A 107,295-nucleotide genomic window follows, 5' to 3' on the forward strand; every position below is an offset into this window, starting at 1 on the left:
GGAGCCGCCGACGCGCAGCCCGAAGAGCCGCACCGAACCGTCCGACAAGCCCTGAATGGCCGCGGCACGGTAGAAATCGACAACCGCCTCCTGCGTCAGCAGGTCGAAGCGGCCAAGCTCGCGGAAGCGGCTGAGCCGCATCCGGACCAGTTCGCCGAAGATTTCCTCCACCTGGTCCGGCGAAACGGCTTGGACGAGTTCCACATCGCCGAGCCTTTCAAGCCGGCGCCAGTCCTTGCCGAATTCCTTGACGAAAGATGGCCTGCAGAGACGCTTGAGCACGGTTTCCGGGTCGCCGTCGATGGCAAGACCAAAGGTGGTCTGCACGGAATCGCGTGTGGTCGTCAGCAAGGCCAGGGGATTGGCGACGCCGCTGATCTGCCGCGGTATTCCCGTGATATGGAAGCGATCCGCCGACGGCAGCACGGAACGCACCGCCGCCCACGCAGCCTGGGCCGATTGGGCGGTCCACGCACCCGCATCGGCCAGCAGCGGTGCCGAATAGTCGCACACGCCACAGCTCAGCCACTCGATCACGCGATGCTGGAAGGCTGAGCGCAGCATCAGCGGCACCAGCATCAAGGGCGCGCCCGTTACCGCATCGTTCACTTCAACGATGAGCGGCTCCGCGCCTGCCGGCATCAGCCGCGCCACGATCCCCTCGACCCACGCAAAATGCTGGTGGCCGGTGCAGACACCGTCCATTTGGAAGCGCAGCCAGAGCGGCCTGACCGCTTCAAGGCTTGTGTGCAATCGCGCCGTGTAGGCATCGATCGCGGGGACGGTCACAGGACGGGAGGCTTCCGCTACGGGCAAGCCGTCATCCACCGCAGCAATTTGCACTGCCTGGCCAGCCACATCCATCTCCTATCGTTTTACCGCGGCGAACGTGACCGCCCGCCGCCAGGAGCCCAAACGGCTGTTACGCTGCTGGTCCGGATGCTCGATGTTCCACATGCGGTGGTGCGCGAAATACCATGATGCCGCGAGCACGAAGGTCTCGGAGACCGCGGAGCCCAGCAGCGCCCATGGTGGGGACGCGACGGCCAGCAGGATGGCGATCAGCGCCAGCCCGACGATGGCGCCGCCCATGGTGATGAAGGCGACGATGCGGAAATCACCGAATATCTCCAGGACGATGCGGGGCATGATGTAGAGCATGATCGGGATGAAATTCGCCGTCACGAAAAGCCCGATGAAGCCGACCGAGGCATCCTGCAGAGCCTGGGACTTGATCATCGGCAGGACGAACAGGATGGCGCATCCATAGGCCAGGCCGCCCAGCCCCATGACCACCGACCAGATCTTCGCCTGAGACCAGACGCGGCGCGTTTCATTGCGCCGCATCAGCTTGGCGAGCTCCGGCTGCGTCATGTTGACGAAAGCAAGGCTGATGATGCGCAGCGGCGCGAACAGCACGATCACCGCCGCCAGCGGCGCGTAAGCCGCGGGTCCGGCAATGCCGGCGACCAGCAGTGCCAGGCATTGCCCCTGGATGTTGGTGGTGGTCGCGCTGAAGGCAGACCAGCACAGCTGACGCCAGAGTCTGGTATAGCGCCGCCGTGTCGGCATGCGGAAGCTGATGCGAAGCGTGCGCGGCGCCAGCCGGGCCAGGACGAGGATGCCGATCACATTGGCAGCGGCAAGGGCATAGAACACGGTCTGCAGCGCGGCCTCGGCGAACCAGATCGCCAGGCCGGCGAACACGGTGCCTGCGATTGTGAAGGCCGCGTCGCTGACGGAGACGATCACCTGCTGGCGGCGCGCGAAGAATGCCGTGCGCATATGGCTGCGCACCGACCATGCACCGACGAAGCAGCCGGCCGCAATGCCGCTCGGGTCGCCCAGGAGATGCATCAGGACAGCCGTGCCGACGGCCATCAGCAGCGCCACCACCAGCGCCGCGGATCCGAAGGCCACGTCATGGGCATCGACGCCGGCGCTGTTGGTGCTCTTGCCCATCCATATCGAGGCCGGAACCGCGGTGAGCGACCTGATATAGGACAGGCCGACGCCGCCCATGACCATGGCGATGGCGAAAAGGCCGTAGCCTTGAGCCGACAGCATGTGCAGCAGCGCGATGTTGAGGGCGAAATGAAAGCCGCTCTGCATCGCCTCGCCGCCGATCATCAGCACGAGGCGCCGCACCAGATGGAGGGGGAACTTCACGGCCGTGTCTCCGCCTGGCGGGTGCTGGCCGTCCGACCCGGCCTTGCGATCGCAGCCTTCAGCTTGTCGGCGGCGATCGCCGCGATCGCGGCCGCGGCGACGGGTTCGCTGAACACCGTCTCGTAGCGCTTGCGCCCGGCGGCGACGAAACCGCGCCAGGCCTCGGGGGCGAGGATGATCTCCTGCAACTTCGCGGCCAACGCTACTGCATTGCCTGGCGGAACATGCCAGCCGGTCTCGCCGTCGGCGACCACTTCGATCAGCCCGCCGATCGCCGACACCAGCGGCGGCCGGCCATAGGCCATCGCCTCGATGGCGACACGGCCGAGCGATTCCGGACGCCGCGACGGCACGGTGACGATGTCGGCCCAGCGATAATGCTCCGAAGGGTCAGGGATGAAGGGCAAGGCGCTGACCTGTCCGGCCAGCCCCATGGTTTCGACCAGTTCGGCCAGCGCGCGTTCGCGCTCGACGCTTTCGAACGCGCCGCCGACCAGCCGCACCTCGATCCTTGACTTGACTTCGGCCGGCAGCGAGGCGATCGCCTCCAGAAGCACTTCCTGGCCCTTGATCCGGTTGACGCGGCCGAGCAGCAGCACCCGCAGCGGGCGCTTGCCGTCATAGGTCATCGCCTCCGCTGCCGCTGGACCGGCAACGCCGTTATAGACGACATAGGAGCGCGCCGATCGCGGCTCGCCGAACGTGTCGCGCGTCGCCTTCGAATTGAAGATGAGATCGGCATGGCTCCAGTGCATGAGCCCGACGAGGATCCGGCGCAGCACGCCTTCGGGAATTTCATGGATGTGCAGCAGCGCCTTGGAAGGCAGCAGCCGCGAGGCCAGCGCATAATCGGCGACGATCGAAGTGTTGACATAGACGAGGTCGCAAACGCTGAGGCGCCGCCATGCCCGCCACAGCGCGACCGGCAGCCGCGCCATCTCGATGGTCGCCAGCCTCAGCATCGCCTGGCGCCTGAGCACCCAGAGCGGCTCGAAGACGATGCGGCTGGCATGGGGCTGAAGGATTTCGACGATCGGTCCGCTGCGCGGCAGGACCACTTCGATGTCGGCCGACGGAAACGCGGCGCGCAGCGCCGCCACGCTCTCCGCGAAGCTGCGGTCGGAGCCGTAGAGTTCGTAGCCCTGATGAATGCAGGCAATCCGCATCTTCGCGCGCATCTTTCTGCCAGGGGTGGTGTGACGATTCCGCCGCCTGACCATACCGGCGACCGGAAACGTCAAGCCCAACACCCCTTTTGGACTTCACTGGTTCTCAGTGCGGTCATGAAACGGATCTGCATCCGGTTCACCACACCAACGCTGCACGCCTTCCGCCGATTCCGGCGCGCAGAAGTCCATCAGCAAGGTTCATGCCGGGCTAATATATCCATTCGCGGGCCGACTGGCCCCGACATCGCCTCGTTTCGGTACACATACGTTCGGAAAGTTGACCGATAGTGAAACAACTCCGGCGGCTGGAACAAATATTTTACAACCCCGATGCGACAATGGCTGGAATCAGGCCTGGCAGGCATTTTGCAAGGCTGCGGTTTTGAGACGGGACAGCCCTCCACAGCGGATCGGACGGATTTGAAAGCGCCAGCAGCCATGAAACCGGAACAGCCTTCCATCCTGATCCTGGGAACGCGCGGCATCCCCGCGGCCCATGGCGGCTTTGAGACCTTCGCCGAGAGACTGGCGCTTTTCCTGGTCGCACGCGGCTGGAAGGTCGGCGTCTACTGCCAGGAAGAGGTCGAGCGGGTCGACCAGAGGGTGCGCCTCGACAGCTGGCGCGGCATCGACCTCATCCACGTCCAGGTTGCCTCGAAAGGCCCGCGCGCGACGTTGGAATTCGACTGGCAATGCGTGCTCGACGCCGCGCGCCGGCCCGGCGTCTGCCTGGTGCTCGGCTATAATGGCGCGGTCTTTCTGACCTGGCTCAGGCTGATGCGGCGCAAGGTCATCACCAATATGGACGGCATCGAGTGGCGCCGCCCCAAATGGGGGCGCGCGGCGCGCACCTGGTTCTGGCTCAATGAGTGGATCGGCGCCTGGGCTTCGCACCGGCTGGTCGCCGACCATCCGGTCATTGCCGATCACCTGGCGACGCGCCGGCCGCGCAGCGCCATTTCCACCATCGCCTATGGCGCCGATCCGGTGACATCGGCACCCGAGGCGCCGGTGCGCGCGCTCGGCCTCGAGCCCGGAAAATACCTGATCTCGATCGCGCGCATCGAGCCCGACAACAGCATCCTGCCGATCGTCGAAGCCTTCTGCAGCCGCAAGCGCGACATGAAGCTGGTGGTGCTGGGCACGCTGTCCGACCAGATCCCCTATCATGTCGCGGTCCGCAAGGCGGCGAACGCCTCTGTGGTCCTGCCCGGCGCCATCTACGACCAGGCGGCGGTGAAGGCACTGCGATACCATGCGCGCGCCTATATGCATGGCCACACGGTCGGCGGCACCAACCCGTCGCTGGTCGAAGCGCTGGCCGCCGGCAACATGGTGATCGCGCACGACAATCCTTACAACAGATGGGTCGCCGGGGCCGCCGCCATCTATTTCACCGACAGGCAAAGCTGCGCCGAGCGGATGCAGCAGGCGATGGAGGATGACGCTCTGGTCAAGGCCTGCGGCGAGGCCGCCAGGACACGCGCCCGCGAAGCGTTCCGCTGGGAGGATGTGCTGCTGGCCTACGAGAATGAGGCCTACCGGCTTCTCGGCGTGAGCGCCGCGAGAACGGCCGCGATCGACCGCCCCTCGCCCGGCGCGGTATGACGGGCTGGTCGCGCCGGCGGCTTCTCACCTCCGCGCTGTCGACGGCGCTGGTGCCTGCCGCCGCATCGCTGGCGCCGCTTTCCGCCTCGTCCGCCCTTGCCGCCAATGGCGCATGGCGTTTCCGCCGTGGCGTCAACGCCTGGCCCTGGTTCTCGCTGACACGCGAATTTCCCGCGCCGCGCACCGACTATGACTGGCCGCCCTTCCAGTCGCAGCGGCCGGTGCCGACCCCGGACGACCTTGGTCGGCTACGCCAAACCGGGCTCGATTTCATCCGCCTGCCCGTCGATCCCGGCCCGTTCCTGGCAGGAGACGACGCCACGCGCGCAAAATTGCTGGACATGCTGGATGCTGCCGTCGCCGCCACGCTCGACGCCGGTCTCGGCATCATCGTCAACGTCCAGGCCAATGGCGCCACCCATTACTGGAACCCCGACCGCATGCTCTCCAGCACCGACGCTCCGGCCTTCGACCTCTACCGGGCACTGGTCGGCGAGCTTGCCGGCAGGCTGGCGCGCTTCACGCCAGGCATGGTGGCGCTGGAACCGGTCAACGAACCGGCGCAATCCTGCGATTCCAACGTCTGGTCGCGGGTCCAGTCAGCCCTGCTGACAGCGGCCAGGGCGACAGCCCGCACCTTGCCGCTGGTCGTCACCGGCGGCTGCGGCTCGATGGTGAGCGGGCTGGCGGCACTCGATCCGGCGCCGCTGGCGGCCTTCGAGCCGATCCTGTTCACCTTCCACTTCTACGAGCCCTATCTGTTCAGCCATCAAGGCGCACCCTGGATGCGCGAGCCGGTCTATCGTTCGCTGAACAATGTGCCGTGGCCGGCCTCCGCCGGTTCGCTCGACGCGACGCTCGCCTCCGTCAGGACGCGCATGGCGCAGGATACCGAGACCTCGGACGCGGACAAGCAGGCCGCCTACGCCGAAACCGAGCGCGTGCTGAAAGTCTATTTCGACGCCCGGCCCGACCGCTGGTTCATCGACAAATATCTCAGCCAGGCGCGCGACTGGGCCGACAGAAACGGCATTGCCCCGGAGCGCGTCATCATGGGCGAATTCGGCGCGCTGCGCACCGATACCCGCTACACGGCCGCCCCCAACCACGACCGCGCGCGCTACATTTCCGATGTCCGTCAGAGCGCCGAGGCGGCCGGCTTCCCCTGGGCCTTCTGGGACCTCTTCGACGGCATGGGCATGATGGACGACACCACGCGCGCGCTGGATCCGGCGATGGTCGAGGCGCTGGGGTTGAGGATGCCGCAGTAGGCGGGGTACGGATCGCGCCTTTGCTCGGAACCGGGAGCGGCGCAAGAACTTGTTCTAGAGACAACATGGAAAGAGCCTGGTGCGTGGGGACTTTGCTCGCCGTCGCCCGCCATGCTGCAAGAGCCTATGTCGCCGAAGGCATCTCGGAAGCTCAGGCGCTCGATAGAATCCTGGTGTTGTTTAAGGCAGAGTTCGCGGCGCCGACAGACGCACCTTCGCAGACGATCACCGCGACCTGTTCGTCCTCACCACCGCCCGCGCCGGCCGGTACAGCACCAGCGCGATCACCACGAATTTGGTCATCAGCGTCGTCTTCGACGCCAGGCTTTCGGAGGTGTTGAGCAGGATCAGCCAGCCCAGCATCAGCAGCCAGATGCCGGCATGGCAGCGGCGCGCCACTTCGTGCATGAACAGCGCGAAGCCGACAAACAACAGCAAGGTGAAGAAGGCGCCCTGGTAGAGCACCATGCGGATGACCGGGTTCTCGATGCCCTGTTCGAGGCCGCTGATGCGGCGCAGGCTTTCGATGAGGTCGATATCAGGCCCCACGATCAGGTCGCGCAGTTCGAAATGTTTGAACAGTTCGAACATCTCGACCCGGGCATTGGCGCTGCCGGAGTCCGACACGAAGCGCTCGAGCAGCGCATCGAAAAAGCCGTAGGCCGCCGCGACCGCGATGACCACCGGCACCAGCGCGGCAAGGATCAGGCCGAGCGCCGCGCCAAGCAGGTTGACGCGCCCCGAGCGCAAGCCGCGCAGCCCCTGGATGAGCAGGTAGCAGCCGCCGAGAACGATGGTCAGCACCATCGCGGAGCGGCCGCCAAAGGCGACGAGGGCCGCAAATTGCAGGCCGATCAGTCCGAGCCGCAGCGGCATGGACAGGGATCTCGAACCGGAGAGCAGCGCCAGCACATAGATCGAGGTGACCGTGGCATTGGACAGCGGATGACCCTGAAGCGCCGTCGAGCGCAGGTCGCTCATGAACACCTCGCCGTCGAGGCGATAGGGGAAGAGCAGCGTCTTGGTGGCGAACTCGAACAGAGCGAGCAGCGCGTTCACGGTCATGATGGCGTGAACGACGGTCTGCATCCGGGCGAATGTCTTCTCGTCGTCCTCGGCCAGCATCATCACCAGCAGCGCCGGCGCCACGAAAGTGTCGATCATGCCGGCCATGCCGGGACGCTGCCTGACGACGACGACGACCAGCAGCACGATCGAGATGACCGCCATCAGCGTGCTGGCCGGCCGCCGGTCGGCGACGGCCACCAAATAGCCGACCGGGTTGCCGAAGGTGCAGGCGCGCCAGGCAAACACCAGCACGAGCAGATAGGTCGACGGATGGATCTTGGTCGCAGGGTTGCCGGTCAGGCCATCGTAATTGTAGCCCACCAGCCACAGCATGCCGCCGGAGATGGCGAACAGCAACGCCACCGTCATGACCAGGCCGAAGCGCGTGACCCAGTCGACGGTATCGCCGGCGCGGGCGGGGGCTTGATCCGAACCGGCCCAGCCGGCTGCCGGGTTGGCCGTCCGGGTGGCGGTCCCGGTCGTGGCCATGTCAGGCAGCCTCGTCGACCAGCAAGGCGCCGGTCGGCAGCCGCCCCATGACGGAAATGGCCTGCGAGGCCGCCGTGACGTCGCGCATCGGTGTCGAGTTCAGCGTCGCGACCATCACGATCTCGTCGACCATGGCGACCAGCGGCGAGGCGTTGAGATTGTCGGCAAGCGCGCCGCCGTCGACGACGACGAGGTCGAAGTTGCGGCCTGCCTGGGCCAGCATGTGCTGCGTGAAATAGACGCCCTGCGCCTCGGAGAAGACGGCCTTTTGCCGGCCCCTGCCCAGCACCGCGACATTGCTGCCGGCGGTATGCTGGCTGAGCGCCTCGAAGGCATATTCGCCGCGCAGCACGTCGAGCAGGCCGGGCTGCTGCTCCTTCTTGCCGCTGCCGGCATTGGTGTCGATGAACAGGACACGGCTGCCCCTGGCGGCCGCGGCATTGGCGAGCAGCCGCGCCACCCGGCCGCGATGCGCGGCGTCTTCCGGCGGCGACGTCAGCAGGATGGACGGCACCAGCGGCCAGTTCGGCGGACGCCGGCTGGAGGCGAACAGCCGCCTCAGCGCCAGGCCCGCGACCGCATCCGTCTTCTGGCCGGCCGCGGCGGCGGCGCCGCCGAAAGGCCACCAGCGGCGGCCACTGCCCGCCTTTGCCGACAGCACGCCGAACACCGGTGCGTCGATGGCCGATTGCATCTGCGCGCTGGAAAGCACGGTCGGCGAGGAATATTCGGCGATCAGCGCCAGCGCGGTGCCCAACCCCAGCCCGCCGAAGAGGGCGCCGAAAACCAGCAGCGGCAAAGGCGGCCAGCTCTTGTTCAGGGCGGGCATGGCGTTGGAGATGATGCGCGCATTGGTGCTGTCGACATTGATCTGCTCGCGCGTCTCCTGCGCCCGCTGCAGATAGGTGGCGTAGACCGAGCGCACCGCCTCGAGGTCGCGCTGCAATTCCCGCAGCCTGACCGAGGCCTGGTCGGTGTCGAGCGACTTGCTCTTCATGCCGGCGACCTTGGCTTCGAGCGCCTGCTGGTTGGCCAGCGCCCGCTCGTAGTCGGTTTCGGCGGCGGCGCTGATGCGGCCGAGTTCGCGCGCGATGAGGGCGCGCGTGTCGCGCAGCTGTTGCTGGGCGGCGATCATCGAGGGGTGACGCGGCCCAAGTTCCGTGCCGAGCTGCGAGACCTGGTCGACAAGCGTCGCCTCCTGCGCCCGCAGGCTCGAGATGACCGACGAGCGCATCGCTTCCGACGTGGCGTCCGGCGCACTACCGGAGCGGCGCAACTGGTCGACCTGCGCCTTCAGCGCCGCGGTGCGGCTCTGTGCCGCTGAAAGCTGCGTGTTGATCTCGGTCAGTTCCTGGTCGCTGACCAGATTGCCAGCCGCCATCACCATATTGTGGGCGGATTTGTAGGCCTCGACGGCGTTCTCGGCCTGCTGCACGCGCTTGCGCTGCTCCTCCAGCCGCGCGGTGATGGAATCGGAAGCGTCCGTGGCCATCTTCGCGCGCGCGCTCGCCTGGTCGGCCAGGTAGGCCTGCGCGATGGCGTTGGCGAGCTTCGCCGCCTTGTCGGCGCTCTTGGCGGTGACGATCACGTCGAGCACCAGCACCTTGTCGGCGCGCTTCACCGCCAGCCGCCGGCGCAGCGCGTCGAGCGTCTTGCCCGTACTGTCGGTTTCGGCCGATCCCGAGCCCAGCACGCCGCCGAGCAAGCGGCCCAGCAATCCGCCCTGCCCGTTGAATTCCGGATCCTCGGTCAGGTTGGTCGCCTGGATGGCCCGCAGCAGCACGCCCGTCGACTGGACGACGCTGACCTGGCTTTCCACCATGGTGATGCCGCCGTCGGGCGGCACGCGGCTCGGATTGACGTCGTTGGTGACCACCTGCAGGTCTTGCGGATCGATGAGGATTTCCGCCACCGAACTGTAGAGCGCCGGCGTCATCAATCCATAGACCAGCGCCCCGAGGGTCAGCAGCGCGGCGGTCAGCAAGATCAAGAAACGGCGGCGCACCAATATGCGCTTCACGTCACCCAGCTCGACGGTCGAGGATGCGTAGGGCGCCGTCGGCACTGGCTCCGGCGCATATTGCGTCGCCTCCGGAGCGGGTTGTTGCGGCAACGAGAGCAGGGATGATTGCAAAGGTCGCTCCGACAACACTCCATGTGCCTGCAAGTGTAAATTGCAGCTTCGACCTAGCTATTCCTCCAACTGTTAAAACACTGTTAATTATGTTGAGAGCTCTTCCGATTTTTGGCACGGAGTTTGCCTAATAAAGGCACGTGCGTGTCGACACGGGCGCTGGCGAGCAGGAGACGAATGGAAATGGGGCAGCAGATCAGTCCAGACCATCCGTGCGGCCATCTCTCCTGCCCTATTTTCGAACACCGGCCAGACACCAATCAAGATGCTAGGGGTGCGACATGCAAGTGAGCCTGCGCCTGGACAGCGAATGCGTCCGTGCTTTTCACCTGCTGCTGGTGCAGCGCCTGGCGGCACTGGCGCAGGTCGAGGTGTCCGTCGATGCCAGGCCGGCTGGAAGCGGCATTCCAGGCAGTGCCGCGGCATTGTTCCAGCTTGAGACAGCCATTCATGGCCTGCCGGCGGACGGGCTGGCCAAGCGCCAGCCGCTGACGGCGCTGGCACCCTATCGGACGCAGCCGCCCGCCTCTGCCGAACTGGTGATCGACCTCTGCGGCGACGTGAGGCTGGAAGGAACGCGGGTCTGGCGCGTCACCTATGACGGCGCCGCCGGCGAAGCAGCCTTGCTGGCGCTGATCCTCGACGGCCGCACGCCGATTGCCCGCATCGAGGAGAGCGGCGCCACCGTCGCCGAAGGACGCCTGGGCACCGAATATGGCGGCATCGCGCTGGCCTCCTTCCAGGACATGCTGGCGCGCACCGCAGGCCTGATCCTCGCGGCAATGACCGGCGCGGCGCGGGCCGCCCTGCCGGTGCTGCCCGAACCGGCGCAGACCGGTGGCCCGCCACGGATACCCTCCACCACCAAGCTCGGCATCAGGGCGGGCAAGGCGCTGGCGCGGCGCATCGTCCAGAAGATCTACCATCTCTGCTACAACGCCCCCCACTGGAAGGTCGGCTGGCGCGAGACCAAGGGGCAGGATCTGTTCGATCTGCGCGCGCATCCGGCAACCGGCTGGCAGGTGCTGCCCGACGACGGCAGCCGCTTCTACGCCGATCCGTTCCCGATCCTATACCAGGGACAAGTGACCCTGTTCGTCGAGGACTATATCCATCGTCTCGGCCGGGCCATCATTTCCGCCGTGCCGTTCGGTCCGTCGGGGCCGATCGGGCGTCCCGAGCCTGTGCTCGACCTGCCCTACCACCTCTCCTACCCCTTCGTCTTCGAGCGCGACGGCGAGGTCTGGATGGTGCCGGAAAGCTGCGCAAACCGCACCGTCGATCTCTACCGCGCCACCGCCTTCCCCGGCGGATGGGTCAAGGAAGCCACGCTCTTGTCCGACATCGTCGCCAGCGACGCCACTCTGGTCGAGCATGGCGGGCGCTGGTGGCTGTTCGCCACCGTCCGGGACGGCGGCGGCGCCTTCTCCGATGCGCTGCATCTGTGGTCGGCGCCGGACTTCCGCGGCCCCTGGACACCGCATCCCAAGAACCCCGTGCTGGTCGACATCGCCTCGGCGCGGCCGGCTGGTCGCATGGTCAGGCGCGGCAACGACCTGCTGCGTCCGGTGCAGGATTGCCGCAGGAGCTATGGCGCGGCCCTTGGCATCGCACGCGTCGCTCACCTTGATTTGAACGGCATGGAGCAAGTCGTCGAGACCATCTTAACGCCTGGGGCGCTATGGAATGGGCGCAAGCTGCACACGCTCAACGAGGCGGGCGGCCTGGAATTCATCGACGGCTCGGCGATCGCGCCGCGCTGGAAACAGAAGCGTTCGCCGTTAACGTAAACAATCGTTACTACCAGCCACCCGTGCTGGTTGCTTGAGGTTGATATGGGCCGGAAGATATTTCCACTGCAGGCAGGCGCAAGATGACCAGCAGAAAGGCAAAGACATGACCACCGCCGCGGCTGGCCCGACCGAAGTCGAAGTAGCGATCATCGGCGCCGGAATGGCCGGCACCACCCTGGCAACGCTGTTGGGAAACGCCGGCCGCAAGGTGGCGCTGATCGATCCGCACCGCGTCCATCACGACGAGTTCCGGGCCGAGAAGATCGGCGCGGACCAAATGCAGCTGTTCGAGAAGCTCGGCCTCGACAAGATGGTCATGCCGCTCGTCACCCCGTTTACCGACATCGATGTCTTCCGCCTCGGTCAATTCTTCGCCCGCGAGAAGAAGTGGGAGTACGCATTTTCCTATGGCAGGTTGATCAACGGCCTGCGCGACGCACTGCCGCAAGTGCCGATCACCGTCGGCAAGGTGGCCGAGGTCTCGACCGGACCAGACCGGCAGCGGCTTGTGCTGGCCGACGGCGCCGTCATCGATGCCCGCCTGCTGGTGGTGGCCACCGGCCACAGCGAATCGGTGCGGCGCACCATCGGCGTAGAACGCATCGAATTGTCGAAAGCGCATTCGCTGTCGATGGGATTCGACCTCGCTATTGCGCCGCGTGACTGCGCTTTTGGGGCGATCACCTGCTACGGCAAGCGAGCCTCTGACCGTGTCGCCTACCTCACCGTCTTTCCCATCGGCGACAAGATGCGCGCGAACATGTTCGTCTATCGCACCGTCGCCGAACAATGGACGCGGGACTTCCGCGCCGATCCGCAGAAAATGCTCCGCGAACTCATGCCCGAGATCGCGGCGCAGTGCGGTAACTTCGAGGTGGCGAGCCCGGTCGAGGTCAGGCAGGTCAATCTGACCACGACACAAGGCCATCGCCGCGACGGGGTCGTCTTCATCGGCGACGCATTCAGCACGACATGCCCGACGCCCGGCGTCGGCATCGGGCGGGTCATGATCGATGTCGACCAACTCCATTCCGTTCACATTCCGCGCTGGCTGGAGACACCGGGCATGGCGGCCGACAAGATCGGCGCTTTCTATGACGACCCGGTCAAGGTGGCCTCCGATAAGGCAGGCATGCGGGTGAGCTTCTACGCCAAGCAGATCACCACCGAGACCGGACTGGAATGGCGCGTGCGGCGCCTGCGCAACAACACGGCGCGTCAGCTGATGATCATCGGCCGCAAGATGCGCCATTTGGGACCGCGGCGGGAGCCCGGAATGGCGTGAGGGTACTCAGCTTTCTCCCGTCGTCGAAGGCAGAGGCGTGTTCCGTTCTGCATTCCCTCGGGAGAAGGGAAGCGCACCGACCTTGTGATCGCGGGCGGAGCAACTGGTAGCAAACGAGCGCCAAGAGGCCGAAGGGGGCTGTCCCGCCAGCCTCAAAGTCCTGCAACGCGCCACGCTTTGATGCTATTGCTCACCCAATTGCAGCCCAGCCTTCCTCGCCGCCTCGCGCAGGAACGGCAGGCCGACACCGATCACATCGTCCGGGTTCTCCGCCACCGGCCGCCAGATGGCGAGACCGCCGGCGATGTCGATATCGACATGGTTCATGCTTTCGAGCGTGATGGCGCCGGTGTAGCCGATGTCAGCGATAGCCTTCATGCAGGCCGCCCAGTCGAGCATGCCGCGTCCCGGCACGCCGCGATTGGCTTCCGAGACGTGGACATAGCCGAGATAGGGCGCCGCCGCCCTGAAGCCGGCCTCGAAACTCTCCTCCTCGATATGCATGTGATAGGTGTCGAGATGGATGAAGATGTTGTCGGCGCCGACGCGTTCGATGATGCGCGCGGCGTCGACGCCGCGGTTGATCAGATGCGTCTCGTAGCGGTTGCAAGGCTCGATGCCGAGCTTCAACCCATGCGCCTTGGCGGCCTTGGCCGCGCGCATCAGGAAGCGGCACATGCCGTCGATCTCGCCTTCGGTTGGCGCCCGTCCCGACGTCTTGCCGATCGTGCCATAGGTGACGCCGCCCAGCGCTTGACTGCCCACCGCTTCGCAGACGCCGAAGGCCGGTTCGAGAAAGGCCAAAGCCTCGTCCGGCCGCGCGCCAGCATCAAGTGAGGCCGGCAGGCCAAGCGATGGAATAAGCTCGACATTCCAGCGTTCGGCAAACGCGCGGGTGGCTCTGGTGTCGATCTCTTCGGGACGCAGCAGCGGGATTTCGAGCAGGCCGATGCCGAGCCCCTTCAGCCGCTCCATCCGCGGCTCGATCAGGTCGAGGTCCCAGACCGGGGCGATGGCGAAAGTGTGCAGTCCAAAAGTGTTCATCTCAGCCTCTCTGTTCGCGCGCCGCAGCGACGCTGGTGTCGCCGCCGCCGACGAAGCGGCTATTGCGGGTTTGCGGAATGCGGGCCGTTGCCTGGCGAGCCAACGGATTCCCGCATCAGAACCTTGCAAGGTTCGAGCCGCGCCGTCGGCGGCCCCTCCTCGCCTGCAATCCGGGCAAACAGCGCCGCCATGGCATGGCCGGCGATCTGGCGCACCGGCTGCACCACGGCGGCGATGGCCGGCCATGTCACCTGCATCCATTCGGCATCGTCGAAGCCGACCAGCGAAATGTCGTTGGGGCAGTGCCAGCCGCGCCGCCGGAACTGCGACAGCGCCACCAGCGTGCCCTTGAGGAACAGCGAATAGACCGCCGTCGGCCGCTCGCCATTCGCAAAATAGTCACGCAGTTGCGCCCTGAGCGGCTCGACGTCGGTTTCGGCAAGCACGACATCGATGCGCACATCCGGCGCCAAGTGCAGCGCGGTGGTGCGAAACCCGTCAAGACGGGCGCGCACCGTCGCCGCCTGTTCGCCGAGGCCGACGACAAGGATGTGACGATGGCCCTTGCCGATCAGTTCGCGCGCTACTTCGGCGCTGGCAGCGGCGCTGTCGGCCGACACCGTGTCGAAGGCGTCGTCGCGGAGCACCCGGTCGATCAGCACGCCGGTCATGCCGTTGGCCTTCATGAAGGCGGCGGCCGGGCCATGCTCGTTGCGCACCGGCGCCAGCACCACGCCGGCGACCCGCCAGTCATGCATGCGGGCGAGGATTTCCGTTTCGCGCGCTTCGGATTCGCGGCTCGACGCCGCCACCAGCGTGTAGCCGCGCTGCTCGGCCAGGCTCTCGATCTGGGTGACCATCTGGCCGAAGAACTCGCTTTCGAATTCCGGCATGATGGCGCCGATGATGCGGCGCTTGGCCCGGCGCATGTCGGAGGCCAGCGGATCGACGCGGTAGCCAAGCTGTTCGATGGCGTCGAAGACGCGCTGCGCGTTGTCGGGCTTCACCGTGGTGACGCCGGCCATGACCTTGGAGACGGTGGCCGCCGAAACGCCGGCGCGGCTGGCCACGTCGTGGATCGACGCACGCCGCTGCTGGGTTTGCCTTTTCGCCATTGCTCCTCCTCCCGAGGCGCGGACAGAGGCATTTCTGCCCGCTGGAGAAAACGAGTAAATCGATTTTTCGCGGTTGTAAATCGTTTCATCGGCGGTATTTTAGCGGCGGAGCCACATGTCGCCCAAATATAAACCCATTGTGGGACAGCGACTTGGGCAAAGCAAGAATGCGCGGCGTCGGACCGCGTCGGGAGGAATCGTCGTGCCAAACAAGGATTTGCCGCTGGTGATCAGCGCGCCGGAACCGCGCTCGCTCGAGCTGATCTTCACGCCGCCGCAGATGGCGCGCTTTCGGGCGAAATACCGCATCGTCGAGACCACGGCCGACAGCGTCGCCAAATTGCCGGCCGATGTGCTGGCGCAGGCCCGCTATATCGTCGGCCAGCCGCCGATCTCGTCTGAGACGCTGGGTCGGATGACGGCGCTGCGCTGCGTCTTCAATGTCGAATCCAACCTCCTCGACAACATGCCTTACGAGACGCTATTCGCGCGCGGCATCCATGTCGTCACCACCGGTCTGGTCTTCGCCGAGCCGGTGGCCGAGCTTGGCCTTGCCATGGCGCTGAACCTTGCCCGCGACATCGTCGATGCCGACCTCGCCTTCCGCCGGGGCGAGGAGCTGTGGGGCGGCGACGGCAACCAGACGGCGCGGCTGCTTTCCGGCGCCAATGTCGGCATCATCGGCTTCGGCGATCTCGGCCGTGCGCTGAACCGGCTGCTGACGGGTTTCCGCACCCGCACCAAAGTCTTCGATCCCTGGCTGCCGCCGTCGATCCTGATCGACAATGGCGTCGAGCCGGCCTCGCTGGACGAGGTGCTGACATCGAGCGACTTCGTCTTCGTCGTTGCCTCGGTGACCTCCGAGAACCAGGGCTTTCTCGGCGCGGACGCTTTCGCCAGCATGCGCAAGGGCGCCGCCTTCATCCTGCTCAGCCGCGCCGGCGTCGTCGATTTCCCCGCCTTGATGGCGGCGGTGAAGAGCGGCCACATCGTCGCCGCCAGCGACGTCTTCCCGGAAGAGCCGCTGGCGAGCGACCATCCCGTCCGCACCTTGCCCGGCTTCCTGCGCTCGGCCCACCGCGCCGGCGCGCTCGACATCGCCTTCAAGCGCATGGGCGACATGGTGCTGGAGGACATGGACCTGATCGACCGCGGCCTGCCGCCGCTGCGCTCCAAGCGCGCCGAGCGCGAAACGGTCTCGCGCATGCGCTCCAAGCCGGTGGACCGGAACTGACGGGCGGGCGCCACCAGCGGCTGTCCTCATTCAAAAGCGGGCTCTGCCGGGGCCGGAACGGCCCATCTATTTGAACAGGCCGCAGGCAATCGTCGCGACATAGAGCCAGCCGCCTGAAGCAGCTTCGCCGAGCCGCGCCGAATCCTTGATCTCGTTGTCCTTGCCAAGCACGACGACACAGTCGCCCTTGTTGAGCTCAAACATCGCCCGGCTGGTGAGTGATGGCGTCTCGCGGAATTGATGGGAGCTGACGGCCTGAAGCCGTTCGCCCCAATTTATGTCACCGAAATTGACGGGACCTGGGCGCAAGACGAAAAGCTGGCCGCCGCCCGAAGGTGCGCCGTTCGCTCCCACGCCATAGTAGACATAGCCAGACGCACCAAAGCGCCAGGCGGAAACGACGCTGACCAGCTTTCCCAGCGGTGGCACGAAGAATCCGATCAGGGCCAAGGCAGCGATAAGCGTGGCCGCCAGCTTGGTCAGAAATTGCAACGCGGACCAGATTGATCCCCACGCCCCGGTTGGCGCGTTGTTGTCGTCTTTTGCATCGTCAGCCATGGTTTTCCCCTCGTCATGGTCTTGGCATTGCGGTTGGCGCCAGGCAGCCCCCATCTTCGACCTCATCAGCCACATACAAATAACCAAATAAATTGCGCATAAGTCTTTTGTAGAAAAACAACAAAAATTTTAATATCCAAAGCATCATCCATGAAAATATCGATATCGATTTGCGTTCTATCCCAATCAAGTCAGGCAGATACTCAAATCGATATGGCTATCAGATCGTTTTAAATGATGGCAAATTGAAGCGATGCAGAAGCTGCATTTACAATATTTCAGTTGTATAGGACGTCAAGAATCAAGCTTGCAAATCGCAGATAGGATTTGTATTGTTAAAAGCAAGGATAAACAATAGAAAAAAGCAAGTTGCGATTGCCGCGAACAAAGCGGGGGGACGATTGCGCTATTCAACACAGCAGATGAGAGACGCCTGGAACCAGTATCTCGGCCAGGAAAAAATAATGGCGTCGATGCCATTCGGCCCAACTCATCTCAGAGTGGCGCCACCAAGCGTCGACGCTTGGCGGGCGCTTGAGGCAGTACTGCTTGAGCACAATTATCAGATTCGCAAGAATGACACCGCCGCCTACGCCAACCGGGCCATAACAGGGGGAACAAAACCGAGCCTGCATGCCTACGGCATCGCGGCCGATGTCGACTGGCAGACAAATCCCTACAAGAAGACGCCTGACAAACGACAGGTTATCTTCTCTAACAAGCCTAGCCAGGACGAGCGCGCGCTCGATGTCCGTTTCGGCCGGGCTGATACCGATATGACACCCCAAATGGTCGACGAAGTCCTAGGCATTGTCACGCTTGGAAAGCAGGGCGTCTTTGCGTGGGGCGGCAATTTCAAGTCGTCGAAAGACACCATGCACTTCCAGCTCGATGTCACGCCCGAGGAGCTTTCAGTTGGCATTGACTGGTCGAGCGCCAACCTGACCGACGCCTCGCCGGTATCGGCGCCCAGCGGTCAGCCTGACACGGTAACGCAGACGGGAGAAACGCAAGGGGGAGCATCAATGAACCGCGCCGTGTTCTACAACGACATTCGGGATGATCTGTTTAGCGGCGCCCTCAGCAAGGCTCAGGTTGCCGGGATGGAGGACGTGCTCAATGTGCGCGACCGGCTCTATCCGTCCTGCGACGATCGCTGGCTCGCCTACATCCTGGCCACCGTATACCATGAGACGGGCCGGCGCATGGTGCCGGTCCGGGAAGGCTTTGCCAGCACGGACGATGGCGCGATCGCAGCGGTCACCAAGCTCTTCAACGAAGGCAAGATCCGGGTGAACTACGCCATTCCGGTCAACGGGGTCAGTTATTTTGGCCGGGGCCGCGTGCAAAACACCTGGATCGACAACTATCGAAAGCTGGAAAAGCGCTTCCAGCAGCCGTTCGTTAGCAATCCTGGCCTGCTGATCTATCGCCCGGACATTGATGCCGAAGTGACCGTCACGGGACATATCGAGGGGATTTGGACGGGCCGCAAATTGTCCGATTTCATCAACAATGCGGGATGCGACTACAAGGGCGCGCGAAGCATTATTGGCAGCGACCGGGCGGGGGACATCGCAGGCTATGCGGTGAACTTCGAGAACGCCATCCGCACCGCGATGGCCGCCGCATCGCCGGCTTCGTCGGCCGCGCCGCAGCCGGGACCAACTCCGATCGCACCAGATCCACAAGCATCACAAACTCAGGGAGGACCAGCTGTGCCGTCGGCCCCAGATCAGAGTCTCGCCACCATATTGCTGTTGCTGCAAAAACTGATTGCGGACATCAAAGGCCTGCAGGGTAAATCCGGCACAAGTCAGAATCTCGCCGGAATTCCGTCGGGCGATATCGGTCAGATTATCGCCTTGCTGCAGGCCATTCAAAACCCGGGCCAGGGCTCAACTGACCCCGACCCGAAGCTCGGCCCGGTAAATGGAGCCTTGGGGCAGACGATCGGCAATCTCCTTGATGGAAAGAAGAGCGCGATCGGCATCATCGGCACTGCGATTTTGGGCATTCTATCGAATGCGGATCCGGCGAGTTCATTGGGGAAGATAACTGCTGCCGTAACCACTGCTGCTCCCGCACTGGGAGGATTGAGCGGCACATTGCTGCCTGTTTTCCTCGCCATGGCGGCCTGGGGCGTTCTTGGCAAAGGGGAGAAGTGGTTGCGGCCCACTCCGACAACACCAGCCAATTAGATCAATGATCTGGTGAGGACACTCATCGGGCCCTTTCGGTCTCGGGCGATCGTGCCGATCCAGAAGCCTCGTCAAATGCCTGCGTGAATCCAATCAAGCGCTACGCCCGGCGACACATGGATATCCCCACGACACAGCGTGCGGTCCTTAGGCAATGGAGATGAAACGTGTCGCTGAACTTTGATGAGATTTTTCGCGAAGAACTGGAAGTCATCAATTTTCGTCGCAAGGCCATACACAGCGGCGCAGTGGCCGAACGAAGATCGAAGGCCGCCGACACGCCTGCTCGCCATTTTCTTGTCGATCGCGGTGACGCAGCAATCGACAACATAAGGTCCGATCCGAGTCGTGGCACCGTCAGGACGAAGAGAAACAGCAATCTTACAGGGGTGGCCCTGTCGGGTGGCGGCGTGCGCTCCGCCTCTTACTGCCTCGGCGTCCTGCAGGCGCTGGAGTCCCTGTCACCGCCGGGCCATGCGCGCCCGCTTGATGCCGTCGACTACCTCTCGACCGTATCGGGTGGCGGCTATATCGGCACGTCCGTTGTGGTCGGAATGATGCAGGGGGACCACTCATTCCCGTTCGAAAGCCGGCTCGATGAAGAAGAGACGCCGGAAACGCAGCATTTGCGGGACTTCTCCAACTTTCTGGCGCCGGCAGGCGCCCGGGACTATTTGGTCAGCATTTCGCTCGTGATGAGGGGGCTGCTGGTCAATGCGCTGATTGTCCTGCCGGTTCTCCTGTTGCTTGCCGCCATCACTGTCGCGATCAATCCGACCATTACCGAACTGGAGCAGCCAGATCTCCTCGGCTATCCCGTCGAGCAGATGGATCTGCTCAACGACAGCCTGAAATTCTTTATGCTTACCGTGGTTCTTGGCTCCGTGGCGGCATTGCTGATGTTCGGCAGCGCGATCTACACGTCGCTGACCTATCACAGGGGCACGTTGAGGAGCCGGGAAGTTCTTGGCCGTGCCCTTGGCGTGCTGATCGCGTTGGTATTCGCCTCCGCGATCATCGACCTCCAGCCATTGGTGCTCTCGGGTATGGTTTCGAGCGCAGGCAAGCAGTTGAACAATGCGACAGGACCATTCCAGGATTACTTCGAGGCCTTCGCAAGGATCCTGCCAGCGCTTGCGACAGCACTGGTCCCGACGATCGCTGCCTTCGTGTCCGTCGCAGAGAAGCTGGCCAAGCTCGCCGAAGCTTCGCTCGGCGCGAGTTGGGGAGCCGTGCTGAAAAAAAACACCAGCCGCGGTTTCCTGTATCTCGCCGCTGTGATCGTACCGTTCATGCTGTGGGTCGCGTATATATATCTGAGCTACTGGGCCACTCGCGATAGAATCGGTTGGTGCGGGGTGAAAACCCCGGACTGGTTGACAACGGTCACCTCTTGCGGATCGGGCTGGCAACCGGAGGCGTTCAATCGGTTTGGTCCCATTGGCACGACATATCTGGGCGTCGCTCTGGTTCTCGGAATCATCTGCCTGTTCATCGGCCCGAATTCGAACTCTCTGCACAGGCTCTATCGGGACCGTCTCAGCCGCGCCTTTCTCATGCAAAGAAAGACGATAGACCAAAAGCCGTCAGAGGCGGTCGACACGTGGCAATTCTCATCGTTGAAGCCGTTCCATAAGAAAACCGAGGTCTGGTTGGATGGTGCCGCGTTCTCACCCTATCTTCTGTCGAATGCCGCTATAAATCTCGAAGGTTCAAGGGAGCTGAACAAGCGCGGGCGCAACGCCGACAATTTCATTTTCAGCCCGCTCCATGTCGGCAGCCAATCGACCGGCTATGTCAAATCAACCGAGATCGAGAAGGCGGTAAAGGATCTCACCCTGGCTACGGCAATGGCGACGTCGGGCGCCGCTGCGTCCGCGAATATGGGGCGAAACACCATCAGGATCCTTACCGCAAGCCTCTCCTTGCTCAACATTCGCCTCGGCTACTGGTTGGCCAACCCCTACAGGATCGGGGCATTCAGGGACCGCGTGAACAGGGCGATCGCAAATGTCGGCACCTGGTTTTTCGCGACGGAAACAGCGGGGTTTCTGGATGAGAAGCAGCTCAACGTCTACCTGACGGATGGCGGTCACATCGAGAATCTCGGCATCTACGAGTTGCTCCGCCGGCGCTGCAAGGTGATCCTCGCGGTCGATGCCGAGGCCGACCCGGCCTTGACGTTTCCGTCGCTGGTAGGCCTGGAGGTCATGGCTCGCATCGATCTTGGCGTGAGAATTGATTTGGGATGGCAGACGATCCAGTCCAGCGCACTTGCCGTTACCCCAAGCAAGCCTAACGGCGCCAAGGGACCGCCCGGCCCGCATGGCCCGCACGCCGCTATTGGCGTCATAAAGTATGATGACGACGACGAACCAGGGGTCCTGATCTATATCAAGTCGTCATTGAGCGGTGATGAGAACGACTACATTCTCGACTATATGCGGCGCAATCCAACCTTTCCTCACGAAACAACAGTCGACCAGTTTTTCAACGAGGAGCAGTTCGAAGCCTATCGCGCCCTAGGGTTCCATGCGGCACGGGGACTTCTGACCGGTGCCGACGACTTTGGAAAGCCGACGGAGAAGCCGGACCACTGGAAACGCCGGCTTGCCAAAGCGCTCGCCCTGCTCAACGTGCCAACATCAATGGCGGTGAAGATCGTGGCTCGTGCTTAGGCTCTTGCGTTCGCTCTGCTTGACAAGAGCAGCAGGCGATGAGGCTGGTGGGACCTGATCGACCGCGGCCTGCCGCCGCTGCGCTCCAAGCTCTCGCGCATGCGCTCCAAGCCGGTGGACCGGAACTGACGGGGCGGGCACACCGTGGCGGGAGATTTGACTGATCCGGAAAGCCCGCAAGCCGGCGGGCTTCACGTCGTGATGGAAACAATCGCCCCCCTTGACAGGTTCTGCAATAGGCCGGGCGGTGGGACGCCCGACCTACTCCAGAAGGCCCGTCACGATTCGCGTCGGTGGCGGGCCTTTTCGTTTTGCCGCGCTCTCCATGGCATGAGGAACCTTCGCAACAAAGCGACGTTGGTCCTCGCCGGTCAGGCAGACAATTCGCAAAAAGGAACATTCCATGGGAAGCACAAGTGACAAGGCCTCTGGTCTCGCCAATCAGGCCGTAGGCAAGGCCAAGGAAGGCGTCGGCAAGGCCGTCGGCAATGACCGCCTGCGCGCCGAAGGCGCCGCACAGGAGGCCAAGGGTAAAGTTCAAAAGGCTGTCGGCGACGCCAAGTCGGCCGTCAAGGACGCGACCAACAAGACGGCCGCCGCCATCAACAAGAACCTCTAAGGGTTCTTCGCTTTTGGAGCCTGCGAGGCCGGCTAACCGCCCGCAAAGCGAAGGCCGGGAAAGTCTACTTGCGTACGATCCAGTCCAGAATGTCCGGATCGATATCGTCAAGCCCGGTCAATTCGCGCGCCAGCACCTTGGCGTGCATGCGCCATTCGCGTTCCGCGATGCGATTTTCCACGACCGATTTTCGGAAGGCGCCGCGAAGGATCTCGCAGTCCAGGGCGGTTACCCTATCGTCTGAATGGCCCTCAGCCATTTCAGTCTCCGCGTCGATGGCGGGAGCACCTGAGTTGACTACCAAGCATCCGTATGCCGTGCGAAACGGACGACGTTCGAAAGCCTACGCTTTCGTATGGAAATAGCGAGTCGAATCGCGGCGCGCCTGGCTTGGCCACCCCTTCACATTTGATGTTGAAAACGGCTTCGGACGAGCGTTATAAAAATGGACGTTCCCCCTTGCTTTCCAGGGAGGTCGCGATGGATAACGCAATGCCGAACGACAAGGTTTGCCCTTGCGTGGAAGTGGTCGAGGCCTGCGGCGAATGGTTCGTCCGCGTGGTCGAGGAAGACCAGGACCTAACCCGATCTTTTGAGATTGAATCCTCTGCCTTGGCCTTCGCGGAAGCCCAGAGGATGCGCCTTGGGCTTGCCGACTTCATACGGCTTTAGGGCCCTTCGGCTTCAATATCCGGGCTTCGCGCAACAGCGATGTCCAATTGTTCGGCCCGAGAAAGGCGACAAGTTCGCGGGCCTGCGCGTCGGGGATCCCGGTTTTGTTGACCAAACGGCGAACAACCTCTTCCGTCGCGGCCGGTGGCTTCTTTTGCCCGTCAGTCATATTTCGGACGTCCCTTCCGTGCGACCCAACGGCCGGCCGCACGCAATGGTTCCCGGCCTGAATAAGGATTATCCCGCGGCTCCGCGCCGCCGCGCACTATTGGCCGAAGGTCCCATTCGCGGCGCCGCGATGTTGTGCGAGATTGGCGCAATATAAGCAATTGCTTGAATAATGGTTCGAACGGCTGTCGAGGGGCGGTGTCGTGCCAATTCGCAGGAATCTTGCCGCAAATCTGCGACGGCTGGTCAGCAGCCATGCGTCCGTGGCAGCGGTATGCCGCGGATTGAACATGAACCGCACGCAGTTCGAGCGCTATCTGCAAGGCAAGAGCGTGCCCAACCGGGCCACGGCCAGGCTGATCTGCGCCTATTTCCGCATCGACGAGGATGAATTGTACCGCGCGCCGGAAGTCCCCGCGCCTGGACACAAAGCCCTGTTGCCAATCCTCCAGACGCTCTACGAGAACATGGTGCGCGGCCCGGCTCCGGCCATCGCCGGCGGCACCTACTTCACCTACTTCATGGTTCCGGACCGTCCCGACCTTGTCATGCGGTCGGTCACCTTCGTGCGGCGCGAGACCGAGCTGGTGACCTTCATGCGCGTCACCCGCTGGGCCGAGGGCCTCCGCCGGAGCGGAGCGCGGGCGCCGGGCTGGCACGATGGCGTGGCGATCTCGCAGCTGAACTGGATCTATTTCGCCGGCATCAATCGCCGCCAGACCGGCGAGCCATCCATCGTTGCCGTGCAGTGGGCGCCGTTCTCGGAGCCGGTCCTGGTCGGCAACGCCTTCGTCCTGACTGGAACGAGGCCGGTCTGCGTTAAGGTCATCATGCGCCGGGAGGTCGGCAGGATCAGCCTTAGGCAGGCGCTGCGGATGACCGGGCTCGTCAGCCTCGATGACCCGCGCCTCGACCAGCTTGTGGCCAGCCTTGTGCGCGAAGGCTAGAGTGCCGTCCGAACCAACGGACGTTGACCCAGGTCAACGGATGTTGACCCGGGCCAACAGGGATTCGCGATGCTCAACAGCTTCGACTATGGCGGCAAGGAAGCCGATACGGTGCATGCGCTGGAGGAGGACATCATCTTCGGCCGGCTGGCGCCCGGCACGCGCCTGGTCGAGGATGTCCTTTTGGCCCGCTTCCCGGTCTCGCGCCACACCATCCGCCAGGCGCTGTACCAGCTGGAAAAGCTCGGCATCGTCACGCGCGAACGCAACAAGGGTGCCATGGTGCGCCGGCTCTCGTCGGAGGAAGTGCGGCAGATCTACGAAGTGCGCGAAATGCTGCAGCGCCAGGCGGCGCTGATGATCCCCCTGCCGGTCAGTGAGCTGCTGATCGCGCAATTGGAGGGGATCCACCGCATCTACAGCAGCCATGTCGATGCAGGCTATCTCAGGGGCATCCACGAGGCCAATGACCGCTTCCACCTGACCATGTTCTCGGCCTGCGGCAACGCCTATCTCGTCGCCTCGATCGAACACTATATGCGCCTCAGCCTGCCGGTGCGGGCCAATTCGCTGGCCGACAGGGAAAAGCTCGACATTTCGCGCCAGCACCACGCGATGATGATCCAGGCGCTGAAGCGCCGGGACAATTGGGTGCTGGCGCAGCTCTGCGTCGACCATCTGCAGCCGAGCAAGGTGTTTTATCTCCAGGAGATCGAGACGGCGCCGGCTGGCTGAAACAACGACCGTCCATCCGCAATGGCGCAAAGGAAACAAGGAGATAGTCCCCGAACGCTCTCTCTACCTGATCTTGACGACGACCTTGCCCTTGGCACGCCCCGCTTCGACATAGGCCAATGCCTCGTTCGTTTTCTCGAATGGAAAAGTCCGATCGATGACGGGGCGTATGATGCCGGCTTCGATGAGCGACGTGATCTTGCCCAGCTGTTCGCCTTGCGCCCACATGAACAGGAAAGAATAGCCGACACCGGCGCGTCTGGCCCTGCTGCGTATGCCGCGGCTCAGCAGGCGCAGGACCAGCTTCAGGACCATGTTCAGCTTCTGCTTTTCCGCAAATTCGGGATCCGGCGGGCCGGAAATGGAGATGAGTTTCCCGCCCGGCTTCAGCACATGCAGGGATTTTTCCAGCGTTTTGGCGTCCTGGCTGTTCAGGACGACGTCGTAACCTTGCAGGATTTTCTCAAAATCGTCTTTCTTGTAGTCGATGACGATATCGGCTCCGAGACCTTTCACCAGATCGACATTCGCCGCGCTCGCCGTCGCCGCGACGGTCGCGCCGAGATGCTTCGCCAGTTGGATGGCGAATGTCCCCACTCCGCCCGAGCCGGCCTGGATAAACACCTTCTGGCCTCTCTTCAGCCCGGCTGCCTCGACCAGCACCTGCCAGGCGGTCAGGCCCACCAGCGGAATCGAGGCGGCTTCTTCCATGCTGAGGTTTTTTGGCTTCAGCGCCACATCGGCTTCATCCATGGCGATGGATTGCGCGAACGTGCCGATCCGACCGTCGCGCGACCGCGCATAGACTTCGTCACCGAGCTTGAATTTGCGGACTTTCGATCCGGCCCGCACGACGATCCCCGCCACGTCATGGCCCAGGATGAACGGCGGGCGATAGGGCAATATCGGCTTGAACTCCCCGTCCCGAAGCTTGGAATCGAGAAGATTCACCCCGGCGGCGTGAATTTCGATCAGGACATCATTGTCCCGCAACTCGGGTTCCGGCATCTCGGCGAGCCGCAGGGCGCCCTTCTTTTGATACTTGTCGACGACAAAGGCTTTCATCATGGTCGCTTTCTAAGAATGATTTTCGGTGGCCGGCACGAACGGCCGAGCCGCAAGGCGTCGTCGGTCGCCGGACAAGATCGGCGCTGTTGCTGTCAATTCCGCGACTTCGTTCAGACAGGCAGGCGAAATTGCTTGCGCAAGATTTTGTCGAACATCGCTGTCGGCGCGAACCGGCGCAGCATGCTTACCTGCCGCGCTGCCTTGCCGGCGGTGTAGCGCCGCAGCGGATGCCGGTCGGTCGCAGCCCGCAGAACCACCTTCGCCACCACGTCCGGCAGATCGGCCTTGGGCATCACGTCGCGAAGCAATGCCTCGAAACCGGCCCGCGCCTCATCATATTCCTTCATGACGGAATCGGGCTCGAATCCGTTCTGGTCAAAGACGGTGCGCACGAATGCCGGTTCGACGACCGAGACGCGAATATTGAAAGCGCGAACCTCATGGTCGAGCGATTCCGAATAGCCTTCAAGCGCGTGCTTGACGGCTGAATAATGGGCCGAATACGGCGCCGGGACCAGCCCCAGTATCGAGCCGATATTGACGATGCGCCCCTCGCCCAGCCGCCGCATCGACGGCAGCACCGCGTGGGTCATCCGCATGACGCCAAACAGGTTGACGTCGAACAGGGCCTGCGACTGTGAGACCGAGGACTCTTCCGCGCCTCCCAGCAGCCCGATACCGGCATTGTTGACCAACAGGTCTATCCGGCCGGTCTTGCCGAGGACAGTTGAGACAAGGGACGCGACGGACGCGTCGTCGGTCACGTCGCAAACCAGCATCGATATCCCGTTCGAGGCCTGATTGGACGCCTTGCGGCTGGTGCCGAAGACAGTGAAGCCGGCGCGTGCCAAAATCTCCGCGCTGGCACCGCCAATGCCTGACGAGGCACCGGTCACGATCGCGGTCTTTCCCGAATTCCGGTTCATTCTGAAGGCTCCAAACGTAAGAAGTCTTGCCTGTGGTCGACAATTACATTATGGTTGTAATATCACATTATGATCATAATTCAATAGGGCAATGAGAAGGAACCATCATGCGCTATGAAAAAGGCCGGAAGGACGCCTCGCGCAGCCGGATCATGGAGGTTGCCGCCAACCGTTTTCGCGGTGACGGCATCGCTGCGTCCGGATTGGCAACCATCATGAAAGACGCCGGGCTGACCAACGGGGCTTTCTATCCGCACTTTCAATCCAAGGCGGCGCTTGTCCGTGAAAGCGTGGCGGCGGCCCTGGAGGATCAGTCAGACCAAATCCGCCAAGCTTTGGCCGCCGGTGGCCTGGATATGGCCATCGACGCCTATCTGTCGGCGGTGCACCGGGACAATCCGGGACAGGGCTGCGCGTCGGCCGCGTTGTTGCCGGAAATCGCCCGCGAGCCTTCCGAAACACGTCAGCTCTATACCGAGCGCTTGCTGACGCTGGTGAGCCAGGTATCGGCGGAACTGCCGCCGCAAACCCGTGACCCTGTGGGGGTGGCCCTGAGCATCTTCGCGGCGCTCATCGGCGCGCTTCAATTGGCCCGCGCGGTGGAAGGAACGGAATTGTCGGACCGCATCCTGGCCGCGGGCGCGGATGCGGCGCGTGCGCTGATCCAGCCGCGCCGGGAGGAAGAGGCATCTTAGACATGCGTCCTCTTAGACATGCGTCCTCGACGTGACGGCCGCGAGCGTCAGGCCGAGATGAGCGGCTGAGACTCGCCATCGGCGGCAGCCGGCGCCGGAACGGTGAAACTTTTCGCATGCCGTTCCCGTTGCTTTAGGGATCGCCTCGAGGCGATCGCAGACCTCCGATCAATGCCCCGCCGGTCCTGCCGGTGGGGCCTTTTTGAGGCTGACGGCGCGGAACAATCAGGGAGCCGGGAAGTTTTGAAATCGCTGGACGCTGCGACGTCCGACCGACTCCGGCGCTGGCCGCGGTCGGGCGTAGGTTGTTGCGCGGCCACACGGAAACAAAGAGAGCTTTCGCTTGCGCATATGAATGAAACCTCGGGAAAGTTCCAAGCTTTCGTATGATATGTTTTAGAAAAGTCGAGTTCATTTCGCGCGGAAAATTGGAACTTTTACCCAAATCCTCCCGTTACGCTCTTGATCGCTGCTTAAACGGTCACAAAGCAACAGGGAAGGATCCTATCATGAAAATCAAGATGATCTGCCTTGGCGCCATGGCGCTTTCGATGGTCGCCGGCTCGGCTCTCGCCGCATCGGGCAGCAGCGGCACGTCCGCTCTCGACGATCCGGCCAAGATGCAGCCCTTCTACACGGACTCCACCATGAAGAAGATGCGCAGCGAAGACGAGTTCACCAAGGCCTGGAAAGCACTGACGCCCGAAGACCAGAAGATGATGATGACGGCCTGCGCCGACGAGGTCAAGAACGCCAACCCCACCAACACCCATCCGGAATTCTGCAGCAACGTGAAAAAGATCGGCGGCAGCAAGTAGATGCTGCCTCAGGACCGTTGAAAAGCAGCCCCGTTCGCGGGGCTGTTTTGTCGACGGCGGATCGAGCGGTCGCCACCGCACACCCTTGCACGTCCGGTGCGCCCTCGGCGATAATCCGCTATCTCGCGGAGACCACCGATGTCGCTCAGCCCTTTATTCAATGTCTCGCCCGTCATCCAGCTCCATGCGCTGATCGCCATCGCCGCATTGCTGCTCGGCGACGCGCAGCTCTGGCGCACCAAGGGCGACCGGCTGCACCGCGCGCTTGGCCGCGTCTGGGTGGCGCTGATGGCGACGGTCGCTGGCTCCGGCCTGTTCATCTGGACGATCCGGCTGTGGGGGCCGTTCAGCCCGATCCACCTTCTGTCGCTGCTGGTGCTGGTGATGCTGTGGCGTGGCGTGCGCGCGGCGCGCGGCGGCAACATCGCCGCCCACCGCCGCATCATGCAGGGCACCTACATTTTCGGCCTCATCATCACCGGGCTTTTGACCTTCATTCCCGGCCGCACCATGTATGCCGTCGCCTTCGGCCCGCGGGGCGCGACAGCACAGAAGCTGGCGATCTTCGCCGCTTTGGTCATCCTCGCGGCAGCGGCCGGCCTCTACGCCGCGCGCAGAGCAAGGGTGCCGGGCTGAGTGTCAGCCGCCGCCCTCTCCAATCCTTTCCTTGTTCTGGCCATGTTGCACTGCGAAAAGCATATTGCATTGCGATATCGGCCGGCCAGGCCGCGATGCGGGGCGGGCTTGAAGTAACGAAGGAGCTGTCGTGGCGGCATCGTTTCGGCCTGATATACAGGGATTGCGCGCGCTGGCGGTCGGCGGCGTCGTGGCCTATCATTTCGGCCTCTCGGCCCTCCCCGGCGGCTTTGCCGGCGTCGACATCTTCTTCGTCATCTCCGGCTGGCTGATCACCACGCACCTTATGGGCGAGATCACCGAGACTGGCCGGCTCGACCTCTGGCGGTTCTATGCGCGGCGCGCCCGGCGCCTCCTGCCGGCGGCCCTGTTCGTCATCCTGGCGACGCTTGGCCTCGGCTATTTCATCCTGGCGCCGCAGGAGCAGGCGCTCTATTCGCGCGGCGCCATGTTCGCCTCGGCCTATGCCATCAATTTGTGGCTGCTACGCTGGTCGTTCGATTATTTCGCCGCGGACGCCTTGAGCAATCCCTTCATCCATTTCTGGTCGCTGTCGGTGGAGGAGCAGTTCTATCTCGTCTGGCCGGCGCTGCTGCTCTTCGCCGCCTGGTTGCGCCCGGGTCGGCGCATGGCTGTCGTGGTGATCGGCGTCGCCGGCCTCGCCTCCTTCGCCGCTTGCCTGTGGCTCACCAGCCTCTCGCCCGCCTGGGCCTTCTACTTCTCGCCGCTGCGCGCCTGGGAGTTCGCCGCCGGCGGCCTGGCGACGCTGGCTCCGGCAGCCTTGTGGCAACAGCGGCCATGGCTGCGAACAGCGCAGGGCTGGCTCGGCCTGGCGCTGATCGCGACGGCCTATCTCTGCTTGAGCGAAGACCTGCCCTTCCCCGGCTGGTACGCGCTGCTGCCGGTCGCCGGCACGGTGCTGGTGCTGCTGAGCGGCGCCGGCCAAGAATACAACCAGCAGGCAGCGGGCCCGGCCCGTTGGCAGGCCCTTGCGCCCGCTTCCCTGCTTTCGCTGCCGCCTCTGCAATGGGTCGGCACGCTCTCCTATTCGCTCTATCTCTGGCACTGGCCGGTCATCGTCTATGCCGGCATGCTGGTGCCGGATCTCAGCGCCCTCCAGCGCCTCGGCTGCGGCGCGCTGGCGCTGGCGCTGGCATTCCTGACCTATCATTTGATCGAGAACCCGGCACGGCGCGGCGGCTGGCTGACGGCGGGCGCCCGTGCAGTTCGTTTTGCCGCAATTCCCCAGGGAAAACCGCTTCACACTTTTCCCGGAATTGCTCTGGTTCCCGCGCTGGCGCTGACCGGCGTGGGCGTGGCGGCGGCCTATGCCAATGCGCATCTGGCGACTCGCAACATCGACCCCGCCCAGCGCGGCATCGAACAGGCAGCCGAACAGCCCTCCATCGCGCGCGCCACCGACAAAAACTGCCTGCTCGACTTCCACACGGTGAAGCCGAAACCCTGCGCCTTCGGCCCGGCCGACGCCGCCCACACCATCGTGCTGTTCGGCGATTCGCACGCCGACCATTGGTCGACCCCGCTGGTCGAGGCGGCCAAGCGCAACGACACCAAGGTGGTCACCTATCTCAAATCCTCGTGCCGGGCTTCGCGTCTGTCGACCTTCAACTCGGTGCTGAAGCGTGATTACACCGAATGCGACGCCTGGCGCGAACAGGCGATCGCCGACATCATCCGCCGCAAGCCGCGCCTAGTGGTGATCTCGGAATTCTCGATCGGCAATCTGACCCGCGACATGTCCGCCGCCGGCCGCAAGGCCGAGACCGCGCGCTGGCAGGCCGGCCTGCGCTCCACACTGCAGGCCTTCAGCCAGGCCGGCGTCGAGACCGCCGTCATCCGCGACACGCCGATCGGCGACAGTTTCGCCGATTCCTGCGTGGCGCGCGCCCTGTGGTGGCGTGAAGCGCCCTCGCGCTGCGACACGCCGCGGGCTGAGGCCGCCAATGACGGTGCGGCGGCGCAAGAGCGTGCCGTGGTGAAAAGCGTGCCCGACACGCGCTATGTCGACCTCACCGACCGCTTCTGCGGCCCGACGCAGTGCCACGTCTTCATATCGGGCCAGCTCGCCTTCCGCGACCGCCATCATCTGGCAACGGCGTTTGCCGAGACGCTGGAAGGGCCGCTGGAGAAGGCGCTGTTCTAGAGCAATTCTCCCTCCGGAATTGCACGAAAAACAAAGAGACAGAGCGGGGTCGGCCTTTCCATGAACAATAACCCGCTCCAATGCATGTCGCGCAAAAGTGGATCCGGCTTCAACGCGGCGCGCCTTAGGTTTGAGGTCGAGACATCGGCGTCTGCCGCAACAGCCCGACGATTTGGCCCGGCAGCGCATTGACGAGGCTGCGGTCGAAGCCCTAAGCCCGCGCTCACCCGGCCCCGCGCAGAAGAGAAAGACATGACAGACCCGATCGTGAGAGACAGCAACGGCAGCCAGTTGAACGAGGGGGACTCCGTGACCCTGATCAAGGACCTGAAGGTCAAGGGCACATCGGACACGATCAAGCGGGGCACGCTGGTGAAGAACATCCGCCTCACCGGCAATCCAGGCGAGATCGAATGCAACACCAAGCAGGTGAAGGGCCTGGTGCTGAAAACCGAATTCCTGAAAAAGGCGTGAGCCGCCGAGTTGCGGGGGGCGCGCTTCGTCGGCGCCCTCGCCGACCCGGATTGGCCTTGCGGCCCCAAGGGCGGGACCTGCCGGTTGACCAGCCTATCCCGACGACGCGCTCGATCCAGCGCATTCCCCCGCCTGTCGCCATCACCGTGAGAAACATTGGTTTACCGGCTTCATGGGAACAGGGCCGCGCCTGCGGCGTTTATTAGGCAGACCTTGAAGAGGAGGTTGTCATGAAGAAACTCTTGCTCGCATCCGTGATCGCGATTGCTTCGGCCGTGTCGGTGATTGCACCGGCGAATGCCGCCAGCATCACGTTTGGCATCGGCAACGGCTATGACGGCGACTATTACGCTCCCAGATATCGTTATCATTATCGCGACTACAACGACGGCGGCTACTACGGCCGATACAGTGTGTATAACGACGAAGGCTACCGGCCGCGTTACTACGGCATGTACCATCACCGCTGTCGCACCGAGGTGATCAGGCACTGGCGTCACCACCATCGCGTCATCGAAACAGTCCGCGTCTGCGGGAACTGACTTGCGAATTGATCCGGCTGGCACCCATGCCGGCCGGATTGCCCTTTGACATTCGGTTGCGCATTGTCCCCGGATGACGGCGCCGCTATCGGTGCCCCATCATCATCCCATAGTGCACCGCCAGCAGGTCGAGCCCCACCTTCAACAGCTTCGTCACCACATCGCGCCCCTCGCCCGTCTGCTCCGCCAGGCTCTTGATCGAGCCGCCGGCGCAGCAGACTTGTCGCACCACCGCCACGACATGCCCCCACCATCAATCGATGCGCTCTTAGGCCTTCACTTTCGAGGCAAAACACCACACCATCCCACGAATCAAAGAGACGATGGAAAGTGGACACCCTTTCGACCACCGAACGCAGCGAGCGGATGGCGCGTATTCATGGCAGGGATACGAAGCCAGAAATGGTCGTGCGCCGGCTGCTCCACGGAATGGGCTATCGCTACCGACTCCATCGTGGCGACCTGCCCGGGAAACCGGACATTGTTTTTGGAAAACGCAAAAAGGCGATTTTCATTCACGGGTGCTTTTGGCATCGTCACGACGATCCGGCGTGCCGACTCGCGCGCCTTCCAAAGTCGCGGCTAGAGTTCTGGGGGCCGAAACTATCGGCGAACGCTCAGCGCGATGTCCTAAAACAAGAAGCCTTGAAGCGGCTCGGCTGGAACGTACTGGTTGTCTGGGAATGCGAATTGCGGCAGAGTGAACAATTAGAGAACAAGCTGCGCCAGTTCGTGGGGGAATAGCATGAAGTCGATCGAGCTTTTCGCGGGCGCTGGCGGGCTTGGCATGGGCGTCAGCCGCGCCGGATTCACGCCACAGGCCGTAGTTGAGTGGGATCGGTGGTGCTGCGACACCATTCGTGAAAACCGGGCCGATGGCCTCGGCCTTGTTGGTGATTGGCCCGAGCCGACCGAGGGCGACGTCCGCCGTGTGGATTTTCGTGAGCATGAAGGCAAGATCGATTTGGTGACGGGCGGACCGCCCTGTCAGCCATTCTCGCTGGGCGGCAAGCACCGGGCTCATGCGGATTCCCGCGATATGTGGCCAGAAGCCGTCCGAGCGCTGCGGGAAACAAAGCCGCGAGCCTTTATCTTCGAGAACGTGAAAGGCCTAACCCGCGAAACCTTCGCAACATACTTTTCGCACATCCTCCTGCAAATGACCTATCCGGAACTCGCCGCGGAACGCGATGAGGGTTGGGAAAGCCACCTCCGCCGGCTTGAAAAACACCATACCGGCCGTCGCGGTCCGGCAGGCTTGGAATATCGGGTCGTCCATCGTGTGTTGAACGCGGCGAACTATGGGATCCCGCAGCGCCGAGAGCGCGTGGTTTTTGTCGGCTTCCGCGCCGACCTCGACATCAAGTGGGCCTTTCCGCTGGAAACGCATTCCCTGGACGCGCTGCTGTGGGATCAGACCAAGGGTAACTATTGGGATCGGCACAAAGCACCCAGGGCCGAGCGCACGATCGGTGATCGGCATCTTGAACGTACGGCGCGTCTCGGCGGCAAACCAGAAACAGCACCCTGGCGGACAACGCGAGACGCGATTGGCGACCTGCCGGATCCCGAGCATGAGGGGCGCAAAGCCAGGAACCACAACAACCATCGGTTCCAGCCCGGTGCGCGCTCTTATCCAGGCCATACCGGGAGTCCTCTCGACGAACCTGCAAAGACCTTGAAGGCTGGCGTGCACGGTGTGCCCGGCGGAGAGAACATGCTACTGCGGCCAGATGGCAGCGTGCGCTACTTCAGCGTTCGCGAAAGTGCCCGCTTGCAGACCTTTCCCGATAATTTCCGTTTCCACGGTGCATGGTCCGAAACCATGCGCCAGCTCGGCAACGCCGTGCCGGTGGAACTGGCGAACATCGTCGCGCGCAGCGTGAAACGTCATCTCACCTTTGGCGGGTCGGATTTTCTGAAATGAAGGGGTATGTCGAGTTTGAATTTGACCTTCCTGGCGCACTGTTAGCACGGCTTATCGAGGTGCTTGACGGGCTTGATACTGCTCCTCTCAATAGCGCAAGTTTGCAGGAGGTCCCCGAGGAACAGGGGGTATATCAATTGCTGCTGGACGGCCAGCTCGTATACGTCGGCAAGACTGACGCCGAGGCCGGGCTCCAAAAGCGCCTCTTCCGCCATGCCCGCAAGATCATGCATCGTGTCGGCCTTGATCCAGCGCGCGTCAGCTTCAAAGCGGTGCGCATCTTCGTATTTACCGCAATGGATCTGGAATCCGATCTCATTCGCCACTATGGCGGCGTAAAATCCATCGATTGGAATGGAAGTGGATTCGGCTCTAACGATCCTGGTCGGCAGCGCGACACCACCAAAGTCAAACCCAAAAACTATGACGCCAAATTTCCCATCGATATCGACCGGGAAATGGCGTTCGCCATTGACCATGATGAGACAACGGCAAGCGCCCTTGCTCGGCTCAAAGAGGCGTTGCCTTACACATTTCGTTATCAGAGAGAGGACGTGGATTTCGACAAAACCACGCTGGCGGCCTTGGGCGGCCCTCTAACTACACGATCTGCGATCCGGCATATCGTAGAACCATTGCCTCAAGGTTGGCAGGCGACCGCCCTGCCCGGTTACATAATCCTCTATAAAGAGAAACGTGACTACCCTCAAGCAGAGGTAATCGCCGTTTCAAAGGCTTAGTGACAACAAAGTCGAGCTGCGCATTGAATCTACACCAGCCCTATTTGAAAATATTTAGTCGTATCGATCCTTGCGCCTCCCTCACCGTCCCATCATCATCCCGTAATGCACCGCCAGCAGGTCCAGCCCGACCTTCAAGAGCTTCGTCACCACGTCCCGCCCCTCGCTCGCCTGTTCCGCCAGGCTCTTGATCGAGCCGCCCGCGCAGCAGACTTGTCGCACCACCGCCACGACCTCCCAATGCCCCAGCGCCCTGGTGGCGGCGGCATGGGCGCGGCCGGCGTCGAGCACGCTGTCGGCGATGCCGCCGCCCTGGCGCGCGCCGTCGACGCGCTCGCTCCAGCGCATCGGCTTCACGCTCGCCTGCTGGCTGCACTGGAAATCCTCGCGGTAGCGCTGGCCGGCCTCGCGCTGCTGGCGCGACAGCGAGGTGATGCCGATGAGCGGGTCGACATTGCGCACCCGCACGATGCCGCCGGTGGACGTGTAGCCGTCATTCGACACCGCGTAGACGCGCCGCGCTTCAGCCGTGCCCGATGCCAGGCGCTTGCGGCCGAATGCGTCGTCCTTCAGCGCGAAATCATGGCCGAGCTCGCGACGGATGCGCACCTGCTCTGCCTCGCCCTTCGGCAGTTTCGGCGCCTGCGGTTTGGCGGCTTTGGCTTTTTTGGGCATGGTGTGGCTCCTTGGGGTTGGCGTGTGGTGTTTTTGGATGGAAGGGTCTGATCATCCCGTCACCTGATTCGCGGGCGCTTGCACCGCCCGCCGCGCCATCAGCTCGCGCATCGTTTTCCGCTCTCGCACTTCGATGCAGAGCTGCGCGCTGGACGGGCAGAACTGGGCGTTGCCGCTTTTCACCTCGCCTCGGACGAAGCGCTGGACGGCTGCCTTCAGATCGGCAAGCTCGGCGTCGCGCACCGCGCCGAGATAGCCGCGCATCTGCATCTCGACGTCAGTCAGGGCGGATTGCGGGAAGCATGAGAACATCGCCGCCAGCGCCTTCGTCGCCTGCTGCAGTTCGGCTGCGGTCATGGCTGCGGATCTCCTCGATGATGGCGTTGGCGGCGTCGGCGTGGGTTCTCGGCCGCTGCCAGCCGGGCGGTTTCTTGGAACTGGCCGCGCGCGATGAAGAACGCTGCGCGCCGTCGCGACCGAACGGCTCTCGTTCTCCTTGCGCCGAAACATGCCGGTTGTTTTCGCCTGAAAAAGCGGGAGCTTTTTCACTCTGGTTTCTGGAGTCTGGAGAATGCCGCGGCAAAGCGCCGGCATTTGCCGCCCCATGCGCCTTTGTTTTCAAGGCGGTGACGGCACCGCCGCGTGCGCCGGCGGCGGCTCTCGCCTCGCTCTTGACCTGCGCCTTGTGCAATTCCCTGGTCAGCCTCTTGTGGCCGATCTCGCCCGCCTGGCGCTCGAAGAAGCCCAACAGATCGGCGCTGATGGCGCGCCATCTTTTCAGGGAAAGGCGCGCGACCCGCGCGAGCTTGGCGTCGTCATCGGGCAGCCGGCCGCCGGCGTTCCACATCGCCATCAGGATGAGCATGTAGGCGCCGATCTGCTCGGTGGAGAGCTGCAAGGTGTCACCGACGAAATCGGAGACGTAGAGCTGCATGAAGGGCCGCTCGCTCATGCCATGCCTGCAAGCAAGCTAATGGAACCAGCCGCCGGCCTGCACGTTATGACGCGTCGATGCCAAGGGGAGGTTTGCCGATGACGGCGTTCATGCCGATTACGCTGCGCTTTTGCAACAACAAGACCATGCTGGTCGGCTCGGTGGCCGACGCCGAAACGGCATTGCGACACCAATGGCCCGACAAGACCGCACCCGCCTATACCGAGGCCGCAAGGCTGGTCCGCCTGGCGGTCGAGGGCAGTTGCTGCCCGCGCACCGCCTTCGAGGCCTTCAGCAAGGCCGCCAGGCAACAGGGCATCTTGGTGGTGAAGCCGAGAAGCCGCGCGCATGACTGGCTCGACGCCGCCGCCGGCCCGTGACGCCGGGGCGATGCAACCGCGTGGCGGCCTTGCGCGTTTATAGGCGCGAGCTTTATAGTCTCGCTGAGATCGAAGGTGAACGCCGTGGGTACGCTGAAAACCGGAGTGCCGCTCAAAGTCAGCCTGGAAGGCCATGTCGAGGAGATCGACAGCGTCAGCGATGCCGCCGATTTCCTGCAGCGCTGGCCGATCGAGCGGCGCGGTCACGTCTACCGCAGCGCGCTCAACGCCTGCAGTGCCGCGATCGCCGCGCAGATCTCCGAATCCGACGCGATAAAGGTGTTCACCGGCTTTGCCCGCGTTTCCGGCATCCTGGTTGCCGAAGGTGGCCCGGCCATGCGGCTCGAGGCACGCAGCGTGCAAAGCCGCATGCCTAAGCAGGGCCGGCAGATACCGAAATAGGCTCACGCGCAGACCCTGCGTTGAAACCGCGCCTGATGGTAGTTGCAATAGCTTTTCTGCGCTTTGGTTCGCATGCCGCAGCACAGCATGTCGGCGCCGGGCCGGCCGCCCGGCGCGTCGTTCTCCGGATCCTTTTCCACGGTGAGATCGAGCGGCGCGCGGCAGCGGTCGAACAGGCAGTCTATGAAGCGCATCGCCACGCCATGCGGCTGGCGGCCGATCGGTCCACGCTGCGGCGCGGGCACCTCGAAACGGTACGCCTCGCCATCGGCGATCAGCACGCCCACCTCGCGCACGAACAGGCGCGGCGGCAGCCACGCCGGCGAGGAATCGCGCCTGGTCCGCGCCTTGTTCCTGCGCGCGACCTCGGCGGCATGAACGCCGGCGCGCTTTTGCGCCACTGCCTTGCCATTTGCCTGCTTTGCGGCCGCCGGCTTGCACATTGCCTGCTCGCCGGCGGCTCGCCTCACGGCCGGCGGCATCCCCCGGCCATTGGCAAAGCCGATCGCGCCCAACATGGTGTTGCGGTGCACAATGCCGATGATGGCGTTGCGTGACACCGGGCTGCCGCGCAGCGCGCTGAACGCCGCCGCGATCCTCGAGGCCGAAAGCCCCTCCTCCAGCCAGCGGGCGATCTCTTGCAGTTCGGCGTCGCTGTAGCTTGCCATCTCCAGGCTCCATCCAGGGGTCCGCCTTCGGCAGCGCTCGAGAGCGCCCCGTCGGCCAGGCGTCAGGGTTCGGGCCCGGTCCGGGCCACGGTCAGGGTGTTCGGTGCGAGAGCCGGCTCGGGGGCCGGATCAGCCGGAGCGGATCGCGTGCCCGGCGGCCAGGCGCGCCAGCCGCGCTTCGGCGGTCTTCCTGTCGGGAGCGGAAACCGCCCTGCCCGTCATCGGTTCGAGCAGGATGACGGTGCCGTCCTGCGTGCTGATGCAGGAGCGCGCACCGGCGGACAAAACTGGCCGGTCGAATTGGGGGCCGGAGCCGAGGGGAGCGGCGGCTCCGGCCGTTCCGGCCGCCAGGGACGGGCGGGCCGGACCCGAGGCATCAAGGCGCTCGGGCTTCGCCCCGGCCGGGGAGGAGGACGGCCGGGACGGAAGGGCGGCGACATAGGTCGCCTTGTTTGCCTCGCTTGAGGCCGGCGCTACCGCGCCATGAAAGCTGGACAGGTTCTGCATGGCAAGATATAAGCATAACTCAAAAATATATGCAAGCCATTCTTTCATAGACGAGAGCCGCTTTCATCGCTCACATGGGTGCCATGGCCAAAACGGAACTGTCGATCAAGGTCGGGGCGGCGATACGCCAGGCGCGCAAGCAGCGCGGCCTCGTCATGCGCCACATTGCCGAGCATAACGACACCGATGTCGCCGCCGTCGGCAATTGGGAAACCGGCCGCAACCTGCCCAAGACCGAGAACCTTCTGAAGACCGCCGCCTTCCTGCGCGTCGACCCGGTCGCGCTCGGCCAAGGGCAGGTCGTCTTCCTCGACGATGCCGGCCCGGTGGCCGACGCCGAGATCGTCACCGATGCCGGCCCGATGCCAGCCGGCTCAATGGACATCGAGGTGCTGGGCGCCGCGGTCGGCGGCGATGACGGCGACTTCACCTTCAACGGCGAGCCCGCCGGCTACGTCCAGCGCCCGCCGGGCGTGCGCAACCTGCCCAAGGTGTTCGCGCTGCATGTGCTGAGCGACTCCATGGTGCCGCGCTACGAACCCGGCGACCTCATCTATTGCGGCGGCCGCGACGCGATCCCCGGCGACCATGTGGTGATCGAGACGTTTCCGGAAGAAAACGAGCGCAACGGCAAGGCCTTCATCAAGAAGCTGGTCAAGCGGACGGCGGGCGAGCTGGTGGTCGAGCAGTACAATCCGCCCAAGACGCTGACCTTCAACCGCTATGCGATCAAGCATGTCTGGCGGGTCATCCCGCTGAAGGAGTTGCTGGGATATTAGGGCCCTTTTTTCCTTCTCCCCTCGCGGGAGAAGGAAGAACCAGCCCCTCAGGCCCGCCTCGCCCCCTCCACCAGCACCTCGCGCTCGCTCAGCATCTGCGCTTCGCTGCGCACGCGCTGGCGCTCGTCGATGAAGGCCGCCTGGATCGAGATCGCCGTGCCCGGCAGCCCGTCGGCGCGGCAGGCCGAGCAGACGATGCGGCCAGAAAGCTCCGCCAGCGGCGTGCTGCCCGTCACCCCGAAACGCCGGAGTTCATCCGGTTTCCACCATCTGTTGCGGCCGCAATCGGCGCACTCGACCGATATCGAGACGACATGCGCGATGACTGGTTTCCTGCCCGGCAATGCCATTGCCACTTCACCCCATTTGTTCCTGATTTGTTCGCATAATCCTGCGTTTTAGCTCTGGAGTCGAGTCGCAGTTTTAACACTTCTCAAAAAGTTTCCCTTTTATCAATTTTGAGTTATGCTTCTAAAAACTCACAAACGTGAGTCGCCTGCCGCACCAGACCCGGGAGCAATGATGGATGCCGCCGATTTCGCCCGCGCCTGCGGCTACACCGGCGACAGCCCTGCTCTGCTTGAAGCCTTCGAGGCGATCCGCCGCAACGGCATCGCGCAGGCCCGCGAGGAGCATTTCCGGCGCAAAGCCGTCATCGACAAGTTGAAACAATCCGAACCGCTGTTCCTGGCGGCGATCGGCCCGGCGCTGTCGGCGCAGGAGGCCATCGAGGACACCGCCCGTTTCATCGCCTGCTGGCGCAACATGCCGCGCTGGCGCCAGGAACGGCGCCTGCCCGACCTCGTCCGGGCCAGGCAGCAGCGTCTCGTGGCCCGCTTCTTCCGCCGCTACGGCCATCGCCTGTGGGCGCGCGAAGCGGCCTGAAGACCGGCCATGCTGGACCAGCCATTTGCGGGTTCCAATCGGTTCTGTTTCTTTCTAGATTGTGCGTGGGTGGCTGTTCGACGTGCATGATTTGGAATGTTCGGGACTGCCCGCTCAAAAGTTCAAACCTGGATCACGGCCGGCGCGGGGACCATGGCCGCGCTGTTCGTTGCCGGTCTGATGGGCGCTTTCGGCGCCCTGCCCGCCCACGCTCCGCCGCAATTGCCGCTCGGCACCGCCATCGATGCCGGGCGCTGGAGCGTCCAGCCGGTTCGCGCCTATGTCAGCCACGCCAGGACCTATGGCGTGCTCTTGAAGCCCGGCCAGAAGGCGCTGGTGCTGGAGGCCGACATGACCAACCGCACCGCGCAATCCGACAAGGCCTATTTCGATGTCTTCAAGCCCGACGGCATCACCTTGCCCGACCCCATGCCGATGATCGCACTAATCCGTGATTCGACGCTGACGCCGGAACTCCATCCCGGCATGACCGAGCGCATGGCCTATGTCTGGCCGCTGGCCGGCGACGCCGCTGTCCCGACCAGCCTGAGCTTCGGCGTCACCGCCGAGATCTTCAAGCCGCGCGACAACCTCTATGGCTTGCCCGGCTGGTTCAATCCCTACCGGCTCGGCACCATCACCTTGCCGGTCGCCGACGTGCTGGCGCCGGGAACCGGCTCATGAGAATCCGCATCCTCGGCAATCTCGTCATCCTCTGCGCGACCGTGGCGCTGAGCTACGGCATGCAGGTGTCGAAACCGCATTATGCCGACCTTTCCGCGCCGATCCCGGTCGATGGCGCCATGCACGACGCCGTGCGCGCGCGCAGCTTCGATGTCCGGATCGACAAGGTCGTCTTTGCCCGCCAGCTCAAGACCAACCAGTTCGGCCAGGAAAAGCTTTTGACCACCAGCGGCCTGTGGGCGGTGGTGTCGACCAATCTCACCGCCACCGCCGCCTCCACCACGGTTGCCGACGGCACCTGGCAAGGCCCGACCGGGCTGCGCTACCACCAGACGGAGCGGCTCGGCTACCGCCAGGACATGCCGCCGCACGGCGTCGATCCAGGCCTGGAGAAGCGCGGCCTGTTCGTGTTCGAAATACCGCCCGACCAGATCCGCGGCGCCAGCCTGCTGATAGCAGCGCGCCAGTTCGGCCCGCTCGACGCCCAGGCGCGCATCAGCCTCGATGGGGTGCCGACAAGCGCCGACGGCCAGCCGGCGGATGTGCTGCCGGAGTACGACCTCGATGCCCCGCAGGCCCAGACGCCTCAAGGCAAGTCATGAGCGCCGTTTCTACCGGACCGATCGCCCGCGAAGACCGGCAGCCCGAGAAAAAATGGCGGCGGCGCAGCCTGGTGGCGCTTGCCATCCTGCTGCCGCTGACGCTGGCCGAGACCAGCCATGACAGCCTGCGTGAATGGCTGCACGGCGAGGACCTGATCGCCCGGGATGTCGATTTCGGCCAGTCGGTGCCGTTCGGCGGCAGCGACTGGAAACTGGCGGATCTGCGCGGCGGCAAGGCCGGCCGCCTGCCCGACCACGCCTTCGCCGTCATCGCCACGTTCTCGGTCAAGATAGGCGACCCCGACTTGCAAAAGCGGTGGCTGGGCTGCAAGCTGATGCTGACCGACGCCTCCGGGCGCCGCTGGCTGCCGGATGTCATCAGCGGCGTCAGCCTGCCGGCGGGTGTGATGAACTGCACCTCGGCGATCTTCTCCGGCGCCAGGAACGGCGACACCATCACCATCGGCGACACTTTTATTGTGCCGGAGGATGCGGTGAAAACAATTCGCCCGGCGGTCGGGCTTGGCAGCGAGCGGCCCTGGTTTCTGCGCTTTCATCGGCCGCCGAAATAGAGCAGCCCTCTCAGGACTTGGGTTCCTCGCCCCACGGACGTGGGGGCGAGGAACCCACGTTCTGCAAGGCCAGCGCCGACAAGAAACCCTCTACTTGGGTGCTTCGACTGTCCCAGCCGCCCCTTTCGACAGCGAAAACGCCGTCTCCAGCACGGCGGTCAGAAAACATATCCTGATCGGCTCGATCAAAATGCCGGTGGAGGAATCCTGGAACGGGCTGCCGAACAGCAGCGTCACGCCGTGCGAGAAAATCTGCCAGACATCGAGTTCGTGCGGCCCGATCAGCCGCGTCGCGCCGAGCCACAGCCAGGCCGCGCCCCAATCGATGAGGCGATAGCCGACGATCAGCGTGCACAGAAGCAGCAGGCTGGAACTCACCGTCAGCCGCACGCCATTGGCGATCGGCAGATAGCGCGAGCGGTAGCCGGCGATGAAATGCTCGACGAAGTCGCGCAGGAATTTCGGCAGGCCGGCATAGCGCTTGCCGAAGCGCTCCACGCGATTGTGCACGCGCATCAGCGCGGCATCGTCGCGCACGTCATAGCCATAGATCAGCGCCGCCATGACCAGCCAGATCAGTGGCAGGAGCATGTAGAAGAACAGGTTGACGGCCACCGTCGACGGCGCGATCGAAGTGATTTCGACCGGCACCATCGGGGCCGCGTTCGCCACCGGCACCGGGCTCGCCAGCCCGTCGGCGGCGGCCTGCAGCACCGACCAGAAGGAGCGGCTCATCAGCCATTGCAGCGCCGTGTCCTTCCAGCGGCTGATCACATAGAGACCGACGAAGATCCAGTTGGTCTCGCAGATCACCACCACGATCTGCCAGAACGACGCGGTCTTGGTCTTGGTCTGCATGAACTTGGCCAGCCGCCGGATCAGCCAGGACACCGCCACCGAGATCAGCAGCCAGCGCGAATCCAGCACGTCGAGCACATTTCCGGCCTGGCCGAAATCGGCCTGGTCGAGCGTGGCGCGCGAATATTGCCGCACGATATCGCCGAGGAACCCCCAGGCCGCGTAATAGGCGAAGAAGGGCAGCAGCGCGATGGAGATCATGCGCACCAGCCGCGAGCCGCGCCGGTCGGCTGCGTCCTGTTCCTCCGCGGCCTTGTCGGCGCCGCGCTGCGCGGCCAAGAGATGCGGCAGGCCGGGGCGCAGCACATGGAACATCGCCACCGTCACCACCAGCTGCGCCAGCGCCACCAGCGTCAGCATGGCGAGCCCGGCGAAATGATTGGCGAGCGCCACTTTCGCCGCCAGCTGCAGCAGGAGATCGCCGGCCAGCACCCCGGCCAACACCAGCGCGACAAGCTGCGGCCAGAAGCGCCGCAGCAGCGAAAAGCTCAAGCTGATCGGCCTGATGATGTCGGCAAACATGAGGTCTCTCACGATGCCACCCGCCCTGGGGTCTTTCTAGCAAAGGGTGATCGTTTTGCAACCGGGCCGGGAAATGGATGGTCGTGCTGTGGTTTGACCAGAAGTGCTGGTGCGAGGCGCCCCCCTCTGTCCTGCCGGACATCTCCCCCTCAAGGGGGGAGATCGGCTGTCATCAACGGTTTCGCCAATCTCCAAATTTGGAAATGTCGGGGCGACTGGAAAGCTTGGCAATCTCCCCCCTTGAGGGGGAGATGTCCGGCAGGACAGAGGGGGGGTGGGCGCAGACCGCCCCTTACCTTCGCACCCGCGACTTCAGCCACCGGTCAAACGCCACCGCCAGGATCAGGATGAGCCCGATCACGATGCTTTGCGTGTAGGACGAGACATTGTTGAACTGCAGCCCGTTCTGCAGCACGCCGATGAGCGCCGCGCCCACCACCGTGCCGCCGACCGAGCCGATGCCGCCGAACAGCGAGGTGCCGCCGATGACGACGGCGGAAATGACCGTCAGCTCGTAGCCGATGCCGGCGACCGCTTCCGAGGAATTGAGCCGCGCCGACAGCACGAAGGCGGCGAGCCCGGCGAAGAAGCCGACGATGACATAGACCGAGACAAGGATGCGGTCGACGCGCAGGCCCGAGAGCCGTGCCGCCTCTGCATTGCCGCCAACGGCATAGACGGCGCGGCCATAGCGGGTGTAGCGCAGCACGATGTGGCACAGGATCGCGGCGATGGCGAAGATGATCGCCGGCACCGGCACCGGGCCGATCAGCCCCGTGCCGAACCAGCGCATCGAGGCGTCGAATCCGGAGATCGGGCCGCCATTGGAGATGGTCAGCGTCAGCCCGCGAAACACCGTCAGCCCGCCCAGCGTGACGACGAAGGGCGGCACTTTCAGTCGGGTGATGGCAAGCCCCTGCACGCCGCCGGCGGCGGCGCCGACGATGACGGCTGCGAGCAGCGCCGCGAACCAGCCATAGCCCTGCGTGCCTGAGGTCGACAGCGACAGCGTGTTGGCCGCACCGCCCTTGGCGACGACGGCGGCGACCATGCCGCAGAAGGCCAGCAGCGAGCCGACCGACAGGTCGATGCCGGCGGTGAGGATGACGAAGGTCATGCCGAGCGCGATCAGCCCGGTGATCGAGATCTGCCGCGTGATGTTGAACAGATTGATCGGGTCGATGAAGCTCGGCTTCAAAACGGTGAAGACGACGACCAGCGCAGCCAGGAACAGCAGCGGCCCGAAACTCATCAGCAGCCGCGCGATCGTCGCGCCGCCGCGCTGGCTCTGCTCTTCGGCGATGCTCATCGTGCCTGATCCTCCGCATCCTGCCCAAGCGCATCTTGGCTGTCGAGCGCCATCAGTTCCATCAGTTTTTCCTCGTTTGCCTCGACGCCCGGCATCTCCCCGGTGATGCGGCCCCTGCGCATGGTGACAATGCGGTCCGACACCGCCAGCACTTCGGGCAGTTCGGACGAGATCATCATCACCGCGATGCCGCGCGCCGCCAGTTGCACCAGGATCTGATGCACCTCCGCCTTGGCGCCGACATCGACGCCGCGCGTCGGCTCGTCGACGATCAGCACTTTCGGGTCACGCGCCAGCCAGCGCGCCAGGATGACCTTCTGCTGGTTGCCGCCCGACAGGCCCTCGATCGCCTGCTCGGCCGAGGCCATGCGGATCGACAGCATTTTCCTGAAGCCCGACAGCGCGTCGCGCTCGCGCCGCTCGGCCATGAAGCCGAAGCCGTTGCTGAATGTGCCGAGCGAAGCGACGGAGAAATTGGGCAGGATGCCGAGCGCGGCAAAGATCGCCTGGTGCTTGCGGTCCTCCGGCACCAGGCCGATGCCGAGCGCGATGGCATCCGCCGGTGAGGCCGGCGCGATCTGTCTGCCGTCGAGCGTGATGGTTCCGGCGGCGATGCGGTCGGCGCCGAAAATGGCGCGCGCCAGCTCCGTGCGGCCCGAGCCGACAAGCCCGGCGACGCCGAGGATTTCGCCGGCCTTGACGTCGATGTCGACGCCGTCGAGCACGATGGCATGCGGCGCCTCGGGGTCGCGCACGGTGCGCAGGCCGCGCACCGACAGCACGACATCGCCGGCCACCGCGCGCTGCACCGGCCGTGCATAGAGTTCGGAAGCGGCACGGCCGACCATCTTCTCGATGATCCGCGGCAACTGGATCGGCCGTCCCTTGTCGCGGTCGAGATGCCCGGCCAGCCGGCCGTCGCGCAGCACCGTCATGCGGTCGCAGATGGCCGAGGCCTCCTCCAGCCGGTGGGTGACGAACATGATGGCGACCTTGTCCTGGCGCAGCCGGCCCATGATCGACAACAGCCGCTGCACCTCGGTCTCGGTCAGCGCCGAGGTCGGCTCGTCCATGATGATCAGCCGGCTCTTGAGCGACAGCGCGCGGGCGATCTCGACCAGCTGCTGCTCGGCCACCGACAGCGCCGAGACCGGCGTCATCGGATCGATGGAAAGGCCGACGCGGGCGATGATGTCGCGGGAATCCTGTTCCATGCGCCGCCAGCTCACCAGCCCCAGTGGCCCGACCGGCGCGCGGCCGATGAAAATATTCTCCGCCACCGTCAGCGTCGGGATCAGGCTGAGTTCCTGGTAGATGGTGACGATGCCGAGCCGCTTGGCGTCCTGCGGGCTGGACGGCGCGTATTCGGCGCCGTCGAAAATGATGCGCCCGCTGGACGGCGGCATGACGCCCGACAGGATTTTGAGCAGCGTCGATTTTCCCGCGCCGTTTTCGCCGAGCAGGCCGAGGATTTCGCCGGGGCGGATGTCGAGCGAGACGTCGCTCAGCGCGGTCACGCCGGCGAAATGCTTGGTGACGCCCTCGACGGCAAGCAGGACGGGCGCGGCTTCAGCTGGCAAGGGTTGCTCCCGTATTGCGGTAAGTGGCGGGAACGCGCCCGCCTTCGGCGCGCTGTCCCGCCAGCCTTGCCAATGAGCCCGTCTCCGCCAAGTTCTACTTCGTCTCGCTCAACCTCTCGGCCTTGTCGAGATTGTCCTTGCCGATGACGATTGGCGTCAAAAGCACCAGCTTCTCCTTCGGCTCGGTCTTGTTCTTGGCGTAGGCGACAGCGATCTGCACGGCGGTGCGCGACTGCTGGCCGGGGAACTGTTCGACCGTGCCGGCGAGCTTGCCGTCGCGCACGGCAACCAGCGCTTCCGGCAGCGCGTCGAAGCCGTAGATCTTGACGTCGGTGAAGTTGCGCGCCGCGCAGGCTTCGAGCGCACCGAGCGCCATGTCGTCATTGGCGCAGATGATGGCGTCCGGCTTGCCATTGGCGGCGAGCCCGGCTTCCGTCACCGACAGCGCCTCGGCGCGGGCGAAGTTGGCGGTCTGTTCGAAGATGATATGGTACTTGTCCTTCAGGGGATCGAGCACATTGTGCACGCCCTTGTTGCGGTCGATCGCCGGACCGGCACCCGGCTGGCCCTGCAGATGGAACAGCTTGGCGCCGTTGGGAAACGCCGCCACCATGGCCTGCGCCTCCGCCTCGCCGCCCTTGACGTTGTCGGCGCCGACATGGGCGAGAATGCCCTGGACACCGTCGACACGGCGGTCGATCGTCACCACGGGAACGCCGGCCTTGACCGCTTCCTCGATGGCAGGCGCCAGCGCGTTGACGTCGAGCGGCGAAATCACGATGGCGTTGACCTTCTGCACCAGCGCCGCCTCGATGTCGGCGGTCTGCTTGGTGGCCGAATTCTGTCCGTCGCTTTCGGTCAGGTTGACGCCCTGGGCCTGCGCTTCGGCCTTGATCTCGTTCAGCATGTGCACGAAGAACGGAAAGCCGAGATTGGGCACCGAACCAAGGATGGTGAGCTTATCCTCGGCGAACGCCGAAGGTGCGGCCAGCATCATGGCGCCCGCGGCCACGGACGTCATCAGGAACTCACGTCTGTTCATGGTTGATCTCCTCCACAAGAACGCACGCCCCGGAAACCGGGACGGTTTCAGGAAGGATCATGCGTCGGTTCAAAGTGTTGGAGCATCCTCCTTGCGCAGAACAGCGCATGCCGCTCCAGCTGATCGCCGTTGCAAAACTGCCTCCCATCGGCATCAGCCACGGGATGCTAACCCAGGGTCAACCATTTGTGCAACATCGATATAACAGCGCTGAGGGCGAATTATCGGAATTGTCGGAATTTTGGCCAAACCGACCTGCCCTGCTTCCATTCCGGGGCCGCGGCCCTAGTTTGACCCCCGAGTCATTCCTGAAGCTCAGTCATTCCTGAAGCTCAGTCCTTCCCGAAGATCAGTCCTTCCCTGGAGAAACCATGAAGCCGCACGTCATCTGCCATATGCTCGCCTCGCTCGACGGCGGTCTTCATCCGAGCCGCTACACCACGAGCCCGGACGGAAACCGGGCCGAGTGGTCAGGCCTCTATGAGCAGATCCACGGCGATCTCCAGGGCGACGCCTGGATCGTCGGCCGCGTCACCATGGCCGAGATGAGCAAGGCCGGCGCGCACCCACCGGCGCAGATCGGCAAGGTCGAGCGGCCGCATCATTTCGCGCAACGCGACGCGGGCACCTATGCCGTGGCGCTCGATGCCTCCGGCAGGCTCCACTTCGCCAAGCCGGATGTCGGCGGCGACCATGTCGTGGTGCTGCTCGGGCGTGACGTCTCCGACAGCCATCTGGCCGAGCTCGCCGCCGACGGCGTGTCCTATATCGTGTCGGAAACGGCCGAGATCGATCTCGCCGCCATGCTCGAAGTGCTTGGGCGGGAACTCGCAATCCGCCGGCTGCTGCTCGAAGGCGGCGCCGGCATCAACGGCTCCTTCTTCGCGGCGGGGCTTGTCGATGAACTCAGCCTTCTGGTCGCGCCCGCGCTCGATGCGCGGGCGCGAAACCAGGGTTTTGTCGAGTTCGGCGAAAGCGGCCTCGCCGGCAAGATGCAGCTGTCGTTGACAGACTGCAAAACGCTGGCGCATGGGCTCATCCATTTGCGCTACGCCGTCAGCCCTGGCTGAGGCCGCAGCCCATCAATAGCGCATGGCGTCGAGATCGGCGATCAGCGTCGGGCCGGTCGGGTGCCAGCCGAGCCGTGCCTGGGTCAGCGCGCTGGAGGCCGGCAGGTCCATGGGGGCGAACATTCCCATCCAGCCGAAATGCTCCGCCGCCTTTTCCGGCACGATCGAGACGACGGGCAATTTCAGGCCCCGGCCAAGCGCCTCGGCGATGGCGCGCACCTCGACGCCTTCCTCGCCGACCGCGTGATAGCGCGCGCCCGGCTGGCGCTTTTCGACGGCAAGCCGGTAGAGCCGCGCGGCGTCGGAGAGATGCCCCGCCGAATAGCGGTTGCGGCCTTCGCCGACATAGGCCGAGACGCCCTTTTGGCGCGCGATCTCGATGAACGGCGTGATCAGCCCCTGCTTGACCGGATTGTGGACCTGCGGCAGGCGCATGACCGACAAATTGATGCCGGCCTCCAGCAAGGCATTGCCGGCGAGTTCCGAGGCGATGCGCGGATTGGGGTGGCTGGCGTTGAAGACGTCCTCGACCGCCAGCTGGCCATGTCCGGGGCTGCCCACGCCGACGCCCGACGTGATGACCAGCGGCCGGTCGGATCCGGCGAGCGCCTCGCCGAGCGCCGCGATGACTCGGGCGTCCTTTTCGCAATTCTCGGCAAAGCGCGAAAAATCATGGTCGAAGGCGGTGTGGATCACGGCATCCGCCTTCGCCGCGCCGCTGCGCAGGCTTGTCGGTTCCTCGAGGGTTCCGCGATGCACTTCGGCGCCCGCGGCCGCCAGCGCGTCGGCGCCGGCATCGGAGCGGGTGACGCCGATCACCTGATGGCCGGCCTGGATGAGTTCGGGAACGAGCGCCGAGCCGATGAAGCCGGTGGCGCCGGTCAAAAAGATACGCATGCAAAATCTCCTGCACAGTTGCCCGCGCAGTATCCTCGGTCTATTATTCCATTAAAGTAGTGATCTTATCGTGGTATAATGGCTAACAGGATGCCCACCCCCGGTTCGCTCGCTGCCTTCCTGAAAGACCGCCGCACCCGGCTCGATCCCGCCTCGTTCGGCTTTTCCGGGCGCCGGCGCACGCCGGGGCTGCGCCGCGAAGAGGTCGCCCAGCGCGCCAACATCAGCCCGACCTGGTACACATGGCTGGAACAGGGCCGTGGCGGCGCGCCTTCGGCCGATGTGCTGAACCGCATCGCCAAGGGGCTGCTTTTGACCGAGGCGGAGCGCGAACATCTCTTCATGCTCGGGCTCGGCCGTCCGCCCGAGGTCCGCTACCGGGGCGACGAGGGCGTCAGCCCCCGGCTGCAGCGCCTGATCGACACGCTCGAGGCCAGCCCCGCTTTGGTCAAGACCGCCACCTGGGATGTCATCGCCTGGAACCGCGCCGCCGAGATCGTGCTGACCGACTACGGCACCATCCCCGCCGACCGGCGCAACATATTGCGCTTCATGTTCCTCACGCCCCACATCCGCGCCAAGCAGCACGATTGGGAAAACCTTGCCCGTTTCGTGGTCGGCGCGTTCCGAGCCGATGCGGCGCGTGCCGGCGCGGTCTCCGAGGTCACCCAGCTGGTGGACGAACTGTGCAGCGGCAGCGCCGAGTTCGCCACGCTGTGGCAGGAGAACGACGTGCTCGCCCATGGCGACGGGACAAAGCGCCTGAAGCATCCGGAACTGGGTGATATCGAGCTGGAATATTCATCCTTCGCGGTCGACGGCCGGCCGGATTTGAACCTGACCGTCTACAACCCGGTCGACGGCATGGTCGCCGACCGCATCCGCGCTTTGGCCAAGCTCCCGAGGTAAAGACCGGCGCCGCTGCGATGGAACAGCGCCTGCTGGATCAATCCTTGCCGGTCTGAACAATCGTGCTTCCACAAATTGATCCCCGGCCGGCCACCGCGACTGATATGCTGGACGGTGTCACCAAAAGTGAGGGCCGGCCCGATGGAGAAAGAGGCATCGCAGTTGCACTGGAACGCAACATATGAATCGAAGCGCGAGGACGGCGTCAGTTGGTTCCAAGATAATCCCGAGCCCTCGCTTTCGTTGATCAAAGAGATTGCCGAGCGCAGCTCTGCCATCGTCGACGTGGGGGGCGGCGCCTCTCGACTGGTGGATAATCTTCAAGAACAGCACTTTGAGGACGTCACTGTCCTGGATCTGTCTGCTACGGCGATCACGGCGGCTCGCGGTCGGCTGGCTGGGACAGGCGGGCACATCGATTGGATCGTTGCTGACATTCGCACCTGGTCGCCGAGGCGGTTTTACGATGTCTGGCATGACAGGGCTGCCTTCCATTTCATGGTCGAAGAAGCGGATCGTGACGCTTACCTCTTCACACTCAGGCGGGCACTCGCACCAAATGGCTGCGCGATTATCGCGACGTTCGCGCTCGACGGGCCGGAGAAATGCAGCGGCCTGCCCGTTCAACGATACGATGCAAGCAAGCTCGCCCAAGTCCTTGGATCCGGCTTTGCACTTGTTCGCACGCTCGACCATCTGCATCTGACGCCATGGGGCTCCTCTCAGTCCTTTCAGTTCAGCGTTTTCAGACGAGCACCTGACATGTAATCCGGCGCTGCTGTAAGACTGTCCGCGCCTGGCGCAGCCGCTTCGGCCACGCCGCCCTTTTCACCCTTGCGCGATTGCCGGCTGATCAGCGCGACGGCGGCGAAGGCGGCGATGCCGAACAGGCCGACCACGACGTTCAGCCACAGGGCCGGGAAAACGCCGAGGCCCGATATCATCAGGGTCAGGCCGAAAGGGGCGAAGGCGGAGCTGAACTGGCGCGCCGCCGTGATCCAGCCGACATGGGCGCCGTAGCGTTCCTGGCCGAACAATTCGAGCGGCAGCGTGCCGCCGACAATGCTCATCAGGCCCGAGCCGAAGCCGAAAAGCACGGCAAACAGCATGGCGCCGGGAACGGAGGGCGCCACCATCAGCAGCACCGCAAGACCGCCGGCCAGTGCGGCGGTCGCACCGAGCGCCAGCGAGGTCTGCGACAGGCCGCGGCCGAACAGCATGTTGACCAGCCGGCTCGCCACTTGCGACGGGCCGAACAGGCTGGCGACCAGCACCGAGGCGCCGCCGAGGCCGACCAAAGTGAGCAGCGGCACCATCTGCACGAGGATCGCCGAGAGCATGAAGCCCTCTATGGCAAAGCCGGCCAGCACCAGGACGAACAGGAGCGACCATCGCCGGCCGGGCGCTGGCGCCGACAGGCTCGCCGTGACCGGAACGATCCTCTCCCGCGCCTTGCCGACACGGCTGGAAAGCCGGGCCAGCCACCAATGGATCGGCAGGCAGACAAAAGCGTTGAGCGCGGCGAAGAGAACGAGAACGTCTCGCCAGCCTAGATGCTGGTGCAGCAGCGTCGTCAGCGGCCAGAACAGGGTCGAGGCGAAGCCGGCGATCAAGGTGAGATGGGTGATGCCGCGCCGCGCACCGCCGAGCTGTACGATGGCGACGAAGGCCGTGCTGTAGAGGACGAAGCAGGAGGCGAGTTCCATGGCCAGCACGCCTATGGCAAAGCCGGCGCGCCCGGGCGCCAGCGCGCACAACAGCAACGCGCCCGCCGCCGCCAGCGATCCCGGCACCATCAGGCGCCCCGCCCCGACCCGGTCCGCCAGGCTGCCCGCGAACGGCGCCAGGATGGCGCTTGCCAGCAGCGACATAGACAGCACGGCGAACACCCATCGCTGCGACCAGGCGAGTTCCGCCGCCACCGCCGGCGCCAGGATGCTGTAGCTGTAATAGAGCGTGCCGTAGCCGACGATCTGCGTGGCGCCCAGCGCCCAGATGGCGGAGGCAGGAATCTTGGCGTCGCTCACTCGGCGGCTTCCATCTTGCCGGCATTATCGAAATAACAGGCAAAAATTCAGGCGGCCGCGTCACCCGCGGCCGGATTGCAGGCGGCATCGGCGCAGCATTCGTCGGCCAGGAAGCCGATGAGATCGTTCATCATGGGATAGTTGGCGCGGCAGATCAGCGTCGTCGCCTGCCGCTCCTGGCTGACCAGCCCGGTCAGGATCAGCCGGTGCAGATGGTGCGACAGCGTCGAGGCGGCGATGGCGAGGCTTTCCTGAAGATAACCGACAGGCCGGCCCGCTTCGCCGGCCCGGACCAGGATACGATAAAGCTTCAGCCGCGTCGGATTGCCGAGCGCTTCCAGCTGCTTCGCCGCTTGTTCGAGTTTCATGGAAATAGCATGCGGCCGACGACGGAAACCGTCAAGCCATATTTCGAGAAATATCGAAATAGACTTCAGACGACCCGCTTGCCGCTCGCGTCGATAACGACCTCGCCATCCTCCTTGGTGAACGGGCCGATCTCGGGATTGGGCAGGATATCGAGCACCTTTTCGGACGGCCGGGCCAGCACGACGCCGAGCGGGCTTACCACGATCGGCCGGTTGATCAGGATCGGACGCGCCAGCATGAAATCGAGGATCTCGTCGTCGCTCCATTCGGGATCGCCAAGGCCGAGTTCGGCATAGGGCGTGCCCTTCTCGCGCAGCAATTGGCGCGGCGTCATCGCCATCGCGTCGATCAATTCGACGAGCCTTTGGCGCGACGGCGGCGTCTTCAGATATTCGATCACCCGCGGCTCCTCGCCGGACTGGCGAATGATCGCCAGCGTGTTGCGCGAGGTGCTACAGGCCGGGTTGTGATAGATGGTGATGGTCATTGCGCGGCTTTCATCTCAGTGGCGGTCTTGGGTTCAGCCAGCAGCCATCCGGCCAAGGCGAGCGCCAGCAGCGCGCCCGCCAGTTCCGCTGCTATGAAGGCCGGCACATCGGAGGGCCGGATGCCGGCAAACGTGTTCGAGAAGGCACGCGCGATGGCCACCGCCGGATTGGCGAAGGAGGTCGAGGCGGTGAACCAGTAGGCTGATGTGATGTAGAGCCCGACCAGCCAGGGGATGGCATCGCCTCGGAAGCGCAAGCCGGCAAGGATGGTGAAGACCAGGCCGAAACTCGCGACCAGTTCGGCCAGCCACTGCCCCTGCCCGCTGCGCACCGTCGCCGACACCTCGAGCAAGGGCAGGTCGAACATGGCATGCGCGACCAGCGTGCCGGCGAGGCCGCCGTGAATCTGGACAGTGATGTAGCCCAGCACGGCCAGCCAGCCGATGTCGCGCCGCAGCCCCAAAACCAGGGTGACGGCCGGGTTGAAATGGGCGCCGGAGACCGGCCCCAGCGTGGTGATCAGCACCACCAGCATGGCGCCGGTTGGAATGGTGTTGCCAAGCAGCGAAAGTGCGACATCGCCGGTCAGCCGGCTGGCCATGATGCCCGAGCCGACCACCGTGGCGACCAGCATGGCGGTGCCCAGCGCTTCGGCTGCGAGGCGGCGTCGAAGGTCGATCATGTCAAGCTCAACATCTGCAGGTCACCGCCTGGAGGATCGGCTGGCAAAGCTCCGGCGCGCCATTGCAGCAGTCCTCCATCAGGTAGGCCAGCAGATCGCGAAACCCGGTCATGTCGGCCGTATAGCGGATGCTGCGCCCGTCGCGCTCGGCATGCACCAGCCCGGCCTGGCCGAGGATCTTCAGATGCGCCGACATGGTGTTCTGCACCGCACCCAGCCGCGTCGCGATCTCGCCCGCCGGCACGCCCTCGGTCCCGGCCCGCACAAGCAGCCGGAACACTTCCAGCCTGGTTTCCTGGCCGAGCGCGGCGAGCGCCTGCAATGCTGCTGCCTTGTCCATCAATCCACATATCCAGATTTATGGATTAGTGGCAGTGGACCATGACAATGGTGTGACGGCCAGGGCTCACGCTTTGCGCCGGGAACCCGTCGTGCGTGGTTCGCTCAGATGCGGGCGCCAGCCATGTACGCGATCCCGCCCGGCGGCCTTGGCGCCATAGAGGGCCTCGTCGGCGCGCCGCAGCAGATCGGCGATCTCGATGTCGGCACTCCCGTCGAAAGTGGCGACCCCGATGCTGACGGTGACGATGCCCTTTTCGCTGCCGGCATGCGCGAGCCGGAGGTCGCGCACCTTGCCGCTAAGGGTTTGGAGCCTCGATCCATCCCCCCATACGAAATCCGCCAAGAAGTGCTATGCCTTGGGTGTCTTCACCGCCACCAAAGTTAGTTCCGCGGAGAACTATTCTGTCTTCTACGCCACCACCTATGATAACATTATTGCCTTCACCAACGATGACTATGTCTGGATCGCTATCTCCATAAAGATAGAATGAATCGTCCCCAGCGCCACCTTCGAGAATATCTACCCCGGAGCCATCACGAAGGTGGTCATTCCCTGCACCCGTAAAGATATACTGTGGCCCACTAACGCCGATAACTAGATCGTCCGTACCATCGCCACTGATGAATAGGTCATTTGTGAAGACGTTTGTTACAGAAACGCCATCCGCTTGGAAGGCAAGAATCGCAGTATCTATATGATGCCCTCCAGTCAGCTCCTGACCATATACATCGAACCAACTCGTCGACATGGCGCCCGGATATGACACTCTGATGTCATCACTCCCCATCTCGGACATAATAAGATTTTCGAGCTGCACGGTATCGCCAACTATGTCCATCTTGTGGTGATCAAAACTTGGATATGTCCCGGAATCATCCCCAAACGGCACTCTGACGCCGTACTCATTCAAATATGTCATATCGTATGTGAAATAAACCTGGTGAACTACTTCATGAACGATTGCTCTAACGCTGTCAAAGGTTGATAGATTACCATCTTGATTGATAAAGCTTTGCGATTCCGCGACAGCAAAGTCGAAATATATTTCACTAACTTGAGGCCTTGGAAGCTGGTCGAACGGGGAACTGCCCATGACCCCCTCCTGAAATATAAATTTTAAATACCTATCATCAGACACCAATTTATCAAGCAATTCTCTTCCGCTGTCAGACGCGCTATACAACAGATTAATTATTGAATCTATCTCATCTCGATCGGATGTCGAAACGAGACTGCCAACAACAGGATCTAGGGTCGTATTCCTGAAAGGTGCAGCAGCATAGCAGTAAGATCGTGACGTACGCGTGCTATTGTCGTCGCGTCGTCAATGTTCAAGCCTCTAATTTCAAATAATTTAGCTACAAATCTGTTGGCAACCCCGCAAGAGGCGCTGGCCGAAAATCTACCTACGTCCAAAAACTCAAATATACAGTCAAATTCTTGATCAGATTTAGCCATACGCTTGGCAAGCGGAACGAAAACCGGATTCGAACCAATCACCATCTCCGATTTAGACGCTGTTACATAAAATACAAAACACAAAATGCAAGGTATAAATACAAGCCTTCGCATCTCTAATTTACCTCCTGGGTATTCATAGATCAGGTTGGAAAACGCAGACCATCGTATTCACTTCTATGTGGAAACCCGCCCATGACACCTGTTTAAATGTGCTGCAGGCACCACCATGACGCGCCCAAACGAGCCATAACACGACCGCACTCTAGCCACGCTACCCCAAGCCAAACCCTTCAAGGCCATGTCAGAGATTTTCCGACGCGAGCAGAAACTACCAGTAATGTAGAAACACCTAAGGTAAAAGTCGCAAACTATTTGTGCCACTAGAAGCACAAAAAATGAGAATTACAAGATAGAATCGATCTACGATGGAAAAAGCTTCAAATACCAGCTGTTTTAATCAAATCTTTGGGCGTCGCTCCGGCATGATTCAGCCCGGCTTCCGCTCACCCCCAGCGCATCGTGCCGACAAAATCGATGAACGCCCTGAGCGGCGCCGGTGTGAGGCGGCGGCCCGGATAGTAGAGGAACGGGCCTGAGAATTCCTGCCACCAGGGCTTCAGCACCGGCTCCAGCCTGCCATCGTCGAAATAAGGGCGCAGCCAGTCCTCGAACAACGAGACGATGCCGCCGCCGGCGACCGCCACCTCGAGCGCAAGCGCCATGGCCGTTCCGGTGCTGACCAGCAGCGGGCCGGTCGGCTCGACGCTCACCACCTCGCCGTCGCGTTCGAACTCCCAGGGCGGCGTCAGGCCGCTGGCGAAGCGGCCGCGCAGGCAGGCGTGACGAAGCAGGTCGCGCGGATGCTCGGGCCGGCCGTGCATGTCGAGATAGGCCGGTGCGGCGGCGGCGGCGTAGTGCTGCCGGCGCGGGCCGATCGGCACGGCGATCATGTCCTGCTCCAGCCGCTCTTCATAGCGGATGCCGGCATCGCAGCCGCTCGCCAGTATGTCGACGAAACTGTCCTCGGCGGTCACTTCCACGCGAATGTCGGGATAGGCGGCGAGGAAAGGCGGCAACAGGCGCGGCAGCACCAGCTTCGCCGCGACGACCGGCACGTTGAGCCGCAGCGTGCCGGCGGGGCGGCCGCGAAAGCCGTTGACCACGTCGAGCGCCGCCTCGACCTCGCCGAGCGCCGGGCCGAGCCGCTCGAGCAGGCGCGCGCCGGCCTCGGTGGGCGCGACGCTGCGCGTGGTACGGTTGAGCAGCCGCACGCCGAGCCCGGTCTCCAGCCGCCGCACCGTCTCCGAGAGGCTGGAGGCGCTGACATTGCCCACCCGCGCCGCCTCGCGAAAACCGCCGGCGCGCGCCACCGCCATGAACGCCTGTAGGTCGCCGAGATCCGCCGCCATTGTTCGCCTTTTCGCACAGGTTGTGCCGATTGCACCATATTATCGCGCATGCGTGCTTTGTCTACATTGGGCCGATCCAAAGGAGATGAGACCATGACCGACATCAGCAAGGCCGGAACATTCAAACTCGGCGACCGCACCGTAAAGCGCCTCGGCTACGGCGCCATGCAACTGGCGGGACCCGGTGTCTTCGGCCCGCCGAAGGATCGCGACGCGGCCCTTGCCGTGCTGCGCGAGGCGATCGCCAGCGGCGTCGACCACATCGACACATCCGACTTCTATGGCCCGCACATCACCAACCAGATCATCCGCGAGGCGCTGCACCCCTACCCCGCCAACCTCACCATCGTCAGCAAGGTCAGCGCCCGGCGCGGCGCCGATGCATCGTGGCTTCCCGCAATGTCGCCCAAGGAGCTGACCGAGGCCGTGCACGATAATCTGCGCAATCTCGGGCTTGATGTGATCGAGGTCGTCAACCTGCGCTCCATGCATGGCATCCACGGCCCCGCGGAGGGATCGCTCGAGCCGCAGTTGAACACGCTCGCCGAATTGCAGCGCCAGGGCCTCATCCGCCATATCGGCATGAGCAACGTCACAGCGACACAGATCGCCCAGGGACGCAGCATCGCCGATATCGTCTGCGTGCAGAACCAGTACAACATCGCGCATCGCGACGACGACGCGCTGATCGACGTGCTTGCCGCCGACGGCATCGCCTATGTGCCGTTCTTCCCGCTTGGCGGCTTCACGCCGCTGCAGTCGGACACTCTGGCCAATGTCGCCAGGAAACTCGGCGCGACCCCGATGCAGGTGGCGCTCGCCTGGCTGTTGCGCCGCGCGCCCAACATCCTGCTCATCCCTGGCACCTCCTCGGTCGGCCATCTCCGCGAAAACCTGGCGGCGGCCGAACTCGACCTGCCGGCCGATGCGCTCAAAGTGCTGAACGGCATCGGCGGTGAAGCCGAGCAAGCGGCATAAGGCTTCCTGCTGTCGGTCGGCAGACTACCGGCTGCCGACCCTGGCGATCCGTGTCTGCGGATCGCAATAGATGCCGTAGAGCGTCTGCAGGATTCGCTCGACCTCCGCCGAAGCCAACCGGTAGTAGACCTGCTGGGCATCTCGCCTCGTGTCCACGAGCTTGAGCGCGCGCAACTTTGAAAGCTGCTGCGACAGCGCCGACTGGTTCATCGCAACCAGTTCGGCCAGTTCGTTCACGCTCGTCTCGCCATCCAGCAGATGGCACAGGATCATCAGCCGTTTTTCATTTGCCATCGCGGCGAGCAGTTCGGACGCCTCGCGCGCCTGCTTGTCCAGATCGGCTATTTTTATGTTGCGCATATGAACACATTATCATATTAAGAGTTACGAATAATATTAGTCTGGCACGGCTGCCTGTCAAGTCGATGGATCGATACCGATGCTTCGCTCCGTCAACGTCGCTTGATCAGCGTCAAGTCGCAGCCCGCCACAATGGCGCAAAATCAGCCAATCCCGCGTGGGATCAGCAGTGTCGGCGTTGCGCCAAAGCGACGCCGCAACGGAGGAAGAACATGGCGCATATAGTCGTCCTGGGTGCCGGGTTGGGAGGCACCATCATGGCCTACGAGCTTCGCGACGGACTGGCCGGGGAACACCAGGTTTCCGTCGTCAACAATGGCAGCCACTATTCATTCGTGCCGTCCAACCCTTGGGTCGCCGTCGGCTGGCGCGACAGGCAAGCGGTGGAAATAGACCTTGCTCCGGTGCTGGCACGGCGCAAGATCGGTTTTCATCCGCAGGGAGCCAGGCGCGTCCACCCGGTCGAGCGCACGGTGGCACTCAACGACGGCTCATCTGTCTCCTACGACTATCTGGTCATCGCCACCGGTCCCGAACTCGCTTTCGACGAGATCGAGGGCCTCGGGCCGGAGCACAACACCCAGTCCGTCTGCCACATCGATCACGCGCTCAAGGCCAGGACCGCCTTCGACGCGCTCATCGCCAAGCCGGGCCCGGTCGTCATCGGCGCGGTCCAGGGCGCGTCCTGCTTCGGGCCGGCTTACGAATTCACCTTCATCCTCGACAAGGCGCTGCGCGACGCCAGGGTGCGCGACCGCGTGCCCATGACCTTCGTCACCTCCGAACCCTATATCGGCCATCTCGGCCTCGACGGCGTCGGCGACACCAAGGGCCTGCTCGAGAGCGAGATGCGCCAGCATCACATCAAGTGGATCTGCAACGCCAAGGTCGACAAGGTCGAGCCCGGCAAGATGTTCGTCCAGGAACTCGCCGACGACGGGTCGGTCAGGCAGGCGCATGACTTGCCGCACGCCTATGCCATGATGCTGCCGGCCTTTCGCGGCGTGGCGGCGGTGCGCGGCATCGAGGGCCTGACCAATCCGCGCGGCTTCATCCTTGTCGACAAGCACCAGCGCAACCCGGCGTTCCCCGAAATCTTCGCGGTCGGCGTCTGCGTCGCCATCCCGCCGATCGGCAAGACACCGGTCCCCGTCGGCGTGCCCAAGACCGGCTTCATGATCGAATCCATGGTCACGGCGACGGCGCGCAACATCGGCCGGCTGGTGGAGGGCAAGCAGCCTGACGCCCAGGGCACATGGAATGCGGTCTGCCTCGCCGATTTCGGCGATTCCGGCGTCGCCTTCGTGGCGCAGCCGCAGATCCCGCCGCGCAATGTCAACTGGTCGTCCTCCGGCAAATGGGTGCATACCGCCAAGGTCGGTTTCGAGAAGTATTTCCTGCACAAGATAAGGGCCGGCAAGTCCGAACCCTTCTATGAGCGCCTCGCATTGCAGGCGCTTGGGATCGACAAGCTCAAGCAGATCAAGGTCGAGGCATCGGCGGATGTCCCGGGAGCCTGACCGGCGCAAGCCGGCGCGGCTGGCGGTTGCGGACGGCGGTTGACGGGGGCGCGGTGAAGGCCGCGACCGCCAGCGATAAATCCGGCATCACCCTTGCGGTCAACCGTAATATTCATATATTTAGATATTATCATATACAAAAGGAGATGACAATGTCCCTAGATCGTTCCGTTCTCGCCTTCGCCGGCATCATGGTGCTGCTGTCCGTCGTGCTCACCGCCTTTGTCTCGCCGCTGTTCGTGTGGCTGACGGTCTTCGTCGGCTTGAACATGCTGCAGTCGGCGTTCACCGGCTTCTGCCCCGCTGCGATGGTCTTCCGCAAGCTCGGCATCAAGCCGGGATGCGCGTTCTGAGGAAAATCCGGATGCGCCTGCCTCTTTTGTTCGCCGCGCTGTTGGCGGCCTCTCCGACGCTTGCCGGCACGCTGACACTGGCGCCGACGACGGTGACCGAATGGAAAGCGGTCTATGGCCGTGTCGAGGCGCGCGACACCGTTCCGGCGCGCGCCCGTGTCGGCGGCCTTGTTGTCGATCTGGCCGTCACGGAGGGCGAGCAGGTCAAGGCGGGGCAGAAGATCGCGACCGTCCAGGACGACAAGATCGCGTTTCAGGTCGCCGCTCTGGACGCCCAGCTTCGTGCCCTGCAGGCGCAGCTGGACACCGCGCAGTCCGAACTTGCCCGTGGCCAGACGCTGGTCGACAAGGGCGTCATGACCGCGCAGCGTCTCGATCAGCTGCGCACCGAAGTCGACGTCGCGCGCAACCAGCTTGCCGCGACCGAGGCGCAGCGATCGGTGATCGTGCAGCAGGGCGCCGAGGGCGACGTCTTTGCTCCCGGCGACGGCCGCGTGCTGACCGTGCCTGTGACGCGTGGCGCGGTCATCATGGCCGGTGAGGTTGTGGCCACCATTGGCGGCGGCGGGGTGTTCCTGCGGCTTGCCGTCCCGGAGCGTTACGCGGCGTCGCTGAGAGAGGGAGCCGCCATCCGTATCAATGCCGGCGGCAAGGAGGTCCCCGGTCGCCTCGCCAAGATCTATCCGCAGATCGACAATGGCCGCGTCATCGCCGACGTCGAGGTCGATAATCTCGATACCAATTTCATCGACGCCCGTGTCTTGGTCGAGCTGCCGGTCGCCGAGCGCTCCGCGCTGCTGGTGCCGGCTTCGGCCATCCAGACCCGTTCGGGGATCGATTTCGTGCGCGTCGCCGCAGGCGGCGGCAGTGTCGAGCGCGCGGTGGTAACAGGCGAGCGGTCCGGGCGCGCCGACGGCGACTATGCCGAGATCCTGACCGGCCTTGCGGCCGGCGACGTCGTGGTCACGCCATGAAAGGTCCCGCCTCGTTCGGCATTGCCGGCGCGCTGACGCGGGCCTTCATCGCCTCGCCGCTGACGCCGCTGTTCCTGGTCGCCGCCTTCGCTTTCGGGCTGGTGGCGCTGCTCACGCTGCCGCGCGAGGAGGAACCGCAGATCTCGGTGCCGATGGTCGACATCTTCGTGCGCGCCGACGGGCTGAAGGCCGACGACGCCGTCAAGCTGGTCACCGAGCCGCTGGAGACGATCGTCAAGGGCATCGACGGCGTCGAGCATGTCTATTCGCAGACGCGAGACGACGAGGTGATGGTCACCGCCCGCTTCATCGTCGGCACCTCGTCGGACGCTGCCGTGCTGCGCGTCCACGACAAGGTGCGCGCCAACATGGATCGCATTCCCGTCGGCGTGCCCGAGCCGCTGATCGTCGGCCGGGGCATCGACGACGTCGCCATCGTCACGCTGACGCTGTCGCCGAAGCCGCAGACAGCCGCGCGCATGACGGCCAACGACCTCACCCGCATCGCGCGCGAACTGCGCACCGAGATCGCCAAGATCGACAATGTCGGCCTGACCTATCTGGTCGGCGACACTGGTGAGATCATCCGCGTCAATCCGAACCCTGAAAAGCTCGCCCTTTACGGTGTCACCCTGCAGCAGCTCGCCGCCAAGGTGTCGGGCGCCAACAAGGCCTTTCCGGCCGGACATGTGCGCGACAAGGGCGAGCAGATCGACATCGTCGCCGGCGAGACATTGGCCTCGCCCGACCAGATCGGCAACCTGCTCCTGACATCGCGTGACAACCGACCCGTCTATGTCCGCGACGTGGCCGACGTCGCCTTCGCCGCCGACGCCGGTGATACGCTGGTGTCGACGGTCACCAGGGCCGGCGTCGGTGTCGAGCGCGTGCCGTCGGTCACGCTCGCCATCGCCAAGCGCGCGGGATCGAACGCGGTCGCCGTCGCCGACGCCATTCTGCACCGGGTCGCATTGCTCCAGGGCGGGCTGATCCCCGGCGATATCTCGATCGACGTGACGCGCAATTACGGCGAGACCGCCAACGACAAGGCCAATGAGCTCCTCTACCATCTCGGCCTGGCGACGATCTCGATCATCGTGCTGGTCTGGGTCGCCATCGGCCGCCGCGAAGCGATGGTCGTGGCCGTCGTCATTCCGGTGACCATCCTGCTCACGCTGTTTGCCTCGCGCGTCATGGGCTACACGCTGAACCGCGTCTCGCTGTTCGCGCTGATCTTTTCCATAGGCATTCTCGTCGACGATGCCATCGTGGTGATCGAGAACATCTCGCGCCACTGGGCCATGGGCGGCGGCCGCGATCGCCGGCAGGCGGCAATCGAGGCGGTGGCGGAGGTCGGCAACCCGACCATCGTCGCCACCTTGACCGTGGTCGCCGCACTGCTGCCGATGCTGTTCGTCTCGGGAATGATGGGTCCCTATATGAGCCCGATTCCGGCCAATGCCTCGGCGGCGATGATCTTCTCCTTCTTCGTCGCGGTGATGGTGACGCCGTGGCTGATGCTCAGGCTTGCCGGGCGGGCGCCGGTGCATGCCCATCAGGATCATGGCAATGGCGGCCCGCTCGGCCGCGCCTACACCGCCGTCGCCCGGCCGATCCTGGCCTCGAAGACGGCGAGCTGGGCCTTCCTGCTCGTCGTCGGCGTGCTGACCCTGGGCTCGCTCGCGCTGTTCTACACCGAGCATGTCACGGTCAAGCTCCTGCCCTTCGACAACAAGTCCGAACTGTCGGTGACCATCGACCTGCCGGAAGGGTCTTCCGTCGAAGCCACCGATGCGGTGGCGCAGGCCGTCGCCGCCAGGGTTCTCGAGTTGAAGGAGGTTCGATCGGTCCAGACACATGCCGCAACGGCGGCACCCTTCAACTTCAACGGCCTCGTCCGCCATGCCGTCCTGCGCACCGAGCCGCAGCAGGGCGACGTGGCGCTCAACCTGCTGCCGAAGGCGAACCGTGCCCGCTCCAGCCATGAGATCGCGCTCGACGTCCGCCAGCGCATCGCCACGATCCCCGTACCGCAAGGCACCAGCCTGAAGGTGGTCGAGCCGCCGCCCGGCCCGCCGGTGATGGCGACGCTGCTGGCCGAGATCTACGGACCCGACGGCGAGACCCGCCGCAAGGTCGCCGCCAGGATCGAAGCGGCGTTCCGCTCCGTGCCCTTCATCGTCGACGTCGACAATTCCTGGGGACAGCCCGCACGCCGGCTGCGCGCCACGATTTCCACCGACGATGCGGAGTTCTTCCACGTCGAGGAAAGCGACGTCTTCGACACGCTTGCCATCCTCAATGGGGGCAGGACCGTCGGCTATTCGCATCGCGGCGGTGGCCGCCAGCCGATCCCGATCCGCATCGAGCGGCCGAAGGGCGAAAGGACGCTCGACGAGCGCTTCCTGACCACCCCCATTCCGGCCAATGTCCTGCCTGGCGACCGCGGCGTGGTCGAACTCGGCGATGTCGTGCGGGTGACGCCGGAGCGCGCTTCGTTCCCGGTGTTCAGGCACAATGGCCGCGCTGCCGAAATGGTGACGGCCGAGCTTGCCGGCAGCTTCGAGGCGCCGCTTTACGGCATGCTCGCCGTCAGCAAGGCCATCGACGCGCAGGACTGGGCCGGACTGCAGAAGCCAGCCATCTCGCTGCATGGCCAGCCGGAGGATGAAAGCCGGCCGACGCTTTTGTGGGACGGCGAATGGGAAGTCACCTGGGTGACCTTCCGCGACATGGGGGCGGCCTTCGGCGTTGCGCTGCTCGGCATCTACATCCTCGTCGTCGCCCAGTTCGGCTCGTTCAAGGTTCCCCTGGTGATCCTGACGCCGATCCCGCTGACCTTCATCGGCATCCTCGGCGGGCACTGGCTGTTCGGGGCGCCGTTCACGGCCACCTCGATGATCGGCTTCATCGCGCTGGCCGGCATCATCGTGCGCAATTCGATCCTGCTGGTCGACTTCATCCGCCATGCAGCATCGCCCGACAGGCCGTTGAGCGAGGTGCTGATCAAGGCCGGCGCGATCAGGTTCAAGCCGATCCTGCTTACCGCGCTTGCCGCCATGATCGGCGCGGCGGTGATCCTGACCGATCCGATCTTCCAGGGGCTGGCGATCTCGCTGCTGTTCGGCCTGGCCTCCTCGACGCTGCTGACGGTCCTGGTCATTCCCGCGATCTACCGGGTGCTGCGCACGTAAAAAGGCCGCCTCGGGGAAAACCTGGCGGCGGCCGAAAATGGAGTTGCCGGCCGACGCGCTCGAAGTGCTGAACGGCATCGGCCGGGCTCTGACCTAGATCAAAACCGGTTTCCTGAAAAGCGGCTAGAAACGCCTGAACAGCGCCCGCCGCGTGGGCGGCGAAGGCAAGATCAGGAGAAAAGCATTGAGCCGCCTGCATATCGAAAACCACCAGGTGTCGCGCATCGGCTGGCTGCGCGCCGCCGTCCTGGGGGCCAATGACGGCATCGTCTCGACGGCGAGCCTGATCGTCGGCGTGGCGTCGGCCGCCGCGCCGGCTTCGCAGGTTCTGGTCGCAGGCATAGCCGGCCTGGTGGCGGGCGCCATGTCGATGGCGGCCGGCGAATATGTCTCGGTCAGTTCCCAGTCGGACACCGAGAATGCCGACCTCGCCCGCGAACGCCGGGAACTCGAGACACAGCCCGAATTCGAGCGCGAGGAGTTGGCGCAGGTCTACGTCAAGCGCGGCCTGGCGACGGACCTCGCCCGCCAGGTCGCCGACCAGCTCATGGCCAGGGATGCGCTGGCCGCGCATGCCCATGACGAACTCGGCATTTCGGACATGACCACGGCGCGGCCGATCCAGGCGGCGCTGACCTCGGCGGCGACCTTCAGCATGGGGGCGGCAATGCCGCTGCTCATGGTGCTGGTGTCGCCGGCCTCCATGCTGGTGCCGGCGGTCTCGCTTGCGTCCCTGCTCTTCCTTGCCCTTCTGGGCGCCATCGGCGCCAAGGCGGGCGGCGCCAACATCCTTCGCGCAACGTTGCGCGTGACCTTCTGGGGCGCCTTCGCCATGGCGCTCACCGCCGGCATCGGCGCGCTGGTCGGCACCGCGGTGTAAGCGGCCGGCCACCTGCCCGGCCGCTTATGCCATCACCCGCCGACCGCGACCTGGAACCAGGACAAGGCCACCGCTTGCGATAGCCGCGCCTCCCATGCCATCTGTCCGATACAACGGACCGACCCGAAGCAGAATGGCAGCACGACCGACATCGCCCACAGCCAGGCCATCAGGCGTCAGCCTCAACCGCGCGCTGTCGAAACTGGGCCTGTGCTCGCGCACGCAGGCGCAGGTGCTGATCGCGGAAGGGCGCGTGCGCGTCGGCGGCAAGGTGGTGCGCGATGCCGCGCTGCGCGTCGACCTGAACCGCGACCGCATCGTCGTCGATGGTGCGCCCGTCGTTGCCGAGCGCAAGGTCTATGTGATGCTCAACAAGCCGCGCGGGCTGGTCACCACCCGCGACGACCCGCAGCAGCGCGACACCGTCTATACCTGCCTCGAAGGGCTCGATCTGCCCTTCGTCTCGCCGGTCGGCCGCCTCGACAAGGCCAGCGAAGGCCTGCTGCTGATGACCAACGACACGCATTTCGCCAACCGGCTGATGGACCCGGCCTCGCATTTGCCCAAGACCTATCATGTGCAGGTCGGCACGGTGCCCGACGAAGCGATGCTGGAGACGCTGCGCGTGGGCGTAAGTGTCGACGGCGAAACCCTGACCGCCAATTCGATCGAGCTTTTGCGCAGCGGCGGCCGCACCGCCTGGCTGGAGATCGTGCTCGACGAGGGCCGTAACCGCCACATCCGCCGCCTGCTCGCCGCGCACGGCATCGAGGTCAAGCGCCTCATCCGCATCGCCATCGGCCGGCTGCCCCTGGGCGACCTCGCCAAGGGCGCGGCGCGGCACCTGACGGAGGAGGAACTGGCGATGCTGGGTGGCTGAGCAAGCGTCCAGCTGGCCAGACCGCAAGCGGCCAGGCGCGTTTTCCGTCGGGAATTTGCGTTAGAACGAGGAGATGGAACAGCGGCCCATCAAGCCTTGTTTGTGATCCACATGCTTGGCGCGCCGACCACGCCGGCGCTCACCATCGCCTCTTTCAATTTTGGGTTCTTGATGAAGGCCTGCGCCTCGGCGACACTGGCGAAATCATGGGTCACCGTGACGTCGTTGGGGTTGTCCGCCGCCTGATAGACGGCCTCTGCCTTCACGCCGCCCGCCTTTTGAACCGGGGCGAACCCGTCATAGACTTTGCGCCAGGCCTTGTAGTCCGACACGGTATGTCTCACGAACAATGTCGTCATATCCATTCCCTCCCAGGTTTTCGTTGCGCCCAAAAGATCGGCGATGGGCGGTCCAGTTTATCGCTCCGATCCCGTCCTTGGCAAACAGGCTGACCCGCCGGAGAAGCGTTCGAGACGTACGCAATCCGACCTCGGCGGCAGCTTTGCGCTGAAGACGTAGAGTCCGCCTTGTGAACCCCTCGCTAGTCGAAGACCTTGCCATATCGTTCATCAGCGTCGAGAACCTTATCGCCGCTCTGTGTGAGGCCATGAAAGACGTAGCCGTCGAATTCAGCCACGTTCTCTCGCATAGCATCCCAAACCACCTTTCGCGTGACGGAACTTGTACCCGTCGTCACGAGAAAGCGCGGTGAGGCAGGGGGTGGTCCATCGGTCACGATCGGTAGTCAGTATTTGCACGGTATATTAGTAAATGTTAAATTAAAGACTGGAATCGCGATTGGTATGCGGCTCGCGACCATTCCGGCGATCGCTCGCCGCCGTGGAGAAACTGGTAACCAGAAATCGGAACACGGGAGGATGAAATGACTTTCAAGCATTGTCTGCTGGCCGTCGTTTTCACGTCACTCTGCATGGGATCTGCTGAGGCCCAGCCTGCGAAAGAAGCCATCGAAGCCGCTAATGCCGAGTTCGTGAAGGCGTACAACAGCAAGGATGCGGCCGGGGTTGCCTCGAAATACACGGATGATGCGGCCGCATTCCCGCCGGATATGGCGCGGGTCGACGGCCGCCAGAATATCCAGAAGCTATGGCAGGGCGCGATGGATATGGGCATATCGGAGCTCACGCTCACGACGCTTGATGTCCAGGAAAGCGGAGATTTTGCGTTCGAGTCCGGGAGTTTCTCCCTCAAGGCGCCGGGCAAGGATTCGAAGCAGGTGGATGCCGCCGGGAAGTATGTCGTGGTCTGGAGGAAGGATCAGGACGGAGGCTGGAAGCTCTACCGGGACATATGGAACTCCGACCCCGGGAAATGAGTCCGCATGCAGCCATCCCCGCCTGCGGATGGTGCTCGCAAGCGACTGATCTGGCTGTAGGCCTGAACGCGGGGAATAATGGCGATAAGGGTAATCGGAACGGGCTTTGGCCGGACAGGAACGGACTCGATGCGCGAGGCGCTGACGATCCTTGGCTTCGGCCCCTGTCACCACATGTCCGAAGTCATGGGCAATGAAGACCAGAAGCGGCTTTGGCGTGCGCTGGCGAAGGGCGCGGCGCCAGACTGGAACCAGCTGTTCGCGGGCTACGCGTCCTGCATCGACTGGCCCTCGGCGCGCTATTGGCGTGATCTGATTGAGTTCTATCCGAAGGCCCGGGTCATCCTGACATACCGATCTTCGGAAAGCTGGTGGGCAAGCTTCGAGAAAACGATCCTCGCGGGTATCAGCCAGAGCACGGATCAGGAATCGCTGGGTCTTGCCTTGATCTCCAGGCAAGTCTTCGACGGCCGGCCGCACGATCGCGCCAATGCCATCGCCGTCTACGAGGCCAACGTAAGGGCGGTCATTGCGACAGTGCCGCCTGGTCGGCTGCTGGTCCACAATCTCGGAGATGGGTGGAAGCCGCTCTGCCTGCATCTCGAAGTGCCGGTGCCGGACAAGCCCTATCCCAACCGCAACAGCACCAAGGACTTTCAGTCGGCTCTTGCACAGAGCTAGTTGGCCGTCTGCAAGGGGCGCGTTAGCGGACATTCCGTACGGCGACCATTGCACGTTTAATCAGCCACAATGTTAACGAATGAGAGCCGCCTGATCCACGCCCGCGAAAGATTTTCGCCGCCCCACCGATGATTTCCACCCGCCCGCGCTGTCCTCATCCATAGGCGCCGGAATTGTCCGGGCCGGAAAAGCGAGGTGATCCATGGGATCGTTGCAAGGTCAAAATGTCGTCGTGGTCGGAGGCAGCCGGGGTGTCGGCCGCTCGATCGTGGAAGCCGCGCTCGGCGAAGGCGCAAATGTGCTTGCCGTCGCCCGCGGCGCGGAAGCGTTGAAGGAGCTCTCCTGGGAAAAGCCCGGAGTCGGGACTCTGGCCGCCGACGCCACGCAAGACACGGCGCCCGATAGGGTGTTCGCCGCGCTGCAGCCGGATGTGCTGGTGATCTCAGCCGGCGCCTTCGCCCCATCGGCCTCCATCCAGGACCAGAGCTGGGACGATTTCTCGGCGAATTGGGAGACGGACGTCAAGGCATCGTTCCTGTTCTGCAGGGCAGCACTTCAGGGCCGGTTGAAGCCGGGCAGCCGCGTGGTGCTGATCTCCAGCGGCGCGGCATTCAGCGGCGGACCGCCGAACTCCGGCGGCTATTCCGGCGCCAAGCAGATGCAGATGTTCCTCGCCGCCCACAGCCAGAAGGAGGCCGACCGGCTTGGCCTTGGCCTGCGCTTCATGGCGCTGGCGCCGATGCGCATCATGGCCGGCACGGGCCAACGGCCAGCCGGCGGTCGCGATCTATGCCCGGCGCCATCAGGAACCGGAATGGCGCGCCCCAATCGCTGCATGTCATCGAGCCGCCCGATGGCGCTATCGCCTCGCTGACGATCTATGTCGCCCCGCTCGGCCCTGCCCTGTTCGCCGCCTTCGGCCTGCCGCCGGTCTGGTCCGGACCGGAAGCGTAGCCGTCGCAATCCTCTGCTGACAGAAAGCTGGCAGGAGGCCTAGCCTATAGGTCGGTCGGGAGCCCGGCCGCGGCTTCAGCGATCATCAAGGAGCCCATGCGATGAATTTCGTCTCTGTCCGCATCATCACCTCGGACGTTCAGCGCCTCGTGCGCTTCTACGGCGAGATCGCCGGCATGCCGGTGACGGTCTACACGGAGGATTTCGCGGAACTCGCGACACCTTCCGGCACGCTGGCGATCGGCAGCACGCGCACCTTGATGCTGTTCGGCGGCGACATCGCACGCCCCGCCGACAACCACACCGCCATCCTCGAATTCCGCGTCGGCGACGTCGATGCCGAATTCGCCCGGCTGTCCGACTTCATCAGGGACACGACCGTGCAGAAGCCGACCACCATGCCCTGGGGCAACCGCTCGCTGCTGTTCCGCGACCCCGACGGCAATCTGGTGAATTTCTTCACGCCGGTGACGGCGGAAGCGATCCGGAAGTTCGATAAGTAGCCGCCCTATTTCAGGTTCCATTTGCGCACGACCGGCTCGCTAAGATCATGTTCGTAGCCGAGCACGCTGATGCTCGCCGTATCGAGCACGAACAGCGCGCCGGCTTCCGACGGCAGGCCGAGCCAGCGCGCGGCGAGCACGCGCAGGAAATGCGCGCTGGAAAAGATCAGGATCGAGCCGCCAGCTTCGCGAAGCTGTCTGATGATCCTGCCGGCGCGGGCGCCGACATCGGCGGCCGTCTCGCCTTGCGGGCAGCCGTCGCGAAATACGTTCCAGCCCGGCCGCTCGGCCAGGATGTCCTTGGTGGTGCGCCCCTCATAGGCGCCGTAGTCCCACTCCTGCAGATCATCCATCTTGACGCTCTCACCGCCAAAGCCGGCCAGCACGCTGGTGTTGTAGGCGCGCTGCGAGGGGCTCGACCACACCGCCGAGAACGACAGGCCATCGAGCCGCTGCGCCACGCCCCGCGCGGCGGCCTCGCCCGCCGGCGTCAGCGGCATGTCGGTGCGGCCGGTATGCTGCCCCGAAAGGCTCCACGCCGTCTCGCCATGCCGGACCAGATGGATTTGCGGATACGCGCTGCTCATACGCTCGGCCCTTCATTGACGTCTGGCCAAAGCTGTAGCTGTCGGCGCAAGGGAGCGAAAGACCCGGCGACGGTCGCGGCACTTGAGCGCCGCTTCGCCACCTGCGTTTCGCAGCTTGGCGGCGGCGGTTCTTGTGCATCACCGCTGGCTTACCAATCCGTAAGGTCCTTTGCCAACGAGTTTTCACGAACCTGTCATGTCCACCCGCCTATCCTTGATCCATCGGGGCTGCGAGACGAGGGACACTTCAATGAAAACACTATCTCTGGCGTTGGCGGCGGGCACGCTGACGGCGGCATTGGCTGGCGCGCTGTCCAGTTCCAGCGCCATCGCCGCGCCCTACAAGCACGTACTGCTCATCAGCGTCGACGGGCTTCATGCGATCGATCTGGCAAACTATGTCGCAGCAAATCCGACAAGCTCGCTCGCCACGCTCGCCCATACCGGAATTTTCTATCCGAATGCGCTCGCCAGCGCCCCGTCCGACTCCTTTCCTGGCCTCGTGGCACAGGTAACCGGCGGCACACCCAAATCGACGGGCGTGTTCTACGACGACAGCTACGACCGCACCTATTTCGCGCCGGCTTCGGACTGCAAGGGCGAGCCGGGCGCCGAGGTGGCCTTCGCCGAAAACATCGACGTCGATTCGACGCGCCTTGACGGCGGTGGCAAGCCAGGCGATTACCGCAGCCAGATCGACCCGGCAAAGCTGCCGATGACGCTGGTCAACGGCAAATGCTCAGTGGTCTATCCGCATGATTTCGTGCGGGTCAACAACGTCTTCGAAATCGTGAAAGCGCATGGCGGCCGCACGGCCTGGTCCGACAAGCACCCGGCCTATGAATGGCTGAACGGACCTTCGGGCAAAGGCGTCGACGACCTCTACGCTTTGGAACAGGACAGCTTGATTCCCGGCACGAAGGTCAAGACGACGGGCAGCTTCAAGGCCGAGCGCGACTTCGATGAAGCGCGCGTCCATGCGGTGATCAACGAAATCAAGGGCCTCGACAGCACCGGCTCGCATTCCGCGGCGGTTCCCACGCTTTTCGGCATGAATTTCCAGGCGGTGAGCGTGGGCCAGAAGCTTCCCAAGTCCGGTCCCGGCGACGAGGCCGGTCTGGTGGGTGGCTATCTGGACGCCAGCGGCGCGCCTGGCAATGGTCTCGCCGGGCAGCTCGCCTATGTGGATGGCGCTCTCGGCGAACTGATGACCGCACTCAAGGACAACAAACTCGCCAATTCGACCCTGATCATACTTGCCTCCAAGCATGGCCAGTCGCCCATCGACCCGGCGTCGTTCCAGCCACTGGACGATGATCCCTATACGAAGACACCGGGCTATGCCTTCCACATCGCCGACGATGCCGCGCTGATCTGGCTCAAACCGCAAGACAGGGTCAAAAACCTCGCGGCCGCGCAGGATTATCTCGAGAAATCGAGCAAGGCTGAAGGCATCGCCCAGATCCAGCCGCCGAATGCCCTTGCTCTCGCTTATCAGGATCCGGCCACCGACAGCCGTACGCCGGACTTCATCGCCACGGTCAATCCGGGCGTGGTCTACACATCCGGCTCGAAGATTGCCGAACACGGCGGCGCCAATGTGAACGATCGCAACGTGGCGCTTCTCATCAGCGGCCCTTCGCTCACGCCAAGGTCCGTGCCGGCTCTGGTGCAGACGACGCAGGTGGCTCCCACCATACTGCGGGCTCTTGGCTATGACGCGAACGAACTCCAGGCTGTGAAGCTCGAAGGCACCCAGGAGCTGCCGGCGGCACCGTTCTAAGCCGAGGATCATACCGTTTCGCGATTGGCCCGCCGGCACGCTCGGCGGGCTGCCCAGCGCCTGCGACGGGCCACTTGGCAGGATGCAGGCTTGGTGAGGCGTTCAGCTCCGCAGCAACGGCCTGACGGATTCGCTGACGCAACGCGCGATTTCGACCTCGAGGCGCTGACGCTTGCGTATTTGTGCCCGTTTGTTCGGCTTGTAGTCCGCAGGATCGCGTTGAGCCTTCACCAGGGGCAAGGCATACATCGTCCGACATATTGGCCTACCCCCGGACTCCACCCAGAACCTGTCGTAGTCGGCGGTGATGCGGCGGCGCAGGGCATAGTCCCTCGAAAAGACGTGGCCTGCGTTTGATGCCGCGACAAGGCCATGCAGTTTGAGTGAGGATGCCAAATTCTGGGCGACCAGGAGCAGTAGCGTTTTCGGTCGCAGACCTTCCATGGCTTTGGTCAGTATCCGGGAATCCTCGAGACCTTGCACACCGGTCGACGTCGACTTCAGAGCGCCGATATAGAGGATCTTGCCGCCGCCGCCACCGAGACGTAGAAGCGACTGGTCCACAATCGCGAGCCCCATTTCGATGACGGGACGTCCTTCCAGGCGCAGGAGAAGGCGCCATTCCCCCTCTCGGTACAAACCTGCCTGGCCCGTCAGTTCCACCGTGACTTCACCGGCAACGGTCGACATTGTCAAAAGCTGACGACCGCGCGTGTGGCTTTCGACCAGGGCGGCTTCGGTCAAAAGACGCGCCGCCGCGGTGTAGTGACCAATGACGGCGGCAGAACGATGGATACGCATCAGATTGGCGGCGAGATACGGCCGAACAGGCTTCAACGCAATGTCGGGGTATTGGGCAAGGATTGCAGTGAACGGCTCAACACCGAGGGCCGACCGAATGGCGGCGATATCGCGCCGGAACATCCACCGAAGCGCCGCCCATTTGCTTTCATGCACCCAATTGTTCAGCTTGCGCCGAAACTTGGAGGGTGACCGTTTTATTGGGCCTGTTGGCAGTAATGGCCGCGGAGCGCCCATGGCAAGCATCATTTGCTGTATTCTCGGTCGCACGTGTCAGTCAAAGGCAGCGGATGATCTCAATCTTGGATGTCGTAACTTACCGCCGCCTCGCCGCGGATATACGAATTCGTAAGGTAGCCACTAAGGTCGACCTTCCCGTGCGTGGTCTTCGGCCCCCGCCCTTCGTCGCAATCACCTCGGTCGCGGCGCAGCCGAGCCGAAGCCAACAGGGATACCGGAAGATCGCCGCGGCACGCCCCCTCGCCTGGCCCTGATCCACATGACGCTGGCCCTGTGAGCAGACCGGCGGCGCAACTATATCAGGAGGAGCCACCAAGGCTCCCGCCACCCCCAAGGGCGCCAGCCCTTGCACAACAGGTCAGATCATCATGTACAGACATCTGCTCATCGCCACCGACGGATCGGAACTGGCCGACAAGGGCGTTGCCCATGGCCTCACATTGGCAAAAGGCATCGGCGCCGCCGTCACCTTCGTCACCGTCTCGGAACCGTTCCCCATCTTCGCCTGGGGCGGCGCCATGGCCGGCTATGCGGCGGGCGACGAACTGGTCGTTTACCAGGAAGAGGCGCGTAAATATGGCAAGGAGGTTCTCGACAAGTGCAAGGCTTCGGCCGATGCAGCCGGCGTGTCCGCCAAGCTTGTGCATGTCGAGGACAAACGGCCCGCCGAGGCGATCCTGGAACTGTCGCAGGCGCAAGGCTGCGACCTGATCGTGATGGCCTCGCATGGCCGCCGCGGCCTGGGCAAGCTGCTTCTGGGCAGCCAGACCGCGGAAGTGCTGTCCTATACCGCGATTCCGGTGCTGGTCGTTCGGTAATGGATCGACCGGCGCGCTCATGCCCTTGAGGTCAACGCGGCAGGATTTATATTGTACGGATTCAATCCGTACCGTATTATCATGGGCAAAGGAGATACCTGTGCCGCGCAACGTCAGCGACAACGGTCGAATCGATTTTCGGATTGCGCCCGAAGCGAAAGCCGTGATCGCTCGTGCGGCGGCCTTGTCGAATGTCGGCCTGACCGAGTTCGTCACGCGTTCGGCACTGCGTGACGCCCAAGCCACGATCGAGCGCGCGGAACATCTTGCGCTGTCGGAACGGGACAGTCTGCGTATCCTCGACCTGCTTGAGAACCCACCCTCCCCGACCAACCGTCTTATCCGCGCTGCCAAGGCCGGTCAGACCCTCGCGTGAACTCCACGACCTGGCAGGAAACGCCGATCGGGAAACAGCATGACCGTGCCGCCTTCGACTGCGGCGACATGGACCTCAACACCTATTTGCAGCGCTTCGCCCGTCAAAACCATGAAAGCGGTGGCGCGAAAACTTTCGTTGCCGTGACGGCGCAAGATCCTTCGCGCATCCTAGGGTTCTATTCTCTCAGCCCGGCTTCGATCGACTTTGCCCGGACGCCGGCCATCGCCAGACGCGGCCTTGGCCGCTATGACGTGCCGGTCTACCGTCTAGGTCGGCTCGCAGTGGATCGCACGATACAAGGCCGCGGCCTCGGCGGCGGTTTGCTGCTCGCTGCCGGAAAGCGCTGTATGGCAGTCGCGGAGGAGGTCGGCGGCGTTACCTTGCTGATCGATGCCAAAGGGGATCAGGCGGCACGCTGGTATGAGGGTTACGGTGCGGTCCGTCTCGACGACGCGCCGTTGTCCCTGGTTCTGCCTTTCGCCGTGATCGCCAAGGCGATAGCTGCGTTCTGAACGCCTGCGGCGGTGCTGGTGGTTCACTAAGCCTGGCCCTTAGAGGCAGAATCCGTCATGCGTCAGCTATTCGTTTAGCCGTGCCGGAGGGAAACAACGAATGGCGCATGAGGATCACACCAGGGTAATCCCCGGGAGAACGCCACAATCGGCGGCCATGCTGGCGGACGTCAAACGGGCGATGGCGATCACCGTCCGTCTCAACCGGTTGACGTTCAACGACGCGGACGAGGTCCGCGCCCTGTTCAGCGAACTGATCGGCAGGAAGGTCGACGACGGCTTCCTGCTGATCCCGCCCTTCTACGCGACCGGCGGGGCCGACACCCGCGTTGGCCGCAATGTCTTCGTCAATCAGAACTGCACGTTTTATGATCTTGGCGGGCTCGACATTGCCGACGACGTGCTGATCGGGCCGAATGTCAGCCTCATCACGTCAGGCCATCCGCTCGAGCCGTCGCGGCGGCGCGCCTTCACGACGGCAAGGCCGATCGTCATCGAGCGCAATGTCTGGATCGCCGCCGGCGCGACGGTCATCGGCGGCGTGACCATCGGCGAAAATTCAGTCGTCGCGGCGGGCTCGGTGGTGACCAGGGACGTTCCCGCGAACACGCTTGCCGGCGGCAACCCGGCGCGGGTTATCAGGTCGATTGCCGAGTGAGGGCGTCGCAGGCCAGCGTCTGGACGGAGCCTTTGGCTCGCCGATCGATCGTAATGACATTGTCATTACGATCTGCTATGTCTGCGTCAAGGAGCTATCCATGCCAACGTCACATCGTCCGTTGCCGAAGAGCGTCCCGCTCAATATCCGCGTCAAGCCGGAAGTTCGCAACCTGATCGACCGGGCTGCCGAACTGCTCGGCAAGAATCGCACCGACTTCATGCTCGAAGCGTCGCAACGCGCCGCCGAGGAAGCGCTGCTGAACCGTCTCGTCTTCTCCGTCGAGCCGGATGTCTATGCCGCGTTTCTGGCACGCCTTGACGCGCCGCCGCAGCCAAACGACCGGTTGCGCCGCACGATGACAACAAAGGGTCCGTGGGACGCGGCGTGAGCCTGTCGGCTCCGGTACCGCTCGCCGATCATCACGAACTGCGCGAATTTTCATCGGGCATACCCTCACTCGATGACTGGTTGAAAAAACGGGCTCGCACCAACCAGACAGGCGGCGCGTCGCGCACCTATGTGAGTTGCGACGGAGACCGCGCCATTGGCTACTACGCCATTGCTAGCGGCAGCGTGACGATGGTCGAAGCTCCCGGTCGCTTTCGGCGCAACATGCCCGACCCGATCCCAGTTGCCATGCTGGGCAGGTTGGCGGTCGACCAAGCTTATCACGGTCGAGGCGTTGGCCGTGCGCTGGTAAGGGATGCCGGCCTGAGAATACTCCAGGCCGCCGAAATCCTGGGAATCCGAGGCATTCTGGTCCATGCAATTTCTGAGGATGCCCGGGCTTTCTACATGGCTGTCGGGTTCGAACCTTCGCCGCTCGAGCCGCTGACACTTACGGTCACGCTCGCCGATGTCAGAGCAAGTTTCGGCTGAGAATTGCCGCGCAGCAAAACCCGTCACGGCCGTCCCTAACGCAGCGCCTCCAGCACGAGATACACGCCCAGCGCCAGCAACCCGACAAAGAACACCTTTCGAAAAGTCTCGACGCTCATCTTCTGGCGCAGCGCCTGGCCGATGAACATGCCGGCCAGCGCCGGCAGCAGCGCCAGGATCGAGCCCGTCAGTTGCGCCGTCGGCGACGCAAAAGCGCCTGTCCTGAACAGGCCGAGGGCAAGCGCTGCCGTCGAGACGGTGAAGGACAGGCCGAGCGCCTGGATGAGATCCTCCCTCTCCAGCCGCAGCGACTGCAGATAGGGCACCGCCGGAATGACGAAGACGCCGGTGGCGCCGGTGACCAGCCCTGTCGCCACGCCGACCAGCGATGACATCAAGGCCTCGTGGCGCGCCGGCGTGGTGAAGCCCAGCTTGAGCAGGCCGAGAATGGCGTAAAGCACCAGCGCCGCGCCGAGCCCTGCCGAGGCCGCGCCCGCATGCGCGCCGGTAAGCACCCCTGCCCCGGCGACGGTGCCCAGCATGATGCCGGCCATCATCGTCCACAGCCGCCTGCACAGGCCGCAGAAGGCGGGGCCGGTGAACAACTGCCAGAGATTGGTGACCAGCGACGGGATCAACAGCAAGGCAGCGGCCTCGGCCGGCGGCATCGTCACCGCCAGCAGGCCCATCGCCACGGTCGGCAGGCCCATGCCGACGACCCCCTTGACGAAACCGGCGGCGAGAAAGACGGCGCCGATCCACGCGATGATGCCGGCGCTCAGCATGCCCACGCCACGCGATCAATCATGCAGCAGCATGTCAGCCGCATCGGCATCCGGTTTTGCCGGCACGGCATCATGGCTGGCGGGAACCGCCGTGGTGCATCCGCGCAGGCCAGGCTGCGCCTGCGCCATGGCAAGCGAGGCCACGGCGACCGCCAGCACGATCGCCATGCTTTCAAGAATACCAAGCCGGCCTGTCGCTTTTTCGCTCATCGCAAATCTCCATCGCAAAAGATTTGACCGACATCCGGCCCGCGCACAATGTGGAAGTTGCGCTGCCAGCCTTCGTCCAGGCCGAAGGCTGAGGCCAACACCGCGTACCTCGCAGGAGCAAAAAAGATGCGCTTCGATCTCACCGATCTCCGGCTGTTCCTGCTGGTGGCCGAGCGCGGCAGCATCACCCATGGCGCCGAGCTTGCCGGGCTGGCGCTGGCTTCGGCGAGCGCCCGCATCAAGGGCATGGAGGAGCGGCTCGGCGCGCCGCTTCTGGAGCGCCGCCGCCGTGGCGTGGTGGCGACAGCCGCCGGCCAGGCGCTGCTGCACCATGCGCGCGCCGTGCAGAACCAGATCGAGGCGATGGCCGGCGACCTCGGCGCCTATGCCGGCGGCCTGCGCGCCCGCGTGCGGCTGATGGCCAACACCGCCGCCACGGCCGAGCTTTTGCGCGACACCTTGCCGGCCTTCCTGGCGGCCCATCCTGTCATCGACATCGATTTGGACGAGCGCCCCAGCCACGAGATCGCCGAGGCGGTGGCGAGCGGTGCGGCCGATCTCGGCATCGCCGCGACCTGGGCCGGCCTTGCGCATCTCGAACAGAAACCGTTCTTCATCGACCGGCTGGTGGTGATCGCCGCGCGGAACTGGCCGGGGCTAGCCGGCCTGCATAGCGCCAGCCTCGCCGACATGCTGGGCGAACCCTTTGTTGGCCTCGGCCTCGGCCATGCCCTGCAGGAGCACATCACCCGCCAGGCCGCACGCCTGGGCGGCCATCTGCACATCCGCATCCGCGTGCCCGGCCTCGACAATGTCTGCCGGCTGGTCGCGCAAGGTGCCGGCATCGCCATCGTGCCGGAAAGCGCCGCCCGACATTCGGCCCGCACGCTGCGCAGCCTGCGGCTGACCGACGACTGGGCGACCCGCCAGCTCAATTTGTGCGCCCGCAGCTTCGACGAACTGACGCCGCAGGCAAAGCTTCTGGCCGCCGCCCTGGCCTGAGCCGGAACGGGTGGCCTGCCGGGCCGTCACCAGGGCAACGGACCCTCATCGTAGAAGTAGCCGCCGGTCGGACCGTTTTCGTCCAGGGTCGCCAGGCGAACAATGATCTCGGCCGCCTGTCCCACGGTGCGGTAGCCGCTGTGTCCGTTGAAGTCCGTCGCGGTATAGCCGGGATCGGCCGAATTGACCTTGATGCCGGCTGCGGCAAACTCCTTCGAGAAGGCAACGGTGGCGGCGTTGAGCGCCGTCTTGGAGCTGTTGTAGCCAAGGATATTGATCGCATAGAATTCGTTGGCCGGATCGGTCAACCCGCCGAGCGACCCCAGCCCGCTGGAAACCATCACCACATTGGCGCGCGGAGCTGCCTTGAGCAGCGGCAGGAAGGCCTGCGTGGTGCGGATCGGCCCAAACACGTTGACCTCGTAGACATCCTTGATGACATCGACGGGCTCCTCGCTAGGGGCCAGAATTGGGCCACCCAGGACGCCGGCATTGTTGACGAGCACATCGAGACGCCCGTCCTCCTCCGAAACGCGCAGGGCGGCAGCCTTGACGCTGGCGTCGCTGGCGACATCGATTTCCAGTATGCGCACATCAAGGCCCTTTTGCCTGAGCTCGGCCGCCGCCGCTTCGCCGCGGTCCCTGTCGCGGCTGCCCAGCCAAATCCTGTAGCCTGCTTCGCCCAGCCGGCGCGCGGTTTCGTAGCCGATGCTCTTGTTGGCACCGGTCACCAATGCGGTCTTGTCGGTCATGTCTATCTCCAGTTTGATCTGTGGTGGTCTGCGGCAGAGATGGGGCGGACCGCCGGCCGGCGCGTGCCGAAAACTGGTGAGTTCTTGCCTATTCCTGCCGGGAGCTTGATTGCCGGCCGCGCCGATGCGATCTACAGGCTGTGAAGAAATCGCTCGACGACCTCAAAGCCCAGGTGATGCGCCATGCGCGCGGCCGGCTGACCGAAACCGGCATTCCCCGCGTCACCATCATGAAGGGCGAGGCGACGACCGGGCCGTTGCCGGGGCTCTACGACCCAAGGCTTTGCCTGGTCCTGCAGGGCGCCAAATCCGTCATGATCGGCGATCAGCTGCTGCATTACGACGCCGGCCGCTACTTCATTGCCGCGGTCGAAGTACCGGCCGTCGGCAAGGTTTTGCAGGCCAGCCCACAGCATCCCTACCTCTCGGTCAGCCTGGCCTTCGACACCACGCTGATCGCTTCGCTGCTGCTCGACATGCCGCCCGTTGCCGAGGCGCCGATCGGCCATGGCTTTGCCGTCAGCCGGGCCGACGAGGCGCTCGTCGATGCGTGGCTGCGCATGATCGAGCTCATCGTTCATCCGGCCGAAATCCCTGTGCTGGCGCCCTTGCTCGAACGCGAAATCCTGTTTCGGCTGCTGCAGGGACCGCAAGGCGCCATGCTGCGCCAGATTGCCGGCGCCGATAGCCGTCTGTCGCAGATTCGCCGCGCGCTGGCCTGGATCCGCGATCACTATGCGGAGCCGTTCCGCGTCGAGGATCTCGCCCGGATGGCCGGCATGAGCGCCTCGGTGTTCCACCGCCACTTCAAGGCGGTCACGGCGATGACGCCGATCCAGTACCAGAAGCGTATCCGCCTCAACGAAGCGCGCCGGCGCCTGCTCGCCACGTCGGGCGATGCGGCCGGCGTCGCCTTCTCCGTCGGCTATGAAAGCGCTTCCCAGTTCAGCCGCGAGTATGCCCGCCTCTTCGGCGCACCGCCCGTGCGCGATGTCGGCCGCCTGCGCGCCACGCCGGAGCCCACCGAGCTCGCCTGACCCCCTTGATTCGAAGACGCAACAGCAAGGCGGGAAGACCACGCGTTGCGAAGCCTACGCGCCGCGCCCTCGAACGGCCCGTGCGTCGGCTTCGACAGGTCCACCACCGGGCGCTCGATCCGCCTCCCCGCATGGGGAGGAGATGATCATAGCCCATAAATGATACGGGCCTTGCTGTTATTAAAAATTTCCCCTATGGTCTTTTCACATAAGAAAGAAAAGAGCATCTATTTCTCTCATTTGTGAAAGACGGGTACCTTGCGGGAACATCTCGATCTGACCGATCGGCGGCTGGTCAAACAGCTGTCGCAGGATGCGCAGCCGGGCATCAACCGCCTTGCCGAGATCTTGGCGATTTCGGTGCCGACGGTGCGCTCGCGGCTGCGCAATTTGCTCGACCGTAACCTTCTCAAGATCGTCGGCCTGCTGAACCTCACCGAGCGGCCCGAACTGATCTCGGCCATTGTCGGCATCAATGCCCAGGGGCGCGGCCGGGCTCGCGAACTGGCGCAGCGCATTTCCGAACTGCCCTTCGTCAACTCGGCTTCGGTGGTCACCGGACGCTTCGACATTATCGTCGACGTGACGGTGGCCGGTGACGTCGCCGATCTCTACCGCGTCACCAGCGAACTGATCCCGGGCGCCGGCGAGCCGGGAGAGGTTGTGCGCAGCGAGACCTTCGTCGTCATGGCGTCCTGCAACAAATGGGTCAGCCTGCCGGAAGGCTGCTGGTCGGACGACCGCAAGGAGCTGGCATGAGGATAGCGGTTCTCGGCGGCCTCGGCCTGCAAGGCCGCGCGGCCATCGCCGATCTCGTCGCCAGTGGCGTCGAGGAGGTGATCTGCGTCGATACCGCGCCGGATGGCGCGGCCCGGCTGGCTGATCTGACCGACCTTTCCCGCGTGCGTTTCGTCATGCCCAAGGGTGCGATCGGACAGGCGCTTGCCGATGTGCTGGCTGACGCCGACGCCGTCATCGATTTGCTGCCGCAGCCGCTGATGCGTGAGGCGGTCCAAGCCGCCATCGCAACCCGCACGCCGCTGGTCACCACCAATTACGCCAAGACCATCGCCGACCTGGCGCCGGAAGCCGAACGGGCCGGCGTTTCGATCATGACCGAATGCGGGCTCGACCCCGGCATCGACCTCGTGCTCTACGCCCGCGCCGCAAAACAGTTCGACACGATCACATCGATCGATTCCTATTGCGGCGGCATTCCCGAACCGAAGGCGATGGCCAAGCCGCTTCGCTACAAGGTGAGCTGGAACTTCGACATGGTTCTGGTCAGCCAGAACCGCGACAGCGTGATGATCGAGGACGGCAAACGCGTCGCCGTGCCCGCCGCCCGCCAGCACGACAGTCCTTTCATCCATGAGATCGAGGTCGCCGGCCTCGGCCGGCTGGAAGCCTTCCCCAATGGCGATGCGCTGCATTATGTCGAGATGCTTCCCTCAGCCAAAGGGCTGCGCCGCTCCGGCCGCTACACGTTGCGCTGGCCCGGATGGTCGGCCTTCTGGGCGCCGCTGAAGGAGCTCGGTTTCCTCTCCGAGGACAAGGTGCCCGGCACCTCCAGCAGCCCGCGCGAATTCCTCGGCCGGCTGCTCGGCCCGCAACTGCAATATGGCCCCGGCGAGAAGGACCTTTGCGTGATGCGCAATGTCTTTTCCGGCCTCGAAGGCGGCCGAGCCAAGACCGTGACATCCGATTTGATCATCGAGCGCGACCTGGCGTCGGGCCTGTTCGGCATGAGCCTCGGCGTCGGCTATCCCGCCAGCATCGTGGCGCAGATGCTGGCGCGGCGCGAGATCATCACGCCAGGCCTTTTGAACCCGCTGCTCGACGTGCCCGACGAAGCCTTCTTCGACGAACTGGCCAAGCGCGGCATCAAGGTTGCCGAGACGGTGGCCTGGGACTGAGGATTTTCGAACGGCCCGCCGGCAAACGGCGGCGCCGCTCAAAAAAAGAGCCCAAGGGAATCCGCGGGCAAACAACAACAGGGAGGAATGCCAAAATGAAGATTGCCAGACTTTTCATCGCCGGACTTGCGCTCGCGGGCCTGACCGCTGCGGCCAGCGCCGGAACGCTGGACGAGATCACCAAGCGCGGCGAACTGCGCGTCGCCGTGCAGACGCAAGGACCGCCCTTCTCGCTGGTCGGCGCCAATGGCGAACGCACCGGCAGTTCGGTCGAACTTGCCGAATTGATGGCCAAGGAAATGGGTGTGAAGATCACCTTCCTCGACTTCGACTGGGACGGCCTGATCCCGGCGCTCTTGTCCGGCAAGGCCGATCTTCTGGTCGCCGACATGACGCCGACGCTGGCGCGCGGCATGAAGGTCGCCTTCACCACGCCTTACATGTACACGGGCAGCACCGTCTTCACCAAGGCCGACAGCAAGTTCAAGACCACCGAGGACTGCAAGGCCAAGGGCACCAAGATCGCCGTGCTGCTCGGCGCCACCGGCGAGAAGGAAGCCAAGGCCGCCTTCCTCGATGCCGACATCAAGAGCTACAAGGGCGGCGGTCCGCTGCTGCTCGACGCGGTCAACAACGGCCAGGCCGATTGCGGCGTCAACGACGTCTCGGCGGTCAAGGGCCAGTCGACCGCCTATCCCGCCGGCACCTTCACCATCATGCCGGACTTGCTGTCGAAGGAGCCGCTTGCCTTCGCCACCCGCTATGACGAGCCGGACCTGCTGGTCTGGATGAACCTGTTCCTCAACCAGATCACCATCGACGGCCGCCTGCAGAAGAACCTCGACTACTGGGTCAATTCCGACGCCTGGAAGAAAGACCACTAAGAAAGTGGGGAGTAGGCAGTAGTGAATAGTGAGTAGTGAATAGTGAGTAGTGAGTAGTGAGTAGCCATTCGGCACACTTCTATGCCTACTGCCTACCTGCCTACTCACTACTCACTACTCACTACTCACTACTCACTACTTCCTACTTCCTACTTCCTACTTCCTACTTCCTACTTCCTACTTCCTACTTCCTACTTCCTACTTCCTACTCACTACTCACTACTTCCTACTCACTACTTCCTACTCACTACTCACTACTCACACCGCCGCGCTCATGCTCGAAAATTTCAGTTTCCGCACCATCGTCGAATACCTGCCGCTGTTCGGGCAGGGCCTGGTCACGACCGTCTGGCTGTCGGCGATCTCCTTTGTCGGCGCGCTCGTCGTCGGCATCGTGCTGTGCGCCATGAATTTGCAGCGCGGCTGGTTGTTTCGCGCGCCGGCCAAGGCCTATATCGACGCCGTGCGCGCCACGCCCTTGCTGGCGCAGCTCTATTTCCTCTATTTCGGCCTGCCCCGGCTCGGCTTCGTGCTGCCGGAACTCGTCGTCGGCATCCTCGCCTTGTCGTTGAACAGCGGCGCCTATATTGCTGAAATCATTCGCGCCGGCATCCTGTCGATCCCGCGCGGCCAGGTCGAGGCCAGCGTCGCCTCGGGCATGACCTACGTCCAGCGCATGCGCCTGGTCGTCCTGCCGCAAGCCTTCAAGGTGACGATCCCGCCGCTGCTCGGCCAGGCGATCGTGCTGGTCAAGGATTCCGCATTGCTGTCGCTGATCTCGGTCGCCGAGCTGACGCGCGCCGGGCAGTTGCTCGCCTCCGACCGTTTCATGCCGGCGGAAGGCTTTCTCACCATCGCCGCCTTCTACCTGCTGCTCTACTACGGCCTGAAGGCACTGGCCGGTCTCTCCGGCCGCTGGCTCGGCGCGGCGGGGGCGCGGACATGATCTGGCAGCAATTCGTCAGCCTCGCCGGCTCCTATCCGCTGGCCCTGCGCGGCCTCGGCATGACCGTGGTGCTGTCGCTGATCAGCCTGGTGCTCGGCACCTCGCTCGGCTTCGGTCTCGGCATCTTGCGCACCGGCGGCAACCGGCTGCTCTCCAGCATCATCGGCGCCTGGGTCGACCTCATCCGCGGCACGCCGTTCCTGGTGCAGATATTCCTGATCTTCTTCATCCTGCCGGAGTTCGGCATCGAGCTCGACGCCTTCACCGCCGGCATCATCGCGCTGACCAACCTTGCCGCCTGCTTCATCTGCGAGATCGTCGCCGCCGGCATCCGCTCCGTTCCATCAGGCCAGGTCGAGGCGGCGCTGGCATCCGGCCTGTCGCGCTGGCAGCGCATGCGCCAGGTGGTGATGCCGCAGGCGATGCGCATCGTGCTACCGCCGCTGGTCGGGCAATATGTGCTCTTGATCAAGGACTCTTCCGTCGTCTCGGCCATCGGCCTGACCGACCTCACCCGCGTCGGCTGGCTGGTGGTGCAGCGTGTGCCGAACGGCCTGCTGGTCTTCTTCCTCGTCGGCGTCGGCTATTTCATCGTCTGCTATCCGCTGATCATGCTGGCCCGCCGGCTCGAACGCCGCATGGGCGCGGCGCATGGCGAGGTGCAGCTGTGACATCGAACCCCAAAGGGCCAGGCAATATGACCAAAGCGGGCATGACCCAACCAGGCCTGACCCAACCAGGTCTGACCAAGACCGGGATGATCGACTTTCGCGGCGTCAACAAATGGTTCGGCGCGCTCAACGTGCTCAGGGATATCACGCTCAGCGTCGAGCCGCGCGAAGTGGTCGTCGTCTGCGGCCCGAGCGGCTCGGGCAAGAGCACGCTGATCCGCTGCATCAACGGGCTGGAGACGATCAGGGATGGCGACCTCGTCGTCGACGGCCAGCGTGTCGGCGACCCCGCCACCAACATGACGCAGCTGCGCACCGAGATCGGCTTCGTCTTCCAGTCCTTCAACCTCTATCCGCACAAGACCGCGCTCGAAAATGTCACGCTCGCCCCGATCCACGTCCGCAAGATCCCGCGCGCCGAGGCCGAACAGGCCGGGCGCGAACTGCTGGCCAAGGTCGGCTTGGCCGACAAGGTCAACGCCTATCCGGCACAGCTCTCCGGCGGCCAGCAGCAGCGCGTGGCGATCGCGCGTTGCCTCGGCATGCGGCCCAAGATCATGCTGTTCGACGAGCCGACTTCCGCCCTCGACCCGGAGATGATTTCGGAAGTGCTCGACGTCATGGTGGCGGTCGCCGAGGAAGGCATGACCATGATGGTGGTGACGCACGAGATGGGCTTTGCCCGCAAGGTCGCCCAGCGCGTCGTGTTCATGGATGCTGGCGCCATCGTCGAAAGCGGCACGCCCGACGAGTTCTTCTCACACCCTAAGACCGACCGCAGCCGCGCCTTCCTGAGCAAGATTCTCAGGCATTGAGGGCGGCGGCCGTTGGCATTGCGGAGCAACGGATCTGTAGCCCGTTCGGTTCATCATACCGGGCGAGCGGCTGCCCTTCCGCTGCGGGCGAAAGGGCACACCGTCCGGATGGGCGGCTCAGGCCGCCGTGGGGTAATCCGTATAGCCCCTGGCGTCGCCGCCATAGAACGTCGCCTTGTCGGGGGCGTTCAGTTCGGCATTGCGCTTCAGCCGGCTGACCAGGTCGGGATTGGCGATGAACAGCTTGCCGAACGCGACCAGGTCGGCATAGCCGTCCCCGACCGCCTTTTCGGCCAGTTCCTTGTCGTAGCCATTGTTCACCAGCCAGGCGCCAGCACCGCCGGCCTTGCGATAGGCGGCCTTGAGTTCTTCGTAATCGAACGGCCGGTCGCCCTGGCTGAAGTCGCGCGCGCCGCCGGTCGCGCCTTCGACGATGTGGATATAGGCAAGGCCACGGCTGCCCAGGCCCGCCACGACATGGTTGAACAGCGGCTGTGGATCGCTATCCGAAGTGTCGTTGGCGGGCGTCACCGGCGACAGCCTGATCCCGGTTCTGCCGGCGCCGACGGCACCCGTGACCGCGTCGACCACCTCGAACAGGAAGCGCGTCCGGTTCTCGATCGACCCGCCATAGGCGTCGCCGCGATGGTTGGTGCCCGAACGCAGGAACTGGTCGATGAGATATCCGTTGGCGCCGTGGATCTCGACGCCGTCGAACCCCGCCACCTCGATCGCCGCCTTGGCGGCGCGGCGGAAATCCTCGACGATGCCGGGGAGTTCGGCCGCATCGAGCGCGCGCGGCTCGGAGGTCTCGGCGAACTCGCCGCTGCCATCGGGCCTGACCAGGAACGTCTTGGAGTTTGCCCGGATCGCCGACGGCGCCACCGGCTTGCCGCCTCCGGGCTGCAAAATATTGTGCGAGATGCGCCCGACATGCCAGAGCTGGACCACGATCGTGCCGCCGCCTCTATGGACGGCGTCGGTGACACGCTTCCAGCCGGCCAGCTGGTCCGCGCCATAGAGGCCGGGCACGTCGGCATAGCCCTGGCCCTGATGGCTGATGGCGGTGGCCTCCGTGACGATAAGACCAGCCGTGGCGCGCTGGCTGTAATAGGTCACCGTGAGGTCGCCGGGCACCGCATTGGGCGAGCGATTGCGCGTCAGCGGCGCCATGACGATGCGGTTCGCCAGCGTCAGGTCGCCGGCCCGCAAGGGATCGAACAGGGTAGTCATGAGAAATGCCTTTCATGCATTCGGGGGGATCGGGGGAGGATCGTCAGAGATCGGACAAGGCGGCCTGAAAGGCGGCGATGGTTTCTTCGTTGCGCTTGTAGAACACCCATTGGCCGACCCGACGCGTCGTCACGAGGTCGGCCGATGCCAGCGTCGCCAGATGCGCGGAGACGCTGGACTGCGCCAGGCCGCGATGGTCGAACTGGCTGGCGCAGACACCCATCTCGAGCGGATGCGCCTGCGCGGCGAAGTGCTGTTCAGGCTCCTTCAGCCACGCCAGGACATCGCGTCGAAACGGATGCGCCAGTGCCTTCAATATGATGTCGCGGTCCATCTTCACCTCGCATCGATCTCGCCCGATATATAGATCGGGTAGAGCCGATATGGCAGGAAATCCATGCCATTTTCGAAGGCAATCGGAGCAAGTTGGTCTCTGGACACGGCACGAAGCCGCAAATAGCGCCGCCGGGCGCCCAGCCTCCGCGGCGAATGCGCCGCCATCCCGTCAGGTAACCGACAGCACCTTGCCCGTATCGTGCTGGCGCACGAAATCCACATGGCTGCCGTCCCAGTGGTAGGAGTAGTGCCGGCCTTGCACCGGCACGGGGATGACGTCGGGCCAGAAGATGCCGATGCATTGCCCCTCGGGCATGCGCACGCTGTTCCAGACAAGTCCGTCGCTGCCCGCTGCTCGCAACGCCCGCCCCTCCGCCTGCGAGGCGGTGTAGTCGTCGGGGTCGAGCACGCCGGGCACGGCGTTGACGTCATCGAGGTCGCGGTCGACGCTGCCGATCAGCACGCGAAAGTCCGCCGTCCAGCCCGGATCCTCATTGGTGGCGCGCATGAAATTCTGGTGGTGATGGATGGTTTCGGCCAGCGCCACATCCTCGCTGTCGCCGGCATAATAGAGGCCGTAGCTGCCATCGGAAAAACGCCCGGGCCGCAGCGTCGAACAATGCACGAAGGGCGCCATCACGAAGCTGGCGCCGGGGCCGGACACCCGCCTTGCCGCCGCGACCTTGCCGAGGTCGCCGATCTCCAGCCGGATGCGCGGGTTGGTCTTCTCCTCTACTGCGGCCAGCGCCTCCCAGTCACGTGGATCGGCAATGTCCTCGAACAGGTCGATCGGCGGATGGATGGAGCGGATGATGCGAAACGTCTGGGGCCAGTGGACGCGGCGCCGGACCGCGAGCCCACTCACCATGCACCACGCTCCGCATCGAGCCATTCGCGCATGGCGGCAAGGTCGGAGATTTCGCCGCGCAGCATCAGGTCGAGCGCCGACTGGCCGCCGAACGTGGCATTGGGTTTGCGGATCCAGGCATAGCCGCGCGCCGGTTCGGTGAAGAGATAGCGCAGCCCCTTGTGGATGCCCATCAGATGCGCCATGCGGGTGCGCAGGTCGCGGTCGATCCGGCCGATGCCGCCTTCCTTCCAGCGCGCCCAGGTGCGCGCCGACATGCCGCCGAGCAGGATGCAGGCCTCCAGGTCTGTCAGGTTCCACGCCTTGAACAGATTGACCGTGGTGCGCGCCAGCGCGCCCGCCTCTTCCTCGGAAATGGCGGACCCAACCGCGGCCGGCGTGGTGACGATGGACTGAAGCTGCATGTTGCTCACCCTGCTATTGGCATAGATATAGCATGTATTTGCCAATTGGCAAGGATGAGGCCTCAACAGACTTGGGTTCCTCGCCCCCACGAAGTGGGCGAGGAACCCAAGTCCTGGAAGGTCGATGCTAGCGCCCCGCCTACTCCGCCGCCTCATACCCGGCAATGCCCTTGATCTCGAGGAAATCCTCGAGCCCGTATTCGGCGTATTCGCGGCCGTTGCCCGACTGCTTGTAGCCTCCGAAGGGCAGGCCGGCGTCCCAGGCCGGGTAGTTGATGTAGACATTGCCCGAGCGCATGCGTGCCGCCACGTCGCGGGCCTTCTGGATGTCCTTGGCCTGGATGTAGGAGGCAAGGCCGTAGACGGTGTCGTTGGCCTGTTCGACCGCCTGTTCGACCGTGTCATAGGGCAGGATCGCCAGCACCGGCCCGAAGATTTCCTCGCGCGCGATGCGCATGTCGTGGGTGACGTCGGCGAACACCGTCGGCCTGACATAGTAGCCGCGGTTGAGTTCGGCCGGACGGCCTGGGCCGCCGGCGACGAGCGTCGCCCCCTCGTCGATGCCGGCCTGGATCAGGTCCTGGATCTTGTCGAACTGCACCTGGCTGACCACCGGGCCAAGCTTGGTGTCGGCGCCGTCGGCCGGGCCGACCATGAACTTTTCCGCCGCCGCCTTGGCATAACCGGCGGCCTCGTCATGGCGGTCGCGCGGCACGAACATGCGGGTCGGCGCATTGCAGGACTGGCCGCTATTGCCGAAGCAGCCGGCGACACCCTTGGTGACGGCGCGGGCGAGGTCGACATCCGGGAACAGGATGTTGGCCGACTTGCCGCCCAGTTCCTGGTGCACGCGCTTGACCGTGTCGGCGGCGGCCTTGGCCACCAATATGCCGGCCCGCGTCGAGCCGGTGAACGACATCATGTCGACGTCGGGATGGCTGGAGAGCGCCTGGCCGACGCCGGGGCCGTCGCCATTGACGAGATTGAACACGCCCTTCGGCACGCCGGCCTCATCGATGATCTCGGCGAAGATGATGGCGTCGAGCGGTGCGATTTCCGACGGCTTCAGCACCATGGTGCAGCCGGCGGCAAGTGCCGGGCCGACCTTGCAGGTGATCTGGTTCAGCGGCCAGTTCCACGGCGTGATCAGGCCGACGACGCCGATCGGTTCCTTGACGATGAGCGAGGAACCCTTGACGTGACGAAACTGGAAGGTCTTCAGCGTCTCCGCCATCTTCTCCAGATGCGCCAGCCCGACGCCAACCTGGCTGTCGAGCGCCATCTGGCGCGGCGCGCCCATTTCGCGCGACACGGCGAGCGCCAGGTCCCTGGAGCGCTTCTTGTAGACCTCAATGACGCGGTTCAGCATATCGAGGCGTTCTTCGACCGAGGTGAAGCCGAACGTATTGAAGGCGCGCCTGGCGGCGGCCACCGCCTTGTCGACATCGGCCTTGGAACCCAGCGAGATCTGCGCGAAAGCATCCTCATTCGACGGATCGATGACATCGAGCGTGCTGGGCACGACAGGATCGACCCACGCGCCGTCGATATAGAACTGCAGATTGTGTGACATTGTTTTCTCCTTGGGTGCCGCAAGGCCGTTCCGGCCGTCATATCCGATCAGAAATAACGATGCACAAACGCCGCTGTCAAACGCAACCCCCGAAATGGTTGAGCCAGCGCGCCAGTGATTGAGCCAGAGGCGTTAGGCCAGAGAACCCAGCCGTTTTCCACGGCCTGGGATGGATCACAGCAGCGTGTGTCCTGCCTCGAGCAGATGCTGTCTCGCCGCATCCTGATCCGCCGCTTTCACCAGCAGATGGTCGCCGTCGAAGGTGGACACCAGGAAGATGCCCAGCCCGTTTTCCGACAGTGGCTGGATGACCGACAGCACGATGCCGGTTTCGTCGAAAGCAAAGGGCCCCTGCAATTTGAAGGCGACCCAGTCGCCGTCGTGCTTGACCGTGCCTGGGACGCGATCCTGCAGGCACGTGATCGAAAGCTCGTCGTCGGTCCTGGTGATGCTGACGAAGCCCGGCCCGTCCGCCCAGCCGGGAATGCCGTCACCCGCCCCGAGCCGCGAAATCGCGTACGGCCCGGGAAGTTGCCTCAATTTGACCTTGGCAGCCATCGTCGTATCCATGCCTCCGATTTGTCCGCTATCGCGTCAATTGCTTGCTCATATAGACCGTCATGCCGTCCATGAACGGCTCCTCCCGGTCGATCGTATAGCCATGCCTTTTGTACAACAACACATTGGCCTCGAAGGCACCATTGGTCAGCAGGCGCAGCTCCAGGCGGCCTGCTTCGAGCGCCTTGCGCTCGGCCCGCGCCAGCAGCAGCCGGCCGATCCCCCTGCCCTGCGCCTGCGGCGCGACGCACAGATTTTCGATCCACAGATGATCGTCGGCCAGCATGGTTTCGATCATGCCGACGATGTGGCCGTCCACGACGGCGAGCTCGAACGGATGCTCGGCAACGGCCTTCCCGTAGTCGGCGCGCATCGGCAGCGGCTCGCGGCCGATCACCGGCACCCATTTGGCATAGGCCGCGCGCACAATATCCCTGATCGCGGCGGCGTCAGCGGTTTCGGCCGGCCGAAACCGGATGGAAGAATTTGTCATCACAATGCTCCAGACATTGAAAACCCCGCCGGCGATGTCGCGGGCGGGGCTGGAAACGGACGAACCGGATCTATCCTGCCGGCCTTTGTCGTCGCGCGCTCAGCTTGCCGCTCCGCAATGGGCGGCGTCGCGTGCTGTTTGTTGGCGCGAGGTCGAACATGACGCCAAGCTGGAACAAGTGGCATGGCACGTCAAGGCTTCGGGATTGGCCCAGACTTTCGAGCTTAATACTCCTGCGCCGTCGGCCTGAACAGGATCTCGTTGATGTCGACCTTGTCTGGCTAGCTCATGGCGAACACGACCGTCCTGGCGAAGGAATCCGCCGGGATGGCTACACGGTCACAGAGCGCGCGCACGCTTCAGCGATCGATCCTGGCCGCCTGTTGCGGCGAATAGCGCTCGCCCTGTACGGCAATCGCAGAGACCGCGTTTTCGATGTCGGCAAGATCCTGCGCCGTCAGCGCGACCGAGGCCGATCCGATATTCTCCTCGAGGCGATAGAGCTTCGTCGTGCCGGGGATGGGAACGATCCAGGGTTTTTGCGCCAGCAGCCAGGCGAGCGCCACCTGCGCCGGGGTCACCTTCTTCTGCGCCGCGATCGCAACGATCGCATCGACCAGCGCCTGGTTCGCCTTGCGCGCCTCTTCCGCGAAACGCGGCACGGTGTTGCGGAAGTCGCTGCTGTCGAACCGCGTATCGGCATTGATGGCGCCGGTCAGGAAACCCTTGCCCAGCGGGCTGAAGGGCACGAAGCCAATGCCCAGTTCCTCGAGCACCGGCAGGATCGCCTCCTCGGGTTCGCGCCACCACAGCGAGTATTCGCTTTGCAGGGCGGCGACCGGCTGCACCGCATGGGCGCGGCGGATGGTGCGCACGCCGGCTTCGGAGAGGCCGAAATGCTTGACCTTGCCTTGGCCGATCAAGTCCTTCACCGCGCCCGCCACCTCCTCGATCGGCACGACCGGATCGACGCGGTGCTGGTAGAGCAGGTCGATGCGATCTGTCCTCAGCCGCTTGAGCGAGGCCTCGACGACGTCGCGAATATGCCGCGGCCGGCTGTCCATGCCCTCATGTCCGGCCGTGCCGGCGATGTCGATGCCGAATTTGGTGGCGATCACCATCTGGTCGCGGATCGACTGCAGCGCCTCGCCGACGACCTCCTCGTTCTTGAACGGCCCATAGACCTCCGCCGTGTCGAAGAAGGTGATGCCGCGCTCGAACGCGGAGCGGATCAGGCGAACGGCATCCGCCGTCTCCATCGGCGCCCCATAGGACTGGCTGATCCCCATGCAGCCGAGCCCGATGGCCGAGACTTCGAGGCCGCTTGTTCCAAGTGTGCGCTTCTGCATTTCAATTCTCCTTCGGTGTGATCCGCACCGTGGCGGCGCGGGCGCGCGCCGCGATCATCGGTGCGAGATAAGGGCTGGCTGCGTATTTCGCCCGGTAGGCGTCATCGATGCGGGCGTTGACGGTTCCCTCGACTGCTTCGAAGGTGACGTCCCTGGTCAGGCCGGCAGCTGTGATACGTCCGGCCTTCTGCCTGATCGCGGCCTGATACCAGCGCGACTGCTGGCCGTTGTAGCCGCGCACATAAAGCGCGCCATCGGCAACGACCGACCAGATCCAGGTCGGCGTGCCCAGGGTCACGCCGTCATCGCGCAAAGGCGAAATATGCAGATCGTCGGTTGCCGCGATCCTCTCGAGTTCATCTTTCGACCAAGGCATTTCCTATTCCGATTTCTCGGCATCCGCCTGTTCGAAAACCTTGCGGGCTACGCCGATCGCCGTGCTTGCAACCGGCCATCCGGCGTAAAAGGCGAGATGCGTGATGGTTTCGATGAGTTCGTCGCGGGTGACGCCATTGTCGAGTGCCCGCTTCATGTGGAATGGCATCTCGTTGACCCGGTAGTTCGAGATCAGGCTGCTGACGGTGACAAGGCTGCGGTCGCGCGGCGAGAGGCCGGGCCTTATCCAGACATCTCCGAACAGCACCTCGTCGGTGTATTTGCCGAGCGCGGGCGCGATATCCGAGAACGGATTCCGGTGCGGCACTGGTACATCGGTCATAGTGGTTTCCTTCTTTGCGGCATCGGTCCAAGCGAAACGCTGATGCTTGCTCAGACCCCGTATTGTTCGTCGGTAACATGCTCCATCCAGTCGACGACCTTGCCTTCGAGGGCCTCGGCGATGGCAATGTGTGTCATCGCCGTGGTCGGTGCCGCGCCATGCCAATGCTTCTCGCCGGCCGCGAACCAGACGATGTCGCCGGGGCGAACAGGCTCGATCGGGCCGCCCTCACGCTGGACCAGGCCGGCGCCCGACAGGACGATCAGCGTCTGGCCGAGCGGATGGGTGTGCCAGGCGGTGCGCGCGCCGGGCTCGAAAGTCACGGTGGCGCCGCCGACGCGGGCCGGCTCGCTGCCCTTGAACGGTGCGTCGATGCGCACCGTGCCGGTGAAATAGTCGGCTGAACCTTTTGCGGAAGGCTGCGAGCCGCTTCGCTTGATGTCCATGGTTCCTCCTTTTCGACGCCAGGCAGCACGCTGCCCCAGGCCTCCAAGCCGCCGAGTTCGGGCAGCCAATTGTGATGGCGTCTATCTAGCGCCTGCGATTAGTCTGGATTAGATGCTATATCCGGCATGTACTTATGAGGAAAACTCATCAATGCCGCGAGACAATCTGAACGAGCTGACCGCCTTCCTCGCCGTCGCGCGCGAAAAAAGCTTCACCCGGGCGGCGGCACAGCTCGGCGTCTCGCAATCGGCGCTCAGCCACACTGTGCGCGCGCTGGAGGAGCGGCTGGGCATGCGGTTGCTGACCCGCACCACGCGCAGCGTGGCGCCCACCGAGGCCGGCGAGCGCCTGGCGCGCTCCGTCGGGCCAAGGCTCGACGAGATCGAGGCCGAGCTCGCCGCGCTCAGCGCCCTGCGTGAAAAGCCCGCCGGCACCATCCGCATCACCGCTGGCGAGCACGCCGCCGAGGCGGTGCTGTGGCCGGCGATCGCGCGGCTTATGCCGGGCTATCCCGACATCAAGGTCGAGATCATCGTCGACTACGGCCTGACCGACATCGTCGCCGAGCGCTATGACGCCGGCGTGCGGCTTGGCGAACAGGTGGCGCACGACATGATCGCGGTGCGCATCGGCCCCGACATGCGCATGGCCGTGGTCGGATCGCCCGCTTATTTCGCCCGACAGCCGAAGCCGCGCACGCCGCAGGAGCTCACCGCCCACAACTGCATTAACCTGCGCCTGCCGACCTATGGCGGGCTCTATGCCTGGGAATTCGAAAAGGCTGGGCGCGAACTGAAGGTGCGCGTCGAAGGCCAGCTGATCTTCAACACGGCGGGATTGCGCATGAATGCGGTGCTGGCTGGCCTCGGCCTTGCCTACCTGCCGGAGGATCAGGTGCGCGCGCATCTGGCCGACGGTCGGCTGGTGCGGGTGCTGGCGGACTGGTGCCCGCCCTTCCCCGGCTACCATCTCTACTACCCCAGCCGCCGCCAGGCGACGCCGGCCTTCTCGCTGCTGGTCGATGCGCTGCGCTATCGCGGCTAGAACGTCTGGACTGCGCCCACAGTCGTTCTATCTTCCTGCCGGAGCGCAATCTGACGAAACCCCGGAGCCGTCGCCGTGACAGAAACCGACCTCTATCGAGGCTATATCGACTGCCTCAACAATCAGGATTGGGCGCGGCTGCATCGCTTCGTCCATGACGAGGTGCACTACAATGGCGACCGCGTCGGCCTATCGGGTTACCGCGCCATGCTGGAGCGGGATTTCCGGGAAATTCCTGATCTCTATTTCGATGTCCAGCTGCTGATTGCCCAACCACCCTTCATAGCCAGCCGCCTGCAGTTCCACTGCACGCCGAAGGGAACCTTCTTCGGCCTGCCCATCAACGGCCGCAAAGTCTCGTTCAGCGAGAACGTCTTCTATGAATTTCTGAACGATCGGATCAGGAACGTCTGGTCGGTGATCGACAAGGCGGCCATCGAAGCGCAGCTCTGATGGCACGTCGCAGCGGACATCCGCTTGCCCGGTCATGAAGCGCGAACGATCCGTTATCCTTGCAGCCGGTGGTAAACTTGCCTACCTTGTGTAGCAGGAGATCATAGATGGCCAATGTCGAAAGAGTGACGTTGCCCTCACCCCCGAAATGGCAACCATGATGCGTGAGGTCGTCGCGGCGGGCGAATACGCTTCGGCGAGCGAAGTCATGCGTGAGGCGTTGCGCGAATGGAAATTTCGCCGGATGCAGCGCGATCAGGCTGTCGACGAATTGGGCCGGCTTTGGGATGAAGGCATGGCAAGCGGCGACGCTGTGGACGGAGGCGAAGCCTTCGCCCGAATCAAAGGCAGGCTCGATGCAAGGATTGCCGAGCGCACGCCGCGATGACTCTGCGCTTACGGCCTGAAGCCGAAGCGTATATAGAGGCCATCGCGCTCTATATCGCCGAAGACAGTCCCTCGGCCGCACTCCGTTGGTATGACGAAATCCATGCCCATTGCCGGCGCATCGCCGACATGCCCGGGAATGGGCATTGCCCGGCCGGAGGTGCGAGCGGACTTGCGCACGTTCCCAGCAGGGAACTACCTGATCCTCTATCGCCAGATCGGCGACGGCGTGGAGATTGTACGCGTCATTCATGGCGCGCGCCGGTGGCAGGAATTGTTGTAGTCGAATGGTTTGCACGGTCCTCAGCCTGAATCGTTCGTAAAAATCGATCATTCTGACCATAACAATTCGTTGGAAAGATCGTTTCAGGAATGGCATTCCTCCAGCGTACTTGTCTGGAGAATTGCGTTGTCATCCACCGCCCGCATCGCGAACGATATTCCGAAAAGCATGATTTCCACAGACCTCGCCGCAGGCCGCAAGCGGCTCGATTCGGTGTGGAACGGGGTCATCCCCGGCATCGTGCTGGTGGCGATGATCACGGCCGCCGCCTTCTCGGCGCACAATGTCTCCGGCTTCGCTTTGTTCAGCCCGATGATACTCGCCGTCGTCGCCGGCATGGTCTATTCCAACGTGCTCGGCACGCCGGCGCACGCCAAGGCCGGCATTGCCTTCTCGCAAAAGCGCCTGCTGCGCCTCGCCATCGTGCTGCTCGGCTTCCAGCTGACGCTCGGCCAGGTCGTCTCCATCGGCGCCGGCGGCGTCGGCATTGTCGCGGCGACGCTTGGCGCCACCTTCCTCTTCACCATCATGCTCGGCCGGCTGATCGGCGTCGACGCAAAGCTGGCGCAGCTGATTGCCGCCGGCACCTCGATCTGCGGCGCCTCGGCCATCGTCGCCACCAACATCGTCACCGATGCGCGCGACGAGGACGTCACCTACGCCGTCGCCTCGATCACGCTGTTCGGCACCGTCGCCATGCTCGGCTTCCCGCTGCTCGCCCCCGCGCTCGGCCTCGACCAGCACGCTTTCGGCCTGTGGGCCGGCGCCTCCATCCATGAGGTGGCGCAGGTCATCGGCGCCGGCTTCCAGAACGGCACCCAGTCCGGCGAGATCGCCACCGTCGCCAAGCTGACGCGCGTCGCCATGCTGGCGCCGATGGTCATCACACTCGGCCTGATGGCACGGCGCAAGACGAGCGGCGACCAGTCTGCCGCCCGCCCGCCCATGCCGTGGTTCGTCGCCGCCTTCGTCGCGGTAGTGGCGTTGAACAGCCTGGTCACCGTGCCGGCCGAAGTGAAGTCGGCCATGGCGCTTGCCACCACCCTCATGCTGACCATGGGGCTGGCCGCCATGGGGCTGCAGGCCGACATTTCGCAGCTGCGCTCCCGCGGCCTGCGCCCGCTGGCGCTCGCCTTCTGCGCCTTCCTGTTCATCGGCGGCTTCAGCCTGATGCTGGTGAAGTTCGCCTAGACTCCCGCGAGAATTCGGGTGCCGGCGGCCGCAGGGACGTCGGCTGGGTTGCCTGGCCGCATCTCATTCCAGTTTCCGACGCGCTCCTTCCTTGCGCCAGCACAACGACCGACCAACCGGCTCTGCTACGGTCGAAGTATGGGGAGAACCACGAAGGAGACGCCCATGCGGATCGATCCGAACATGTCCATGGACGACCTCATGCGACGATGGCCGCCAAGCATTGCCGTGCTGATCCGGCACGGGATGCACTGCGTGGGCTGCCACATCGCCCCCTTCCATTCGATTGCAGAGGCCTGCCGGGATCATCGAATCGACGAAGCCGATTTCCTGAAAGGCCTTGAACGCGCCGTCGCCGGCGGGCCGGTCAGCCGTCCCGATGCTCCGCCAGCATCACCAGGCGATGCGCGTCGGTGATGGTGACACGCTGGCGGCCGCTGACGATGATCCCGCGTTCCTCCCAGGCGCTCAGCAGCCGGCTCACCGTATGCAAGGTCGTCCCCGTCATCTCGGCGATGTCCTGGCGAGAGATCGGGAAGTCGATCTCGATGCCGGCATCGGTCTTGCGCCCCGTCTGCTTCACCAGCCGCAGCAGCGCACTGGCAACGCGTTGCTCGACCTGTTCGGTGGCCAGTTCCATGACGCGCGCCTGCGTGTCCTGCAGCCTCGCGCCGACCGTCTTGAATGTTCCCGCGGCAAGAACGGGAAACCGGGATGACAGGTCCGGCCACACGGCATTCGGCCAGACCAGAACCACGCAGTCGACCGCGGCGATCGCGGTTGCCGGATAGGTCACCCGGCCGAGTGCGGCGGCAACGCCGAATATTTCGCCCTCACTGATGTAGCGGGCGATCACCTGGCGCCCGTCGGGCGTGGTCCGCACGACGCGAATGTGTCCCGCCAACAGCACGTAGAACGAACGCGCCTCGGCCTCCTGCTCGAAAATCGCTGTTTCCTTGGCAAAGCGCACGGACCGGGCATCCCTCAGAATGCTGTCCAGCTCCGCGGGCCCCAGGCCCTCGAACAGCGAAAGCCTCGCGATGATCGACCGGTCAAGCGGCAATCCCAAACCCTCGCTGCCCACGGCTCCAGATGACGCCGGCAGCCAGTCTATATTTCGTGCGCCAGTTTGCGCCAGCGCAAATCGCCTGTCCGTGCCGTCGGCTAGAAGGCTGCAACGGTTTGAGCCGTGATGCACCCAAGAAAGGACTTACCCATGAAATTTCACCTGATCGCCGCGGCCGCCGCCCTGCTCGCCCTCGCCGGCGTCGCAAACGCCGAAGAGCACGTCGTTCAGTTGCTGACCAAGGGAGACAAGGGATCCATGGTCTTCCAGCCTGATTTCATCAAGGCGGCTCCCGGCGACACGATCAAGTTCGTGCCCGGCGACAAAACCCACAATGTCGAAACCATCAAGGGAATGCTTCCCGACGGCGCCCCGGAAATCAAGGGCAAGATGGGTGAAACCACCACCGTCACCATGACCCAGGAAGGCGTCTACGGCGTCAAGTGCAGCCCGCATTACGGAATGGGCATGGTGGCGCTGATCGTCGTCGGCAAGCCCGTGAACCTCGACGCGGCGCAGGCCGTCAAGCAGGTCGGCAAGGCCAAGACCGTGTTCCCCACGCTGTTTGCCCAGGTGACGAAGGCGAACTGATCGAGGCCGACGGCCGGGCGGACAGACAGGTCCGTCCGCGCTCGACACCGGAATTGCAAGGTCTTGGGAGTGGCGGCGGCTTCGGCACCGTCACTCCCACCGCGTTTTGGCGCCCGGCGGGGATCTCCATTCGCCCGCGATTGCCGGTTTCCCGAACAGGCGTCGTTGCCTCCCAGAAGAACCAGATCAAGGCAAACTAAATTTCAAGTTTGCGCCAGCGCAAAGAAGTCCTGGCGGAAAGGCTTATTCTCCAGGCATCGAACGGTTCAAAAAGGAGCGGGAAATGCTTACGAGACGCGAAGCACTGTTGGGGTCTGTTCTTGCGGCTGCGGCCGCCGCTACGGTCGGCTCGATGCCGGCCATAGCCAGCGCCAAGGAGGTCGCCGGCTTGCCGCGGGAAAAAGTGACATTGGTCGCGCCGCCTTTCGTCCATGCCCACGACCAGGTGGCCAAAAGCGGTCCCAAGGTCGTCGAATTCACGATGACCATCGAAGAGAAGCCGATGGTGATCGACGCCGGCGGCACCCAGCTCAACGCCATGACCTACAATGGCTCGATTCCGGGGCCCCTGATGGTCGTGCATGAGGGTGACTATGTCGAGCTCACGCTGATCAACCCCGACACCAACACGCTTGCCCACAACATCGACTTCCATGCCGCCACCGGCGGGCTCGGCGGCGGCGCGCTGACCCTGGTCAATCCCGGCGAGCAGACGACGCTGCGCTTCAAGGCTACGCGCTCGGGGACCTTCGTCTACCACTGCGCGCCTGGCGGTCCGATGATCCCGTGGCATGTCGTTTCGGGCATGAACGGAGCGATCATGGTGCTGCCGCGTGACGGGCTCAAGGACGACAAGGGCAAGCCGGTCCGCTATGACCATATCTATTACATCGGCGAAAGCGACTTCTACATTCCCCGCGACGAGCAGGGTAAATTCAAGAAGTATGACTCGGCCGGCGACAATTACGACGACACGGTGAAGGTCATGCGTGGCTTGATCCCAACCCACGTCGTGTTCAACGGCAAGGCGGGATCGCTGACCGGCGAACACGCCATGAAGGCCAAGGTCGGCGAGACTGTCCTGATCGTCCATTCGCAGGCCAATCGCGACACGCGTCCGCATCTGATTGGCGGACATGGCGACCATGTGTGGGAACAGGGCAAGTTCGCGAACCCGCCGGCAAAGGACCTCGAAACCTGGTTCATTCGCGGGGGTTCGGCCGGGGCTGCCCTCTACACATTCCTGCAGCCGGGCGTCTACGCCTACGTCAACCACAATCTGATCGAGGCGGTGGAACTCGGCGCGACCGCGCATTTCATGGTCGACGGAAGCTGGGACGACGACCTGATGATGCAGGTGGAAGCGCCAAGGGCGATTGCGTCCTGATTGCCGCCTCGGGTCCTAAGGTAGACGCGGCCTTGCGCTGTTCCTGCAGGGCCGCGAACGCGGGAAAACTGCCATGCCCCTTAATCCCATCCTGGCTCTCGGAGGTCTGGCTTGCGCGCTGTTCAGGCTGGGCGCGACGGGCGCCGTCGGCTGGCTCCCGGCGCCGGATCAGGAACTCCTGATGCGCTCCGAGCTCGTCACCCTCGCGCCCGGATCGTTCGCCCATCCGCTGCCCGGCGAATTCCTCAGGCAGAACCACCCCGTCAGTGCTCCCGTGGTCCGGGCAACGGTGGCGGAGCCTTTCGAGATCATGAAATACCAGGTAAGCGCTTCGGACTACCGGCGCTGCGTCATGGCCGGCGCCTGCAAGCCGGCCGATGGCCGCGGCAGCGGCAATGTTCCGGTCACCGGCGTGAGCCATATCGATGCCGAGGCCTATGCCGACTGGCTCTCGGCCGAGACCGGATCGGCATGGCGCCTGCCGACGGACATGGAATGGGCCTATGCGGCGGCCGAACGCTTTCGCGGTGACATCGAGGCTGGCGAGACCGACCCCAACAACCCGGCGCAGCGCTGGCTGGTCCAATATCGCACCGAGGCTTCGCTTGGGCGGCAACCGGACCCTCAGCCGAGAATCAGGGGCGGATTTGGACCCAATTCCAAGGGGGTGGCCGACATTGCCGGCAATGTCTGGGAGTGGACCTCGACCTGTTACGTCCATACGACGGAAGCCGCCGATGGCGCCGGCATTGCGAGCTCGATCGACAATTGCGGCGTACATGTCGTCGAAGGTTTCCATCGCACCTATATGTCGAACTTCATCAGGGACGGGAAAAGCGGCGGTTGCGCCGTCGGCACACCGCCCGACAATCTGGGATTCCGCCTCGTGCGCGACCGGCCCGACCTTGTGCAAGCCGCCATCCGCTGGCTGCGCCTTTCCTGATCACGACAACAACAGGGCTTCTGCAATGACACTGAAATCGTCGCTGGCGGATCACGCGCGTCCGGCCCCGGAGAAGCCGTTGCATCATGCAGGCGTCGATCGGGCTGCGATCGGCCGGCTCGTTCGCGAATTCTATGCCCGGCTGCGCAGGAACGAACGTCTCGGACCGATCTTCGCGCGCGAGATTCCCGGCGACTGGGAACCGCATCTCGAGAAGATGACCGACTTCTGGTGCTCGGTCATCCTCAAGACGGGTGACTATCATGGCCGCCCGGTGCCGGCGCACCTGAAGCTCGGGGACGTGACCGAGGCCGATTTCGATATCTGGCTGGCCATGTTCAGCCAGACGGCGGCCGAACTCTTTGGCCCGGAAATCGCCGCGGTGTTCGTCGACCGGGCCGAACGGATCGCGACGAGCCTGAAGCTGGCGATGTTCTTCCGCCTGGGCGATCGTGCCTAGAGCCACCGGTCCGGAACAGGACGGGCGCTCAGTCCTCGAACGAACTCGCGGCCGCATAGATCGCCGCGAGCGTCTCGATGCCGGCCTGGTCGGCCTTGTCGAAGCGGCCGGGCAGCGGGCTGTCGAGATCGAGCACGCCGAACACGCCTTCATCGTCCTCGAGCAGCACGACCAGTTCCGAGCGCGAATCGGCGTCGCAAGCGATATGGCCCGGGAAATCATGCACGTCCTTGATCAGCATCGAGGTGCCGAGTTGGACCGCCGTACCGCACACGCCCTTGCCGACCGCGATGCGCACGCAGGCCGGCTTGCCCTGGAAGGGTCCCAGCACCAGCTCCTCGTCCGAGGCCAGGAAATAGAAGCCGGCCCAGTTCAGGTCCGGCACCATCTGGAAGATCAGTGCCGCGGTGTTGGCGGCATTGGCGATCGAGTCGCTCTCGCCTTCGAGCAGCGCTTTCAACTGAGCGGCGAGGTCGCGATAGAAAGCGGCCTTGTCCGAGGTGTCGATGGCCTTGGCGGCGAACATGGCTTGTCTCCGAACTGAGAATCGCGGTCCGTTCCGCAAGCTCTCTGCACCAAACGACCACTCGACGATACTAGCTTGAATTCCAGTCGCTGCGAAAGTCGCAAGAAGATGCCCTGTCCGACACGCGGCAGCACGGCTTCGAACCGTGCTGCCTTGATCAAGAAGGCAAGTCCATCAGCCGGCGGGTTTGTACGCGCCGGCAGCCTTCTTGGCGGCCGCGAGCACCGCCTTCATGTCGAGTTCTTCCAGTACAACCATCTCGGTCAGCGAGCCGCTCGCTCGCACCGCAAGGGACATGCCAATCCCCGCTGACTGGTCCGGCACCTCGCCATTGACAACGACGTCATAGATGCCGCGCGTGAACATCACGCTGCTCACCTTGCCGCCAACGCTTTCAAAAAGCGCCTTGACCGCAGCCTGCCTGTCCGAGCCTTGCATCAACCCTTTGGCGGCATGAGGCGCATAGTTTGCCAAGATAATCACTTTCATGGGTATTTCCTCCAAATGTCATTGTCTCGTGCTGCTCCACAATTCGAGCGGCACGGAGTGATTTATTTTTCGGAACAATCGCAGGCGCCCTGGGACGCGTTGGCGGCCAAGAGCCCGCTGCCGGGCAATATGCGCTCAAGCTAATATAATGACAATACCGGACACACCGATACTGCCGACAGGAAGGTGCCTGGCTGGGCCACGCTCGGCCAACGGCATCGGGCTGGCGCCACTGACCCGCGATGTGATTGTGACGATGAGGTTGAACGGCCATTAGCGGCGCGGCGCAACCTTACATCGGACGCTTCGGCTCGCCTTTCTGTGGCGCGGCCGTGTCGGAATCCGATTTCTTGTGCTTGTCGGCGGCAATCCTGCGGATGCGGTCGAAGCGGCTTTCCTCGATGGTTTCGGTCGTGACGACCGCCTGTGGCTTCTGCGCGGACACGATCATGGATCGATCTCCTGGGCTAGAGGCCTGCGCGCCGGGAGAAAATACCCCGGCGGTAAGATCCGGCTCCTGGAGCCGGCGCGGATTCAGGCCAGGCTGAAAGGTGACTTCTATGAACCACCCTCCAGTTCGGCTGCATCCTTAGTAGCCGCCCATGCCGCCGCCGCCGCCCGCCGGCGCCGCATCCTTGGCCGGGATGTCGGTGATCATCGCTTCGGCGGTGATCAGAAGCGCTGCGATCGAGCCGGCGTCCTGCAGCGCGGTGCGCACCACTTTCGCCGGGTCGACGATGCCGGCCTTGATCATGTCGACATAGGTCTCGTTCTGGGCGTCAAAGCCCTGATTGTGATCCTTGCTGTCGGCGAGCTTGCCGACGACGATCGAGCCCTCGACGCCGGAATTCTCGGCGATCTGGCGGATCGGCGCTTCGAGCGCCCTAAGTACGATCGAAATGCCGGCGGTGACATCGGCATTGGCGCCGTTGAGGCCCGACAGCGCCGACCTTGCACGCAGCAAGGCGACGCCGCCGCCGGGCACGATGCCTTCCTCGACCGCCGCGCGCGTCGCGTTCAGCGCGTCGTCGATGCGGTCCTTCTTTTCCTTGACTTCCGACTCGGTGACGCCGCCGACGCGGATGACGGCAACGCCGCCCGACAGCTTGGCCAGCCGCTCCTGCAGCTTTTCCTTGTCGTAGTCGGAGGTGGTCTCCTCGATCTGGCCCTTGATCTGGGCGACGCGCGCCTGGATGGTCGCCTTGGTGCCGGCGCCGTCGATGATCGTGGTGGTGTCCTTGTCGATCAGCACGCGCTTGGCGCGGCCGAGCATCTCGATGGTGACGTTGTCGAGCTTGATGCCGAGATCCTCGGAAATCATCTGGCCTGCGGTCAGCACCGCGATGTCTTCCAGCATCGCCTTGCGGCGATCGCCGAAGCCCGGGGCCTTGACGGCAGCGACCTTGAGGCCGCCGCGCAATTTGTTGACGACCAGCGTGGCCAGAGCCTCGCCCTCGACGTCCTCGGAGATGATCAGCAGCGGCCTGCCGCTCTGCACCACCGCTTCGAGAATCGGCAGCATCGCCTGCAGATTGCCGAGCTTCTTCTCGTGGATGAGCACATAGGGCTCTTCCAGCTCGGCACGCATCTTGTCGGCATTGGTGACGAAATACGGGCTGAGATAGCCGCGGTCGAACTGCATGCCTTCGACGACATCGAGTTCGGTTTCGGCGGTCTTGGCTTCCTCGACGGTGATGACGCCGTCATTGCCGACCTTGTCCATCGCCTTGGCGATCATCTCACCGACGGTTGCATCGCCATTGGCGGCGATGGTGCCGACCTGCGCGATCTCGGCCGACGACTTGACCTTCTTGGCCTTGGCCTTGAGCTCGACGACAACGGCGGCGACCGCCTTGTCGATGCCGCGTTTGAGGTCCATAGGGTTCATGCCGGCGGCAACCAGCTTGGCGCCTTCGCGCAGGATCGAGGCGGCGAGCACCGTGGCGGTGGTGGTGCCGTCGCCGGCGAGATCATTGGTCTTCGAGGCCACTTCGCGCACCATCTGCGCGCCCATGTTCTCGAACTTGTCGGCAAGCTCGATTTCCTTGGCGACGGTGACGCCGTCCTTGCTGATGCGCGGCGCGCCATAGGCCTTGTCGATGATGACGTTACGGCCCTTGGGGCCGAGCGTGACCTTCACCGCATTGGTGAGGATCTCGACGCCCCGCAGCATGCGGTCACGCGCGTCGGTGGCGAATTTGATTTCCTTGGCAGACATTTTTTCAATCCCGTTCGAATTTGGAGTGGACGAACCCCGCGCGGAAGGCGCGGCGCTCCAGTCAGGCGGCCTTCTTGGCTTCGACGCTCTTCTCGATGACGCCCATAATGTCGGCTTCCTTCATGATCAGAAGGTCCTCGCCGTCGATCTTGACCTCGGTGCCCGACCATTTGCCGAACAGGATCAGGTCACCGGCCTTGACGTCGAGCGGCACAAGCGCGCCGTTCTCGTCGCGTGCGCCGGGGCCGACGGCGATGACTTCGCCCTCCTGCGGCTTTTCCTTGGCATTGTCGGGAATGATGATGCCGCCCTTGGATTTGGTATCGCCTTCGGCGCGCCGGATGACGACGCGGTCGTGGAGTGGCCGAAACTTCATGAAAACTTCTTTCTGGGGCCGGCTTAGGCGGCCACGCCCTTCCTATAGGCGCTTTGGCACTCGATAGATAGGAGTGCCAAAAATTATTCGCGGGCAATTAAATATTGAAAAGTATTATTTCGGCCTGCCGTTTCGTGATATCCGAAGGCGGTCAAATAATTCAAAAAATTGAATTTTGCCGGTCGAATGCCTATTTATCGGACAAGTTCATTTTCACGATTCCAGCACCAGGGAGATTTATGCGATGGCCGACGGTAATCAGACGATCATGGAAAAAGCTGAAGCCCGCTTCGTCGACAAGCAGAAGAAGACGGCGGAGCGCAACAAGGCAACCGCCGAGTACATGTCCGAGGCGCGGGCTAGGGAGATCAAGACCGCAAGGCTGCGGGAATTGCGGCTGGCCAAGGAAGAGGCGGACCGTGCCGCCGAAGCCCTGAACCCGACGCCGAAGAAGAAGCGGGCGACCAAGAAGGCCGCCGCAACGGAGGCAAAAACATGAGCCTGACCTTCCCCAACCGCAGCCGCAGCTATGACGAAGCCGGCAAGCGCATCCGCTTCGTCGGCCATGACGGCATGTTCCAGATTTCCTTCTCGGTCGCCGTCGACGCGATGAGCAAGATCCAACCGCGAACCAGCGCCGATGAAGCGGGCTACCTCGCAACGTTCGACACCGAGAGCAGCGTCATCCGCGATGTGGCGTCGAAGGCCTACGGCCGCACACGCAAGAGCATGTATGTGCTGACATCAGACGACTTCGGCTGATCAGCCGAGGTCCTCGATCATCGCCCGTATCTTCGCGGCTTTTTCGAAATGGTCGAGGCGGTGGGTCCTGATCCACCATTCCGCTGCTTCCATCAGCAGTTCGGGGTCATCATTCCTATGCCGACCATCACCTTTTGCCTGATCACGGCTGGCTGGCCAGTGAAGACATCGACAATGGCCCAGCTCTGCGGCAGATCCATGCGCAGTGTGTAGCGATTGGCCATGATCCTCAGCCCTGCAAAATGAAAAACACCGTACCCAGGACCAGCATCGTCCAGACGATCACCGACAGCTTCAGCGCCATGCCGCCGTGCTCGGCCACAACCTCCCGCAAGCGCGGCACGATGCCTACCGAAGCGGCTGGCGCCGCGACGACGGCGACGGATGGCTTGACGCCGAGTTTTCCAAAGACCGGCAGCGATGACGGTTCACGCACGAAAATGACCTCGAATGTCGGGAAGATCGGAGCGAGCAGGCTCGCGCTCCTGCCATAGCACTCTTTTCGCGAGCGCCCTGCATGCCAAATGCAGATAGGTGGTTTCAACGTCGGCCGTGTGCTTTCGTGGCGATGATCGTCAGAGGCGACAATAGCCGGAACCGGGCAAATCGGCTTCGCCAGGAGGTCGGGCACAGATTCTCGGCGGTATGATTTTTGGAGGCCTCGCCTCGGGATCGAACCGAGGCTTCAGAGATTTGCCGTCTCCAGCGTAGCCGCTCCGCCACGAGGCCATTGCAACCGAACTAACGGGGAAATGCTTGCGGAAACGTTAAGGCCCACGGCCGTTCTGTCGGTACTTTGCAAAATGTCGCTTGGCGTCGCTCTTCGGCAGACCCTGTGCCCCGAAATCCCGAAGGTGCGGGCGGTGCCATGGCGGCAGCCAGATGAGGGCGGCGCTAGAGCTCGGAAATAGGGCGAGGGAGAATTCGACCCTCGCATACTCGGACCCCTCGCCACTTTTCCCCTTGAACGATCCCCCGATCTGGCTTAGCCTCAGCTTGAGAAAAGGTTTTTCCAAACAGTTCCGATCGGGCTCGGCCATTGGCCGGGCCTTGTTCCGGCCTGTAAGAGAAAACCTTTTCCCAACTTAGGATTCTCGATGGCATCGGACGATCAGCCTGTTCCGGTTTTCCCCAAGCCCGTCACCTTGCGTGACGTGGCGGCGCGGGCCGGCGTCAGCGTTGCCACGGCCTCGAAGGCGCTCAATGACCAGGGGCGCATGACCGCCGAGACGCGCGAGCGCATCCGCGAGACGGCGCGAACTCTGGGCTTCCGGCCCAACAGCCTGGCGCAGAGCCTGCTCAGGCGCCGTTCCTTCACCGTCGGCCTGCTTACCAACGATACTTACGGCCGCTTCTCTCTGCCGCTGATGTCGGGCATTTCGGACGCGCTGGTCGACAATGGCGTCTCGGTTTTCCTGTGCAATGTCGAGGAGGATCCTCGGCTGGGCCAGTTGCATGTCGAGGCCATGCTCGACAAGCGCGTCGACGGCATCATCGCCACCGGCAAGCGCATCGACCGCCATCTGCCCGTCGATCTCGCCAATCTGCGCATCCCGGTGATTTATGCCTTCACCCAGCCCGATCCCGACGCCGTCGCCTTCGTCTCGGACGATGCCGACGGCGCGCGGCTGGCGGTCGAACATTTTTGCCGGCTCGGCCGCAGGCGCATCGCCCATGTCAGCGGGCCGGCGAGCTTTGCCGTGGTGCACGCCCGCGCCCAGGCCTATCGCGACGTGCTCGCCGAAAACGGGCTGCCGGTCACCGAGCCGCTGCTCGGCGCCTGGTCGGAAGCCTGGGGGCATGAAGCGGTGGGGCAATTGTTCGACGGCAAGAGCGAACGGCCCGACG

The 107,295-nt window shown here is 63.9% G+C and carries 127 protein-coding genes, 1 tRNA gene and 3 pseudogenes (2 of these 131 cut by a window edge); 71 read left to right on the forward strand and 60 right to left on the reverse strand.

What is annotated here, in order from left to right:
- The 3 genes in view from FJ546_RS12555 to FJ546_RS12565 are tightly spaced (at most 3 nt apart) and all read right to left on the reverse strand, a layout consistent with a single transcriptional unit that may run on beyond the window.
- Positions 1 to 864 carry the 5' portion of a GNAT family N-acetyltransferase gene (locus FJ546_RS12555; protein ID WP_181167914.1) on the reverse strand. Its footprint begins 384 nt before the window's first position, so only the first 864 of its 1,248 coding nucleotides appear in the window; it begins with the start codon at positions 862 to 864; the stop codon falls past the left edge of the window.
- 3 nt (positions 865 to 867) lie between these two features.
- Positions 868 to 2,169 (reverse strand): hypothetical protein, encoded by a 1,302-nt coding sequence (locus FJ546_RS12560; RefSeq protein WP_181167915.1) that lies wholly within the window; start codon positions 2,167 to 2,169, stop codon positions 868 to 870.
- Positions 2,166 to 3,347 carry a glycosyltransferase gene (locus FJ546_RS12565; protein WP_246686823.1) on the reverse strand — a complete coding sequence of 394 codons (1,182 nt, stop codon included), beginning with the start codon at positions 3,345 to 3,347 and terminating at the stop codon, positions 2,166 to 2,168. Before FJ546_RS12565 ends, FJ546_RS12560 begins: the two co-directional genes overlap by 4 nt.
- Before the next feature lie 429 nt (positions 3,348 to 3,776).
- Here FJ546_RS12565 and FJ546_RS12570 point away from each other — a divergent pair, with 429 nt between their 5' ends.
- Both FJ546_RS12570 and FJ546_RS12575 read left to right on the forward strand, forming a co-directional pair.
- Positions 3,777 to 4,946: a DUF1972 domain-containing protein gene (locus FJ546_RS12570; protein ID WP_140889623.1), complete on the forward strand. Its 1,170-nt coding sequence runs from the start codon at positions 3,777 to 3,779 to the stop codon at positions 4,944 to 4,946.
- Complete coding sequence (locus FJ546_RS12575) at positions 4,943 to 6,217, forward strand: cellulase family glycosylhydrolase (protein WP_140889624.1); 1,275 nt, start codon at positions 4,943 to 4,945, stop codon at positions 6,215 to 6,217. The genes FJ546_RS12570 and FJ546_RS12575 overlap by 4 nt, the downstream gene beginning before the upstream one ends.
- Before the next feature lie 225 nt (positions 6,218 to 6,442).
- On the opposite strand, the gene FJ546_RS12580 is transcribed toward FJ546_RS12575, so the two are convergent.
- Positions 6,443 to 7,774, reverse strand: coding sequence for a VpsF family polysaccharide biosynthesis protein (locus tag FJ546_RS12580; RefSeq protein ID WP_140889625.1), 1,332 nt, complete (start codon positions 7,772 to 7,774; stop codon positions 6,443 to 6,445).
- Between the two features lies 1 nt (position 7,775).
- Entirely contained in the window at positions 7,776 to 9,908 is a 2,133-nt protein-coding gene (locus FJ546_RS12585; protein ID WP_181167916.1) for a Wzz/FepE/Etk N-terminal domain-containing protein, read from the reverse strand.
- Between the two features lie 281 nt (positions 9,909 to 10,189).
- Between FJ546_RS12585 and FJ546_RS12590 the strand changes: the two genes are divergently transcribed.
- Both FJ546_RS12590 and FJ546_RS12595 read left to right on the forward strand, forming a co-directional pair.
- Positions 10,190 to 11,698, forward strand: a complete 1,509-nt coding sequence (locus FJ546_RS12590) for a formyl transferase (protein WP_140889626.1) — start codon at positions 10,190 to 10,192, stop codon at positions 11,696 to 11,698.
- Positions 11,699 to 11,804: 106 nt separating this feature from the next.
- A complete protein-coding gene (locus tag FJ546_RS12595) occupies positions 11,805 to 12,986 on the forward strand; it encodes an NAD(P)/FAD-dependent oxidoreductase (RefSeq protein ID WP_140889627.1) in 1,182 nt (393 codons plus the stop codon).
- Between the two features lie 183 nt (positions 12,987 to 13,169).
- Here the strand turns inward: FJ546_RS12595 and FJ546_RS12600 are convergent, their stop codons facing one another.
- Together FJ546_RS12600 and FJ546_RS12605 are read right to left on the reverse strand one after the other, a co-directional pair.
- On the reverse strand, positions 13,170 to 14,030 hold the full coding sequence (locus FJ546_RS12600; RefSeq protein WP_140889628.1) for a sugar phosphate isomerase/epimerase family protein: 861 nt from the start codon (positions 14,028 to 14,030) through the stop codon (positions 13,170 to 13,172).
- Positions 14,031 to 14,089: 59 nt separating this feature from the next.
- Positions 14,090 to 15,145 (reverse strand): LacI family DNA-binding transcriptional regulator, encoded by a 1,056-nt coding sequence (locus tag FJ546_RS12605; RefSeq protein WP_140889629.1) that lies wholly within the window; start codon positions 15,143 to 15,145, stop codon positions 14,090 to 14,092.
- 202 nt (positions 15,146 to 15,347) lie between these two features.
- Here FJ546_RS12605 and FJ546_RS12610 point away from each other — a divergent pair, with 202 nt between their 5' ends.
- Complete coding sequence (locus FJ546_RS12610) at positions 15,348 to 16,379, forward strand: hydroxyacid dehydrogenase (RefSeq protein ID WP_140889630.1); 1,032 nt, start codon at positions 15,348 to 15,350, stop codon at positions 16,377 to 16,379.
- 66 nt (positions 16,380 to 16,445) lie between these two features.
- Here FJ546_RS12610 and FJ546_RS12615 read toward each other — a convergent pair whose 3' ends face one another.
- On the reverse strand, positions 16,446 to 16,937 hold the full coding sequence (locus FJ546_RS12615; RefSeq protein ID WP_140889631.1) for a hypothetical protein: 492 nt from the start codon (positions 16,935 to 16,937) through the stop codon (positions 16,446 to 16,448).
- Between the two features lie 401 nt (positions 16,938 to 17,338).
- Between FJ546_RS12615 and FJ546_RS12620 the strand changes: the two genes are divergently transcribed.
- The 3 genes from FJ546_RS12620 to FJ546_RS12630 all read left to right on the forward strand — a co-directional run bounded on the left by FJ546_RS12620 (position 17,339) and on the right by FJ546_RS12630 (position 22,435).
- Positions 17,339 to 19,138, forward strand: coding sequence for a M15 family metallopeptidase (locus tag FJ546_RS12620; protein WP_140889632.1), 1,800 nt, complete (start codon positions 17,339 to 17,341; stop codon positions 19,136 to 19,138).
- A 167-nt stretch (positions 19,139 to 19,305) separates the two neighbouring features.
- A complete protein-coding gene (locus FJ546_RS12625) occupies positions 19,306 to 21,816 on the forward strand; it encodes a patatin-like phospholipase family protein (protein WP_140889633.1) in 2,511 nt (836 codons plus the stop codon).
- A gap of 403 nt (positions 21,817 to 22,219) precedes the next feature.
- The gene (locus FJ546_RS12630; RefSeq protein WP_019859538.1) at positions 22,220 to 22,435 is read left to right on the forward strand and encodes a CsbD family protein; all 216 of its coding nucleotides are present in this window, start codon (positions 22,220 to 22,222) and stop codon (positions 22,433 to 22,435) included.
- Positions 22,436 to 22,499: 64 nt separating this feature from the next.
- Here FJ546_RS12630 and FJ546_RS12635 read toward each other — a convergent pair whose 3' ends face one another.
- The gene (locus tag FJ546_RS12635) at positions 22,500 to 22,694 is read right to left on the reverse strand and encodes a hypothetical protein (RefSeq protein ID WP_140889634.1); all 195 of its coding nucleotides are present in this window, start codon (positions 22,692 to 22,694) and stop codon (positions 22,500 to 22,502) included.
- A gap of 131 nt (positions 22,695 to 22,825) precedes the next feature.
- On the opposite strand from FJ546_RS12635, the gene FJ546_RS31580 reads away from it, so the two are divergent.
- The gene (locus FJ546_RS31580; RefSeq protein ID WP_246686824.1) at positions 22,826 to 23,107 is read left to right on the forward strand and encodes a hypothetical protein; all 282 of its coding nucleotides are present in this window, start codon (positions 22,826 to 22,828) and stop codon (positions 23,105 to 23,107) included.
- On the opposite strand, the gene FJ546_RS12645 is transcribed toward FJ546_RS31580, so the two are convergent.
- The gene (locus FJ546_RS12645) at positions 23,094 to 23,276 is read right to left on the reverse strand and encodes a hypothetical protein (protein WP_140889635.1); all 183 of its coding nucleotides are present in this window, start codon (positions 23,274 to 23,276) and stop codon (positions 23,094 to 23,096) included. The genes FJ546_RS31580 and FJ546_RS12645 overlap by 14 nt on opposite strands.
- Positions 23,277 to 23,478: 202 nt before the next feature.
- Between FJ546_RS12645 and FJ546_RS12650 the strand changes: the two genes are divergently transcribed.
- Together FJ546_RS12650 and FJ546_RS12655 are read left to right on the forward strand one after the other, a co-directional pair.
- Positions 23,479 to 24,222, forward strand: coding sequence for a helix-turn-helix transcriptional regulator (locus FJ546_RS12650; protein ID WP_140889636.1), 744 nt, complete (start codon positions 23,479 to 23,481; stop codon positions 24,220 to 24,222).
- Between the two features lie 69 nt (positions 24,223 to 24,291).
- Positions 24,292 to 24,957 (forward strand): GntR family transcriptional regulator, encoded by a 666-nt coding sequence (locus FJ546_RS12655; RefSeq protein ID WP_140889637.1) that lies wholly within the window; start codon positions 24,292 to 24,294, stop codon positions 24,955 to 24,957.
- A gap of 63 nt (positions 24,958 to 25,020) precedes the next feature.
- On the opposite strand, the gene FJ546_RS12660 is transcribed toward FJ546_RS12655, so the two are convergent.
- A complete protein-coding gene (locus tag FJ546_RS12660; protein ID WP_140889842.1) occupies positions 25,021 to 26,022 on the reverse strand; it encodes an NADP-dependent oxidoreductase in 1,002 nt (333 codons plus the stop codon).
- A gap of 113 nt (positions 26,023 to 26,135) precedes the next feature.
- The gene (locus tag FJ546_RS12665; RefSeq protein ID WP_140889638.1) at positions 26,136 to 26,951 is read right to left on the reverse strand and encodes an oxidoreductase; all 816 of its coding nucleotides are present in this window, start codon (positions 26,949 to 26,951) and stop codon (positions 26,136 to 26,138) included.
- 107 nt (positions 26,952 to 27,058) lie between these two features.
- On the opposite strand from FJ546_RS12665, the gene FJ546_RS12670 reads away from it, so the two are divergent.
- From FJ546_RS12670 to FJ546_RS12695, 6 genes are all read left to right on the forward strand, one after another.
- Entirely contained in the window at positions 27,059 to 27,646 is a 588-nt protein-coding gene (locus FJ546_RS12670; protein ID WP_140889639.1) for a TetR/AcrR family transcriptional regulator, read from the forward strand.
- A gap of 509 nt (positions 27,647 to 28,155) precedes the next feature.
- Entirely contained in the window at positions 28,156 to 28,464 is a 309-nt protein-coding gene (locus FJ546_RS12675; RefSeq protein WP_140889640.1) for a hypothetical protein, read from the forward strand.
- Between the two features lie 138 nt (positions 28,465 to 28,602).
- On the forward strand, positions 28,603 to 29,100 hold the full coding sequence (locus FJ546_RS12680) for a DUF2306 domain-containing protein (protein ID WP_140889641.1): 498 nt from the start codon (positions 28,603 to 28,605) through the stop codon (positions 29,098 to 29,100).
- Positions 29,101 to 29,230: 130 nt separating this feature from the next.
- On the forward strand, positions 29,231 to 31,264 hold the full coding sequence (locus FJ546_RS12685; RefSeq protein ID WP_140889642.1) for an acyltransferase family protein: 2,034 nt from the start codon (positions 29,231 to 29,233) through the stop codon (positions 31,262 to 31,264).
- 252 nt (positions 31,265 to 31,516) lie between these two features.
- On the forward strand, positions 31,517 to 31,738 hold the full coding sequence (locus FJ546_RS12690; protein WP_140889643.1) for an alkylphosphonate utilization protein: 222 nt from the start codon (positions 31,517 to 31,519) through the stop codon (positions 31,736 to 31,738).
- A gap of 230 nt (positions 31,739 to 31,968) precedes the next feature.
- Complete coding sequence (locus FJ546_RS12695; protein WP_140889644.1) at positions 31,969 to 32,280, forward strand: hypothetical protein; 312 nt, start codon at positions 31,969 to 31,971, stop codon at positions 32,278 to 32,280.
- Between the two features lie 85 nt (positions 32,281 to 32,365).
- Here FJ546_RS12695 and FJ546_RS31205 read toward each other — a convergent pair.
- Positions 32,366 to 32,512 (reverse strand): annotated as a pseudogene (locus FJ546_RS31205) (hypothetical protein); the annotation flags it as partial.
- Between the two features lie 98 nt (positions 32,513 to 32,610).
- Here FJ546_RS31205 and vsr point away from each other — a divergent pair.
- Genes vsr through FJ546_RS12710 form a run of 3 tightly spaced genes read left to right on the forward strand, consistent with a single transcriptional unit; the run spans position 32,611 to position 34,947 of the window.
- The gene (gene vsr / locus FJ546_RS12700; RefSeq protein ID WP_140889645.1) at positions 32,611 to 33,024 is read left to right on the forward strand and encodes a DNA mismatch endonuclease Vsr; all 414 of its coding nucleotides are present in this window, start codon (positions 32,611 to 32,613) and stop codon (positions 33,022 to 33,024) included.
- A gap of 1 nt (position 33,025) precedes the next feature.
- Positions 33,026 to 34,207 carry a DNA cytosine methyltransferase gene (locus tag FJ546_RS12705; RefSeq protein WP_140889646.1) on the forward strand — a complete coding sequence of 394 codons (1,182 nt, stop codon included), beginning with the start codon at positions 33,026 to 33,028 and terminating at the stop codon, positions 34,205 to 34,207.
- The gene (locus tag FJ546_RS12710; RefSeq protein WP_140889647.1) at positions 34,204 to 34,947 is read left to right on the forward strand and encodes a GIY-YIG nuclease family protein; all 744 of its coding nucleotides are present in this window, start codon (positions 34,204 to 34,206) and stop codon (positions 34,945 to 34,947) included. The genes FJ546_RS12705 and FJ546_RS12710 overlap by 4 nt, the downstream gene beginning before the upstream one ends.
- Positions 34,948 to 35,028: 81 nt before the next feature.
- Here FJ546_RS12710 and FJ546_RS12715 read toward each other — a convergent pair whose 3' ends face one another.
- The 3 genes from FJ546_RS12715 to FJ546_RS12725 are packed head-to-tail and all read right to left on the reverse strand — an operon-like array spanning position 35,029 to position 36,574.
- Positions 35,029 to 35,622 (reverse strand): DUF6456 domain-containing protein, encoded by a 594-nt coding sequence (locus FJ546_RS12715; protein WP_140889648.1) that lies wholly within the window; start codon positions 35,620 to 35,622, stop codon positions 35,029 to 35,031.
- Between the two features lie 51 nt (positions 35,623 to 35,673).
- Positions 35,674 to 35,979, reverse strand: a complete 306-nt coding sequence (locus FJ546_RS12720; RefSeq protein ID WP_140889649.1) for a hypothetical protein — start codon at positions 35,977 to 35,979, stop codon at positions 35,674 to 35,676.
- The gene (locus FJ546_RS12725) at positions 35,900 to 36,574 is read right to left on the reverse strand and encodes a DUF1376 domain-containing protein (protein WP_140889650.1); all 675 of its coding nucleotides are present in this window, start codon (positions 36,572 to 36,574) and stop codon (positions 35,900 to 35,902) included. Before FJ546_RS12725 ends, FJ546_RS12720 begins: the two co-directional genes overlap by 80 nt.
- 80 nt (positions 36,575 to 36,654) lie before the next feature.
- Here FJ546_RS12725 and FJ546_RS12730 point away from each other — a divergent pair, with 80 nt between their 5' ends.
- Together FJ546_RS12730 and FJ546_RS12735 are read left to right on the forward strand one after the other, a co-directional pair.
- A complete protein-coding gene (locus tag FJ546_RS12730) occupies positions 36,655 to 36,936 on the forward strand; it encodes a DUF982 domain-containing protein (protein ID WP_140889651.1) in 282 nt (93 codons plus the stop codon).
- A 75-nt stretch (positions 36,937 to 37,011) separates the two neighbouring features.
- A complete protein-coding gene (locus FJ546_RS12735) occupies positions 37,012 to 37,338 on the forward strand; it encodes a DUF982 domain-containing protein (RefSeq protein ID WP_179301167.1) in 327 nt (108 codons plus the stop codon).
- A 2-nt stretch (positions 37,339 to 37,340) separates the two neighbouring features.
- Here the strand turns inward: FJ546_RS12735 and FJ546_RS12740 are convergent, their stop codons facing one another.
- Positions 37,341 to 38,006 carry a GcrA family cell cycle regulator gene (locus FJ546_RS12740; RefSeq protein ID WP_140889653.1) on the reverse strand — a complete coding sequence of 222 codons (666 nt, stop codon included), beginning with the start codon at positions 38,004 to 38,006 and terminating at the stop codon, positions 37,341 to 37,343.
- Between the two features lie 129 nt (positions 38,007 to 38,135).
- On the reverse strand, positions 38,136 to 38,513 hold the full coding sequence (locus tag FJ546_RS12745; protein ID WP_246686825.1) for a hypothetical protein: 378 nt from the start codon (positions 38,511 to 38,513) through the stop codon (positions 38,136 to 38,138).
- 74 nt (positions 38,514 to 38,587) lie between these two features.
- On the opposite strand from FJ546_RS12745, the gene FJ546_RS12750 reads away from it, so the two are divergent.
- A complete protein-coding gene (locus FJ546_RS12750) occupies positions 38,588 to 39,292 on the forward strand; it encodes a helix-turn-helix transcriptional regulator (RefSeq protein WP_095776039.1) in 705 nt (234 codons plus the stop codon).
- A 47-nt stretch (positions 39,293 to 39,339) separates the two neighbouring features.
- Here FJ546_RS12750 and FJ546_RS12755 read toward each other — a convergent pair whose 3' ends face one another.
- Positions 39,340 to 39,642, reverse strand: coding sequence for a hypothetical protein (locus FJ546_RS12755; protein WP_140889655.1), 303 nt, complete (start codon positions 39,640 to 39,642; stop codon positions 39,340 to 39,342).
- Between the two features lie 172 nt (positions 39,643 to 39,814).
- Here FJ546_RS12755 and FJ546_RS12760 point away from each other — a divergent pair, with 172 nt between their 5' ends.
- The 4 genes from FJ546_RS12760 (at position 39,815) to FJ546_RS12775 (ending at position 42,035) form a co-directional block, all read left to right on the forward strand.
- Complete coding sequence (locus FJ546_RS12760; protein WP_140889656.1) at positions 39,815 to 40,177, forward strand: hypothetical protein; 363 nt, start codon at positions 39,815 to 39,817, stop codon at positions 40,175 to 40,177.
- Positions 40,178 to 40,330: 153 nt separating this feature from the next.
- Entirely contained in the window at positions 40,331 to 40,861 is a 531-nt protein-coding gene (locus FJ546_RS12765; RefSeq protein ID WP_246686826.1) for a hypothetical protein, read from the forward strand.
- The gene (locus tag FJ546_RS12770; RefSeq protein WP_140889658.1) at positions 40,858 to 41,463 is read left to right on the forward strand and encodes a hypothetical protein; all 606 of its coding nucleotides are present in this window, start codon (positions 40,858 to 40,860) and stop codon (positions 41,461 to 41,463) included. The genes FJ546_RS12765 and FJ546_RS12770 overlap by 4 nt, the downstream gene beginning before the upstream one ends.
- A complete protein-coding gene (locus FJ546_RS12775) occupies positions 41,460 to 42,035 on the forward strand; it encodes a hypothetical protein (RefSeq protein WP_140889659.1) in 576 nt (191 codons plus the stop codon). The genes FJ546_RS12770 and FJ546_RS12775 overlap by 4 nt, the downstream gene beginning before the upstream one ends.
- 90 nt (positions 42,036 to 42,125) lie before the next feature.
- Here FJ546_RS12775 and FJ546_RS12780 read toward each other — a convergent pair whose 3' ends face one another.
- The 4 genes from FJ546_RS12780 to FJ546_RS12800 all read right to left on the reverse strand — a co-directional run bounded on the left by FJ546_RS12780 (position 42,126) and on the right by FJ546_RS12800 (position 47,346).
- Entirely contained in the window at positions 42,126 to 43,415 is a 1,290-nt protein-coding gene (locus tag FJ546_RS12780; RefSeq protein ID WP_140889660.1) for a hypothetical protein, read from the reverse strand.
- A 292-nt stretch (positions 43,416 to 43,707) separates the two neighbouring features.
- The gene (locus FJ546_RS12790; RefSeq protein ID WP_038648308.1) at positions 43,708 to 44,724 is read right to left on the reverse strand and encodes an ABC transporter permease; all 1,017 of its coding nucleotides are present in this window, start codon (positions 44,722 to 44,724) and stop codon (positions 43,708 to 43,710) included.
- Positions 44,721 to 46,304 (reverse strand): sugar ABC transporter ATP-binding protein, encoded by a 1,584-nt coding sequence (locus FJ546_RS12795; RefSeq protein WP_140889661.1) that lies wholly within the window; start codon positions 46,302 to 46,304, stop codon positions 44,721 to 44,723. Before FJ546_RS12795 ends, FJ546_RS12790 begins: the two co-directional genes overlap by 4 nt.
- Positions 46,305 to 46,398: 94 nt before the next feature.
- Positions 46,399 to 47,346, reverse strand: coding sequence for a substrate-binding domain-containing protein (locus FJ546_RS12800; RefSeq protein ID WP_140889662.1), 948 nt, complete (start codon positions 47,344 to 47,346; stop codon positions 46,399 to 46,401).
- A gap of 371 nt (positions 47,347 to 47,717) precedes the next feature.
- On the opposite strand from FJ546_RS12800, the gene FJ546_RS12805 reads away from it, so the two are divergent.
- Positions 47,718 to 48,416 carry a RibD family protein gene (locus FJ546_RS12805; protein ID WP_140889663.1) on the forward strand — a complete coding sequence of 233 codons (699 nt, stop codon included), beginning with the start codon at positions 47,718 to 47,720 and terminating at the stop codon, positions 48,414 to 48,416.
- A 12-nt stretch (positions 48,417 to 48,428) separates the two neighbouring features.
- On the opposite strand, the gene FJ546_RS12810 is transcribed toward FJ546_RS12805, so the two are convergent.
- The gene (locus FJ546_RS12810) at positions 48,429 to 49,313 is read right to left on the reverse strand and encodes an SDR family oxidoreductase (RefSeq protein WP_140889664.1); all 885 of its coding nucleotides are present in this window, start codon (positions 49,311 to 49,313) and stop codon (positions 48,429 to 48,431) included.
- Between the two features lie 78 nt (positions 49,314 to 49,391).
- Here FJ546_RS12810 and FJ546_RS12815 point away from each other — a divergent pair, with 78 nt between their 5' ends.
- Entirely contained in the window at positions 49,392 to 50,222 is an 831-nt protein-coding gene (locus tag FJ546_RS12815; RefSeq protein WP_140889665.1) for a helix-turn-helix transcriptional regulator, read from the forward strand.
- A gap of 141 nt (positions 50,223 to 50,363) precedes the next feature.
- The gene (locus FJ546_RS12820) at positions 50,364 to 50,990 is read left to right on the forward strand and encodes a class I SAM-dependent methyltransferase (RefSeq protein ID WP_140889666.1); all 627 of its coding nucleotides are present in this window, start codon (positions 50,364 to 50,366) and stop codon (positions 50,988 to 50,990) included.
- On the opposite strand, the gene arsK is transcribed toward FJ546_RS12820, so the two are convergent.
- The 8 genes from arsK to FJ546_RS12860 form a co-directional block, all read right to left on the reverse strand.
- Positions 50,954 to 52,249, reverse strand: coding sequence for an arsenite efflux MFS transporter ArsK (gene arsK, locus FJ546_RS12825; protein WP_140889667.1), 1,296 nt, complete (start codon positions 52,247 to 52,249; stop codon positions 50,954 to 50,956). The two genes, FJ546_RS12820 and arsK, sit on opposite strands and share 37 nt — an antisense overlap.
- Before the next feature lie 47 nt (positions 52,250 to 52,296).
- Positions 52,297 to 52,617: a metalloregulator ArsR/SmtB family transcription factor gene (locus FJ546_RS12830; RefSeq protein WP_140889668.1), complete on the reverse strand. Its 321-nt coding sequence runs from the start codon at positions 52,615 to 52,617 to the stop codon at positions 52,297 to 52,299.
- A gap of 65 nt (positions 52,618 to 52,682) precedes the next feature.
- Positions 52,683 to 53,105, reverse strand: a complete 423-nt coding sequence (gene arsC, locus FJ546_RS12835; RefSeq protein ID WP_140889669.1) for an arsenate reductase (glutaredoxin) — start codon at positions 53,103 to 53,105, stop codon at positions 52,683 to 52,685.
- Positions 53,102 to 53,788: an MIP/aquaporin family protein gene (locus FJ546_RS12840; protein WP_140889670.1), complete on the reverse strand. Its 687-nt coding sequence runs from the start codon at positions 53,786 to 53,788 to the stop codon at positions 53,102 to 53,104. The genes arsC and FJ546_RS12840 overlap by 4 nt, the downstream gene beginning before the upstream one ends.
- A gap of 7 nt (positions 53,789 to 53,795) precedes the next feature.
- On the reverse strand, positions 53,796 to 54,128 hold the full coding sequence (locus FJ546_RS12845; protein WP_140889671.1) for a helix-turn-helix transcriptional regulator: 333 nt from the start codon (positions 54,126 to 54,128) through the stop codon (positions 53,796 to 53,798).
- Positions 54,129 to 54,194: 66 nt separating this feature from the next.
- A complete protein-coding gene (locus FJ546_RS12850; RefSeq protein WP_246686827.1) occupies positions 54,195 to 54,419 on the reverse strand; it encodes a diguanylate cyclase in 225 nt (74 codons plus the stop codon).
- A 7-nt stretch (positions 54,420 to 54,426) separates the two neighbouring features.
- Positions 54,427 to 55,224 carry a calcium-binding protein gene (locus FJ546_RS12855; RefSeq protein ID WP_140889672.1) on the reverse strand — a complete coding sequence of 266 codons (798 nt, stop codon included), beginning with the start codon at positions 55,222 to 55,224 and terminating at the stop codon, positions 54,427 to 54,429.
- A gap of 871 nt (positions 55,225 to 56,095) precedes the next feature.
- Positions 56,096 to 57,001, reverse strand: coding sequence for a LysR family transcriptional regulator (locus FJ546_RS12860; RefSeq protein WP_140889673.1), 906 nt, complete (start codon positions 56,999 to 57,001; stop codon positions 56,096 to 56,098).
- A gap of 93 nt (positions 57,002 to 57,094) precedes the next feature.
- On the opposite strand from FJ546_RS12860, the gene FJ546_RS12865 reads away from it, so the two are divergent.
- Positions 57,095 to 57,979 carry an aldo/keto reductase family oxidoreductase gene (locus FJ546_RS12865; protein WP_140889674.1) on the forward strand — a complete coding sequence of 295 codons (885 nt, stop codon included), beginning with the start codon at positions 57,095 to 57,097 and terminating at the stop codon, positions 57,977 to 57,979.
- Between the two features lie 24 nt (positions 57,980 to 58,003).
- On the opposite strand, the gene FJ546_RS12870 is transcribed toward FJ546_RS12865, so the two are convergent.
- Positions 58,004 to 58,339: a metalloregulator ArsR/SmtB family transcription factor gene (locus tag FJ546_RS12870; protein ID WP_140889675.1), complete on the reverse strand. Its 336-nt coding sequence runs from the start codon at positions 58,337 to 58,339 to the stop codon at positions 58,004 to 58,006.
- Between the two features lie 212 nt (positions 58,340 to 58,551).
- Between FJ546_RS12870 and FJ546_RS12875 the strand changes: the two genes are divergently transcribed.
- The 6 genes from FJ546_RS12875 (at position 58,552) to FJ546_RS12900 (ending at position 66,140) form a co-directional block, all read left to right on the forward strand.
- Positions 58,552 to 59,859 (forward strand): FAD/NAD(P)-binding oxidoreductase, encoded by a 1,308-nt coding sequence (locus FJ546_RS12875; protein WP_140889676.1) that lies wholly within the window; start codon positions 58,552 to 58,554, stop codon positions 59,857 to 59,859.
- Positions 59,860 to 60,011: 152 nt separating this feature from the next.
- Positions 60,012 to 60,212 (forward strand): DUF2892 domain-containing protein, encoded by a 201-nt coding sequence (locus tag FJ546_RS12880; RefSeq protein ID WP_095776080.1) that lies wholly within the window; start codon positions 60,012 to 60,014, stop codon positions 60,210 to 60,212.
- 11 nt (positions 60,213 to 60,223) lie between these two features.
- The gene (locus FJ546_RS12885; RefSeq protein ID WP_246686828.1) at positions 60,224 to 61,186 is read left to right on the forward strand and encodes an efflux RND transporter periplasmic adaptor subunit; all 963 of its coding nucleotides are present in this window, start codon (positions 60,224 to 60,226) and stop codon (positions 61,184 to 61,186) included.
- Positions 61,183 to 64,380, forward strand: a complete 3,198-nt coding sequence (locus tag FJ546_RS12890) for an efflux RND transporter permease subunit (protein WP_140889678.1) — start codon at positions 61,183 to 61,185, stop codon at positions 64,378 to 64,380. The genes FJ546_RS12885 and FJ546_RS12890 overlap by 4 nt, the downstream gene beginning before the upstream one ends.
- Positions 64,381 to 64,564: 184 nt before the next feature.
- Positions 64,565 to 65,260 carry a VIT family protein gene (locus FJ546_RS12895; RefSeq protein WP_140889679.1) on the forward strand — a complete coding sequence of 232 codons (696 nt, stop codon included), beginning with the start codon at positions 64,565 to 64,567 and terminating at the stop codon, positions 65,258 to 65,260.
- Between the two features lie 133 nt (positions 65,261 to 65,393).
- On the forward strand, positions 65,394 to 66,140 hold the full coding sequence (locus FJ546_RS12900; RefSeq protein ID WP_140889680.1) for a pseudouridine synthase: 747 nt from the start codon (positions 65,394 to 65,396) through the stop codon (positions 66,138 to 66,140).
- 89 nt (positions 66,141 to 66,229) lie between these two features.
- On the opposite strand, the gene FJ546_RS12905 is transcribed toward FJ546_RS12900, so the two are convergent.
- Positions 66,230 to 66,499, reverse strand: a complete 270-nt coding sequence (locus FJ546_RS12905; RefSeq protein WP_140889681.1) for a cyclase — start codon at positions 66,497 to 66,499, stop codon at positions 66,230 to 66,232.
- A 524-nt stretch (positions 66,500 to 67,023) separates the two neighbouring features.
- Between FJ546_RS12905 and FJ546_RS12910 the strand changes: the two genes are divergently transcribed.
- From FJ546_RS12910 to FJ546_RS12930, 4 genes are all read left to right on the forward strand, one after another.
- Positions 67,024 to 67,476: a DUF4440 domain-containing protein gene (locus FJ546_RS12910; protein ID WP_140889682.1), complete on the forward strand. Its 453-nt coding sequence runs from the start codon at positions 67,024 to 67,026 to the stop codon at positions 67,474 to 67,476.
- Between the two features lie 78 nt (positions 67,477 to 67,554).
- Positions 67,555 to 68,157 carry a sulfotransferase family protein gene (locus tag FJ546_RS12915; RefSeq protein ID WP_140889683.1) on the forward strand — a complete coding sequence of 201 codons (603 nt, stop codon included), beginning with the start codon at positions 67,555 to 67,557 and terminating at the stop codon, positions 68,155 to 68,157.
- 202 nt (positions 68,158 to 68,359) lie between these two features.
- Positions 68,360 to 69,031 (forward strand): SDR family oxidoreductase, encoded by a 672-nt coding sequence (locus FJ546_RS12920; protein WP_246686830.1) that lies wholly within the window; start codon positions 68,360 to 68,362, stop codon positions 69,029 to 69,031.
- Between the two features lie 181 nt (positions 69,032 to 69,212).
- Positions 69,213 to 69,614, forward strand: coding sequence for a VOC family protein (locus FJ546_RS12930; RefSeq protein WP_140889684.1), 402 nt, complete (start codon positions 69,213 to 69,215; stop codon positions 69,612 to 69,614).
- A 5-nt stretch (positions 69,615 to 69,619) separates the two neighbouring features.
- Here FJ546_RS12930 and FJ546_RS12935 read toward each other — a convergent pair whose 3' ends face one another.
- The gene (locus FJ546_RS12935) at positions 69,620 to 70,201 is read right to left on the reverse strand and encodes a histidine phosphatase family protein (protein WP_140889685.1); all 582 of its coding nucleotides are present in this window, start codon (positions 70,199 to 70,201) and stop codon (positions 69,620 to 69,622) included.
- 250 nt (positions 70,202 to 70,451) lie between these two features.
- On the opposite strand from FJ546_RS12935, the gene FJ546_RS12940 reads away from it, so the two are divergent.
- Positions 70,452 to 71,984 (forward strand): alkaline phosphatase family protein, encoded by a 1,533-nt coding sequence (locus FJ546_RS12940; RefSeq protein ID WP_140889686.1) that lies wholly within the window; start codon positions 70,452 to 70,454, stop codon positions 71,982 to 71,984.
- A gap of 102 nt (positions 71,985 to 72,086) precedes the next feature.
- On the opposite strand, the gene FJ546_RS12945 is transcribed toward FJ546_RS12940, so the two are convergent.
- On the reverse strand, positions 72,087 to 73,034 hold the full coding sequence (locus FJ546_RS12945; RefSeq protein ID WP_246686831.1) for a DUF535 family protein: 948 nt from the start codon (positions 73,032 to 73,034) through the stop codon (positions 72,087 to 72,089).
- 359 nt (positions 73,035 to 73,393) lie between these two features.
- Between FJ546_RS12945 and FJ546_RS12950 the strand changes: the two genes are divergently transcribed.
- From FJ546_RS12950 to FJ546_RS12975, 6 genes are all read left to right on the forward strand, one after another.
- Positions 73,394 to 73,843, forward strand: a complete 450-nt coding sequence (locus FJ546_RS12950; protein ID WP_140889687.1) for a universal stress protein — start codon at positions 73,394 to 73,396, stop codon at positions 73,841 to 73,843.
- A 100-nt stretch (positions 73,844 to 73,943) separates the two neighbouring features.
- Positions 73,944 to 74,219 (forward strand): DUF1778 domain-containing protein, encoded by a 276-nt coding sequence (locus FJ546_RS12955; protein ID WP_095790444.1) that lies wholly within the window; start codon positions 73,944 to 73,946, stop codon positions 74,217 to 74,219.
- Between the two features lie 68 nt (positions 74,220 to 74,287).
- The gene (locus tag FJ546_RS12960) at positions 74,288 to 74,734 is read left to right on the forward strand and encodes a GNAT family N-acetyltransferase (RefSeq protein ID WP_246686832.1); all 447 of its coding nucleotides are present in this window, start codon (positions 74,288 to 74,290) and stop codon (positions 74,732 to 74,734) included.
- Positions 74,735 to 74,834: 100 nt separating this feature from the next.
- Complete coding sequence (locus FJ546_RS12965; protein ID WP_140889689.1) at positions 74,835 to 75,392, forward strand: sugar O-acetyltransferase; 558 nt, start codon at positions 74,835 to 74,837, stop codon at positions 75,390 to 75,392.
- Between the two features lie 100 nt (positions 75,393 to 75,492).
- Positions 75,493 to 75,783 (forward strand): DUF1778 domain-containing protein, encoded by a 291-nt coding sequence (locus FJ546_RS12970; protein WP_140889844.1) that lies wholly within the window; start codon positions 75,493 to 75,495, stop codon positions 75,781 to 75,783.
- Positions 75,780 to 76,274: a GNAT family N-acetyltransferase gene (locus tag FJ546_RS12975; protein WP_140889690.1), complete on the forward strand. Its 495-nt coding sequence runs from the start codon at positions 75,780 to 75,782 to the stop codon at positions 76,272 to 76,274. Before FJ546_RS12970 ends, FJ546_RS12975 begins: the two co-directional genes overlap by 4 nt.
- A gap of 35 nt (positions 76,275 to 76,309) precedes the next feature.
- On the opposite strand, the gene FJ546_RS12980 is transcribed toward FJ546_RS12975, so the two are convergent.
- Entirely contained in the window at positions 76,310 to 77,059 is a 750-nt protein-coding gene (locus FJ546_RS12980) for a sulfite exporter TauE/SafE family protein (protein WP_140889691.1), read from the reverse strand.
- 15 nt (positions 77,060 to 77,074) lie between these two features.
- A complete protein-coding gene (locus FJ546_RS12985; protein WP_140889692.1) occupies positions 77,075 to 77,269 on the reverse strand; it encodes a hypothetical protein in 195 nt (64 codons plus the stop codon).
- Positions 77,270 to 77,395: 126 nt separating this feature from the next.
- Between FJ546_RS12985 and FJ546_RS12990 the strand changes: the two genes are divergently transcribed.
- Entirely contained in the window at positions 77,396 to 78,271 is an 876-nt protein-coding gene (locus FJ546_RS12990; protein WP_140889693.1) for a LysR substrate-binding domain-containing protein, read from the forward strand.
- A 26-nt stretch (positions 78,272 to 78,297) separates the two neighbouring features.
- Here the strand turns inward: FJ546_RS12990 and FJ546_RS12995 are convergent, their stop codons facing one another.
- Positions 78,298 to 79,029 (reverse strand): SDR family oxidoreductase, encoded by a 732-nt coding sequence (locus tag FJ546_RS12995; protein WP_210243107.1) that lies wholly within the window; start codon positions 79,027 to 79,029, stop codon positions 78,298 to 78,300.
- Between the two features lie 134 nt (positions 79,030 to 79,163).
- Between FJ546_RS12995 and FJ546_RS13000 the strand changes: the two genes are divergently transcribed.
- The 7 genes from FJ546_RS13000 (at position 79,164) to FJ546_RS13030 (ending at position 85,292) form a co-directional block, all read left to right on the forward strand.
- A complete protein-coding gene (locus FJ546_RS13000; protein ID WP_140889695.1) occupies positions 79,164 to 80,060 on the forward strand; it encodes an AraC family transcriptional regulator in 897 nt (298 codons plus the stop codon).
- 258 nt (positions 80,061 to 80,318) lie between these two features.
- Positions 80,319 to 80,819, forward strand: a complete 501-nt coding sequence (locus FJ546_RS13005; protein WP_140889696.1) for an Lrp/AsnC family transcriptional regulator — start codon at positions 80,319 to 80,321, stop codon at positions 80,817 to 80,819.
- The gene (locus FJ546_RS13010) at positions 80,816 to 81,976 is read left to right on the forward strand and encodes a saccharopine dehydrogenase family protein (RefSeq protein WP_140889697.1); all 1,161 of its coding nucleotides are present in this window, start codon (positions 80,816 to 80,818) and stop codon (positions 81,974 to 81,976) included. Before FJ546_RS13005 ends, FJ546_RS13010 begins: the two co-directional genes overlap by 4 nt.
- A 95-nt stretch (positions 81,977 to 82,071) precedes the next feature.
- The gene (locus FJ546_RS13015) at positions 82,072 to 82,860 is read left to right on the forward strand and encodes an ABC transporter substrate-binding protein (RefSeq protein WP_140889698.1); all 789 of its coding nucleotides are present in this window, start codon (positions 82,072 to 82,074) and stop codon (positions 82,858 to 82,860) included.
- Positions 82,861 to 83,134: 274 nt separating this feature from the next.
- A complete protein-coding gene (locus FJ546_RS13020; protein ID WP_140889699.1) occupies positions 83,135 to 83,806 on the forward strand; it encodes an amino acid ABC transporter permease in 672 nt (223 codons plus the stop codon).
- Positions 83,803 to 84,477: an amino acid ABC transporter permease gene (locus tag FJ546_RS13025; protein WP_140889700.1), complete on the forward strand. Its 675-nt coding sequence runs from the start codon at positions 83,803 to 83,805 to the stop codon at positions 84,475 to 84,477. The genes FJ546_RS13020 and FJ546_RS13025 overlap by 4 nt, the downstream gene beginning before the upstream one ends.
- 41 nt (positions 84,478 to 84,518) lie before the next feature.
- Positions 84,519 to 85,292 carry an amino acid ABC transporter ATP-binding protein gene (locus FJ546_RS13030; protein ID WP_281405648.1) on the forward strand — a complete coding sequence of 258 codons (774 nt, stop codon included), beginning with the start codon at positions 84,519 to 84,521 and terminating at the stop codon, positions 85,290 to 85,292.
- Positions 85,293 to 85,409: 117 nt separating this feature from the next.
- On the opposite strand, the gene FJ546_RS13035 is transcribed toward FJ546_RS13030, so the two are convergent.
- The 7 genes from FJ546_RS13035 to FJ546_RS13065 form a co-directional block, all read right to left on the reverse strand.
- Entirely contained in the window at positions 85,410 to 86,525 is a 1,116-nt protein-coding gene (locus FJ546_RS13035) for an alkene reductase (RefSeq protein WP_140889701.1), read from the reverse strand.
- Positions 86,526 to 86,568: 43 nt separating this feature from the next.
- Positions 86,569 to 86,859, reverse strand: coding sequence for a metalloregulator ArsR/SmtB family transcription factor (locus tag FJ546_RS13040; RefSeq protein WP_032931173.1), 291 nt, complete (start codon positions 86,857 to 86,859; stop codon positions 86,569 to 86,571).
- Positions 86,860 to 87,030: 171 nt separating this feature from the next.
- Complete coding sequence (locus FJ546_RS13045; protein ID WP_140889702.1) at positions 87,031 to 87,729, reverse strand: RES family NAD+ phosphorylase; 699 nt, start codon at positions 87,727 to 87,729, stop codon at positions 87,031 to 87,033.
- Entirely contained in the window at positions 87,723 to 88,133 is a 411-nt protein-coding gene (locus FJ546_RS13050; protein ID WP_140889703.1) for an MbcA/ParS/Xre antitoxin family protein, read from the reverse strand. The genes FJ546_RS13045 and FJ546_RS13050 overlap by 7 nt, the downstream gene beginning before the upstream one ends.
- Before the next feature lie 139 nt (positions 88,134 to 88,272).
- The gene (locus FJ546_RS13055; protein ID WP_140889704.1) at positions 88,273 to 89,706 is read right to left on the reverse strand and encodes an aldehyde dehydrogenase family protein; all 1,434 of its coding nucleotides are present in this window, start codon (positions 89,704 to 89,706) and stop codon (positions 88,273 to 88,275) included.
- 174 nt (positions 89,707 to 89,880) lie between these two features.
- Positions 89,881 to 90,264, reverse strand: coding sequence for an ACT domain-containing protein (locus FJ546_RS13060; protein ID WP_140889705.1), 384 nt, complete (start codon positions 90,262 to 90,264; stop codon positions 89,881 to 89,883).
- Between the two features lie 28 nt (positions 90,265 to 90,292).
- Positions 90,293 to 90,760, reverse strand: a complete 468-nt coding sequence (locus FJ546_RS13065) for a GNAT family N-acetyltransferase (RefSeq protein WP_140889706.1) — start codon at positions 90,758 to 90,760, stop codon at positions 90,293 to 90,295.
- Here FJ546_RS13065 and FJ546_RS13070 point away from each other — a divergent pair.
- On the forward strand, positions 90,741 to 91,007 hold the full coding sequence (locus FJ546_RS13070; protein WP_140889707.1) for a hypothetical protein: 267 nt from the start codon (positions 90,741 to 90,743) through the stop codon (positions 91,005 to 91,007). The two genes, FJ546_RS13065 and FJ546_RS13070, sit on opposite strands and share 20 nt — an antisense overlap.
- 109 nt (positions 91,008 to 91,116) lie before the next feature.
- Here FJ546_RS13070 and FJ546_RS13080 read toward each other — a convergent pair whose 3' ends face one another.
- From FJ546_RS13080 to FJ546_RS13095, 4 genes are read right to left on the reverse strand one after another with little or no spacing between them, the layout of a single operon-like run.
- Positions 91,117 to 92,106 carry an aldo/keto reductase gene (locus FJ546_RS13080; protein ID WP_140889708.1) on the reverse strand — a complete coding sequence of 330 codons (990 nt, stop codon included), beginning with the start codon at positions 92,104 to 92,106 and terminating at the stop codon, positions 91,117 to 91,119.
- 1 nt (position 92,107) lies between these two features.
- Complete coding sequence (locus FJ546_RS13085; RefSeq protein WP_140889709.1) at positions 92,108 to 92,482, reverse strand: DUF2255 family protein; 375 nt, start codon at positions 92,480 to 92,482, stop codon at positions 92,108 to 92,110.
- Positions 92,483 to 92,485: 3 nt separating this feature from the next.
- Positions 92,486 to 92,824, reverse strand: coding sequence for a carboxymuconolactone decarboxylase family protein (locus FJ546_RS13090; protein ID WP_140889710.1), 339 nt, complete (start codon positions 92,822 to 92,824; stop codon positions 92,486 to 92,488).
- Positions 92,825 to 92,874: 50 nt separating this feature from the next.
- Entirely contained in the window at positions 92,875 to 93,270 is a 396-nt protein-coding gene (locus FJ546_RS13095; protein WP_140889711.1) for a cupin domain-containing protein, read from the reverse strand.
- Positions 93,271 to 93,421: 151 nt separating this feature from the next.
- On the opposite strand from FJ546_RS13095, the gene FJ546_RS13100 reads away from it, so the two are divergent.
- The 7 genes and pseudogenes from FJ546_RS13100 (at position 93,422) to FJ546_RS13125 (ending at position 97,046) form a co-directional block, all read left to right on the forward strand.
- Positions 93,422 to 94,315 carry a LysR family transcriptional regulator gene (locus tag FJ546_RS13100; protein WP_140889712.1) on the forward strand — a complete coding sequence of 298 codons (894 nt, stop codon included), beginning with the start codon at positions 93,422 to 93,424 and terminating at the stop codon, positions 94,313 to 94,315.
- A 75-nt stretch (positions 94,316 to 94,390) separates the two neighbouring features.
- A complete protein-coding gene (locus FJ546_RS13105) occupies positions 94,391 to 94,768 on the forward strand; it encodes an ester cyclase (RefSeq protein WP_140889713.1) in 378 nt (125 codons plus the stop codon).
- A gap of 103 nt (positions 94,769 to 94,871) precedes the next feature.
- Positions 94,872 to 95,156 (forward strand): type II toxin-antitoxin system ParD family antitoxin, encoded by a 285-nt coding sequence (locus FJ546_RS13110; protein WP_281405651.1) that lies wholly within the window; start codon positions 94,872 to 94,874, stop codon positions 95,154 to 95,156.
- A pseudogene (locus FJ546_RS31900) lies at positions 95,153 to 95,226 on the forward strand (hypothetical protein); the annotation flags it as partial. The gene FJ546_RS13110 and the pseudogene FJ546_RS31900, both read left to right, overlap by 4 nt.
- Before the next feature lie 32 nt (positions 95,227 to 95,258).
- Positions 95,259 to 95,438: a type II toxin-antitoxin system RelE/ParE family toxin gene (locus FJ546_RS31905; RefSeq protein WP_281405649.1), complete on the forward strand. Its 180-nt coding sequence runs from the start codon at positions 95,259 to 95,261 to the stop codon at positions 95,436 to 95,438.
- Positions 95,439 to 95,606: 168 nt separating this feature from the next.
- Positions 95,607 to 96,629, forward strand: a complete 1,023-nt coding sequence (locus FJ546_RS13120) for a YeiH family protein (RefSeq protein WP_246686835.1) — start codon at positions 95,607 to 95,609, stop codon at positions 96,627 to 96,629.
- Between the two features lie 165 nt (positions 96,630 to 96,794).
- Positions 96,795 to 97,046: a DUF1858 domain-containing protein gene (locus tag FJ546_RS13125; RefSeq protein WP_140889716.1), complete on the forward strand. Its 252-nt coding sequence runs from the start codon at positions 96,795 to 96,797 to the stop codon at positions 97,044 to 97,046.
- On the opposite strand, the gene FJ546_RS13130 is transcribed toward FJ546_RS13125, so the two are convergent.
- Positions 96,997 to 97,692 carry a Crp/Fnr family transcriptional regulator gene (locus FJ546_RS13130; RefSeq protein WP_140889717.1) on the reverse strand — a complete coding sequence of 232 codons (696 nt, stop codon included), beginning with the start codon at positions 97,690 to 97,692 and terminating at the stop codon, positions 96,997 to 96,999. The genes FJ546_RS13125 and FJ546_RS13130 overlap by 50 nt on opposite strands.
- 153 nt (positions 97,693 to 97,845) lie before the next feature.
- Here FJ546_RS13130 and FJ546_RS13135 point away from each other — a divergent pair, with 153 nt between their 5' ends.
- The 4 genes from FJ546_RS13135 to FJ546_RS13150 all read left to right on the forward strand — a co-directional run bounded on the left by FJ546_RS13135 (position 97,846) and on the right by FJ546_RS13150 (position 101,076).
- Positions 97,846 to 98,286: a pseudoazurin gene (locus tag FJ546_RS13135; protein WP_140889718.1), complete on the forward strand. Its 441-nt coding sequence runs from the start codon at positions 97,846 to 97,848 to the stop codon at positions 98,284 to 98,286.
- Positions 98,287 to 98,569: 283 nt separating this feature from the next.
- Entirely contained in the window at positions 98,570 to 99,673 is a 1,104-nt protein-coding gene (gene nirK, locus FJ546_RS13140) for a copper-containing nitrite reductase (RefSeq protein WP_140889719.1), read from the forward strand.
- Positions 99,674 to 99,746: 73 nt separating this feature from the next.
- Positions 99,747 to 100,616, forward strand: a complete 870-nt coding sequence (locus FJ546_RS13145) for an SUMF1/EgtB/PvdO family nonheme iron enzyme (protein WP_140889720.1) — start codon at positions 99,747 to 99,749, stop codon at positions 100,614 to 100,616.
- Between the two features lie 25 nt (positions 100,617 to 100,641).
- Positions 100,642 to 101,076 (forward strand): group III truncated hemoglobin, encoded by a 435-nt coding sequence (locus tag FJ546_RS13150; RefSeq protein WP_140889721.1) that lies wholly within the window; start codon positions 100,642 to 100,644, stop codon positions 101,074 to 101,076.
- A gap of 28 nt (positions 101,077 to 101,104) precedes the next feature.
- On the opposite strand, the gene FJ546_RS13155 is transcribed toward FJ546_RS13150, so the two are convergent.
- The 5 genes from FJ546_RS13155 to FJ546_RS13170 form a co-directional block, all read right to left on the reverse strand.
- Positions 101,105 to 101,602 (reverse strand): GAF domain-containing protein, encoded by a 498-nt coding sequence (locus tag FJ546_RS13155; protein ID WP_140889722.1) that lies wholly within the window; start codon positions 101,600 to 101,602, stop codon positions 101,105 to 101,107.
- Positions 101,603 to 101,776: 174 nt separating this feature from the next.
- On the reverse strand, positions 101,777 to 102,106 hold the full coding sequence (locus FJ546_RS13160) for a GYD domain-containing protein (RefSeq protein WP_246686836.1): 330 nt from the start codon (positions 102,104 to 102,106) through the stop codon (positions 101,777 to 101,779).
- 277 nt (positions 102,107 to 102,383) lie between these two features.
- Complete coding sequence (locus FJ546_RS31210; RefSeq protein WP_181167918.1) at positions 102,384 to 102,542, reverse strand: hypothetical protein; 159 nt, start codon at positions 102,540 to 102,542, stop codon at positions 102,384 to 102,386.
- A 138-nt stretch (positions 102,543 to 102,680) separates the two neighbouring features.
- Positions 102,681 to 104,309: a chaperonin GroEL gene (gene groL, locus FJ546_RS13165; RefSeq protein ID WP_140889723.1), complete on the reverse strand. Its 1,629-nt coding sequence runs from the start codon at positions 104,307 to 104,309 to the stop codon at positions 102,681 to 102,683.
- A 61-nt stretch (positions 104,310 to 104,370) separates the two neighbouring features.
- The gene (locus FJ546_RS13170) at positions 104,371 to 104,685 is read right to left on the reverse strand and encodes a co-chaperone GroES (RefSeq protein ID WP_019859661.1); all 315 of its coding nucleotides are present in this window, start codon (positions 104,683 to 104,685) and stop codon (positions 104,371 to 104,373) included.
- 244 nt (positions 104,686 to 104,929) lie between these two features.
- On the opposite strand from FJ546_RS13170, the gene FJ546_RS13175 reads away from it, so the two are divergent.
- Both FJ546_RS13175 and FJ546_RS13180 read left to right on the forward strand, forming a co-directional pair.
- Positions 104,930 to 105,184: a hypothetical protein gene (locus tag FJ546_RS13175; protein WP_140889724.1), complete on the forward strand. Its 255-nt coding sequence runs from the start codon at positions 104,930 to 104,932 to the stop codon at positions 105,182 to 105,184.
- A complete protein-coding gene (locus FJ546_RS13180; RefSeq protein WP_095774917.1) occupies positions 105,181 to 105,447 on the forward strand; it encodes a DUF1488 domain-containing protein in 267 nt (88 codons plus the stop codon). The genes FJ546_RS13175 and FJ546_RS13180 overlap by 4 nt, the downstream gene beginning before the upstream one ends.
- Here FJ546_RS13180 and FJ546_RS31585 read toward each other — a convergent pair.
- The 4 genes and pseudogenes from FJ546_RS31585 to FJ546_RS31215 all read right to left on the reverse strand — a co-directional run.
- Positions 105,448 to 105,567, reverse strand: a pseudogene (locus FJ546_RS31585) (DUF6500 family protein); the annotation flags it as partial.
- Positions 105,540 to 105,671: a hypothetical protein gene (locus tag FJ546_RS31910; RefSeq protein ID WP_281405650.1), complete on the reverse strand. Its 132-nt coding sequence runs from the start codon at positions 105,669 to 105,671 to the stop codon at positions 105,540 to 105,542. The gene FJ546_RS31910 and the pseudogene FJ546_RS31585, both read right to left, overlap by 28 nt.
- 5 nt (positions 105,672 to 105,676) lie before the next feature.
- On the reverse strand, positions 105,677 to 105,883 hold the full coding sequence (locus FJ546_RS13185) for a hypothetical protein (protein ID WP_246686837.1): 207 nt from the start codon (positions 105,881 to 105,883) through the stop codon (positions 105,677 to 105,679).
- Positions 105,884 to 106,100: 217 nt separating this feature from the next.
- Positions 106,101 to 106,176 (reverse strand) — tRNA-Cys (locus tag FJ546_RS31215).
- Between the two features lie 368 nt (positions 106,177 to 106,544).
- Here FJ546_RS31215 and FJ546_RS13190 point away from each other — a divergent pair.
- Positions 106,545 to 107,295, forward strand: partial view of a LacI family DNA-binding transcriptional regulator gene (locus tag FJ546_RS13190; RefSeq protein WP_140889725.1) — the 5' portion only. Its footprint extends 293 nt past the window's final position; only the first 751 of its 1,044 coding nucleotides appear in the window; the start codon lies at positions 106,545 to 106,547; the stop codon falls past the right edge of the window.

Source organism: Mesorhizobium sp. B2-4-19 (genome assembly GCF_006441315.1).
Lineage (GTDB): Bacteria > Pseudomonadota > Alphaproteobacteria > Rhizobiales > Rhizobiaceae > Mesorhizobium.

Coding starts and splice junctions, on each gene's coding strand:
- FJ546_RS13030 (WP_281405648.1), top strand. CDS start 84,519: ATGACCCAACCAGGCCTGACCCAACCAGGTCTGACCAAGACCGGGATG.
- FJ546_RS13055 (WP_140889704.1), bottom strand. CDS start 89,706: ATGTCACACAATCTGCAGTTCTATATCGACGGCGCGTGGGTCGATCCT.
- FJ546_RS12660 (WP_140889842.1), bottom strand. CDS start 26,022: ATGAAAGCCTTTGTCGTCGACAAGTATCAAAAGAAGGGCGCCCTGCGG.
- FJ546_RS12730 (WP_140889651.1), top strand. CDS start 36,655: ATGACGGCGTTCATGCCGATTACGCTGCGCTTTTGCAACAACAAGACC.
- FJ546_RS13175 (WP_140889724.1), top strand. CDS start 104,930: ATGGCCGACGGTAATCAGACGATCATGGAAAAAGCTGAAGCCCGCTTC.
- FJ546_RS31905 (WP_281405649.1), top strand. CDS start 95,259: ATGCCCATTGCCGGCGCATCGCCGACATGCCCGGGAATGGGCATTGCC.
- FJ546_RS13135 (WP_140889718.1), top strand. CDS start 97,846: ATGAAATTTCACCTGATCGCCGCGGCCGCCGCCCTGCTCGCCCTCGCC.
- FJ546_RS12635 (WP_140889634.1), bottom strand. CDS start 22,694: ATGGCTGAGGGCCATTCAGACGATAGGGTAACCGCCCTGGACTGCGAG.
- FJ546_RS13145 (WP_140889720.1), top strand. CDS start 99,747: ATGCCCCTTAATCCCATCCTGGCTCTCGGAGGTCTGGCTTGCGCGCTG.
- FJ546_RS12920 (WP_246686830.1), top strand. CDS start 68,360: ATGGGATCGTTGCAAGGTCAAAATGTCGTCGTGGTCGGAGGCAGCCGG.
- FJ546_RS12575 (WP_140889624.1), top strand. CDS start 4,943: ATGACGGGCTGGTCGCGCCGGCGGCTTCTCACCTCCGCGCTGTCGACG.
- FJ546_RS12915 (WP_140889683.1), top strand. CDS start 67,555: ATGGCGATAAGGGTAATCGGAACGGGCTTTGGCCGGACAGGAACGGAC.
- FJ546_RS13070 (WP_140889707.1), top strand. CDS start 90,741: ATGGAAGAATTTGTCATCACAATGCTCCAGACATTGAAAACCCCGCCG.
- arsC (WP_140889669.1), bottom strand. CDS start 53,105: ATGACCATCACCATCTATCACAACCCGGCCTGTAGCACCTCGCGCAAC.
- FJ546_RS13035 (WP_140889701.1), bottom strand. CDS start 86,525: ATGACTACCCTGTTCGATCCCTTGCGGGCCGGCGACCTGACGCTGGCG.
- FJ546_RS12940 (WP_140889686.1), top strand. CDS start 70,452: ATGAAAACACTATCTCTGGCGTTGGCGGCGGGCACGCTGACGGCGGCA.
- FJ546_RS12805 (WP_140889663.1), top strand. CDS start 47,718: ATGAAGCCGCACGTCATCTGCCATATGCTCGCCTCGCTCGACGGCGGT.
- FJ546_RS12780 (WP_140889660.1), bottom strand. CDS start 43,415: ATGTTTGCCGACATCATCAGGCCGATCAGCTTGAGCTTTTCGCTGCTG.
- FJ546_RS12665 (WP_140889638.1), bottom strand. CDS start 26,951: ATGAACCGGAATTCGGGAAAGACCGCGATCGTGACCGGTGCCTCGTCA.
- FJ546_RS13155 (WP_140889722.1), bottom strand. CDS start 101,602: ATGTTCGCCGCCAAGGCCATCGACACCTCGGACAAGGCCGCTTTCTAT.
- FJ546_RS12755 (WP_140889655.1), bottom strand. CDS start 39,642: ATGGCATTGCCGGGCAGGAAACCAGTCATCGCGCATGTCGTCTCGATA.
- FJ546_RS13015 (WP_140889698.1), top strand. CDS start 82,072: ATGAAGATTGCCAGACTTTTCATCGCCGGACTTGCGCTCGCGGGCCTG.
- FJ546_RS12655 (WP_140889637.1), top strand. CDS start 24,292: ATGCTCAACAGCTTCGACTATGGCGGCAAGGAAGCCGATACGGTGCAT.
- nirK (WP_140889719.1), top strand. CDS start 98,570: ATGCTTACGAGACGCGAAGCACTGTTGGGGTCTGTTCTTGCGGCTGCG.
- FJ546_RS12815 (WP_140889665.1), top strand. CDS start 49,392: ATGGCTAACAGGATGCCCACCCCCGGTTCGCTCGCTGCCTTCCTGAAA.
- FJ546_RS12770 (WP_140889658.1), top strand. CDS start 40,858: ATGAGAATCCGCATCCTCGGCAATCTCGTCATCCTCTGCGCGACCGTG.
- FJ546_RS12800 (WP_140889662.1), bottom strand. CDS start 47,346: ATGAACAGACGTGAGTTCCTGATGACGTCCGTGGCCGCGGGCGCCATG.
- FJ546_RS12765 (WP_246686826.1), top strand. CDS start 40,331: ATGGCCGCGCTGTTCGTTGCCGGTCTGATGGGCGCTTTCGGCGCCCTG.
- FJ546_RS12870 (WP_140889675.1), bottom strand. CDS start 58,339: ATGCGCAACATAAAAATAGCCGATCTGGACAAGCAGGCGCGCGAGGCG.
- FJ546_RS13125 (WP_140889716.1), top strand. CDS start 96,795: ATGCGGATCGATCCGAACATGTCCATGGACGACCTCATGCGACGATGG.
- FJ546_RS12710 (WP_140889647.1), top strand. CDS start 34,204: ATGAAGGGGTATGTCGAGTTTGAATTTGACCTTCCTGGCGCACTGTTA.
- FJ546_RS12595 (WP_140889627.1), top strand. CDS start 11,805: ATGACCACCGCCGCGGCTGGCCCGACCGAAGTCGAAGTAGCGATCATC.
- FJ546_RS12670 (WP_140889639.1), top strand. CDS start 27,059: ATGCGCTATGAAAAAGGCCGGAAGGACGCCTCGCGCAGCCGGATCATG.
- FJ546_RS13100 (WP_140889712.1), top strand. CDS start 93,422: ATGCCGCGAGACAATCTGAACGAGCTGACCGCCTTCCTCGCCGTCGCG.
- FJ546_RS12910 (WP_140889682.1), top strand. CDS start 67,024: ATGACTTTCAAGCATTGTCTGCTGGCCGTCGTTTTCACGTCACTCTGC.
- FJ546_RS12820 (WP_140889666.1), top strand. CDS start 50,364: ATGGAGAAAGAGGCATCGCAGTTGCACTGGAACGCAACATATGAATCG.
- FJ546_RS31210 (WP_181167918.1), bottom strand. CDS start 102,542: ATGATCGTGTCCGCGCAGAAGCCACAGGCGGTCGTCACGACCGAAACC.
- FJ546_RS12720 (WP_140889649.1), bottom strand. CDS start 35,979: ATGACCGCAGCCGAACTGCAGCAGGCGACGAAGGCGCTGGCGGCGATG.
- FJ546_RS12860 (WP_140889673.1), bottom strand. CDS start 57,001: ATGGCGGCGGATCTCGGCGACCTACAGGCGTTCATGGCGGTGGCGCGC.
- groL (WP_140889723.1), bottom strand. CDS start 104,309: ATGTCTGCCAAGGAAATCAAATTCGCCACCGACGCGCGTGACCGCATG.
- FJ546_RS12645 (WP_140889635.1), bottom strand. CDS start 23,276: ATGACTGACGGGCAAAAGAAGCCACCGGCCGCGACGGAAGAGGTTGTT.
- FJ546_RS12580 (WP_140889625.1), bottom strand. CDS start 7,774: ATGGCCACGACCGGGACCGCCACCCGGACGGCCAACCCGGCAGCCGGC.
- FJ546_RS12810 (WP_140889664.1), bottom strand. CDS start 49,313: ATGCGTATCTTTTTGACCGGCGCCACCGGCTTCATCGGCTCGGCGCTC.
- FJ546_RS12875 (WP_140889676.1), top strand. CDS start 58,552: ATGGCGCATATAGTCGTCCTGGGTGCCGGGTTGGGAGGCACCATCATG.
- FJ546_RS12690 (WP_140889643.1), top strand. CDS start 31,517: ATGACAGACCCGATCGTGAGAGACAGCAACGGCAGCCAGTTGAACGAG.
- FJ546_RS12865 (WP_140889674.1), top strand. CDS start 57,095: ATGACCGACATCAGCAAGGCCGGAACATTCAAACTCGGCGACCGCACC.
- FJ546_RS12970 (WP_140889844.1), top strand. CDS start 75,493: ATGCCAACGTCACATCGTCCGTTGCCGAAGAGCGTCCCGCTCAATATC.
- FJ546_RS12695 (WP_140889644.1), top strand. CDS start 31,969: ATGAAGAAACTCTTGCTCGCATCCGTGATCGCGATTGCTTCGGCCGTG.
- FJ546_RS12590 (WP_140889626.1), top strand. CDS start 10,190: ATGCAAGTGAGCCTGCGCCTGGACAGCGAATGCGTCCGTGCTTTTCAC.
- FJ546_RS12775 (WP_140889659.1), top strand. CDS start 41,460: ATGAGCGCCGTTTCTACCGGACCGATCGCCCGCGAAGACCGGCAGCCC.
- FJ546_RS12985 (WP_140889692.1), bottom strand. CDS start 77,269: ATGAGCGAAAAAGCGACAGGCCGGCTTGGTATTCTTGAAAGCATGGCG.
- FJ546_RS13150 (WP_140889721.1), top strand. CDS start 100,642: ATGACACTGAAATCGTCGCTGGCGGATCACGCGCGTCCGGCCCCGGAG.
- FJ546_RS12680 (WP_140889641.1), top strand. CDS start 28,603: ATGTCGCTCAGCCCTTTATTCAATGTCTCGCCCGTCATCCAGCTCCAT.
- FJ546_RS12960 (WP_246686832.1), top strand. CDS start 74,288: ATGGACCTCAACACCTATTTGCAGCGCTTCGCCCGTCAAAACCATGAA.
- FJ546_RS12845 (WP_140889671.1), bottom strand. CDS start 54,128: ATGGACAAGGCAGCAGCATTGCAGGCGCTCGCCGCGCTCGGCCAGGAA.
- FJ546_RS12885 (WP_246686828.1), top strand. CDS start 60,224: ATGCGCCTGCCTCTTTTGTTCGCCGCGCTGTTGGCGGCCTCTCCGACG.
- FJ546_RS13085 (WP_140889709.1), bottom strand. CDS start 92,482: ATGCCTTGGTCGAAAGATGAACTCGAGAGGATCGCGGCAACCGACGAT.
- FJ546_RS13095 (WP_140889711.1), bottom strand. CDS start 93,270: ATGGACATCAAGCGAAGCGGCTCGCAGCCTTCCGCAAAAGGTTCAGCC.
- FJ546_RS12760 (WP_140889656.1), top strand. CDS start 39,815: ATGGATGCCGCCGATTTCGCCCGCGCCTGCGGCTACACCGGCGACAGC.
- FJ546_RS12840 (WP_140889670.1), bottom strand. CDS start 53,788: ATGATCGACCTTCGACGCCGCCTCGCAGCCGAAGCGCTGGGCACCGCC.
- FJ546_RS13050 (WP_140889703.1), bottom strand. CDS start 88,133: ATGCAGCTTCAGTCCATCGTCACCACGCCGGCCGCGGTTGGGTCCGCC.
- FJ546_RS13170 (WP_019859661.1), bottom strand. CDS start 104,685: ATGAAGTTTCGGCCACTCCACGACCGCGTCGTCATCCGGCGCGCCGAA.
- FJ546_RS12880 (WP_095776080.1), top strand. CDS start 60,012: ATGTCCCTAGATCGTTCCGTTCTCGCCTTCGCCGGCATCATGGTGCTG.
- FJ546_RS12605 (WP_140889629.1), bottom strand. CDS start 15,145: ATGGCGAAAAGGCAAACCCAGCAGCGGCGTGCGTCGATCCACGACGTG.
- FJ546_RS12830 (WP_140889668.1), bottom strand. CDS start 52,617: ATGAAACTCGAACAAGCGGCGAAGCAGCTGGAAGCGCTCGGCAATCCG.
- FJ546_RS13045 (WP_140889702.1), bottom strand. CDS start 87,729: ATGGTGAGTGGGCTCGCGGTCCGGCGCCGCGTCCACTGGCCCCAGACG.
- FJ546_RS12600 (WP_140889628.1), bottom strand. CDS start 14,030: ATGAACACTTTTGGACTGCACACTTTCGCCATCGCCCCGGTCTGGGAC.
- FJ546_RS13025 (WP_140889700.1), top strand. CDS start 83,803: ATGATCTGGCAGCAATTCGTCAGCCTCGCCGGCTCCTATCCGCTGGCC.
- FJ546_RS12890 (WP_140889678.1), top strand. CDS start 61,183: ATGAAAGGTCCCGCCTCGTTCGGCATTGCCGGCGCGCTGACGCGGGCC.
- FJ546_RS12615 (WP_140889631.1), bottom strand. CDS start 16,937: ATGGCTGACGATGCAAAAGACGACAACAACGCGCCAACCGGGGCGTGG.
- FJ546_RS12900 (WP_140889680.1), top strand. CDS start 65,394: ATGGCAGCACGACCGACATCGCCCACAGCCAGGCCATCAGGCGTCAGC.
- FJ546_RS12565 (WP_246686823.1), bottom strand. CDS start 3,347: ATGCGCGCGAAGATGCGGATTGCCTGCATTCATCAGGGCTACGAACTC.
- FJ546_RS12950 (WP_140889687.1), top strand. CDS start 73,394: ATGTACAGACATCTGCTCATCGCCACCGACGGATCGGAACTGGCCGAC.
- FJ546_RS12855 (WP_140889672.1), bottom strand. CDS start 55,224: ATGGGCAGTTCCCCGTTCGACCAGCTTCCAAGGCCTCAAGTTAGTGAA.
- FJ546_RS12990 (WP_140889693.1), top strand. CDS start 77,396: ATGCGCTTCGATCTCACCGATCTCCGGCTGTTCCTGCTGGTGGCCGAG.
- FJ546_RS12715 (WP_140889648.1), bottom strand. CDS start 35,622: ATGCCCAAAAAAGCCAAAGCCGCCAAACCGCAGGCGCCGAAACTGCCG.
- FJ546_RS13120 (WP_246686835.1), top strand. CDS start 95,607: ATGATTTCCACAGACCTCGCCGCAGGCCGCAAGCGGCTCGATTCGGTG.
- FJ546_RS12750 (WP_095776039.1), top strand. CDS start 38,588: ATGGGTGCCATGGCCAAAACGGAACTGTCGATCAAGGTCGGGGCGGCG.
- FJ546_RS12675 (WP_140889640.1), top strand. CDS start 28,156: ATGAAAATCAAGATGATCTGCCTTGGCGCCATGGCGCTTTCGATGGTC.
- FJ546_RS12790 (WP_038648308.1), bottom strand. CDS start 44,724: ATGAGCATCGCCGAAGAGCAGAGCCAGCGCGGCGGCGCGACGATCGCG.
- FJ546_RS12630 (WP_019859538.1), top strand. CDS start 22,220: ATGGGAAGCACAAGTGACAAGGCCTCTGGTCTCGCCAATCAGGCCGTA.
- FJ546_RS31910 (WP_281405650.1), bottom strand. CDS start 105,671: ATGGCCAATCGCTACACACTGCGCATGGATCTGCCGCAGAGCTGGGCC.
- FJ546_RS12570 (WP_140889623.1), top strand. CDS start 3,777: ATGAAACCGGAACAGCCTTCCATCCTGATCCTGGGAACGCGCGGCATC.
- FJ546_RS13180 (WP_095774917.1), top strand. CDS start 105,181: ATGAGCCTGACCTTCCCCAACCGCAGCCGCAGCTATGACGAAGCCGGC.
- FJ546_RS13020 (WP_140889699.1), top strand. CDS start 83,135: ATGCTCGAAAATTTCAGTTTCCGCACCATCGTCGAATACCTGCCGCTG.
- FJ546_RS13080 (WP_140889708.1), bottom strand. CDS start 92,106: ATGCAGAAGCGCACACTTGGAACAAGCGGCCTCGAAGTCTCGGCCATC.
- FJ546_RS12935 (WP_140889685.1), bottom strand. CDS start 70,201: ATGAGCAGCGCGTATCCGCAAATCCATCTGGTCCGGCATGGCGAGACG.
- FJ546_RS13090 (WP_140889710.1), bottom strand. CDS start 92,824: ATGACCGATGTACCAGTGCCGCACCGGAATCCGTTCTCGGATATCGCG.
- FJ546_RS12980 (WP_140889691.1), bottom strand. CDS start 77,059: ATGCTGAGCGCCGGCATCATCGCGTGGATCGGCGCCGTCTTTCTCGCC.
- FJ546_RS12905 (WP_140889681.1), bottom strand. CDS start 66,499: ATGACGACATTGTTCGTGAGACATACCGTGTCGGACTACAAGGCCTGG.
- FJ546_RS12965 (WP_140889689.1), top strand. CDS start 74,835: ATGGCGCATGAGGATCACACCAGGGTAATCCCCGGGAGAACGCCACAA.
- FJ546_RS12740 (WP_140889653.1), bottom strand. CDS start 38,006: ATGGCAAGCTACAGCGACGCCGAACTGCAAGAGATCGCCCGCTGGCTG.
- FJ546_RS12945 (WP_246686831.1), bottom strand. CDS start 73,034: ATGATGCTTGCCATGGGCGCTCCGCGGCCATTACTGCCAACAGGCCCA.
- FJ546_RS13010 (WP_140889697.1), top strand. CDS start 80,816: ATGAGGATAGCGGTTCTCGGCGGCCTCGGCCTGCAAGGCCGCGCGGCC.
- FJ546_RS12745 (WP_246686825.1), bottom strand. CDS start 38,513: ATGCAGAACCTGTCCAGCTTTCATGGCGCGGTAGCGCCGGCCTCAAGC.
- FJ546_RS12930 (WP_140889684.1), top strand. CDS start 69,213: ATGAATTTCGTCTCTGTCCGCATCATCACCTCGGACGTTCAGCGCCTC.
- FJ546_RS12705 (WP_140889646.1), top strand. CDS start 33,026: ATGAAGTCGATCGAGCTTTTCGCGGGCGCTGGCGGGCTTGGCATGGGC.
- FJ546_RS12725 (WP_140889650.1), bottom strand. CDS start 36,574: ATGAGCGAGCGGCCCTTCATGCAGCTCTACGTCTCCGATTTCGTCGGT.
- FJ546_RS13060 (WP_140889705.1), bottom strand. CDS start 90,264: ATGGCTGCCAAGGTCAAATTGAGGCAACTTCCCGGGCCGTACGCGATT.
- FJ546_RS13040 (WP_032931173.1), bottom strand. CDS start 86,859: ATGGACCGCGACATCATATTGAAGGCACTGGCGCATCCGTTTCGACGC.